67 protein-coding genes, 2 pseudogenes and 1 riboswitch (1 of these 70 running past the window's edge) are annotated in these 81653 nt (G+C 63.4%); of the genes and pseudogenes, 30 read left to right on the forward strand and 39 right to left on the reverse strand.

The features are described from left to right. On the forward strand, nt 1-396 hold the 3' portion of the coding sequence (locus tag NKJ32_RS16205; protein WP_023676059.1) for a DUF4440 domain-containing protein. Its footprint begins 33 nt before the window's first position; only the last 396 of its 429 coding nucleotides appear in the window; its start codon lies off the left edge, out of view; its stop codon occupies nt 394-396. A 48-nt stretch (nt 397-444) separates the two neighbouring features. Further along, nucleotides 445-1704 (forward strand): ABC transporter substrate-binding protein, encoded by a 1260-nt coding sequence (locus NKJ32_RS16210; RefSeq protein WP_352590317.1) that lies wholly within the window; start codon nt 445-447, stop codon nt 1702-1704. Nucleotides 1705-1779: 75 nt separating this feature from the next. Here NKJ32_RS16210 and NKJ32_RS16215 read toward each other — a convergent pair whose 3' ends face one another. The 3 genes from NKJ32_RS16215 to NKJ32_RS16225 form a co-directional block, all read right to left on the reverse strand. Continuing rightward, the gene (locus NKJ32_RS16215; RefSeq protein ID WP_036238331.1) at nt 1780-2697 is read right to left on the reverse strand and encodes a sigma-70 family RNA polymerase sigma factor; all 918 of its coding nucleotides are present in this window, start codon (nt 2695-2697) and stop codon (nt 1780-1782) included. A 10-nt stretch (nt 2698-2707) separates the two neighbouring features. Then, a complete protein-coding gene (locus NKJ32_RS16220) occupies nt 2708-3247 on the reverse strand; it encodes a dihydrofolate reductase family protein (protein ID WP_023676056.1) in 540 nt (179 codons plus the stop codon). Nucleotides 3248-3386: 139 nt separating this feature from the next. After that, complete coding sequence (locus NKJ32_RS16225) at nt 3387-3926, reverse strand: Lrp/AsnC family transcriptional regulator (protein ID WP_023676055.1); 540 nt, start codon at nt 3924-3926, stop codon at nt 3387-3389. A gap of 48 nt (nt 3927-3974) precedes the next feature. Between NKJ32_RS16225 and NKJ32_RS16230 the strand changes: the two are divergent. After that, nucleotides 3975-5154, forward strand: a pseudogene (locus NKJ32_RS16230) (MFS transporter). Nucleotides 5155-5203: 49 nt separating this feature from the next. After that, complete coding sequence (locus tag NKJ32_RS16235; RefSeq protein ID WP_023676053.1) at nt 5204-5632, forward strand: GNAT family N-acetyltransferase; 429 nt, start codon at nt 5204-5206, stop codon at nt 5630-5632. Here the strand turns inward: NKJ32_RS16235 and NKJ32_RS16240 are convergent, their stop codons facing one another. The 9 genes from NKJ32_RS16240 to murA form a co-directional block, all read right to left on the reverse strand. Then, nucleotides 5633-6763, reverse strand: a complete 1131-nt coding sequence (locus NKJ32_RS16240) for an anhydro-N-acetylmuramic acid kinase (RefSeq protein WP_352828035.1) — start codon at nt 6761-6763, stop codon at nt 5633-5635. Between the two features lie 5 nt (nt 6764-6768). Next, nucleotides 6769-7770 carry a serine hydrolase domain-containing protein gene (locus NKJ32_RS16245; protein ID WP_352590307.1) on the reverse strand — a complete coding sequence of 334 codons (1002 nt, stop codon included), beginning with the start codon at nt 7768-7770 and terminating at the stop codon, nt 6769-6771. A gap of 69 nt (nt 7771-7839) precedes the next feature. Next, on the reverse strand, nt 7840-9588 hold the full coding sequence (locus NKJ32_RS16250) for an ABC transporter ATP-binding protein (protein WP_352828038.1): 1749 nt from the start codon (nt 9586-9588) through the stop codon (nt 7840-7842). Beyond that, nucleotides 9585-10424 (reverse strand): ABC transporter permease, encoded by an 840-nt coding sequence (locus tag NKJ32_RS16255; RefSeq protein ID WP_023676049.1) that lies wholly within the window; start codon nt 10422-10424, stop codon nt 9585-9587. The genes NKJ32_RS16250 and NKJ32_RS16255 overlap by 4 nt, the downstream gene beginning before the upstream one ends. After that, nucleotides 10424-11383, reverse strand: a complete 960-nt coding sequence (locus NKJ32_RS16260; RefSeq protein ID WP_352828041.1) for an ABC transporter permease — start codon at nt 11381-11383, stop codon at nt 10424-10426. The genes NKJ32_RS16255 and NKJ32_RS16260 overlap by 1 nt, the downstream gene beginning before the upstream one ends. 34 nt (nt 11384-11417) lie before the next feature. Next, nucleotides 11418-12938, reverse strand: a complete 1521-nt coding sequence (locus tag NKJ32_RS16265) for an ABC transporter substrate-binding protein (RefSeq protein WP_352634441.1) — start codon at nt 12936-12938, stop codon at nt 11418-11420. A 98-nt stretch (nt 12939-13036) separates the two neighbouring features. After that, nucleotides 13037-13960: an N-acetylmuramic acid 6-phosphate etherase gene (murQ, locus tag NKJ32_RS16270; protein WP_023676046.1), complete on the reverse strand. Its 924-nt coding sequence runs from the start codon at nt 13958-13960 to the stop codon at nt 13037-13039. Between the two features lie 185 nt (nt 13961-14145). Then, a complete protein-coding gene (locus NKJ32_RS16275) occupies nt 14146-15036 on the reverse strand; it encodes a glucosamine kinase nucleotide-binding domain-containing protein (protein WP_352828044.1) in 891 nt (296 codons plus the stop codon). Beyond that, nucleotides 15033-16289 (reverse strand): UDP-N-acetylglucosamine 1-carboxyvinyltransferase, encoded by a 1257-nt coding sequence (murA, locus tag NKJ32_RS16280; protein ID WP_352828047.1) that lies wholly within the window; start codon nt 16287-16289, stop codon nt 15033-15035. The genes NKJ32_RS16275 and murA overlap by 4 nt, the downstream gene beginning before the upstream one ends. 186 nt (nt 16290-16475) lie before the next feature. Here murA and NKJ32_RS16285 point away from each other — a divergent pair, with 186 nt between their 5' ends. The 3 genes from NKJ32_RS16285 (at nt 16476) to NKJ32_RS16295 (ending at nt 19618) form a co-directional block, all read left to right on the forward strand. After that, a complete protein-coding gene (locus tag NKJ32_RS16285; protein ID WP_023676043.1) occupies nt 16476-17324 on the forward strand; it encodes a MurR/RpiR family transcriptional regulator in 849 nt (282 codons plus the stop codon). A 242-nt stretch (nt 17325-17566) separates the two neighbouring features. After that, nucleotides 17567-18676 (forward strand): carbohydrate kinase, encoded by a 1110-nt coding sequence (locus tag NKJ32_RS16290; RefSeq protein ID WP_023676042.1) that lies wholly within the window; start codon nt 17567-17569, stop codon nt 18674-18676. Nucleotides 18677-18688: 12 nt separating this feature from the next. After that, a complete protein-coding gene (locus NKJ32_RS16295; protein ID WP_352828050.1) occupies nt 18689-19618 on the forward strand; it encodes a pseudouridine-5'-phosphate glycosidase in 930 nt (309 codons plus the stop codon). Nucleotides 19619-19653: 35 nt separating this feature from the next. On the opposite strand, the gene NKJ32_RS16300 is transcribed toward NKJ32_RS16295, so the two are convergent. The 13 genes and pseudogenes from NKJ32_RS16300 to NKJ32_RS16360 all read right to left on the reverse strand — a co-directional run bounded on the left by NKJ32_RS16300 (nt 19654) and on the right by NKJ32_RS16360 (nt 35352). After that, a complete protein-coding gene (locus tag NKJ32_RS16300) occupies nt 19654-21054 on the reverse strand; it encodes an FAD-binding oxidoreductase (protein WP_502902689.1) in 1401 nt (466 codons plus the stop codon). A 183-nt stretch (nt 21055-21237) separates the two neighbouring features. Further along, a complete protein-coding gene (locus NKJ32_RS16305; RefSeq protein WP_352828053.1) occupies nt 21238-22491 on the reverse strand; it encodes a VWA domain-containing protein in 1254 nt (417 codons plus the stop codon). Further along, nucleotides 22484-23491 carry a DUF5682 family protein gene (locus NKJ32_RS16310; RefSeq protein ID WP_352828056.1) on the reverse strand — a complete coding sequence of 336 codons (1008 nt, stop codon included), beginning with the start codon at nt 23489-23491 and terminating at the stop codon, nt 22484-22486. The genes NKJ32_RS16305 and NKJ32_RS16310 overlap by 8 nt, the downstream gene beginning before the upstream one ends. Then, a complete protein-coding gene (locus NKJ32_RS16315) occupies nt 23469-24644 on the reverse strand; it encodes a DUF5682 family protein (protein ID WP_352828058.1) in 1176 nt (391 codons plus the stop codon). Before NKJ32_RS16315 ends, NKJ32_RS16310 begins: the two co-directional genes overlap by 23 nt. Nucleotides 24645-24747: 103 nt before the next feature. After that, nucleotides 24748-25827 carry an ATP-binding protein gene (locus NKJ32_RS16320; RefSeq protein WP_023676037.1) on the reverse strand — a complete coding sequence of 360 codons (1080 nt, stop codon included), beginning with the start codon at nt 25825-25827 and terminating at the stop codon, nt 24748-24750. Nucleotides 25828-25847: 20 nt separating this feature from the next. Next, entirely contained in the window at nt 25848-27281 is a 1434-nt protein-coding gene (locus NKJ32_RS16325) for a DUF5691 domain-containing protein (RefSeq protein ID WP_352828061.1), read from the reverse strand. After that, nucleotides 27278-28678, reverse strand: coding sequence for an SWIM zinc finger family protein (locus NKJ32_RS16330; RefSeq protein WP_352828064.1), 1401 nt, complete (start codon nt 28676-28678; stop codon nt 27278-27280). Before NKJ32_RS16330 ends, NKJ32_RS16325 begins: the two co-directional genes overlap by 4 nt. Nucleotides 28679-28870: 192 nt before the next feature. Beyond that, complete coding sequence (locus NKJ32_RS16335; RefSeq protein WP_352786815.1) at nt 28871-30151, reverse strand: amylo-alpha-1,6-glucosidase; 1281 nt, start codon at nt 30149-30151, stop codon at nt 28871-28873. 31 nt (nt 30152-30182) lie between these two features. Then, nucleotides 30183-31223, reverse strand: a complete 1041-nt coding sequence (locus NKJ32_RS16340) for an ABC transporter ATP-binding protein (protein WP_352786816.1) — start codon at nt 31221-31223, stop codon at nt 30183-30185. A gap of 21 nt (nt 31224-31244) precedes the next feature. Then, nucleotides 31245-32087 (reverse strand): carbohydrate ABC transporter permease, encoded by an 843-nt coding sequence (locus tag NKJ32_RS16345; RefSeq protein ID WP_352691225.1) that lies wholly within the window; start codon nt 32085-32087, stop codon nt 31245-31247. Then, nucleotides 32084-32928, reverse strand: a pseudogene (locus tag NKJ32_RS16350) (carbohydrate ABC transporter permease). Before NKJ32_RS16350 ends, NKJ32_RS16345 begins: the two are co-directional and overlap by 4 nt. A gap of 75 nt (nt 32929-33003) precedes the next feature. Continuing rightward, entirely contained in the window at nt 33004-34272 is a 1269-nt protein-coding gene (locus NKJ32_RS16355) for an ABC transporter substrate-binding protein (protein WP_352455244.1), read from the reverse strand. 36 nt (nt 34273-34308) lie between these two features. After that, nucleotides 34309-35352, reverse strand: coding sequence for a LacI family DNA-binding transcriptional regulator (locus tag NKJ32_RS16360; RefSeq protein ID WP_352569335.1), 1044 nt, complete (start codon nt 35350-35352; stop codon nt 34309-34311). 228 nt (nt 35353-35580) lie between these two features. Here NKJ32_RS16360 and NKJ32_RS16365 point away from each other — a divergent pair, with 228 nt between their 5' ends. The 10 genes from NKJ32_RS16365 to NKJ32_RS16410 all read left to right on the forward strand — a co-directional run bounded on the left by NKJ32_RS16365 (nt 35581) and on the right by NKJ32_RS16410 (nt 47315). Beyond that, nucleotides 35581-36555 (forward strand): sugar-binding transcriptional regulator, encoded by a 975-nt coding sequence (locus NKJ32_RS16365; RefSeq protein WP_023676028.1) that lies wholly within the window; start codon nt 35581-35583, stop codon nt 36553-36555. Between the two features lie 44 nt (nt 36556-36599). Continuing rightward, nucleotides 36600-38045 (forward strand): ABC transporter substrate-binding protein, encoded by a 1446-nt coding sequence (locus NKJ32_RS16370; protein WP_352472259.1) that lies wholly within the window; start codon nt 36600-36602, stop codon nt 38043-38045. A 150-nt stretch (nt 38046-38195) separates the two neighbouring features. Then, a complete protein-coding gene (locus tag NKJ32_RS16375; RefSeq protein WP_352452414.1) occupies nt 38196-39119 on the forward strand; it encodes a carbohydrate ABC transporter permease in 924 nt (307 codons plus the stop codon). 9 nt (nt 39120-39128) lie between these two features. Then, nucleotides 39129-39986 (forward strand): carbohydrate ABC transporter permease, encoded by an 858-nt coding sequence (locus NKJ32_RS16380; RefSeq protein WP_023676025.1) that lies wholly within the window; start codon nt 39129-39131, stop codon nt 39984-39986. 4 nt (nt 39987-39990) lie between these two features. Next, complete coding sequence (locus NKJ32_RS16385) at nt 39991-41109, forward strand: ABC transporter ATP-binding protein (RefSeq protein WP_023676024.1); 1119 nt, start codon at nt 39991-39993, stop codon at nt 41107-41109. Continuing rightward, entirely contained in the window at nt 41106-42230 is a 1125-nt protein-coding gene (locus tag NKJ32_RS16390) for an ABC transporter ATP-binding protein (protein WP_023676023.1), read from the forward strand. Before NKJ32_RS16385 ends, NKJ32_RS16390 begins: the two co-directional genes overlap by 4 nt. Next, the gene (locus tag NKJ32_RS16395; RefSeq protein ID WP_023676022.1) at nt 42230-43792 is read left to right on the forward strand and encodes an FGGY-family carbohydrate kinase; all 1563 of its coding nucleotides are present in this window, start codon (nt 42230-42232) and stop codon (nt 43790-43792) included. The genes NKJ32_RS16390 and NKJ32_RS16395 overlap by 1 nt, the downstream gene beginning before the upstream one ends. Nucleotides 43793-43799: 7 nt before the next feature. Then, complete coding sequence (locus NKJ32_RS16400) at nt 43800-44840, forward strand: 2-hydroxyacid dehydrogenase (RefSeq protein ID WP_023676021.1); 1041 nt, start codon at nt 43800-43802, stop codon at nt 44838-44840. 19 nt (nt 44841-44859) lie between these two features. Further along, complete coding sequence (locus tag NKJ32_RS16405; RefSeq protein WP_023676020.1) at nt 44860-46377, forward strand: glycerol-3-phosphate dehydrogenase; 1518 nt, start codon at nt 44860-44862, stop codon at nt 46375-46377. Next, nucleotides 46377-47315, forward strand: a complete 939-nt coding sequence (locus NKJ32_RS16410) for a sugar phosphate isomerase/epimerase family protein (protein WP_023676019.1) — start codon at nt 46377-46379, stop codon at nt 47313-47315. Before NKJ32_RS16405 ends, NKJ32_RS16410 begins: the two co-directional genes overlap by 1 nt. Nucleotides 47316-47362: 47 nt before the next feature. Here NKJ32_RS16410 and fba read toward each other — a convergent pair whose 3' ends face one another. After that, nucleotides 47363-48427 carry a class II fructose-bisphosphate aldolase gene (fba, locus tag NKJ32_RS16415; protein WP_023676018.1) on the reverse strand — a complete coding sequence of 355 codons (1065 nt, stop codon included), beginning with the start codon at nt 48425-48427 and terminating at the stop codon, nt 47363-47365. A gap of 256 nt (nt 48428-48683) precedes the next feature. On the opposite strand from fba, the gene NKJ32_RS16420 reads away from it, so the two are divergent. Genes NKJ32_RS16420 through derI form a run of 3 tightly spaced genes read left to right on the forward strand, consistent with a single transcriptional unit; the run spans nt 48684 to nt 50687 of the window. Beyond that, a complete protein-coding gene (locus tag NKJ32_RS16420) occupies nt 48684-49448 on the forward strand; it encodes a DeoR/GlpR family DNA-binding transcription regulator (RefSeq protein WP_023676017.1) in 765 nt (254 codons plus the stop codon). Between the two features lie 10 nt (nt 49449-49458). After that, complete coding sequence (locus NKJ32_RS16425; RefSeq protein WP_023676016.1) at nt 49459-50217, forward strand: triose-phosphate isomerase; 759 nt, start codon at nt 49459-49461, stop codon at nt 50215-50217. Nucleotides 50218-50243: 26 nt separating this feature from the next. Beyond that, on the forward strand, nt 50244-50687 hold the full coding sequence (gene derI, locus NKJ32_RS16430) for a D-erythrulose-4-phosphate isomerase (RefSeq protein ID WP_352704653.1): 444 nt from the start codon (nt 50244-50246) through the stop codon (nt 50685-50687). On the opposite strand, the gene dhaL is transcribed toward derI, so the two are convergent. The 10 genes from dhaL to mtnK all read right to left on the reverse strand — a co-directional run bounded on the left by dhaL (nt 50684) and on the right by mtnK (nt 61378). Next, nucleotides 50684-51322, reverse strand: coding sequence for a dihydroxyacetone kinase subunit DhaL (gene dhaL / locus NKJ32_RS16435; RefSeq protein ID WP_352704655.1), 639 nt, complete (start codon nt 51320-51322; stop codon nt 50684-50686). The genes derI and dhaL overlap by 4 nt on opposite strands. Before the next feature lie 9 nt (nt 51323-51331). Then, nucleotides 51332-52339 (reverse strand): dihydroxyacetone kinase subunit DhaK, encoded by a 1008-nt coding sequence (locus tag NKJ32_RS16440; protein WP_352704657.1) that lies wholly within the window; start codon nt 52337-52339, stop codon nt 51332-51334. Between the two features lie 66 nt (nt 52340-52405). After that, the gene (locus NKJ32_RS16445) at nt 52406-52879 is read right to left on the reverse strand and encodes a 6,7-dimethyl-8-ribityllumazine synthase (RefSeq protein WP_352828067.1); all 474 of its coding nucleotides are present in this window, start codon (nt 52877-52879) and stop codon (nt 52406-52408) included. A gap of 77 nt (nt 52880-52956) precedes the next feature. Next, nucleotides 52957-53103, reverse strand: a riboswitch (FMN riboswitch). A gap of 116 nt (nt 53104-53219) precedes the next feature. Then, complete coding sequence (locus tag NKJ32_RS16450; RefSeq protein WP_352828084.1) at nt 53220-55481, reverse strand: xanthine dehydrogenase family protein molybdopterin-binding subunit; 2262 nt, start codon at nt 55479-55481, stop codon at nt 53220-53222. Between the two features lie 146 nt (nt 55482-55627). After that, nucleotides 55628-56098, reverse strand: coding sequence for a nuclear transport factor 2 family protein (locus NKJ32_RS16455; protein WP_352786818.1), 471 nt, complete (start codon nt 56096-56098; stop codon nt 55628-55630). A gap of 71 nt (nt 56099-56169) precedes the next feature. Then, on the reverse strand, nt 56170-57156 hold the full coding sequence (locus NKJ32_RS16460) for an FAD binding domain-containing protein (protein ID WP_023676009.1): 987 nt from the start codon (nt 57154-57156) through the stop codon (nt 56170-56172). 3 nt (nt 57157-57159) lie between these two features. Beyond that, nucleotides 57160-57819 (reverse strand): 2Fe-2S iron-sulfur cluster-binding protein, encoded by a 660-nt coding sequence (locus NKJ32_RS16465; RefSeq protein WP_023676008.1) that lies wholly within the window; start codon nt 57817-57819, stop codon nt 57160-57162. 130 nt (nt 57820-57949) lie between these two features. Continuing rightward, nucleotides 57950-58834: a helix-turn-helix domain-containing protein gene (locus tag NKJ32_RS16470; protein ID WP_031211585.1), complete on the reverse strand. Its 885-nt coding sequence runs from the start codon at nt 58832-58834 to the stop codon at nt 57950-57952. Nucleotides 58835-59015: 181 nt separating this feature from the next. After that, nucleotides 59016-60110, reverse strand: coding sequence for an S-methyl-5-thioribose-1-phosphate isomerase (gene mtnA, locus NKJ32_RS16475; RefSeq protein WP_352455228.1), 1095 nt, complete (start codon nt 60108-60110; stop codon nt 59016-59018). After that, on the reverse strand, nt 60107-61378 hold the full coding sequence (gene mtnK, locus NKJ32_RS16480) for an S-methyl-5-thioribose kinase (protein WP_352590258.1): 1272 nt from the start codon (nt 61376-61378) through the stop codon (nt 60107-60109). The genes mtnA and mtnK overlap by 4 nt, the downstream gene beginning before the upstream one ends. A gap of 135 nt (nt 61379-61513) precedes the next feature. On the opposite strand from mtnK, the gene NKJ32_RS16485 reads away from it, so the two are divergent. From NKJ32_RS16485 to NKJ32_RS16495, 3 genes are all read left to right on the forward strand, one after another. After that, nucleotides 61514-63025 carry a sugar ABC transporter ATP-binding protein gene (locus tag NKJ32_RS16485; protein ID WP_352590255.1) on the forward strand — a complete coding sequence of 504 codons (1512 nt, stop codon included), beginning with the start codon at nt 61514-61516 and terminating at the stop codon, nt 63023-63025. Between the two features lie 83 nt (nt 63026-63108). Next, complete coding sequence (locus NKJ32_RS16490; RefSeq protein WP_023676003.1) at nt 63109-64104, forward strand: ABC transporter permease; 996 nt, start codon at nt 63109-63111, stop codon at nt 64102-64104. A 47-nt stretch (nt 64105-64151) separates the two neighbouring features. Next, entirely contained in the window at nt 64152-65207 is a 1056-nt protein-coding gene (locus tag NKJ32_RS16495) for a substrate-binding domain-containing protein (RefSeq protein ID WP_352828069.1), read from the forward strand. 68 nt (nt 65208-65275) lie between these two features. On the opposite strand, the gene NKJ32_RS16500 is transcribed toward NKJ32_RS16495, so the two are convergent. After that, nucleotides 65276-67330, reverse strand: coding sequence for a bifunctional aldolase/short-chain dehydrogenase (locus NKJ32_RS16500; RefSeq protein ID WP_352828072.1), 2055 nt, complete (start codon nt 67328-67330; stop codon nt 65276-65278). Nucleotides 67331-67415: 85 nt separating this feature from the next. Further along, a complete protein-coding gene (locus NKJ32_RS16505) occupies nt 67416-68381 on the reverse strand; it encodes a sugar-binding transcriptional regulator (protein WP_352575602.1) in 966 nt (321 codons plus the stop codon). Between the two features lie 188 nt (nt 68382-68569). On the opposite strand from NKJ32_RS16505, the gene NKJ32_RS16510 reads away from it, so the two are divergent. The 7 genes from NKJ32_RS16510 (at nt 68570) to msuE (ending at nt 79346) form a co-directional block, all read left to right on the forward strand. After that, entirely contained in the window at nt 68570-70210 is a 1641-nt protein-coding gene (locus NKJ32_RS16510; RefSeq protein ID WP_352824771.1) for an acyl-CoA synthetase, read from the forward strand. A gap of 238 nt (nt 70211-70448) precedes the next feature. Next, nucleotides 70449-71057 carry a TetR/AcrR family transcriptional regulator gene (locus tag NKJ32_RS16515; protein WP_023675998.1) on the forward strand — a complete coding sequence of 203 codons (609 nt, stop codon included), beginning with the start codon at nt 70449-70451 and terminating at the stop codon, nt 71055-71057. Between the two features lie 62 nt (nt 71058-71119). Continuing rightward, entirely contained in the window at nt 71120-72268 is a 1149-nt protein-coding gene (locus NKJ32_RS16520) for an efflux RND transporter periplasmic adaptor subunit (protein ID WP_352828075.1), read from the forward strand. A 208-nt stretch (nt 72269-72476) separates the two neighbouring features. After that, the gene (locus NKJ32_RS16525) at nt 72477-75617 is read left to right on the forward strand and encodes an efflux RND transporter permease subunit (RefSeq protein ID WP_023675996.1); all 3141 of its coding nucleotides are present in this window, start codon (nt 72477-72479) and stop codon (nt 75615-75617) included. Nucleotides 75618-75687: 70 nt separating this feature from the next. Further along, on the forward strand, nt 75688-77181 hold the full coding sequence (locus NKJ32_RS16530) for an aldehyde dehydrogenase family protein (RefSeq protein ID WP_352828078.1): 1494 nt from the start codon (nt 75688-75690) through the stop codon (nt 77179-77181). 133 nt (nt 77182-77314) lie between these two features. Then, nucleotides 77315-78670, forward strand: coding sequence for an LLM class flavin-dependent oxidoreductase (locus tag NKJ32_RS16535; protein WP_352455214.1), 1356 nt, complete (start codon nt 77315-77317; stop codon nt 78668-78670). A 115-nt stretch (nt 78671-78785) separates the two neighbouring features. Beyond that, complete coding sequence (msuE, locus tag NKJ32_RS16540) at nt 78786-79346, forward strand: FMN reductase (protein WP_352786823.1); 561 nt, start codon at nt 78786-78788, stop codon at nt 79344-79346. A 145-nt stretch (nt 79347-79491) separates the two neighbouring features. On the opposite strand, the gene NKJ32_RS16545 is transcribed toward msuE, so the two are convergent. Continuing rightward, the gene (locus NKJ32_RS16545; RefSeq protein ID WP_352786824.1) at nt 79492-81201 is read right to left on the reverse strand and encodes a trimethylamine N-oxide permease; all 1710 of its coding nucleotides are present in this window, start codon (nt 81199-81201) and stop codon (nt 79492-79494) included. Nucleotides 81202-81653 lie beyond the last annotated feature (452 nt).

The following is an 81653-nucleotide window of genomic DNA, read 5'->3' on the forward strand; positions in this document are numbered from 1 at the left end:
AGCGCCGAGGTGGTCGATCTCCACCGCTTCTTCGTCGACTGGTTCAATGCGGCGAGTGCGGACAATGCAGATTTCAGGCGCTTCGAACGCGTCATGGGCGAAGGCTTCTGCATGGTTGTGCCGGATGGCCAGGTCCTCGATCGTGACGCGGTGCTCGACCATGTCAGGGCAAGCCGCGCCACTTGTGACGGCGATTTCACCATCTCGATCGAGGAAATCCGGGCCGGCTGGCAACAAGGCGACACGATCGTCGTCAGCTACATCGAAGCGCAGCAGCGCGCCGGCAAACATAGCCGCCGCCGCTCGAGTGCCGTTTTCACCACCAGTTCATCGGCGCCCAACGGCGTCGAATGGCGACATCTGCATGAAACCTGGCTGCAGATGCCGGAAGGCTGAACAGGCTCAAGACATCAATGAGAGTCGTGTAACGAAAGGGGAACAACAATGAAAAAGACCATACTTCAGATCACCACCGCGCTCGCACTGCTGACAGCGGCCGGCGCAGCGCAAGCCGCCGATTGCAAGATCACCGTCGGCCTCGTCATGGAACTGACAGGCCCGGCCGGCGAGTACGGCCAGGCCGGCGCCAAATCGGTCGAGATGGCCTTCCGCGACATCAACGATGCGGGCGGCGTCCGCGGCTGCGATCTCGCGACCGACACGCGCGACAGCCAGAGCCAGGGCAACATTGCGGTCGACGCCGCGACGCAGCTCGTGCAGGTCAAGAAGGTGCCGGTGATCATCGGCGGCATCATCTCCTCGGTGTCGATCCCGATCCTGACCTCGGTCACCGCTCCGGCCAAGATAGTCCAGGTGTCGCCTGCTTCCTCGTCGCCGACGCTGACGGCGCTCGGGCGCGACGGCAAGACCAACGGCATCTTCTTCCGCACCATCACATCTGATGCGCTGCAGGGCGTCGCTGCCGCCAAATATGCCATCGACAAAGGCTTCAAGAAGCTGTCGGTCATCCACGTCAACAACGACTTCGGCGTCAACATGGTGGCGGAATTTTCGCGCGCCTATAAGGCACTCGGCGGCACCATTGTCTCCGACACGCCCTACAATGAAAAGCAGTCGAGCTATGCCTCGGAAGTGACGGCGGCGATGGCTGGCGAGCCCGACGGGCTTTATCTCGTCAGCACGCCTGTCGACGGCGCAACCATCGCCCGCACCTGGATTTCGCAGGGCGGTGTCCAGAAATTCCTGCTCAATGACGGCATGAACAGCCCGGACTTCATCGAATCCGTTGGCGCGGATTACCTGAAGGATGCGTACGGCACTTCCTCCGGCACCAGTCCGACCGCATCGACCGAGTATTTCACCAAGAACTACAAGGAATTTTCGGGCATCGAACCGTCGAACCCGGCGGCCGACCGGTCGTATGATGCCGGCGCCATCGTCGGCTTGGCCATCGCCATTGCCGGCTCCGAGGATCCGGCCAAGATCAAGGACGCGATGTACAAGGCGGTCGACCCGGCCGGCACGCCGATCTATGCCGGCAAGGACGAGTTCGCCAAGGCGCTCGGCCTGATCAAGGATGGCAAGCCGATCCGCTACGAAGGCGTCATCGGCCCGGTCGCCTTCGACAAATACGGCGACATCACCGGCCCGTTCCGCCTCTGGAAGATCGTCGATGGCAAGGTGACGACCGACGGCGAAATGACGACGGATGACGTCAACGCCCTGCAGGCGAAGCTTCAGTAAGCCGCCTATGTCTTGTCCGGCGTCGATCCCATTTCAATGAGGTTGATGCCGGCCACTTGCATGTCCTGCCGCTGGTTAGGCCGGCCTGGAAACGACCACCGCACCTGCCGCCGGCATGATCCAAGGGCAGGCATAGTAATCGGCGATGCGATTTATGGTCCCGCCGGCGGCTTCGATCCGAACCGGATGGGCCGGCTTCCAACCGTTTTCGCCATGGTGGAGCACTAGCAGCACCGCCTGGCCATCGATCTCGCCAACCGCCATTTTCCAGGTCGTCGAGGCTCTTTCATATTCAACGAAGTAAGGTGATTCCGACAGCCTGCCCTTGAAGCAATCCGCGACACGCAATTGTGCGTCGGCGCTGGTCAACGCCCGTACCCCATCCCAATCGCGGCGGTTGAACAGTTCGACATAGCGGCTGAGCAATTCCAGGAATTCCGGATCGCGTTGGGGCTCCGAACGGACGATTGGGTCGCCTGACAAGGCGGCCAATTTCGAACGGCCACGGCTCAACGCAGCCTTGACGCCGCCCACGGTCGAGCCGACGAGGTCGGCGATCTCTTCCAGCGAATAGTCGAAGACGTCCTTGAGCAGGACGCAGGCGCGTTCTTTGGGCGGCAGGTGGATCACCAGCCGTTCGATCGCGCGATCCGCGCCCTGGCCCGCCGGCTCGACCGGCAGGATGATCTCGTCTTCGGCGAAATTGGCCTCCGCATGCTGACGCACCTGCCGGCTTCGCAGAAAATCGATGCAGCGATTATGTGCAATGCGAAAAAGCCAGGGGCGAAGAGCACTCGCATCGTCCAGCTTCTCGATCTTCCGATAGGCCTCGAACAGCGCCTCTTGCATCACGTCTTCGGCGTCGAGCGTTGAACCGGTCATGCGTGCACAGTAGCGGTGCAGCCGTCCACGCAAATGCGCGACTGTCTCCAGAAAACCGGCGTAGCGGACGTCGAAAAGCCCGGTCGGGTCAAGTCTTGGCTGCATCTTCATGGCATACGGATCATAGCGGGACATAGGTCAACGTAATGACGCCGTTCTTGAAACGGTGGGTATCTATAAGCTCCAGTCTGACCAGGGACGGGTCGACATCCTGGAAAGCGCGTTTGCCATGTCCGACGCGGGTCGGCACGATCGAGAGCTGATACTCGTCGACAAGCCTGTTGGCGAGCAGCGTCTGGTCGAGATTGCTCACTCCGTACTTCAAAATGTTGCCGCCGGCCTGCTGCTTGATCCTGGCAATTTCGGCAGCGATGTCGCCTTCGATCAGCGACGCGTTCCAGCTCACTTCCTTGAGGCTGCGCGACGCGACGAGCTTCTTCAGCCCGTTCATGCGATCCATGTACTTGCTGCCTTTGACCTGCGGCCAACGCGCCGAAAACATTTCGTAGGTGACGCGGCCGAGCAGGAAAAAATCCGCCTCGCCGGCCTTTTCATAGGAGTGTTCCTTCATCTCTTCGTCGAAGAACGGTGACGCCCATTCCATTGGTGCTTCGATGACGCCGTCCAGCGAAATGAAGCTGCCTACGATTAATTTTCTCATCGCGTGTCTCCGGTTGCGCAACAGGCATCCCGTCGGATCCAAGAACCGGCGCAAACGAACCGGCCCGACGGATGACCACAGGATGCAGTGCCTAAGACGTTTCCGGTTCGACTTTGGATACGCGTGAGAATCGTTTGAGCTAATAAAGCGGCTTGGCCATATGCCGGGGGGTCGGCCATTCCGTCGTTATCCCGGGCTGCACTGGCCGCTCGAGATAGGTCGACAGGACCACATAGCTTCGGGTCGAGGTGACGCCAGGCGTTTCGTAGAGGCGCGACAGCAGGCCTTCGAGTGCCCGCGTGTCCTCGGTGCGGACCTTGATCAGCATGCATGTGTCGCCGGCCACCGAATGGATCTCCTCGACTTCGGGGTGCTCGGAGATCGCCATCAGCTCCGGCGTCTTTCCCCACCCCTTGGTATCGATATGGACGAAGGCGAGCAGCGGCTTGCGCACCGCCTTGGGGTCGATGATGGCCGCGGTGTTGCGGATGGTGCCGCTGCGCCGGAGGCGCTTGACGCGTTCATGGGCTGCCGGCGGTGAAAGGCCGACGCGGTCGCCGAGCTCGGCATAGCTGATCGTGGCGTCGTCGACCAGAACGCCTAATATTTTTCGGTCGGTTGCATCGATATCGCGGGCGGCAGGCCTGTTCTGCGGAATGCCATCTGTTTCTTCATCCATATTAAAATTCCCGATTGATGCAGAATTTAATACGGCCATTATTGCCATATGTCGAACACTGATCAAGTCGCTACATTCGCAGCGGCCCCCAAGCCGCCAATCCCGGCACTCGCTTACCTGCTGACGGGGTGCATTGCCGTGATCGGCTCGAACTCGCTGGTGCTCGGTCCGATCGCGCCGGCGGTGGCCGCGTCCTTCGGCACAAGCGTGCCGGCGGTTATGATCGCGTCGGCCGCGTTCGGGCTCGGGACGTCGGCAAGCGCCTTGTTCCTGGCGCGCTATATCGACCGGCTTGGTGCCCGCCGCATGCTGCAAGGAGCGTTGCTGCTGCTGGCGATAGCGCTCGTCGCCAGCGCTGCTGCGCCGACGGTGACGGCGCTGGTCGCGGCCCAGCTTCTCGCCGGCATCGCTGCAGGTGTCGCCATGCCGGCAATCTACGCCAGCTCAGCCGCGATTGCACCGCCCGGCCGCGAAAGCGGCACCATAGGCGTCGTGCTGACCGGCTGGACGCTGAGCATGGTCGCCGGGGTTTCGCTGTCGGCCGTACTTGCCGACCTGGTGCATTGGCGCGCCGTTTTCGCGGCGGTCGCGGTGCTCGCAGCACTCGCATTGGCAAGCCTGGCGCTGACGTCGCTGAGCGATGTCAGGAAGAGCGGCCCGGCGCCGACGCCGCTGGGCGCCTTGAGCGTCCCTGGCATAGTGCCGCTTCTGGTTGCCTGCGCCGCATTCATGACCGCGTTCTACGGTGTCTATGGCTATCTTGGCGATCACCTTCACAATGGCTTGGGACGCGGTCAGCGCCAACGGGCTGGCCGCGCTCGCTTATGGCGCCGGATTTGGTGCGGCGGCACTTCTTGACGGCGTTATCGACCGCCTGGGCGCGCGGCGTGTCATGCCATTTGCCTATCTGCTTGTCGCGGTCGTCTATGTCGTGATTGCCGCGGCAAGCAGTAGTTTTCATCTGACCATAGCGGTGATAGCCGTCTGGGGCCTTGCCAATCATTTCGGGCTGAACGTCCTGGTGATGCGCCTGTCGGCGCTCGACCCTGCGCGTCGCGGCACGATCATGGGTTTGAACAGCGCGGTGACCTATCTTGCGGTGTTCGTCGGCACCACGGCGTTCGGACCGCTCTATTCCACGTTCGGTTTTGCAGCATCGGCGGTGATTGCAGCTTTGCTCATGCTAATCGCTGCTGCGGCAGCGGCGTGGCGTTCGCCGAAGCTATAGCGCAGCAAGGCTTGCTTCTCGGTCCCGTCCTTCGATAGATGCTTGGTGGATGGACAATACAACGCTTGAGACAACCGCCGATCCCTTGCCGCACGAGCTGGCTTTTCTCGGAGAGCGGCTTGCGGCGTTCAACGACAGTGATGTCGGCGCCTCCTGCAGGAAGGCATTGGCCGTGTTCGTGCGCGATGAGCACGGCGCTATTGTCGCCGGCATCTCGGGATATACAGCCTGGGGCTGGCTCTATGTGCAATGGCTCTGGGTCGATGAAAAACTGCGCGGTCACCGCATGGCTGGCAGGATGCTCGAAGCGGCCGAGAGGGAGGCGATCGCGCGCGACTGTCACGGCGCCTGGATCGACACGTTCAATCCCAAGGCCGCCAAGGCCTATGAGCGCCAGGGCTATTTGCCCTTCGGCGTGCTTGCCGATTTCCCCATTGGCCGCAGCCGTATCTTCCTGCAGAAGAAATTGTTGGCTTAGTTAGCTGGCAAGGCGTCCGCCGCGCATCGGCTGGGGCACGCCGGTCGTACTGGGGAAGCTGATCGGCAAGCCTCTGAGCACGCGCACTGCCAGGAACGCAAAACACTCCGCCTCCACCGCATCGCCCTTCCAGCCAAGCGCCTCGGCCGGAACCGCTTCGACGCCAGCGCGGCTGGCAAGCATGGCCATGATCGTTGGGTTGTGTCGACCGCCACCGCTGACCACCAGCCGCTTCGGCCGGCGCGGCAGAAGATCGAGCGCCTTGCCGACGGCGGCCGCGGTGAAGGCCGTCAGCAGGGCTGCGCCATCCTCGGCGTTCATTCCGTCCGCCATCGAGGCGCCGAAATCGAAACGGTCCAGCGATTTCGGATAGGGTTTGGTCAAATACCGATGCTGCAGGAGCTTGGCCAGCCGTGCCTCGTCGACCGTGCCGGCGCGGGCAAGGGCGCCGTCGCGGTCCATTTCGCCGAGCCCCTTCGATTTGATGAAATCGTTCAGCGGTGCGTTGGCGGGCCCGGTGTCGAAGGCAACAACATTGTCCGTGCCGTCCCACCAGGTGATGTTGGCGACGCCGCCGAGATTGAGCACCGCCGTGTCGCCGGTGGCGTCGGCTTCGCGCAGCAGCGCGGCGTGATAGGCGGCCGACAGCGGCGCGCCCTGGCCGCCGGCGCGCATGTCGGCCGAGCGGAAGTCATAGGCGACCCTGGTGCCAAGGATGGCATGCATCAGCTCGCCGTCGCCAAGCTGGCGGGTCTGGCCCAGTCGGCCCACTTGCGGGGCACGGTGCAGCACGGTCTGGCCGTGGAAGCCGACGACCCCTATATCGGCCATCGTCAGCCCGTGGCTTTCGACCAGATCCTTGACCGCCGCGGACTGGGCGCGCGTCAGCGCTTCCTCTGCCTCGTGGAAGATTGCCGGTTCCGGCCCTGTGAAATTCCAGCTCCTTGCCTGCCGCAGCGTCTCTTCCAGCAAGGTCCGGATCGACTGCGGGTAGGGGGCCAGCGTGTAGATGCCGAAGTCGTCAATCCGTTCGCCGTCGGTCTTGATCAGCGCGACATCGATATTGCCGTCCAGCACGGTGCCGGTCATCAGGCCGACGGCCCACATGGGTTCGCCATTTTTCGGATTCATGGTTGTCAGGCTCCGTTGACGAGATCGCCGACCGCTTGGCGAAGCGCTGCGATCCCGCTGTTGAAATGACGTGTCGGATGGATCCGGTTGGTGAGCAAGGTCCAGGCTCTGCCTTTGTCGAAGTCGACCCACAGCCCGACACCGGTAAAGCCGGTATGCCCGATGGTTTCGGGGCTGCATAACCGGCCGCCGGACCAGCCTTCGTAGGGTCGCTCCCAGCCATGGGTGCGGGTTGCCGACAAGGGCGTGCGCATTAGCGCGATCGAACGCTGCGACGCGCCGGTCCCGTCCAGCAGCCCTTGCGCAAAGTCGAGGACCGAAGCCGCCGTTCCGAACAGGCCGGCGTGACCGGCACCTTGCAAGGCCGAGCAATTGTCGTCGTGGACTTCGCCGCAGAGCACGCGATGGCGCCATGTGCAGTCTTCGGTCGCCGCCGCTTGATCCGGTTCGGCGGAGAACGCGAAGCCCGGACCGGGATCTATGTCGCGAATGGTCTTGCCAGACAGGCGCTCCAGGACGAAGCCGAGCAGGATGAAGTTGATATCGGAATAGACCGGCTCGCCAGCCTGCCATTCGCGCTGCAGGATGAAGGCGCGCAGCAGCTCGGGGTCACGCCCATAGGTGTAGATTGGCGCGACGGCGGGAAATGGTGTCTGATGGCCGAGACACTGGCGAAACGTTACGTTCCGTTCCCAGGCTTTTTCGTCATATTGGCGAAGGTCGGGCAGGGCGGAAATCAGCGGCGCGTCGAGGTCGATGACGCCTTCTTCCGCCAGTGCCAGGATACGCGACGTGGTGAAGATGACTTTGGTCAGGGATGCCAGGTCGAACCATGTCCCGACATGCATCGGCCGTATCTTGGGCACGACTTGGGCTGAGCCGATTGCCCGGACGATGCGTTCGCCGTCCCCGTCAACTATGCCGAGCACGCCGCCCGGAATGCGCGATGCGGCCACGGCCGCTTCGAGCGGGGCGAATGCGCGGGAGAAGAGATCATGGTCGATCAACTACGCCTCCGTTTGGAAGGCAGCGATGGGGCTGTCCCTCCGGCCTTTCATATCCTTGGGCGACAATCATCACACTTCCACCTGTGCTCTATGATCCGGCCCGAATTGCTGCCAATTGGCCGGGCCCGGCTCAAACCCCAGCGGACGCACGAGCGAGGGGACCTGGCGCGTGTCCAGCTCGAAACGTTTATGCCGTCGGTCTATAGTAGGAACGGCCGCGATAAGCTGTTTGGTATAGGAGTGCTTCGGCTCCGAGAGCACCGATCTGGCATCGCCGATCTCGACAATCTGGCCGGCATAGATGACCGCGATGCGATGGGCGATCCGCTCGACGACAGCCATGTCATGCGAGATGAACAGATAGGCCAGCCCGAATTCACGCTGCAGCTCGATCAAAAGCTTCAACACCCTGGCCTGCACCGACACATCGAGCGCCGAAACCGCTTCGTCGAGGACGATAACCGAAGGATTGAGCATCAGCGCGCGAGCGATGCACAGGCGTTGCCGCTGGCCGCCGGAGAATTCGTGCGGATAGCGCTGCAGGCTGTTTTCCGGCAGGCCGACGCGTTTCAGCAGCGCGGCCATTTTCGCCCGCGTTTCAGCAGTTATCCGTCCGCCGGTAGCGATCACCGGCTCTGCGAGGAGGTTTTCGACGGTGAGTCTGGGATTGAGCGAGCCATAGGGATTCTGGAACACCATCTGCACGGGAAGGGCGCTCTGCCCGGCGGCGGCCTTGCGCGCGCTGGCCGAGATTGTGCCGCGCGTCGAGCGCACCAGCCCCAGAATCGCGCGGGCGGTGGTGGACTTTCCGGAACCGCTCTCGCCGACGACCGCCAATGTCTCGCCCGGCATTAGCTCGAAATCCACACCGTCCACGGCATGGACGGCACCGCTGGTACGGCTGAGAAAACCACCCTTGACCGGAAATCGCACTACGAGGCCATCGACCTTCAGCGCCGGCTCGGCAGCTTTTTGCTTTTCGCGTTGCGCGTCCCTGCGTGTCGCGCTGCCGCCGGCGAAATGCGGAACCGCATGTAGCAGATGCCGCGTATAGGGATGCTGCGGATCGTCCAATATCTGGTTCAATGCGCCCTGCTCGACAGCTTCTCCGCCTTGCATCACCATCACCTTGTCGGCGATGCCTGCAACCAGACCGATGTCGTGGGTGATGAAGATCATCGACATCCCGGTTTCCTGCTTCAACTCGGCGAGCAGCGCCATGATCTGCGCCTGCACCGTAACATCCAGCGCCGTCGTTGGCTCGTCGGCAATGAGGAGGCGCGGGTTGCACGCAATCGCCATGGCGATCATCACCCGCTGCAGCATGCCGCCCGACAGCTGGTTGGGCGTGTATTTCAACCGCCTCGCTGCGTCCGGAATACGCACGCGGTCGAGCGCGTCCTTGGCCGCCGCCGTTGCTTGTCGTCCGGTCAGGCCGCGATGCAGGCGAAATGATTCCTCGATCTGCCAGCCAATGGTCAGCACCGGATTGAGCGAGGTCATCGGCTCCTGGAAGATCATGCCGATTTCGCCCCCGCGGATCTTCGTCAATTGCGGCTCGGCTGCGGCTGTCAGGTCGAAGGTGCTGCCGTCGGCCCGCCTCAGCTTGATCGACCCGCCGGTGATGCGGCCGCCGCCATAATCGACAAGGCGATTGATCGACAGCGCCGTAACCGATTTGCCCGAACCGCTTTCGCCGACGATGGCCAGCGTTTCGCCGTCGGCGAGATCGAAGCTGACGCCGCGCACGACCTCATTGCCTTGCGGGTTGCGGCCGAAGCCGACGCGCAATCCGCTGACGGACAGCAGCGGGATCATGCGATCGATCTCCGCATCTTCGGGTCGAGGACATCGCGCAACGCATCGCCGAGCAGGTTGAAACCGAGGATGCCGATCATGATCGCCACGCCCGGGAAGATCATCAGCCAGGGAGCTGTCTCCATCAGATTGCGGCTGTCGCTCAGCATCAGGCCGAGCGACGCGGCGGGCGGCTGCGTGCCGAGCCCGAGGAAGCTTAAGCCGGCTTCGGTCAGCAGTGCCCAGGCCAGCGCCAGCGTCACCTGAACCGTCAGTGGCGCCACCAGATTGAGCAGCAGATGCCGTGTTACGATATAGCCCGCACTGCTGCCGAACGTGCGGGCCGCGTCGACGAACTCGCGCGCCTTGAGCGACAGAGCCGGACCTCGCACGACGCGCGTGAAGATCGGTGTGTAGACGATGGCGATGGCAATGACGCTGGTCGAGGTTCCCGGTCCCGCAACCGCGACGATCAGCAGCGCCAGCAGGATCGCCGGGAACGCCAGCACAACGTCCATGATGCGCATCACTAGGCCGTCCCAGCGGCGCCCGAACCAGGCTGCCGCCAGCCCGAGCACGGTGCCGGCCAGTGTCGCGACGGCGACCGAAAAGAAGGCCACGATGAAGGACTGGCCGATCCCGGTCATCAGGCGGCTTGCGACATCGCGGCCGAATAGGTCCGTGCCCATCCAGTAGGTGCTATCAGGCGCATGGAGCCGTTCGACCCGGTGCTGCGTCAGCGGATTGTGCGGCGTCAGCCCCAGCATGCCAAGCACGGCAAGCAGCAGATAAAGCGCAACGATCGCACCGCCGATGCGGCCGCTGGGATGCGCAAATATAGCCCGCAATGTCGCCATCAGTGCTCACTTAGCCGGATACGCGGGTCGAGCGCGACATAGGCGAGGTCGACGAGGAGATTGACGATCATGAAGTTGAAGGCGATGAACAGCACGCTTCCCTGCACCAGCGCGTAATCGCGCTGCAGGATGGCATCCAGCACCATGCGGCCGAGACCGGGCAGCGCATAGATCTGCTCGACGATGACAGCTCCGCCCAGGAGGTAGCCGAACTCTATGCCGCTCAGCGTCACGACCGGGATGAGCGCGTTGGGCAAAGCATGCCGCCAGATGACGCCGCGCGCCGAAACGCCCTTGCTGCGCGCCGTCCTGACATAGTCGTCGCTGAGCACATCGAGCATCGCCGAACGCGATATGCGGGTCACCGAAGCCGCGAAGGCAAATCCAAGCGTGACCGCAGGCAGCAACAGCTGGCCGAGATTGCGCAGCGGATCCTGCCACAGCGGCGAAAACTCGCCCATCGCCGGCAAAACGCCAAACCCCGCCGACAGCGTGTAGATGATCAGCAGGGCAAGGACGAAGTTCGGCGTCGACTGCCCGATCATTGCGACAACGCGCACGCCGAGGTCGGACAGCTTTTCGTTATGGGTGGCGGCAAAGATCCCCGCCGGCATGCCGACAAGCAGGGCGATGACCATCGACAGCAGGGCGAGTTCCAGCGTTAGCGGGAAACGCTCGAGGATGACGTCGAGCACCGGCCTGCCATAGGTGGACGAAATGCCGAGATTACCTTGGAAAAGACCAAGCAGCCAGCGCCAGTATTGGATGAACCAGGGCTGGTCGATGCCGAAATAAGCTGCAAGCGCATCGCGCTGCTGCGGCGTCAGCAGGCCGGCTTCGGTCCCCAGCATTGCCGTGATCGAATCGCCCGGAACCATCCGGATCGCCAGCAACACCACGATGGACACGCCAAGCAGGACGAGAGGGAAGGTCGCCAGTCGCCGCATCAGATAGTTCACGCGAAGAATATCCTCTCGTTCGGCATCGAAGCAGCTACTGGATCGTCACCTTGGCGAGGCTGAACAGCGAACCTGTCGGCACCGGTTCGAATCCTGCGATATTCTTCTGCTGTGCCGTGTAGCTGTAGGACGTGTAGAGCCAGATCCAGGGCGACATCTCAGTGATGTGCTTCTCGAAGTCGGCGAAGATCGCTTTGCGCGCTGCCGGGTCGGTCTCGGTGCGGCCCTTCTGCATAAGACTGTCCAGCGTGTCGTCGATATAGTTCGCCACCTTCTGCAGATTGCCCGTCTTGGTCCAGTAGCGGTTGTACATAGTGTAGGGATCGGCCCTGCCGCCGTTCAGCGCGACTGCCATGTCGAAATCGCCCTTCAGCCAGGCGTCGACATAGACGTTGAGCTCCATCATCTTGATGTCGAGCTTGACGCCGATTTCTGCGAGTTGCGACTGGATGACCTGGGCTTCCGCCGCTGCCGTCGGCGGCTCGCCGGTGGCGCCGATCACGGTCGCCGAAAAGCCGTCGGCATAGCCGGCTTCGGCCATCAACTGCTTGGCCCTCTCAATGTCGCGCTTATAGCAGAACAACTGCTTCGGATCGGTCGCCAGTGCCGGGATGGTCAGCGGGCCGGTGACCTTGCCTTCGCCGAGCGAGGCGGTGTCCAGCACTTCCTGCCGGTCGATGGCGCAGGAAATCGCCTGACGCACCTTGAGTTCGGTCATCGGCTTGCGGGAGGGATTGAGCTGCAGCACGTGATAGGCAAGCACCGGCACGCGGTTCAACTGCAGGCTGGCTTCCTTGGGCACCAGCGTGGCGACAAGCGGATCGTTGAGCAGGGCAAAATCGATCTGCTTGGTGCGCATCGCCGCCAGAATCGCCGTCTCGTCCGGCAGCACGCTGATATCGATGCCGTCGACGCCGGTCGCGCCGCCTGCCCAGTCCTTGTTGGCGACAAGCACTTCCTTGGAATTCGGATCCCATTTTTCGAGCTTGAACGGACCCGAGCCGATCGTTGTCGTGCCGATCGAGCCGGCCGCGATTTCGCTTGCCGGGACGATCGCCGCGTTGACGTCGCTCATCGCCGTCAGGATCGGCACGTCCGGCTGCGAGAGGTGGAACACGACGGTGGCGGGATCGGGCGTGTCGATGCTGGCGATCGAGAGAAAGTTGGCGCGCGCCGCAGCACCCGTCTTCTCGTCGAGTATGCGCTCGAACGATGCCTTGACGTCGGCCGAGGTCACGGCGGCGCCGTTCTGGAATTTTGCTTTCGGATTGAGCCTGAAGCTCAGCTCCTTGCCGTCCGGCGAGAACTGCCATGAATCGGCAATCGCGGGCGTGATTTGCAGGTTTGCGTCGAGCCGCACCAGCGGTTCGTAGATCAGCTCCAGCAGCCGCAGTGAGGAGAATGCGGTCTGCTTGTGCGGATCAAGCCCGGTGGCGTCCTGCGACCACGCCATATGCAGCGTCGCCGCACTCGCCTGCACCGGTAGCGCGGCGATGGCAACCATTGCCGCGAGCGTCATGCCGGTAAGCAGTTTCTTGCCAATGTGCCGTACCATTGTCGTCTCCCATTATGTTAAACCAGATGCCTTGCAGTTCCCCGGACCGCTTCAAAGGGACACACGCCCCGGAACATCGGCCCAGTATCCATGCGGTCTTACACCGTCTTTTCGCCTATCGCCTTGCGCAGGAAACCTCCCGCGTTGGCAAGCGCCTTACGTGCTTCTTCGACACCCATGCCGGTGATCGTCACCAGGATTGCCAGTTTTACATCATTGCCGGTCTGGTCGAGTGCCTGTCGTGCCTGCTGTGCCGCGCAGCCGGTCGTCTGCATCACGATCCTAACCGCCCTTGCGACAAGCTTCTTGTTGCTTGGATTGAGGTCAACCATCAGGTTCTGATAGCTCTTGCCGATGCGGATCATGCTGGCGGTAGACAGCATATTGAGCACCAGCTTTTGCGCGGTTCCCGATTTCAGCCGGGTCGAGCCGGTGAGGACCTCCGGGCCAACCACCGGAGAGATGCCAATATCGGCAATGCCGGCAATGGTCGATCGAGGATTGCAGGACAACGCCACGGTGGTGGCTCCCACTTCCTTGGCATAGGTCAGGCCACCGATCACATAAGGTGTGCGTCCGCTGACAGCGATGCCGACCACCACGTCGCCAGCGGTCAGCTTGATGTCCTGCAGCGCCTTTATTCCCTGTTTCGGATCGTCCTCGGCGCCTTCCGCAGAGTGCATCAGCGCGTCGACGCCGCCGGCGATCAGGCCCACCACCATGTCCTCGGGTACGCCGAAGGTCGGCGGACATTCCGAGGCGTCGAGGACGCCGAGCCGGCCGCTGGTGCCAGCCCCCATATAGACAAGGCGTGCACCGTTCTGGAACGCGCTCACGATCCGGTCCACGGCCGCAGCAATATCGGGGATGACCTTCTCGACGGCTGCCGCAACGCCTTTGTCCTCGTCATTGATCTTGCGCAGCACCTCGAGGGTCGGCAACAGATCGATGTCCATGGTTTTCGGGTTCCGGTCCTCGGAAATCAGCCGCTCCAGCTCCGACATCAACCCTTGTTCGACCACTTCGCTTACTTTCAAGTGCGACTGCGAGCAGGACTGTGATGCCCGCGGCAAGCGGCGTCCAGTGCCTGCACCTGGCCGTCGGCTCTGTACCGGCTGCGCCGGTTCTGTTTCGTTAACTTTTTAGAATTCGATATTCCCTCTGTCAACGGAAAGTAGGAATATTATATTCCTTGCCGAGCAAGGCATCACTGGCGGCAGAGGGATTGTCTGGCCAGGATTATGGCTCCCGAAACCGCATCGCCGTCGGCCGGCTTCAGCCGTCGGCGGACGTCGGGAGCGAGCCATGGCTCAAGCGGGCTGGACAACCCACCGAGCAACGCAATCCGCGGCGCGCCTTTTTCGAACAGCACCCGCACGAAGGTGTCGATCTGCTCGGCAGCGCCTTGCACGATCCGCCGACCGGCCGGATCGCCCTGGTCGGCATGGCGGATCACCATCGGCGCCATGGCGGCATAGTCCGTCGCGCTGGCGCGGTCCATCCAGGCCACCGCCTCGAACGGATCGTCCTTGAAGCGCTGCATCACCTCGGCCAGCAGCGCCGTCCGCTCATGCCGGCCGTCATGGGCTCGCAAGGCGAACTGCACTGCCTTCAGTCCGAGATCGGCGCCGCTGCCCTCGTCGGAAATCGGAAAACCGTAGCCGCCGACGCGCAGGTCGCGCCCTTCGACAAAGCCGAGCCCGATCGAACCGGTCCCGGCTATGACGATGGCGCCGTCCTGGCCGGAATGCGCGCCAAGGCAAGCCGCGACGCCGTCGCTGACGAAGTCGATGCTCGCAAAGGGTTGTTCGATGGCATGAAACGCCTCGAGCGCACCCTTACGGCCGATGCCGGCAACACCGATACCCGCGCGGATCCTGGCGATTTCCGCCGCCGCGAACCCTGCCTCTTCGATCGCCGCGCCAAAGGCTTTGGCAATCGAGGCCCAGGCCACCTCTATACCGAGTCGCGTTGTCGCCGGGCCCGACAGGCCTTGCCCGAGCACGGTTCCTGCTTCGTCTTCGATACGCGCCCGGCAGCCGGTTCCGCCGCCATCGACGCCCAGGAAATAATGCGGAGACGCCCCACCGGCACTCATTGCCTTATTCGTTCGATCTGGGCGCCGCACAGCCGGAGCTTGCGGTCCAACTGCTCGTACCCGCGGTCGAGATGATAGACGCGATTGATCGTCGTCTCGCCCTCCGACACCAGCGCTGCCAGCACCAGCGAGACGGAGGCGCGCAAGTCGGTCGCCATCACTTGCGCGCCCTTCAGCTTCTCGCCTCCGCGCACCAGCGCCATGGTGCCTTGCAGCTTGATATTGGCGCCGAGCCGCATCAGTTCAGGCACATGCATGAAGCGGTTCTCGAAGATCGTCTCGCGCAACAGCGAAGCGCCCTCGGCACAGCACATCAACGCCATGAACTGCGCCTGGAGATCGGTCGGAAAGCCCGGATAGGGCTCCGTCGTCACGTCGACCGCCTTGAGCGGCCCGTCTCTCGATACGATCAGCCCGCGGTCGCCCGGCCATATTTTCACACCGGCTGCTTCGAGCAGCTGGACGACGGATGCCATGTGCTCGAGCCGCGCGTGGGTCAGCTCGAGCTGACCGCCGGTGATGGCCGCTGCGACGGCATAGGTGCCGGCCTCTATCCGGTCCGGGATGATGTCGTGCGTGGCGGCGCGCCAGTCTGTGCTGCCCCCGATCAGGATGCGGTGCGTGCCGGCGCCCTCGATCCGCGCGCCCATGTCGTTCAGGCAGGCGGCAAGATCGGCCACCTCCGGCTCGCGGGCCGCGTTGAGGATCTCGGTCTCGCCGTTTGCCGTCGTCGCCGCCATCATCGCCGTTTCGGTCGCGCCGACCGACGGCGAGCTCCAAACGATGCGCGCGCCTTTCAGTCCGCCCGGCGCAGACGCGACGATCAGTCCGTTTTCGATCGCGATATCGGCGCCAAGTGCGGCAAGTGCGGCGACATGCATGTCGACCGGCCGTGCGCCGATCGCGCAGCCGCCAGGCAGCGAGACCCGGGCATGGCCGAAGCGGGCAAGCAGTGGACCGAGAACCAGCACCGTCGCGCGCATGCGCCTGACGGTATCGTAGCTTGTCTCCCTGGAAGCGGCAGCACTGGTATCGATTGTGGCGGCATGCGCCGATCTGGTGACTTCGGCCCCATGAAGGCCGACGACGCCAAGCATATTGTCGACATCCGTCACCTCAGGCAGGTTGGTCAGCTGCAGCGGATAGGGGCTGAGCAACGCCGCCGCTATTTGCGGCAAGGCCGCGTTCTTGGCGCCGGAGATCGTCACCGCGCCCTCAAGCCTGTGCCCGCCGACGATCCGCAATTTGTCCATGGCTCTGACCTAATCCCGAGCTGTCGGCGAGTCTCCGATCTTTCATGTCCGAATCGTCGACATGCCCGAAGGCTGGGCCGCAACCGCACCAGTTGAGATTTGATGGTTCATTCTTGGCTGTCAATCAGAGACGGAATAATTTATTCCTTGGCTTGGCATTGTCGATGACAGGCAATGGAGGAACGCATGTCCGTCCTGAAGAAGATCGAGGCCAAGCTCGAAGTCATGGCGCCCGGCGACCGCGAGATCGGTCGGTATATCGTCGATAATCCCGACCAGATGCTCCGCCTGTCGACGGCGGCGCTTGCCGCCGAGATCGGCCGGAGCCAGTCGAGCGTCGTCAAGTTCAGCCAGAAGCTCGGCTATTCCAGCTATCAGGAGCTTAAGCTCGCCGTCAGTGAGGCCAAGTCGCAGGAATGGCACGTGCCGGCCGGCATGATCCACGGTTCGATCGAGGTCGACGACAGCTATCTGGTCATCTTGCGCAAGCTGATCGGCAGCAAGCTCTTGTCGATGCAACAGACCGTCGCGGCCAACACCGAGCAGGAAATCGGCAAGGCCCTCGAAGCGTTGAACGGTGCGTGCCGCATTCATTTGGCCGGCGTCGGCGCATCCTCGCTGGTGGCGCGCGATTTTTCCTACAAGCTGATGAAGCTCGGCCGCAACGTGCTGCACGACAGCGACAGCCATGTGCAAATGGCCAATGTCTCGACGCTTGGACGAGGTGACGTGCTGTTCGCGCTCTCCTATTCCGGGGCGAGCATCGAAACCCTGCGGATAGCTGAACTTGCCCGCAAACGTGGCACCACTGTTATCGCCGTCACCGGACTTCGCGACAATCCGCTGAGCCGGGTTGCCGACATTCGCCTCCACACGATCGCCGATGAAGAGCGCGCGCGCTCGTCATCGATAACTGCGCGTGATGCACAACTGACGCTGACCGACCTGCTGTTCATCCTGCTCGTGCAGAAGCAGCCTGACGCCAACGAATACGTCCACAACAGCGAATTGGCCGTCTCGGTGCTGAAGGCTTAGCGCTCTTCGCCGTCTCGCGTTAAGGCCTCAGTTCCTCCCTGGCGCTGCACGCCGACAAGAGCAACTTTCGTCCTCCTTGGTGAAATAGCTTTCTTCAATGTGCTCACCCGCTTTCTTCGTCCGGCTGGCAGAGAGTCGCGGGAGCGCCGATTGGTCAAATGCCGCCGGTCGAAACAAATGTTGACAATGTCATCTGTTGTTGCGAAAGCGTTCAGCCTCGAATTTGACGGCCGGGTGAGACAATGGACGACCTTGGAGCACAGGAACAAGCGGTTCTCGACCTCATTGCGGCGAACCCATTCGCCGGCCAGCAGGACATAGCAACGGTGCTCGGCATCGCCCGCTCGACGGTCGCGGCTCACATCGTGCAACTCGTCAACAAGGGATACATTCTCGGCCGTGGTTACGTCTTGCCGACGTCCAAGCGCATGGTCTGCGTCGGCGGCGCGGTGCTCGACCGCAAGTACCACGCCAAGAAGGATCTGATTTTCGAGACGTCGAACCCGGTCGACGGCTATCGCAGCTTCGGCGGGGTTGCCCGCAACGTCGCCGAAAACCTTGCCCGCCTCGGCGTCGACATAAGCTTCGTCTCGATCGTCGGCGACGATGAAACCGGCCGCTCAATGGTGCGGCATCTGCGCGACCTCGGCGCCGATGTCAGCCAGGTCATCACCACCGCGGAACGGCCGACGGCGGAATACGCGGCCATCCTCGACCGCAACAACGACCTCGTGCTCGGCATTGCCGACATGGAGATCTTCGATCTGTTTTCGTCGTCCTATCTCGACCGCTTCTGGCCGCATCTGGCTTCGGCGACATGGGTGTTCATCGACTGCAATCTGCCGGCTGCGACCCTCGCAGCACTGATCTCGCGCAAGCAGGCCGCGCGCTTCAAGCTCGCCGTCGACGCGGTCTCGTCGCCGAAATCAGCGCGCCTGCCGAAGGACCTGACCGGCATCGATCTTCTATTCACCAATCATGACGAGGCCAATATGATGCTCGGCATGACGGATGCCGACAAGCGGCTGACGCCGGAGGAAGCAGCGGCAGCGCTGCGCGCGGCCGGCGCCGGAGAGGTGATCGTGACCGTAGGCGCGCATGGATTTGCCGTTGCGACCGAGAGCGGTGTGACGAACATGCACTCCGTCCCGGCCCAGCCCGTCGACATCACCGGCGCCGGTGACGCGATGATCGCCGGCACTCTGTACAAGGTGCTTTCGGGTGAGCCGGTCGCTCATGCCGTGCGCACCGGCGCACTGCTTGCCACACTGACCACCGAGAGCGAATCCAGCGTCCATCCCGATCTGTCGCCGCGCTTCCTTGCCGCCGGCATGTACCGCATTCCTGCCTGAAAGCGAGATGATATGAAACCTTTCCTTGTCCACCTGAACGATGAAGTCGCTGCTGCGCTTGATGAAGGCCGCGCGGTGGTGGCATTGGAATCGACGATTATCACCCACGGCATGCCATATCCGGCCAATCTGGAAACTGCCCGTGGTGTCGAGACCGTAGTGCGTGAAAACGGCGCCGTGCCCGCCACGATCGCAGTGGTCGCCGGCAAGATCAAGGTTGGCCTCGACGACCGTGAACTGGAAGAGCTGGCAGCGGCAAAGGGCGTGGTCAAGGCTTCCGGGCGCGATCTCGCCGCCATCATGGTGCGCGGCGGCTCGGCCGGAACCACCGTCTCGGCGACGATGCGGATCGCCGCTTTAGCCGGGATCGGCATTTTTGCGACCGGCGGTGTCGGCGGCGTGCATCGCGGCGCCGAAGCCACTTTCGATATCTCCGCCGACCTGACCGAACTCGGCCAAACCGGCACGACCGTCGTCTGCGCCGGAGTTAAGTCGATCCTCGATATTGCGAAGACGCTGGAATATCTGGAAACTCAGCGCGTGCCGGTGATCGCCTATGGGAGCGATGATTTTCCGGCTTTCTACACCCACTCCAGCGGGCTCAAGGCCGATCATCGCCTCGACACGCCCGACGAGATCGCGCGAGCCATGCTGCTGCATGACGAGATGGAATCCGGCACCGGCATTCTCGTCGCCAACCCTATCCCCGAAGCGGACGCGCTCGATCCGGCGTTCATCGACGGCACGATCGCAGCGGCCGTGGCTGAGGCCGAGAAGCGCGGCATCGGGCGCAAGGAACTAACGCCATTTCTGCTCGCACGCATCAATGAGCTTTCGCAAGGCCGCAGCCTGAAGGCCAACATCGCGCTGGTCCGCAACAACGCCGCGCTTGCTGCCCGCATTGCGGTTGCGCATGCGGAATTGAAGAGCGCGACCAGATAGAGACAGTATCCGGCCAGCGCTACCGGCCTTCGATTTCAGCCCGGCGCCAGGTCGAAGATGCGCCCGGCATTGAGGATGTTGTTCGGGTCGAAGGCTGCTTTCAGGCGGCGCATGGCCGCGATCTCGGCGTCGCTGCGCACAAGGTGCAGCCATTCCTTCTTGTCGAGGCCGATGCCATGTTCGGCCGAAACGCCACCGCCGGCGGTGGCACCACCGCGGTACACGATGCCGTATGCGGCCGCCGGATCCGCGGTGCGGACCTGATAATGCAGATTGCCATCGCCGAGATGGCCGAAGACGTAGATGTCGGCGCCAGGGTCGACGGCCCTGATGGCGGCTTCTGTTTCGCCCAGGAAAGTCGCCATTCTCGCCAGTGGGATGCTGATATCGACGCCGATCAGGCCTGCCATCGAAAACAGGAAACGGTTGGCCTCTTCTCGCACCGCCCAGAGCGCCCGGAATTCGCGCGGCGATTGCGAGACGACCACGTCGTCGATCACGCCATCTTCAACCGTCTGCATCAGCACCGCGGCAAAACGTTCGCCGTCGCGGTCGGGCTCGCTGCCCTGTATCTCGGCAAGCACATAGACGGGCGAGCCGGCGGGCAGCGGCGCCAGCGCCTCCATGCCGGCGATCATGGCGCCATAGAGCGGTGCGAAATTCACCTCATAGGCCGATAGCAAGGGCCCGAGCTTCCGCCTGAGCAGCGCAAGCAACGTGATCGCCGCGTCCAGCGAAGCAAGCGCGCAGAAGGCGTTGATCTCGGTGGCCGGCTTCGGATGCAGCCGCAGGCATGCGCGCGTGACCACGCCGAGCGTGCCTTCGCTGCCGATGAACAATTGGCTGAGGTCGTAGCCGGAGTTGTCCTTCGCCAAACCCTTGAGCGAGGTCAGGATACTGCCGTCGGCAAGCACCGCTTCCAGGCCAAGCACCTGAGCCCGGTACATACCGTAGCGCAGCACGCGGATGCCGCCGGCATTGGTGGCGACATTGCCACCGACGGTGGCCGTGCCGCGCGCTCCGATGTCGACGCCGAACAGCAAGCCGGCCGCATCGGCGGCTTCCTGCACCGCTTGCAGCGGCGCGCCGGCCTCGGCGATGATGGTCGCCGCCTCGCGGTCGAGAGCTTCAACGGAAGTCATGCGCTCCAGCGACAGCACAGCTTCGCCGGGTTGGATGCGAGCGCCGCCGGCAAGCCCGGTCCGGCCACCCTGGACCACAAGCCTCTGCCCCGCCTCATTGCACAGGCGCAGTATGTCCGACACCTCGCCGGCAGTGCGCGGTCGCAGCACGACCTCCGGCCGCGCACCGGTCTTGCCGTCGGGGTCTTCCCTGTAACGCGGCCCGGCCTCATCTGCCGAGACGATCGCCGACCGATCCAGCCGACCCTCAAGTCGCGACAGAAGTTCGGCGGTTCGCGAGGAGAGGGCGCTCACGGATGCTATTGGCGCGCAGATATCGATGCAACGCACGCGAAGACCGCTGAGAATTGCAGGAGCGGCTTGACGCGAATTTCGCTGGAAAGAAAACATGCGGAAAACCCGCCAAAAATGCAGTCGGTTGCTGTCGCCATGCACCGCTCCTGTAACAGGTCGACCATAGGCGCGGACCGCGTTTTGTCAAACTGTGGCAGTTGGTGATGGGTGGCTCGACGCCTGCGTTTCGGCGCGGACCACCTTGATGTCGGCGCCTGCCGCCCATGCTCCGATATCGTCGCGGCGTAAGGCCGCAGCCATCATGTCCGGAAACAGATCCGGCGTGCAGGCGAAGACGGGAATACCAAGGACTGCTACCGAGCCTGCCATTGTTGGATCGTAGCCGGGCCGGCCTTGATCGGTCAGCGCCAGAAGCACGACGACATTTACGCCGGATCGAACCAGCGCTGCCAGTCGCCGCAGCAGATCCTGGCCATTACCGCCTTCATAGAGATCGGTGATCAGCACCAGATGCGACTTGGTGGGCCGTTCGATACGGTCGGCGCAATAGGCGACCGCCTGATTGATGTCGGTGCCGCCGCCAAGCTGCACGCCGAACAGCACCTCGACGGGATCGCTGAGCTCTTCGGTCAGGTCGACGATCGCCGTATCGAAGCAGACAAGCTTCGTGCGCACAACCGGCAGCGAGGCCATCACCGCCGCGAAGATCGAGGCGTAGACCACCGAGCTTGCCATCGAGCCGGACTGGTCGACGCAGAGAACGACCTCATCCAGATCGACAAGCCGGCGCTGCTTGCGCATGAAGCCGACCAGTTTCTCCGGCACGATGGTCCTATGCTCGGGTTGATAGTGGCGAAGGTTCGCCGAAATAGTGCGCTGCCAGTCGATATCGCGTGCACGCGGGCGGTTGGTGCGTCTCGATCGATCGAGAGCGCCGCGTATCGCCTCGGCGGTCTTCTGCTCCAGCTTCTGCATCAGCTTGCCGACGATATCGGCAATGATCGTCCGGGCAATGTCCTTGGTCTTGGCCGGCATGACCGAGCGCAGCGAAATCAGGTCGGCGACGAGATTGACGTCCGCCTCGATCGCCTTGAGGAATTCCGGTTCCATCAGCATCTGCTTCAGGTCCAGCCGTTCGAAGGCGTCCTTCTGGACGATCTGGACGACCTGCGCCGGAAAGAAGGAGCGGATGTCGCCCATCCATTGTGCAACGCGCGGCGCCGACCGGCCAAGGCCGCCACGCCGCTTGCGCGGGTCGGCAGAAGCGGCGCTAATGCCGTCGCCGTAGAGAGCGTCGAGTGCCGCCGAAAGCCGTTTATCGTCGCTGGAAAGTGCCCCAGACGTTTCGTCATCGGCGCCGATCGCCAGTCGCCAGCGGCGCTCCCTTCCGCCGGCAGTGAGCGGGGCGGGTTCGTTCATTTCGGCCTCGTCATCCATTGCCGGTTTCTCCGTTGAGCAATGGTCCAAGCAGCCCCAGGTGCCGGCGCCATGCCTCGCCGCCATCCGGCGTCGGCGTCACGCCAGCCGGCAAGCGCGCGGCGCGGCCGAGGACCGCTTCGATCAGCCGGCGGCGTTCCATGCGATCCAGATTGGAAAAGACGCGGCGCAGCAACGGCAGGTGCGCGATGAAAGCATCTTCGTCCAGGGATCTGAGCCACCCATCGACCGCACCGCGCAGACTCTCGTCATAAATCAGCCGTTGACCGGCTGTGCTGAAGAAGCCTTCGAAGAACCCGGCCGCGTCAGTGACAGGCGTCCCCGGTGACAGGCGTCGCCCGAGCAGCCCGGCAGCGGCTTCGGCGGACAGGCGACCAGCTTCATACAGCAGGTGTGCGGCGCACCCGGCCAGCAGCGCCGTCGACCGTGACGCCTCCAGCACGGCCGCCAGCCCGTTGCGCCATCCGTCCAGCACGTCTTGGCTGGGTTCGACCAGCCTGATCGCCTCATCGGCCTTGCGCATCGCACCAACCAGTGTCGCGGCGGCCTGCTCATCCAGATCGCGCGCAGCGTAGGGAAGCGCGATCGCATCTTCGACGATCAGCCGCTCCATGAGGCCGGACAGCCGGTCCGTTTGCGTTTTGCGGGCCTCGCCGTAGCGGACAATGTCGGCGAGCGGCGGCACCGACGCCAGGATCTCCAGGCATTCACTGCTGCGCGCCGCGCGTGCCTCCAACGCCGTGAGGCCGGCAGTCGATGCTTCCGACAGGCCTGCAGTGATGGCGCTCTGGACCAGTGCCGCAAGCGTATCGAGCGTCGCCGCCGTTTCGATCATCTGGATCAGGCGGCCATTGGCAGCCTTTTCGATGGTCGGACCGTAAATCAGGTTCTCGACCAGACGGACGGAATATTCCGGATCCCAGACCAGCGTCCACCGCTCGCGGAAGGTGCCACGACTGCGGCCGCTGTCAGTCAACTTACCCCAATGCACACCGAGCACGTTCAGGCCTATGCAGCAATGTCGAGCGGAACAGCCCGCTTTCGCTTCGCAGGTCGACCGACAGTTCCCGTTCCAGCGCCTCAGGCTTCAGGCGCGCCGCCCTCTGGTTACGCTGGAGATCCTCGATCAGCGGCGCCAGCGGTGTGTCGGGCGGAATTTCGCCGACGTCCGAACCCAGAAGCAGCTCGGCCTCAACCAACCTCCACAGCAACGCTTCGCCGTTGAAGAGGGCGGCGATCGCGGCGTCGCGCAATTCCTCAAATCCGGGTTTCGGTCGTTCGCGAATCGCGGCAAGCGTCCGGGCGAGCCGCTCCGCTTCGATCAACGAAGCGGTCGAGATCAGGTGACCCTTCGCCCGCAGCACGGCGGCGATCGTCGCAAGCCACAGGGTCGCCGCATCGCGCCGGCCGCGCGTGCGCCAAAGATGCTTGCACCAGCCCGGTGCGACGACGCCCGCGCCATAGCCGTATCCCAGCGCCAGGCGCGGTCCCGTCCACGGTGCCCATGTCATTGTGCTCTTGCGCCGGGCAATTCCCTTGATCAGGACCTGATCGTTTTTCTGAGTGTGGGTGGCCTGCAGCGCCGGCACATGCCATGCCCCGCAGACGGCGGCGATCGGCCCGTCGAACTGCTTACGCGCCTTGGCGATTTCGAGCCGCATATGCGCCTCGCGCTTGGCTTCGAACTGCGCGATCGGACCCTCACCATTCCGCAGTGTCGTCATCGCATCGGCGATGGCCGCAAATATGGGGCCGGGTTCCGGGTTCTGTTCAATGATGTCCGACCACCAGCTTTCGCCGTCCTCATAACCGGCGGCGTGTGCCAGCATGGCTATCGGATCACGCGGAAGCGGAGCCGCGTCACCATCCTCGGGGGCTTGGGTAGCTTCGGTCGCATCGGTGTCCTCCGCGCCACCGATCGCAGCAGTGGTGAACCGTGCCGATGACGGCAGGTCGATAAACTGCAACGTCGCCTTATTGCCCACAGCCCAAAGCGCCGCCTGGTATTCGGGCGAGAACTCGGCAAAAGGCCAGAAGCTTGTCGAAGCCGGATCGTCCTCCGGATAGCAAAGGAGCGCCACAGGCGGCTGCATTTCGGGGCGGGCCAGCATGGGCAGAAGCTCAGAGGCGTCGATCGGCCCCTCGATCAGCACGGCGACCGGGTTCAAATCCTTCAGTGCCTGCACCAGGCTGTCGGCGGAACCCGGCCCGTGATGGCGTATCCCGAAATAGGCAATGTCGCCGTGGCCCATGGCGTCAGATCGCTGCGTTCAGCGCCGCGTAATAGCCGGCATAGTCGGCCCGCTTCTTGAGCACGGTTTCCAGATATTCCTCCAGCACCACCTTGTCCTGTACCGGATCCTTCACGATCGCGCCGACAAGGCTGGCGGCGAGACCTTCGGCGCCGAGCTTGCCACTGTCGAACCACGCCGCCTGGCTGAGCCCGCCAACCATCGTGGCGATCGCTTCTGCGGTCGACAGCGAGCCGGAAGGCGTCTTCAGCGTCACCTTGCCGTCGGCAGTCGCGCCGGAGCGCAATTCGCGGAAAATGGTCAGCACACGGGCGATCTCCTCGCCGACATTTTTCGGCACCGGCAGGTCGAGTCCGCCAGCCATCTCGTCGACCCGTTTGGAGACGATCGCCACCTCTTCGGCCATGTCTTCCGGCAATGGCAGCACCACGACATTGAAGCGACGCTTGAGCGCCGAGGAGAGCTCGTTGACACCTTTGTCGCGGTTGTTTGCCGTGGCGATAATGTTGAAGCCGCGCTGGGCGTAGATCGAGGTGTTCAATTCCGGGATAGGCATCATCTTTTCGGAAAGCACGGTGATCAGCGTGTCCTGCACGTCTGAGCCCATGCGGGTCAGTTCCTCCAGCCGGCAGAGCTTGCCGTTCTGCATGGCTCGGTAGAGCGGCGTCGGCACCAACGCTTCCTGGCTCGGGCCCTTTGCCAGTAGCTGCGCATAGTTCCAGCCATAGCGGATCTGGTTCTCGTCGGTGCCGGCCGTGCACTGCACGATCAGCGTCGAGTCGCCCATGATGGCGGCGGCAAGATGTTCAGACACCCAGGACTTGGCGGTTCCGGGAACGCCGAGCAGCAAGAGTGCACGGTCGGTGGCGAGCGTCGCTACCGCGGTTTCCATCAACCGGCGGCGACCGACATATTTTGGCGTTACCAAGGTGCCGTCACCGGCCTTCCCGCCTAGCAAATAGGTCAGCACAGCCTGTGGCGACAGGCTCCAGCCGGCAGGCCTCTGCCGGTCGTCATCGCGCGCCAGCGCCTGCAATTCCGAAGCGTAGGCCTGCTCGACCGGGAGGCGGATGGCTGCGTTCATTTTGCTGTTCTCCGGATTGGTCATGTGTTGCTTCCAGGCCCCGCCAGTGATGCATTGAGACGTAGAAGCCCGAGTGAAGGAGCCGCGGGCGGCACGCCCGCCGCGACCATGTCGTCGATCAATTTCGCTGCCGTGGTCGCGGTGGCAAGGAAGCCGATCGTCTCCAGTACATCGTCGAGACCCCGCCGCGCGGCGTCGTCTTTTCCGCCGGCGGCGGAACGCAGTGCGGCGAGCGCCTGTCCATTCGTCAGGTCGTCCCATTCCAGCCGGTCGACATCGATGCCTTCCGCCAGGTTGATCATGCCAAGATAAGTTGTCTCCTTGAGGATCAGCCTGATGAGGACACGCTTTCTGCGGCTGTCCAGGCGCGGCATGAGGTGAAGCACGAACAGCGCCGGTTTGCCGCCTTCGGCGATAAGCATATCCGCCATCTGCGTAAGGGCGGCTTCGCTCCCTGAGGCGGCGACCATTCGTGCGATCAGGATGTCGGCTTTATTGTCGGCACCAAATTGCCAGCCTCCTATGAATTCGGCTTCCGTAGTGTTGAACCGTTCGGCAACCTCGACGAGGTTGCATATCTCGAACAGTTCGGCGCGGCGTTGCTCCTGCACTTGGGATTTTAGTTTTGCTGGAGTGTAGATCGTCCGGCGGCGGATGAAGCCCGATCTGCCTTCAGTGATAAAGGCGGCGAGTTCGGCTACGGGATCGTCCGGTCCACCGTCGCTCGGGCGAACGTGCTCTCCTAATCTTGCCAGCAGCCGGCCAGCCAGTTCGCGCACCTTGCCGGACCTGTCGGCGGAAAGGCTTTTCAGGAAAGGCACGTCCTCGGCACTCAGGCCGAAGCGCATAAGCTCGACCAGCGCAAGCCTGACTTCCGCCGGTTCGCCCGACGCCTTGGCTTCGATCAACATTCGAGCCGATGTCGGGTCGGTACGGCGCATATCGGCAAGGACCAAGCGTCGCGCGGCGGGATAGAACTCATCCCAGTTTTCCGCAGTCAGTTTCTCTTGTGGGGCAAGCCTTTCCCCGTTCATGCTTGCTTGCCAGTCTACCCATGGTGCGTAGACGTCCGGGCTGTTCTGATCCGAGGGCATCCAGTCCATGGGATGGAGCACAAAGCCGCGGCTGGCGACGAGCGCCGCCACGCGTGCCTTTCGCCTCGCGTCGGCGGCGTGCTTCAGAGCGGCTCTCAACAACGGCCGAAATCGTGCCGGCAGAATGGGCAGGGCAAGTCTGGGCAGCGGCGGACGACGCTTGAGTGTCGTCGGCGCGGCCGGCCGCAGCGCGACGTCGAGCGCTTGTGCTGCGATTGCCAGGAGCCGGCGCTCCTGTTCGTCGGGACTTGCACCGCCGGCGATTGCCTTCCATCCGGCCGGAGCCAGATCGAACGTAGCACCGCCGGTGATCCAGCAATCGCGCATTGCCGCCAGGCCTGTTTGCTCGCTTTCGTTCACGCCAGATCAAGCCTCCCGAACTCGCTTTGCGCCGCCAGAAGCTCAAGCCGGGCGCCGTTCCAGAGCGCTGCCGTGGCTGCAAGGTCGAGGCCGAGCAAGGTTTGATCTACCGCGCCGGCGATCGGCAAGGCGATCCCCTGCGGTTCATCCTCCGCCTGCCACCATGCCGTGCCCCGATCGTCGAGCAGGATAGCACCGGGCGGCAGCATGAGGGGACAATCGGCGATCCAGGGCGCGGCGTCCTGATGGGAAGCATGCGTGGCGAGCGGATCCTTCGCGGTGCCAAAAGCAAAAACGGGCCACGCGCCGGGCACAACCTCCCCCATGCGCTCCACCACGAGGGCGCGGAGCGGCAGGCGTGATGGATAAAACACCAGTCGGGCATTGAAACGGTCGCCTGGTGCAAAAGCGTTGGACCGGCGCCCGGCCGAAGCCGGGAAAAAGTCGAGCAGCACGGCAAATTGCGGGGTGGCGCTTTTCAAATCGAGCAGCCAGGTCGAATGGCTGACCAGACCATCGCGGCGGCTCTCGATCTTCTCGCCGAGAACTTCCCAGAGGCTTTCAACCTGTCTTGCATCCGGACTGCTGAGAACCTGTTCGCGGGGTTCCGACGTTGATACGAGGCGCTTCAGCTCGGGGTCGTCGGGCTCGGACCGCCACGCCTTGGCCAGCAGCACGAGCTTGCCGAGCTCGCGGATTGCCGCATCAGACCGTTCCTCGCTGCGCAGCGCCATCAGCCGCGACGGAATCTCGTCGATACGGCCGGCGAGCGCGGCTGCCTTCATATCGACCAGCCGCGCAGCAATCCGCCGGCAACGGTCGCTGCTGGCGTCGACAAACCCGGACAGACCGAGCCGTAACTGGTCGGCAATCCACTGGTCAAGCTCATCGAGCCCAGCCGACACTGCTTCTCGTGTGCTTTCCGCCCGCTTGCGCTGCGCCGCCTCGCGACGCTCCAGCGCCGCGATGTCTTCAATGGCGGTGCTCTCGTCGGCTTGTGAGGCTTCGCCGATGCGCTTGGCTTCCGCACCGGGTACCGGTTGCGCCGGCTGTGGCGTTGTCTTCCTGCGTCGGCCAAGCCAGTCATTCACCCATTCCGGCGTGGTATTGGCAGCGGCAAAACTGGCTGGCGCGGTGGCGGCAATCCACATCAGGGCCAGAGTGTGCTTGCATGGGAATTTGCGCGAAGGGCAGGTGCATTTGTAGCCGTGATCACCCGTGTCGACCACCACTCGATAAGGATTGGAGCCGGAGCCCTGGCATTCGCCCCAGATGAGCGCCTGCTGCTCATGCTTTTCGAGCCGCGGCCAGTTCGTTCGTTTGGTGAGCTTGGAGGCGGCGCTCAGCGACGCCTGATCGGGAGCAAGCGCCTCAATGGTTTTCAGATCGAATTCCAAGCCGCGCTTCTCCCCGCCCCGACGCAGTATAGATAGCGGTTTGTGAAGAATTATTATAGCTCTGGCATGGTGAAGATTGGCATGCCTTGGCCCTGTTTTGATGGGCCGGGACATGCCTCAGACGCAAATGGGGTCGACTGTTATTCGGCAGACAGAACGGGCTTTGGTAGCCGGCGGCCTAGGCGGAAGCGTTCAGGCTCTGCCCTTCAGGAACTCGATCACCATTGCCGCGGTCCAGGTGAAGCGATTGCCGCCGAGCGGCTCGCCGCTGAGGGGATCGTAATATTCGGCAAAACCGCTCTCGGCGATCAGCTCGAGACTGGATTGCGTGATCCGTTGTGCGATTTGGCTGTGGCCGGCGGCGGCAAGGCCGTCGGCGATCATGTAGTTGACCACCAGCCAGACCGGGCCGCGCCAGTAGCGCTTTGGGTCGAAGCGCCCATCCTCAGGATCGTGCGACGGGACGATGTAACGCGCTTTGCCGGCGATGCGCTCGATCGTTGCAGCGATGGTCGCTGCCCGGCTTTCCGGGATGGCCGAAAATACCGACAGAATGCCGCCGACCGACGCGCTGTCAACATGCTTTCCGGCCACTCGGTCGAAACAAATGTACTGGCCATGCGCGTCGCTCCACAGCCGTTCCATTGCCGAAAGCCCCTTTTCGGCACGGGCGCGATTGGCTTCTGCGATTTCGGTTTCGCCAAGTGCCTCGGCGAGATCGGCAAGGTCGGCGGCGGAACGGATCAGGATGGCGTTGAAGCCGGGATCGACGACCTGGAATGGCGAGGCATCGTGCAGCCGGGCATTATCCCAGCCAAGCCCGCGGAAATGCTGCAACAGCCAGACATAGCGGTCATACTGTGCCTTGGTTGGACGATGCGCCGGATCGGCGTGCAGGATGTCGCGGCGGGTGTAGGGCTCGACGCCTTCGGTCGGCACGCGCTCGAACGCCTCGTCCCAGTCGATCGAGTTGTCGCGGCCGGACTCCCATGGGTGGATTATGGCGACCAGCCCTTCGCCGTCCGGGTCGCGATTTTCGTAGAACCAGCGGTGCCAAGCATCGATTTTCGGCAACAGCGCGCGGGCGCGCTCGGCCGCCAGGGTCTTGTCCTTGGCCTGGTCGAACAAGCGGCGCACGGCAAAGCCGGCGACCGCCGGCTGGGTGATGCCGGAGGTGGCAGTCGGGCGGTTGGTTCGCCAGACCTCCGGCCCGGGGAAATAGCCGTCGCTCCAGACATGGAAGACGATGTGCGGCACCATGCCGTCTGGCCATTGGTGGGCGAACAGCGTGTCGATCTCGGTCCAGGCGCGCGCCTCGTCATAGTGGGCAAGGCCGAGCGCGGTCAGGCAGGAATCCCAGTTCCACTGAAACGGGTAGAGCCCCTTGGTCGGTATGGTATAGGTGCCTTGGTCATTTTCCCTGAGCACCTCGACGGCGCGGGCGATGGTTTCGTCGACAGCAAGAGATATCATCGGGGCGTTCGTACTTTCAGAATCGAAGGGATCAAAGGGCGTTGGTGGTTTCGGGATCGAACCAGCGGATGCGATCGGGTTTGGGCGAAAGCCGCAAGTGATCGCCGACGGCGACCGTGGCATTCGATTCGAGGATGGCGCGGAACAGGCCGCCCTCGACGTCGCAGGTGACCAGCGTGTGCGGTCCGAGCGGCTCAACAACGCGCACGGTGGCGTTAATACCTTCGTTGCCGGCGTCCACATCCTCGGGGCGAATGGCGAATTCTATCGTCTGCTTGTCCGTTTTGGGGCCGGGCAGCGTCAGCCCGGCGACGGTCCAACTGCCGTCGGCCGTCTTCGTCGCCGGGATGAAATTCATCGGCGGGTTGCCGATGAAGGAGCCGACGAAGCGGGCCGCCGGATTGCGGTAGACCTCTACCGGCGAGGCGGCCTGGACGATACGGCCCTGATGCATGACGGCGATGCGGTCGGCGAGGCTCATCGCCTCGACCTGGTCGTGGGTAACGTAGATGGTGGTGGTCTTGGACGCCGCGAGCACACCTTTGAGCTCGGCGCGCATTTCGAGCCGCAGCAGCGCGTCTAGGTTGGACAGCGGCTCGTCCATCAAGATCACGTCAGGCTCCATCGCCAGGGCCCGGGCCACAGACACGCGTTGGCGCTGACCGCCGGAAAGCTGGCCCGAATAGCGCTTCAAAAGCTGTTCGATATGCATGAGCTCGGCGGTGCGGTTGACGCGCCCGTCGACCTCCTGCTGCGGCAGCTTCTTCATGCGCAGGCCGAAGGCGATATTCTCGAATACCGTCAGGTGCGGAAACACGGCGTAATTCTGGAACACCATGGCGATGCCGCGTTCGCGCGGCGGCAGATGGTCGACGCGACGGCCGCCGATCCAGACCTCGCCCTGGCTTGGCGTTTCCAGCCCGGCGACGATCCTCAGCAGCGTGGTCTTGCCGCAACCCGAGGCGCCAAGCAGCACCATGAATTCCTGGTCGGCGATGGTCAGGTCGATCGAATGCAGCGCGGTGAAGCCGCCGAAACGTTTTGCCACCTGCTTGATGACGATCTCAGCCATCGGCGTTCTCTTTTATGCGCGTCATCGGTTGGCGATCCCCCACATGGCGAACAGATATTTGCGAACGGCGAAGATGAAGATCAGCGCCGGAATGACCAGTGCCGCGCCACCGGCAAATTTGAGGTAGAGCGGCGATTCGCCGAGGCTCTGCAACAGGAAGGCGGTCAGCGTCCGGTTCTCTATGGTGAGCACTGCGGCAGCAAACACCTCGTTCCAGGAGATGGTGAAGGCAAACACCGCCGACGCCGCGATGCCCGGCAGCGCCAGCGGCAGAATGACTTTTCGGAATGCCTGCAATCTCGTGCAGCCGAGCGTCCAGGCCGCCTCCTCCAGCTCGACGGGAATGCCGGAGAACAGCGAGAAGGTGATCAGCACCGCAAACGGCAGCGCCAGCGTGGTGTGGACCAGCGCCAGCCCGATCGCGGTGTCGTCGAGGCCCGTGCGGATGAACATCACCGCCAGCGGCAGCGCCAGCAGCGGCAGCGGGAAGGCGCGGGTCATCAGCACAAGGAAACGGAACGTTTCCTTGCCCGGGAATTCGAAGCGCGACAGCGCGTAGCCCGCGGGTGCGCCGAAGCCGATCGAGAGGAGCATCGTCAGCGTGGCGACGAGAACGGAGTTCCACAGCGCCTTGGCGACGCCGGCGAAATTGATGAAGAAAGAAAGGCTGCCGAAATCGAATGACGGGAAGAAGCGCTTGGGAAAGGCGGTCACCTCTTCCGGCGACGACAGCGCGTTGACGATCAACAGATAGATCGGCAGCAGCACCCAGACGCAAAGCAGGATGACCGTTGCGACCAGCAACCAGTTGCCGGCTTTGCGGGCCTCAGGCGCGGCAATCGAGATCTCCGCGACAGTGCTCATATGCGAGTCTCCTTCGGCACACGCAGCACCCGCAGGAAGAACAGCGTGAAGCCGATCGAGATGGCGAGGATGAACAGCGCCAGGCGGCGGCGACATTGTGGTCCTGCAGCGTGAACTGCCAATTGTAGGTCTCGCCCATCAGCACCGGCAGATTGGTGCCGCCGAGTGCTGCAACCACGGCAAAGACCTCAAAGGCAAGGATGACGCGCAGGATGATCGCCGTCTGCAGGCTTGGGCGCAGCAGAGGCAGCGTGATCTTGATGAAGCGCTTCCACGGGCTAGCGCCAAAAACCTCCGCCGCCTCGTAGTATTCCCGGGGGATCAGCCCCATGCCGGCGACCAGAATGACCATCATGATGGCGGTCGCGCGCCAGATCTCGGCCAGCGCCACGGCGATGAAGATCGTCAGCTTGCTCTGGTAGCCGAGGAACATGACCGGCCTGTCGATGACGCCGAGATTGGAGAGCAAGGTGTTCAGGAAGCCGGACTGGTCGAAGATGGCGAGCCAGATCAGCCCGGCGGCGAGATCGGAGATGCCGAGCGGAATAGCGAAGATGTAAAGCGCAGCGCTGCGCCCGGTTTCAAGCCGCGACACCACCGTTGCCATCAGCAGCGCCATCACCAGTTGGATCGGCACGACGATGGCGCTCAGCAGCAGCGTATTGCGGACAGTGACCGGAAACTTCCAGCTGCCCGCCATGGTGCGGAAATTGTCGAGCGTAAAGCCGCCGTCGCGGGTGAACGCCTCGAAGGCGACCAACACGAACGGGTAGAGGAAAAAGACACAGAGGAACAGCGTCGCCGGCGTCAGCAGCAGATAGGGCAGGGCCTTGCTGTGCATGGAGCGCTCTCTATTCGAAGCTTCAAAAGGGGTGGGCGCCCGGCGCGCTGGAAATCCGGACGCCCGGGAGGATTCTTAATCGACCGGGCAGGCGCCTTGCGAGGGCTTGTCGGGCGCCCAGCATGGCGCCTTCGCCTGATCGATGATCGCCTTCAGCGCCGTCGCCTGTTCGTCGAGCACGCCGTGCACATCGTCGCCGCCGAGCACGATGCGCTCGAAGCTGTCGGTGTAGACCTGGTTGAACTTGCCGCCGAGGCCGCCAAGTCCCATCGGCAGCAGCGCCGGCAACGCATCGGGAGCTCCGGTCATGGTGGCGATCACTGGGCTGAAGGCCTTCACCGAGGCCGGCATGTCGTCGGGCAGCTTGACGTCGACGATGGGGAAGAAGTTTGTCGCCTTCACCGTCGCGATCTGGGTTTCCGGTTTCAGCATATAGGCGACCAGCGCCTTGGCCTTGTCCATGTCAGGCGAGGTCTTCGGGATAGCGACACCGGCCACCACCGGCATGTAGCCGCGGCCTGCCGGGCCAGCCGGCGCCGGGAAGGCGACAAACTCGTCGGGTTTCTGGTTGAAGGCGTCGGCGAGGCGCGCCACGTGATCGAATGCCACCCAGACTTCGCCGGTCAGCAGCGGCTCCTGCATGAAGGCATAGTTGGTCGAATTCGGGTTGGTGTATTGCCACAATTCCTTGAACTTATTCCACGCCGTCTCGGCCTCCGCCGAGCGGAATTTCGTCACCATCGAGCCGGTATACGATGGAAGGAGAAAACCCTCGAAGAAACGGTGCTTCAGCCCTTTCGGGCCGGCCGGAAAACCGAATTTGGGCGAACCGGTCTTTTCAGCGATGTTTTTCGCCCACTCGATCAGTTGGTCATAAGTGATGGTGTTGAGATCGGTGCCGGCCGGCAGATATTGCAGCGCCTGTTTGTTGGCCGCCATCAGAAAGGTGGCCTGCATCCATGGCAGGTACTTCTGCTCGCCGGTGCCGAGCATGCCGAGCTTCTTGTAGGTCTCGTTGACCTTGACGCCACCGAGATCGACGCCAGAGAGATCGACAAGGTTCGCGCCGACGGTGGAGAAGTCTCCGTGCAGGCCGCCGAGCACGCCTATGGTGCCGGAGCCGGCCTGCAGTTCGGCCTGAAGGCGGGTGAGCCAGGGCCCGTCCTCGGCGACCTGATAGTCGACCTGGCCGTCAAACCCCTTCAGCACTTCGCTGCGCATCTTCTGTGTCTCTTCCACTGGTCGCGCCTGTGTCGACCAGAACAACACCTGCTGGGCTTGTGCTGCGCCGGCAGCAAGCGACAACGCCAGCACCGCACCTGCCAATGTCCTCAACGCATTCATCGTCGTCTTCCTCCCTGGTTGTGCGCCGCTAAGGCGTCAGTTCCGTCCTGTGGGTGCCGGGCCATGGCTTGCCCGCGAGACAAGTGTCGGCCGGACCAGCCGCGTCAGTGGCGCGTCCGGCCTGTCGCCGATGACGGTCAGCAGCATCTCGCCGATCTCGCGCGCGCACCGGCGGATCGAGGCGTCGAAAGTGGTCAGCCCCGGCGGCGCATAGGCGGAGGCGGCTATGTTGTCGAAGCCGATCACCGAAAGGTCGCGAGGAATGGCAAGTCCGGCGCGCCCCGCCTCTTCCATCACAGTCAGCGCCAGCTCGTCGAACAGCGCGACAATCGCCGTCGGCCGCTCGGTGGCGTGCAAAAGCCGGTTGATTGCCTGGATGCGGGCACCGCGATCGAAACGCGGCGCCGTCGCCACATCGAGCCTGACGGACGGATCGCCCCGGCGGGCGATCGCGGCGGCGAGCCCGTCCTGTCTGAGATGGCGAAATGTCATCGGCTCGGAAATCGTCACCAGGCCGAAATGGCGGTGTCCGAGATCGTAGAGCATGTCGAAGGCCTCGCCGAATGCGTGCGCGCCATCGGTATCGAGCCAATGGTAGGCAAAGTCGCCGTCGAGCAGCCGGCCATGCGCGACGAACGGGAAATTGCGGTGACGCAGATAGGCAAGCCGCTCGTCGACCTCGGCGATGCGGGTGACGACGACCCCATCGGCGCGTCCGGATTCGACGACATGGCGAAGCACGGAAAGTTCCGACTGGCCCTGCGCCGCTGCGGCCAGGATCAGGTCGGAGCCGTGCGAAACCAACCCTTCGCCGAGCCCGGTGACGAATTCGCCGAGGAAGGAATCGACCAGATTGGGGCCGCGGATCGGAAGCACCATGCCGACAAAGCCGCTGCGGCCGGAGACCAGCGTGCGGGCTGCGGTGTTCGGCACATAGCCGGCCTGATGCGCAGCCTCGGCGACACGTTGGCGCGTTTTCAAGGCAATTTGCTCGTGACCGGCAAGGGCGCGCGAAACGGTGGTAATCGACAGGCCGAGCTGCGCAGCAAGTTCCTTGAGGGTGGTAACGCGGGCCGGCATCGTTCCTCCCGAACGAAGTTTTGAAACGTTTGTAATCACTTCAAGCGAAATTGCAAACGTTTTAAATGGCGCGCGGTCGGTGTTATTTCTTGCCCGTTGGTTAGCGCGGCCCTATTCGGCCCCGGCCGGCAAGCTCCTGGCCGGAGATTTAAACGCAGCGGTTGCTTGACTCGGGCGACGCCTTGTGAAAAATTTTGCAGCAACTGATAAAAATATCAAAGGGCGGAAATGGTTGGTTTTGGCAACGGCCTGCTGCGCGACGATGAGACCGGCATGGCAGCCCGTGCCGCCTGGCTTCACTATGCCGGCGGCCTGACCCAGTCGGAGGTCGCCAAACGGCTTGGCCTGACCAGTCTCAAGGCGCATCGCCTGATCACCAAGGCCAATCAGGAAGGCCTGGTCAAAGTCTACATCGACGGCGAAGTCTCAGAATGCGTGGAGCTTGAGGATGAGTTGTCCGGCCGGTACGGCCTCGACTACTGCGAGGTGGTTCCGGACTTCGATGCCGAAGACCTGCCGCTCAAGGCGCTCGGCATTGCTGGCGCGCAGTTTCTCAAGCGCGAGATCGAACGCGGCGAAGAGGCGCTGATCGGCGTCGGCCACGGCCGCACGCTTGCCGCCTGCGTGGAATATCTGCCGCGCATATCGGCCGGCAGGATCCGTTTCGTCTCGCTGCTTGGCGGCCTGACGCGCAAGTTCTCGGCCAACCCCCATGACGTCATCCACCGCGTCGCCGAGCGGACTGGTGCGGAGGCCTATGTGATGCCCGTACCGATGTTCGCCAACACGGTCGAGGATCGAACAGTATTGCTCGGGCAGAAAGGCGTCAGCGATGTCTTCGACCTTGCCAAGTCCGCCGACTTGCTCATCGCCGGCATCGGCACCGCCGAACGTGAGGCCTCGCTTGTCGCCACCGGCATGATCGAGAAGGGCGAGATGGAGGAGATCCGCCGCAACGGCGGTGTCGGCGAACTGCTCGGCCATTTCTTCGACGATGCCGGAAAGGCCGTTGCGACGACGCTTTCCGACCGGGCGCTGGCACTGGCGCGCGAAGACATCAGCAACCGCAGGATTGTCGCCGTCGCCGGCGGCAAGGTGAAGGTTCGCGCCATCAAGTCAGTGCTGGAGGGCCGTTATCTCAAAGGCTTGATAACCGACGAGCGGACGGCGCGATCGCTCGTGGAACAGACGCCGGTCGGGTAGCCGGCAACCATTTCGTTGAAACTACCCTGTGGAGGAGAAGAGAAATGCATGAGAAAGAGAAAGACCTCATCGACGCATTCCTGCGTGGACAAGTCGACCGCCGTGGGCTGATCAAGGGCCTCGGTGCAATGGGCCTTGCCGCCAGCACCGCCGGCACACTGCTCAATTTCGGGCAGACCCGCGCCCTGGCGGCTGATTTCGACTGGCAGGCGCATAAGGGCAAAACCATCAAGCTGTTGCTCAACAAGCATCCTTACGCCGATGCGATGATCGCCAACCTCGACAATTTCAAGAAGCTGACCGGCATGGAAGTCGTCTATGACGTGTTCCCCGAAGACGTCTATTTCGACAAGGTTACCGCCGCGCTGTCGGCCAGCTCGCCCGAATACGATGCCTTCATGACCGGCGCCTACATGACCTGGACCTACGGCCCGGCCGGCTGGATCACCGACCTCAACGAATGGATCAAGGATCCGGCCAAGACCAACCCGAAATATGCCTGGGACGACTTCCTGCCAGGCGTCAAGAATTCCTGCGCCTGGAACGGTCAGCCGGGCGGCGCGCTCGGTTCGGAAGACGCCAAGCAATGGTGCATTCCGTGGGGCTTCGAACAGAACAACATCACTTACAACAAGGGCATGTTCGACAAGGTCGGCGTCAGCGTTCCCGGCAATATGGATGAGATGGTCGCTACGGCGGCGAAGCTCACCAAGGACGTCGGCGGTGGCGTCTACGGCATCGGCGTGCGCGGCTCGCGCTCCTGGGCAACGATCCACCCGGGCTTCCTGTCGGCCTACGCCAATTTCGACCAGAAGGACCTGAACGTCTCGGCTGACGGCAAGCTGTCGGCCGCGATGAACACCGCCGAATCCAAGGCTTTCCACAAGCAGTGGGTCCAGATGATCCAGGAGAGCGGCCCGAAGGACTGGTCGACCTACACCTGGTACCAGGTCGGCACCGATCTCGGTGCAGGTGCTTCGGCGATGATTTACGACGCCGACATCCTTGGCTACTTCATGAATGGCGGCGACAACAAGATGGCCGGCAAGCTCGCCTTTTCGGCATTCAAGGCCAATCCTGCCGCCAAGGCGCCGACGCCCAATATCTGGATCTGGTCGCTGTCGATGTCCAACTTCTCCAAGGACAAGGACGCCACCTGGTACTTTATGCAATGGGCATCCGGACCCGAGCATGCATTGTTCGGTGCGACCAAGATGGACTTCGTCAATCCGGTTCGTCAGTCGGTCTGGAACGACGAGATGTTCCGCGAGAAGCTGAACAAGAGCTATCCGGGTTATGTCGAGATGTTCGACGTCTCGGCGCCGGGCGCCAGCATCAAGTTCACCCCGCAGCCGCTGTTCTTCGATCTCACCACCGAATGGGCGGCGACGCTGCAGAAGATGGTGGCCAAGGAAGTGCCGGTCGACGAGGGCCTCGACAAGCTGGCCGAGAGCATCAACAGCCAGCTCAAGGAAGCCGGGCTCGGCTAAGCCGCGGCCAAGGCTGACCCGTCCGCGGGCCAGCCTTTGAGATGTGACGTTTGCGACGCGGTCCCGAAAGGTGCCGCCTGCTCGCCCGACCGGCCGCCTTGCTCCCTTGGGCGGCCGGGACGGCGAAGCAACAGGATGACGGAGCAGCCGATGACTGCGGCGACAATACAAAGAAACAGGCCGTCGGGCTTCAGGATCAGCAAGCGGGTGCTGCCCTATCTCCTCAGCCTGCCGGCTCTGCTGGTCTGCATCGGCATCCTGATCCCGTTCCTGACGTCGGTGGTCTATTCGTTCCAGCGCTACCGGTTGAGCCAACCCTGGGCGCGGCAGTTCAACTGGGGCGACAACTATATCTCCTTCTTCACCGACCCGAAGTTCTGGAACACGCTGGAGATCTCGCTGCTCTACGCCGGCATCACCGTTGTGCTTGAACTGCTTCTCGGTCTCGGCATCGCCATGCTACTGCAAAAGCGCTCGACGCTGAACAACTTCATCTCGATCATGCTGCTGATGCCGCTGATGACGGCGCCGGCGCTCGCCGCGCTGATGTGGAAGCTGATGACCAATCCCGGTTTCGGCGTGCTCAGCTATCTCGCCAGCCTGATCGGGTTGCAGGATTTCCGCTGGGCCTCGTCTCCGTCGACGGCGCTGCTCACCGTCGTGCTCGTCGACATTTGGGTCTACACGCCCTTCATCATGATCCTGCTGCTTGCAGGTCTGCGCAGCCTGCCGACGCAGCCCTTCGAGGCGGCAGCACTCGACGGCGTGCCACGCAGCTTCGTCTTCTTCCGCATCACACTGCCGATGCTGACCCCCTACATCCTGACGGCGACCCTGTTCCGCCTGCTTGATTCCATCCAGCAGTTCGACATCATCTACGCCATGACGCAGGGCGGTCCGGGCGACACGCTGACCGTGTTCCAGGTCGAGGCCTATCTCAATTTCTTCCAGTCGACCAATGTCGGCCGCTCGGCGGCACTGATGATCATCCTGTGGGCGATCACCTATTTCCTCTCGAACATTTTCATCAAGAACTGGCTGCGACTGCGCGAACGCGCCCGCGGCCAGGCATAGGAGGCTGGCGTGGAACACACCTCGCTTCTCGAACGCATCCTGCGCGGCATTGCCCTGGCGCTGGTCGTGATCTTCTTCATGTTCCCGATCGTCTGGATCCTGATGATGTCGTTCCAGACCAATGAGACAATCCTGCGGATTCCGCCGCAGCTTGTCTTCGAGCCGACGCTCGCCAACTACACTGCCTTGATCACCGGCAAGCTGATGACGGCGGCCGGCACGCTCGACATCGCCTTCATGCGCAACCTCTGGAATTCCGTCTTCCTGTCGGTCACCTCGGTTGCCGTCGCGTTGCTGCTCGGCGTTCCGGCGGCCTACGCCTTTGCGCGGCACAAATTCCGCGGCTCGGAGGACATTGCCTTTACGCTGCTGTCGTTCCGGTTTGCGCCGGCGCTGCTGGTGCTCCTGCCGCTCACCCTCTATTTCCAGAAGCTCGGGCTGGCCAACACCTATATCGGGCTGATCTGGGTCTATCAGCTGATCTGCCTGCCGTTGATCCTGTGGATCGTGCGCGGCTATTTCGAGGACATTCCCGCCGACATCGAATACGCCTACCGCATCGCCGGACATTCCTGGTTTGCCACCTTCCGCAAGATCGCGCTGCCGCTCGCCGGCCCAGGCATTGCCGCTGCCGGTCTGCTCGCCTTCATCTTTGCCTGGAACAACTTCGTCTTTGCGCTGGTGCTCGCCTCGGCCGACAAGCAGCCGGTGACGGTCGGCGCGCTCGCCTTCATCACCTCCTCGGGCATCCAGTATGGCCAGATCTCGGCGGCGATCGTGCTGTCGATCACGCCAACGCTGGCGCTCGCGCTCTATGCGCAACGCTATCTCGTCGAAGGCCTGTCGCTTGGCGCGGTGAAAGGATAGTCCGATGGCAAGCCTCGAACTGCGAAACATTGTCAAGCGCTATAAAAGCCAGACTGTTCTCGACAATCTGTCGCTGACCGTCGCCGACGGCGAAACGCTGGTCCTGTTCGGGCCGTCCGGCGCCGGCAAGACCGTGCTGCTGCGGCTGGTGGCCGGCGTCATCGACCCCGACGAGGGAAAGATACTCATCGGCGGCGAGGACATGACCGATCTCGACGCCGAGTTCCGCGGCGTCGGCATGGCATTTCAGAACTTCGCGCTGTTCCCGCATATGACGGCGTTCGATAACATTGCGACGCCGCTGCAGGCGAAGCACTCATCGCAAGGCACGATAAAGACCGGCGTCGAGAGCGTCGCCAAGCTGTTGAAAATCGGCCATGTGCTCAGCCACAAGCCGCGGGCGCTGTCCAATGGCCAGAAGCAACGCACCGCGCTTGCCCGCGCCCTGGTCGGCTCGCCGCCGCTGCTGCTGCTCGATGATCCCTTGCGCAACGTCGATGCCAAATTGCGCTTCGAAATGCGGCTGGAATTGCCAAGACTGCTGGCGGATCGTGGCGCGACCGTCATCTATGTCACCCAGGACTACAAGGAAGCGATGGCGCTCGGCGACCGCATCGCGGTGATGTCGCAGGGCGTCGTCAAACAGCTCGGCACGCCCGAGCAGATCTATCGCGAGCCGGCCAACGTCGAGATTGCCCGGCTGTTCGGCGACCCGACCATCAACCTTCTGGACGTCAAGCCGGCGCGGGACGCCAAGGGCATCTATGTCGGCCTGTCCAACGTCCAGGTCCATCTTGCCGGCGCGCATGAGGCGGCGGTCGGCCGCGACTGCGTGATCGGGCTGCGGCCGGAGGCGCTGGCGTTTGTCGATGAACGCACGCCCGGCGCCATCCCGGTGACGGTCGAGGCCGAGACGCCGCTCAACGAGAAGATCGTCACGCTGGTGCGCACCGTGCGCGGCCGTGAAATCCTGGTTTCGCGTCCGTCCGGGACACCGGGCCAATCCGAGGGCAAGGTCTACATCGCCGTCGACAGCAAAAGCGCCCTGCTGTTCGATCGCACAAGCGGCGAGCGCATCGGCTCGAAAAACGTCGTCAATTTGCGCAGTGGAGAAGCGGCATGAGCCCGAGCGCAATCACCGTTTCGGGCGTCGACAAGTTCTACGGCCCGATTGATCGCGGCGTGCACGCCGTCAAGAACCTGACGATGGAAATCGCCAAGGGCGAGATCGTGGCGCTGCTCGGCTCGTCCGGCTGCGGCAAGACGTCGACGTTGCGCATGATCGCAGGCTTCGAAGAGGTCTCGCGCGGTAGCATCTCGGTTGCCGGCCGCAAAGTGCACATGCTGCCTCCGGTCAAGCGCAACGTCGCGATGGCCTTCGAGGGCTATTCGCTCTATCCGCCGCTGACCGTGCGCGAGAACATGGCCTTCGCCCTCAAGGCTGCCAGGCTGGCGAAGAGTGCGGTCGATGCAAAGGTTGCCAATATCGCCAAGTTGCTTGAGATCGAGGACATTCTCGAGCGCTATCCGAGCTCGATCTCCGGTGGCCAGCAGCAGCGCGCCAGCCTCGGCCGGGCGCTGATCCGCGAGGCCGACCTGCATCTGCTGGACGAGCCGATGGGCCAGCTCGAGCCGCAGCTTCGCGCCGTGCTGCGCGGCCGCATCAAGCATTTCATCAAGGAGCGCGGCCTGACCGCGATCCTGGTCACCCACGACCAGACCGAGGCCAATGCGCTGGCCGACCGCATCGCCGTCATGGAGGGCGGCGTGCTGCAGCAGTTCGATACGCCTGACAGGCTCAAGGAGCGGCCGGCAAACCTGTTCACCGGCACCTTCGTTGGCGAGCCGCCGATGAATGTCTTCGAGGCCTATGTCGGCACGGCTGCCGGCAAGATCAGTCTCAAGCTGCCCGACGGGCTTTCGCTCGACTACGACAAGGATGCGTTCAGCGGCCCGGTTCGCGACGAATTGCTCAACCGGCAGCGCGTCGTCATCGGCGTCAGGCCCTATGCGGTCCGCCGCTCGAAGGATGGTGTGCCGGCGACGGTTTCGGCCAATCAATGGCTCGGCGACCAGACCCATATCGCCGCCGATTTCGCCGGCGGTTCGCTGGTCCTGGTCGAACATGACCGAACCCGCTTGGAGCTTGGCGCGCCGATCAAGATCAGCATCGATCCGAAAAACCTTCACGTCTTCGATCAGGCGAGCGGCAATGCCATTTCGCACGGCACGGAGCTTGCTTGATGCAGGATGTGCTGATCGGCATCGACGCCGGCACGTCTGTCATAAAATCCGTCGCCTTCGACACGGCGGGCAGGCAGATCGCGTCCGCCGCGCTGCCCAATAAATACGAGACACTGCCGGGCGGCGGCGCCGAGCAGGACCTGACACGCACCTGGGCCGATACCGCGACGACCTTGCGCGAGCTTGCCGATAAGGTGCCGGATCTCGCCAGCCGGACCATTGCCATCGCCGTGACCGGGCAGGGCGACGGTACCTGGCTGATCGACAAGGATGGCGAGCCGGTTGCCAAGGGCTGGCTGTGGCTCGACGCGCGCGCTGCCGCGGTCGTCGAGGAGATCCGCGCGCGGCCGGAGGACCGGCTGCGCTTCGAAAAGACCGGCAGCGGGCTCGCTGCCTGCCAGCAGGGATCGCAGTTCGTGTTCATGAAGCGCCACATGCCCGCGATGCTTGCCAATGCAGCGACGGCGTTCCACTGCAAGGACTGGCTCTATTTCAAGTTGACCGGCCACCGCGCCACCGACCCGTCCGAGGGCACCTTCACCTTCGGCGACTTCCGCACGCGCGGCTATTGCGATGATGTGCTCGAGGTACTCGGCGTCACCGATCTCCGGCATCTGTTGCCGCCCATCGTCGATGGCACCAGGCAAAGCACCTCGCTGTCGGTGGCAGCAGCCGATGCGACTGGCCTGCTCGCCGGCACACCGGTCGTTCTGGCCTATGTCGATGTCGCCTGCACGGCGCTCGGCGCCGGCCTGTTCGATCGCGAACGCAAGCCGGGATGCTCGATCATCGGCTCCACCGGAATGCATATGCGGCTTGCCGAAACGCCGGACGAGGTTCTGCTCAACGAGGCTGCAACCGGCTACACGATGACGATGCCGGCACCCGGCGTCTTTGCGCAGATGCAGTCGAACATGGCGGCAACGCTCAATATCGACTGGGTCCTTGGCCTCGCCTCCGGCATTCTCGCCTCGCAAGGTATTACGCGGACCAATGGCGAGATGATCGCGCTGGTCGACCAGTGGATATCGTCGTCCGAGCCAGGCTCGCTGCTCTACCAGCCCTATGTCTCGGAGGCCGGCGAGCGCGGGCCGTTCGTCGATGCCAATGCCAGGGCCGGCTTCATCGGCATTTCGTCCAGGCACGGCTATGCCGACATGGTCCGCGCGGTGTTCGAGGGACTGGCTTTCGCGGCACGCGATTGCTACGCCGCCATGGGGCCACTGCCCAAGGAAATCCGCCTGACCGGCGGAGCGGCCAGGAGCCCGGCTCTGCGCAAAATCCTGGGTGCTGCGGTCGGAGCCGACATTCGCACCAGCGAACGCGAGGAGGCCGGTGCTGCGGGCGCCGCAATGATTGCTGCGGTCTGCGTCGGCCAATACGCATCGATGGACGATTGCGTCAGCGAATGGGTCACGCCTTTGCTCCGTACGGCCGAACCCAGCGATCGGAAACTTGCCGCTGCCTATGAGGCGATGGCTCCGTCCTACACATTGGCGCATGAGGCGCTGCGGCCGGTCTGGCGCTCGATGGCCGCGTCCAGGCAAACCGACGTGAATTGAGAAGAGCATGCCCAAGAAAATTGCGATCATCGGCGACCGCTTCATGCTTCCGGAAGTGTTTCGCGAGAAAATCGAGGCGGCCTGCGGCGACAATCTCGACATCCGCAGCATTGAGACCGCTTGGCCCGACGAGCCGATGCAATTCGGCAATGCCGCGCTTGGTCTGGACAAGGTCAAGGAGTATTTCGGCGATCCCGACGAGGTGGTGGATTTCATCGGCGACGCCGAAATCTTCGTCACCCAGCTTGCGCCGCTCTCCGAAAGCATGATGCAGCGCCTGCCCACGCTCAAGCTGGTTGCGGTCTCGCGCGGCGGACCGATCAACATCGACATGGCCGCCGCCAAGGCCCACGGCATTACCGTTGTCAATGTGCCCGGCCGCAATGCCAGCGCCGTAGCCGAGTTCACCATCGGCGCCATTCTCGCCGAAACGCGGCTGATCCGCGTCGGCCACGAAGCCTTGCGCAAGGGCGAGTGGCGCGGCGATCTCTACCGCGCCGACCGTACCGGCCGCGAGCTCAACGAAATGACCGTCGGCGTCATCGGCTACGGCAATATCGGCACCAGGCTGGTACGGCTGCTGCGCGCCTTCGGCTGCCGCATCCTGGTCTGCGATCCCTATGTGCAATTGAACGCCGAGGACCGCAATGCCGGGGTCGAACTGGTTGCGCTGGACGATCTCCTATCGCGCTCCGATGTGGTCACGCTGCATTCCCGGGTCACCGAGGAGACGCGCGGCCTGATCGGCAAGGACGCCATCGCCCGGATGAAGCCCGGCGTGATCTTCGTCAATACCGCGCGCGGACCGCTGGTCGACTACGATGCGCTCTACGAGGCGCTCGTCTCGGGACACATCGGCAGTGCTATGCTGGAGACGTTCGCCGTCGAGCCAGTGCCTGCCGACTGGCCGCTGTTGCAACTGCCGAACGTGACGCTGACGCCGCATATCGCCGGCGCGTCGGTACGCACCGTGACCTACGCGGCCGAGCAGGCGGCCGAGGAAGTGCGCCGCTTCATCGCCGGTCTGCCTCCGGTCAATCCATGCTGACGACAGGGCATAGAGCGAGATGAGCGGTGAAACCGAAATCGTCGACCTCTTCGTCATCGGCGGCGGCGTCAATGGCGCCGGTATCGCGCGCGATGCGGCAGGCCGGGGGCTGTCGGTCATTCTTTGCGAAAAAGACGATCTCGCCGAGGGCACCAGTTCGCGATCGGGAAAGCTCGTTCATGGCGGTTTGCGCTATCTCGAATATTACGAGTTCCGCTTGGTGCGGGAGGCGCTGATCGAACGCGAGGTGCTGCTCGAATCCGCGCCGCACATCATCTGGCCGATGCGCTTCGTGCTGCCGCACAGCCCCGATGACCGGCCGGCCTGGCTGGTCCGGCTCGGCCTGTTCCTCTACGACCATCTTGGCGGCCGCAAGCGGCTGCCGGCCACGCGTACGCTCGACCTGCGCACCGCGCCCGAAGGCGCGCCGATCAAGGACGCCTTCAAGCGCGGCTTCGAATATTCTGACTGCTGGGTCGATGACGCTCGCCTGGTCGTCATCGACGCGCTCGACGCCGCTGAGCGCGGAGCCAGGATATTCACCCGCACCGCCTGCATAGCCGCCCGTCGCGAAAACGGCCTGTGGTCGATCGAGATGCGCGACGGTCGAACCGGCGTCAGGACCACAGTCCGGGCACGGGCGCTGATCAACGCCGCCGGACCCTGGGTCGACGACGTCATCAACCGCGTCGCCGGCCAGAATTCCAGGCGCAACGTGCGCCTGGTCAAGGGCAGCCACATCGTCGTGCCAAAATTCTGGGAAGGGCGGCAGGCCTATCTCGTTCAGAACAGCGACAAGCGGGTGATCTTCATCAATCCCTATCAGAACGATCTGGCGCTGATCGGCACCACTGACATTCCCTATGACGGGCGGCCGGAGGACGTGACCGCCGATGCGAGCGAGATCGATTACCTGATCAAGGCAGTCAATCGCTACTTCAAGCGCCAGCTCGCACGAAGCGACGTCGTCTACTCGTTTTCCGGCGTCAGGCCGCTCTATGACGACAATGCCGACAATCCGAGCGCGGTGACCCGCGATTACATATTCGAACTCGACGCACCGGCTGGGCAGGCGCCGCTGCTTTCGGTCTTCGGCGGCAAGATCACCACCTTCCGCAAATTGGCCGAGCACGCGCTCGACCGTATCGCCCCGTTCTTTCCGAAAATGGGCAAGCCGTGGACCTCGAAAGGGCACCTGCCGGGCGGCGATATCGCCAATGCCGATTTCGAGCAGTTTCTGGGCGACCTCGGCCATGAATTTCCCTGGATGCCGGCATCGCTGGTCAAGCATTACGGCAGGCTCTACGGCACAAGGACGCGCGATCTGGTCGGCGCGGCCACCTCGCTCGCCGAACTGGGCCGGCGCTTCGGCAAGGATTTTTTCGAGCGCGAAGCCAATTACCTGTTCGAGCATGAATGGGCCGAGACCGCCGCCGATATTCTCGAAAGGCGCACCAAGCACGGCCTGCATCTGTCCGCCGCGGAAAGAACCGCCTTCGAGGACTGGTGCTCGAGCCGGCTGGCAAAGGCCGGCTGATGGCCTTTACGCTTTCGCTCAACACCAATCCGCTGGTCAACCGCTTTGCGGAGCCGGACGACCTGATCGACGCGATCGCCTATCAGATCGGTATCAGGGACGTCCAACTCACCCATGAATTCGTCAATCCCGGCTGGCCGGCGGCGACGATCGCCAAATTCGTCCGCCTGTTCCGCTCCGCGCTCAACCGCACCGGTGTGCGCGTGACCTCCGCGATGACCGGCCCTTACGGCCGGCTCAATCATTTCGGCCATCCCGATGCCGACGTGCGGCGCTACTACGTCGACTGGTTCAAGACCTTTTCAGAAGTTTCGGCCGAGCTCGGCGCCGCGGGCATGGGCACGCAATTCGCGATCTTCACCCACCGGGATTACGACAATCCTGAACGTCGCGCGCGGCTTTTCGACATCGCGCTGGAATGCTGGCGCGAGGTCGCCGAGCATGCCAAAGCAGCCGGCTTGACCTACCTGTTCTGGGAGCCGATGTCGGTCGGCCGCGAATTCGGCCATACGATCGAAAGCTGCCGGGCACTGCAGCGCGAGATCGAAGCGGCCGGCATGGCCGTCCCGCTCAAGATGATGGTCGACATCGACCATGGCGACGTGACCTCGAGCAATCCGGCGGACACCGACCCTTATGCCTGGGCCGAAGCCTTTCCCAGGCAATCGCCGATCATCCACGTCAAGCAGTCGTCGATGAACAAGGGCGGCCATTGGCCGTTCACTGCGACCTACAACAACGACGGCCGTATCACGCCGGAAAAGCTCCTTCAGACAGTGCGTCGCGGCGGCGGCGTCGACAACGAGATCTGCCTGGAATTGTCGTTCCGCGAGCGCGAGCCCGTCGACCACGAGGTCATCGCCATGATCCGCGAGTCGGTCGACTACTGGGCACCATTTATCGAGACCGGCAGGGCCGATCTCTTGCCGCGAGCATGATCGGATGAGCAGGAGCTGAGGCAGCTCCTGCTCAGAACCGGAATACGTCAGCCAAATTTCGGATCGAGGCTTCCGGACTTGTAGCGCTTGGCCATTTCCGACAGCGGCAGCGGCTTGATCTTCGGTGCGTTGCCGGCGGTGCCGAACTGCTCGAAGCGCTCCTTGCACAGCTTCCGCATCGCGGCCATTGCCGGCGTCAGATATTTGCGCGGATCGAATTCGCTCGGGTTCTCGGTCAGCACCTTGCGGATTGCGCCGGTCAGCGCCATGCGGTTGTCGGTATCGATATTGATCTTGCGCACCCCGTGCTTGATGCCGCGCTGGATCTCTTCGACCGGCACGCCCCATGTCGGCTTCATCTGGCCGCCATATTTGTTGATGATCTCCTGCAACTCCTCTGGCACCGAGGACGAGCCGTGCATGACGAGATGCATGCTCGGCAGACGGCGGTGGATTTCCTCGATGACGTTCATGGCCAGCACAGCGCCGTCCGGCTTGCGGCTGAACTTGTAGGCGCCGTGGCTGGTGCCCATGGCGACGGCCAGCGCATCGACACGGGTGTCGCGCACGAATTGTTCGGCCTGCACCGGGTCGGTCAGCAGCTGGTCGTGGCTGATGACGCCCTCGACGCCATGGCCGTCTTCCTGCTCGCCGCCGCCCATCTCAAGCGATCCAAGGACGCCGATCTCGCCTTCCACCGAGACGCCGCCCCAATGCGCCATGTCGACGACGCGGCGGGTGATGCCGGAATTATAGGCGTAGTCGGCCGGCGTCTTGCCGTCTTCCCTCAGCGATCCGTCCATCATCACGGAGGTGAAGCCGTGCTGGATCGCGGTGACGCAGGTCGCTTCGTTGTTGCCATGGTCGAGATGCATGCAGACCGGGATATCGGGATGGATTTCGACCAGCGCGTCGATCAGCTTGGCCAGCACCACATCGTTGGCGTAGGCTCGCGCGCCGCGGCTCGCCTGCAGGATAACCGGCGATTTGGTCTCCTCGGCTGCCTCCATGATGGCGAGGCCCTGTTCCATATTGTTCATGTTGAAGGCAGGCACGCCGTAGCCGTATTCGGCGGCATGATCGAGCAATTGTCTCAGTGTGATGCGAGCCACTCAGTAGTCTCCCGTATCCGGTTTCGAGCCAGTGTTTGCGGGCCGTTCGGTTGTCGTCGAGCCCCTGATGCTTCTGGCCGGATTTCCGCGGCACCGCAACCGCTGGGCGCTCGGCCGGCAGCAATTCTTGTTACAGGACGCGAGCAGAAGCGTCATGATATCCCATGGAGATATAACATTATCACAAAAAATTTGGTGGCTTGTGCGACGTTTGCTGTTATATCTCGGAACCGGATTGCACGAGGAAGCCGCGGAAATGAAGAGCGACGGCCGTCGGCAAGGCATCATGGATTTTCTGATGGACATCGGCACCGCCAGTGTCGACGATCTTGCCTCACGCTTCGGCGTGTCAAAGATGACTGTCCACCGCGACCTCGACGAGCTCGAGGAAAGCGGCTTCCTGCGCAAGGTGCGCGGCGGCGCCTCGATCCAGCCGAGCAGCCTTTTCGAGAGCGATTTCCGCTACCGCCAGCGGCTGGCCGGCGACGAAAAGAAGCGCATCGCCGCCGCTGCCGTGACGATGATCGAACCGGGTCAGACGGTGATCATCGACGACGGCTCAACCGCGGGCGGCGTTGCTCGGCATCTTGCCGATCTGCGTCCGCTGACGGTGATCTCGAACAATCTGGCTGTCATCCAGGATTTGGCGGGCGTTGCCGGCATCAACCTGATTGCGCTCGGCGGCCAATACAACAAGAAGTTTCACGGCTTCTTCGGCCTGCTCGCCGAGGACACGCTGAAATCATTGCGCGCCGATGTCGCGTTCCTGTCGTCATCGGCCATCCATGGTGCCTCTGCCTTTCACCAGGATCAGGAAGTGGTCCAGACCAAACGGCTGATGATGGCCGCAGCAGCGCGCAAATATCTGCTGGTCGATCATGGGAAATTCGGCCGCACTGCCTTGCACTTCCTGACAGATCTCAAGGCCTTTGACACGGTCTTCACCGGCCGCGAGCCGCAGCCGCAGATGCGCGCCGCGCTGGATGGTGCCGGCGTTTCGCTGACAGTGATCGCAGAATAGGAGGGCACGCATGGTTTATTGGGTCGGCACCAGCTGGAAAATGAACAAGACGCTCGCCGAGGCGATGGCTTTCGCCGAGGCGCTGGCGGAGTTCGTCCCCGGTTTCGACGAGCGCATCCAGCCTTTCGTCATCCCGCCCTTCACGGCGATCCGCGAGGTCAAGAAAGCGCTGTCGCCGACGCGCATCAAGGTCGGCGCGCAGAACATGCATTGGACCGACGCCGGCGCCTGGACCGGCGAGATCTCGCCGGTCATGCTGAAAGACTGCGGGCTCGACATGGTCGAGCTCGGCCACAGCGAACGGCGCGAGCATTTCGGCGAGACCGACAAGGCTGTCGGGCTGAAGACTGCGGCGGCGGTGAAGCACGGTCTCGTGCCACTCATCTGCGTCGGCGAGACCTTGGCTCAACGCGACAGCGGGCAGGCCGCTGCGGTGCTGGCCTTGCAGGTGCACGGCGCGCTGCAGTTTCTCGAAGGCGCGGCGAAGGCGGCGACGATCCTGTTTGCCTATGAGCCCGTCTGGGCGATCGGCGACAAGGGCGTGCCGGCCAGTTCGGACTATGCCGACAGGCAGCAGGCGCTAATCAAGAAAATCGCACGCGACCTGCTGCCGATGGTGCCGCCGGTGCTTTATGGCGGCAGCGTCAATCCGCAAAATGCCGCCGAACTGGTCGGCCAGCCCAACATCGACGGCTTGTTCATCGGCCGCTCGGCCTGGCAGGCGGACGGCTATGTCGACATCCTCAAGCGCGCCTCGGCGGCGATCTGAATCATCAAACAGGAAGGAAACGGAACATGAAAATTGCCATTGGAGCTGATAGCGCCGGCAAGCCGCTGCTCGACGTCATTGCCGCTCACCTCGCTACCAAGCCCGGCCTCACGGTTAGCGACCTCAGCCAGTCGGGCTACTATGCCGACCTGTCACAGAAGCTCGCGCAGACCATCCTGGACGGCGAAAACGATCGCGGCATCCTGTTTTGCGGCACCGGCATCGGCGTATCCATATCCGCCAACAAGGTGCCCGGCATTCGCGCCGCACTCACCCACGACACCTATTCGGCAGAGCGCGCCGCGAAATCCAACAACGCCCAGATCATCACCATGGGCGCGCGCGTCATCGGCCCGGAACTGGCCAAGTCGATCGTCGACGCCTGGCTCGCATCGGAATTCGATGAGAAGGGACCATCGGCCGGCAATGTCCAGGCCATCGAAAGGCTCGACGCGGCGAAGCGGGGCTAAGCCAGACTGTTCCGCATCGCCCTGATGATCGTCACGGCCGACGCGGCGCCGGGGTCCATATGCCCGAGCGAGCGCTCGCCGAGCCGCGATGAGCGGCCCTTGGCGGCGATCATGCCCTTGGTCGTCTCGGCGCCTTGTTCGGCTGCGGCGAGTGCGGCTTCCAGGCTCTCGCACAGGCTCTTGCCGGCTTGCTGCGCGGCACCCGCTGCTTGCGCCGCCGGCAGCCAGGCGTCGACCATGGTCTTTTCGCCGAGCTCGGCCTTGCCGCGATCCTGGATGCCTTGCGCCATCGCCCGGAGCATGGCGATGATGTCAGCGTCCTCCAGAATTGCCTTGCCTTTGACGGCGGCGGCACCGCGCATGAAGGCGGTCGCATAGAGCGGGCCTGACGAGGCGCCGACCGCGTTGAGGAAGGATTTCGCCGCAGTGTTGAGCAGCGCCGTCGGCTCGGTCGCCGCGAGGTCGAGTTGCGCTAGTGCATCGCGCGCAGCAGTGAAGCCTAGTGCCATGGCGATGCCATGGTCGGCGTCGCCGATGACGCCGTCGAGTTGGCAGAGCCGGTCCTTGTCGGCATCGATCGCCGCCGCGATCTCATCGAACATTCTTTTCAAGCCGACTGAATCGATCGAGGTCATGATGCTTTCTCAGCCGGCGCGGAACATGGCGCAGTCGCAAGGATGGTCGAGCATCGCCTGCAACTCGCCGTCGAGATGCATCAGCGTCACCGAGGCGCCGGCCATTTCGAGAGAGGTGCAGTAATTGCCGACCCAGGTCGCGTGGACGGAAACGCCGATGTCGTCGAGCCTCTGCTTGACCCGCCGATTCATGATGTAGAGTTCCATCAGCGGCGTCGAGCCGAGCGAATCGACCAGCACCGCGACCTTGTCGCCGCGCGCCGGCGCCATCTCGTCGAGGATATTGTCCAGCATCTCGTCGGTGATCTCGTCGGCGGTTTTCAATTTTCCGCGCGCGATGCCTGGCTCGCCATGGATGCCCATGCCGATCTCCATCTCGTCCGGCCCGATCTCGAAATTGGGCCGGCGGGTCTGCGGCAACGAGCAGGGCGACAGCGCCACGCCCATGGTGAAGGTGTGATCGTTGGCCTTCCTGGCGATGCGCTCGCACTCGTCGAAAGAGAGCATTCGGTCGCAGGCGGCACCGGCGGCCTTGAAGATGAAGAAATTGCCGGCGACGCCGCGTCGCTTCTGCCTCTGGTCGCGTGGCGCCGAGGCGACATCGTCGGTGGTCAGCACGGTACGCACCTCGATGTCGTCCATTGCCGCCATTTCGGCGGCCATGTCGAAATTCATCACGTCGCCGGCATAATTGCCGTACATGAACAGCACGCCGGCGCCGCCGCTGGCCGCCTTGGCGCATTCGAGGATCGGGTCCGGCGGCGGCGAGGCGAAGACATTGCCGATCGCGGCCGCGTCGACCAGCCCCTTGCCGACGAAGCCGAGGAATGTCGGCTCGTGGCCGGAGCCACCGCCGATGACGAGGCCGACCTTGCCCTGGCGAGGCCCGTCGCGGGCGATGATCGAGCGCGGACTTCCCTCCGCGCTTTTGAGATGGCGCGGATGCGCAGCCAGGATGCCCTCCAGCATCTCGTCGACGGAGCGATTGCCGTCATTGATGATCTTCTTGGTCTGCACCGGCATCCTCCTGCTTCGTGAGATACTACAGCGCCTTACCGGGATTTCCACCCGGCGGTGGAGGTTTCACGCCGCGATGTGTTCGCGTACTGCCAGCAGTTGCATGCAGGCACTGGCCGCCTCTTTGCCCTTGACCTTGAAATGCTCGAAGAAGAAGCGGTGATGGTCCGCGCTGTCATGGTAGTTGTGCGGCGTCAGCACCGCCGAAAGCACCGGCACGCCAGTCGACAATTGCACATTCATCATGCCGTCGATGACCGCGCTTGCAACAAACTCGTGCCGGTAGATGCCGCCATTGACGACGAACGCGGCGCCGAGGATAGCGGCATAGCGGCCGGTCACGGCAAGCGTCTTTGCATGCAGGGGAATCTCATAAGCGCCAGGCACATCGAAGACATCGACGGCAAAGCGTTTCTCTCCGAGAACCGCCAGTTCCGCCTCGAATGCTTCAACGCATTGGTCGACGATATCGGCATGCCAACGCGCGCGAATGACGGCAACGCGGATCGTTTCATAGTCGTTGTGGGAATGCTGATTCATGGGTCCATCCTTCCGTTTCGAACCAGAATCAGGACGCACGATACGGAGTCCGAACCGCGAAAGCGGACCGTCTTCCATTTCGTTCTCTTCCATCCGGACTGTGACCGTCGGCTCCGGAATCACACCGGATCTGCTGACCCCTCCGGCTAACCGGAAAGCGCTCGCGGGCTTGGGCCGAGACCCTTACCGCCGGTGGGGACTTTCACCCCGCCCTGAGAACATTGAGGGCGTTTGTATGGAAGGGCCGGAAAGCGCTGTCAACCACCGGCGTCGTCGTCGATGGCGCAGAAATAGCGATTCGTTTCGACCTGGTCACCGTTGAGGGCGAGGGAGGAGAGCGTCAAATGGCGATCACCGGTAAGGCAGGCAGCACCTTGTCCAAGGTGATGGGAAATTCACGCACTCGCACGCCGGCCGCGTTGTAAACGGCGTTGACGACAGCAGCCCCCGCACCGCACACGCCGAGCTCGCCGAGACCCTTTGCGCCAAGCGGGTTGGCCTTGTCGTCGTCTTCCTCGAGGAAGGCGACCTCCATATCGGGGACATCGCCATTGACCGGCACATGATACTCGGCAAGATCGTGATTGACGAAGTGGCCGTAGCGCGGGTCGAGCACCGTCTGCTCCATCAGCGCTGCACCGATCCCCCAGGTCATGCCGCCGATGATTTGCGAGCGCGCGGTCTTGGCGTTGAGGATACGGCCCGCGCCGATCACAGCCAGCATCCGGCGCATCCGGATTTCACCGGTATCGCAATCGACAGCGACCTCTGCGAAATGCGCGCCATAGGAATGCTGCGAATAGGTCTTGTATGACTGGGTGGTGGCGCCCGCGGCTACGGAGCCTTCGGCTTCGAGCCCGTCGGGAGAGATCCCTCGGATAAGATCGGCCAGGCTCGCCGATCGCTGGCCGACCCTGACCTCGCCGTCGGCAAAGCTTGCCTCGGTGGCGTTCGCGCCGCGCAACGGCGAGGCTTCGTTCGACTGCGCCGCCTCCAGGATCCGTTCCTTGAGGACGTTGCACGCATTATACAAGGCCGAACCCGCACTTGCTGCGCCCCAGGACCCGCCGGAGCCGGCGGTACGCGGGAAGCGGCTGTCGCCGAGCTCCACCTTGACGGACGAGATCGGCAGGCCGAGGCTCTCGGCGGCAATCTGGGTCAGGATCGTATAGGTGCCGGTCCCAATATCGGTCATGTCGAGCCGCGCCGTCACCCGACAGTCCCGGTCGATCGCAACCCGCGCCGTCGCCGCGCCGATATAGTTCGGACGGATCGCCGCCGCCATGCCGTGGCCGATAAGCTTGCGGCCCTCCCGAGTTCGGCCCGGTGTCGGGTTTCTCCGCTCCCAGCCGAAACGGCGGGCGCCTTCCTCCATGCAGGCGACGAGATTGCGGGTGGAGAACGGCACGCCGCGCTCGGGATCCTGTGCCGGTTCGTTGCGGATCCTGAGTTCGATCGGGTCCAGACCGGCGCGCTCGGCGAGCTCATCCATGGCGCATTCGAAAGCCAGCATGCCGGGCGCTTCGCCGGGCGAGCGCATCCATTCGCCGCGGTTGATGTCCAGCGGAACCAGGCGATGGCGGGTGAGACGGTTCGGCGCGGCGTAGAGCGAGCGCGCAAAAACTGCCGTTTGTTCGCAGTACTCCTCGAAGCTGGACGTTGCGGACCAGACATCGTGCGCGATCCCGGTGAGCCGCCCGTCAGTGTCCGCGCCGAGACGTACCTGTTGGACCATCTCTGCGCGATGACCGGCATTGGCGAACATCTGTTGTCGCGTCAGCGCGATCTTCACGGGGCGCTGCAGCACCTGCGCTGCAAGTGCGGCCAGGATCGTGTCGGCATGGGCAATCAGCTTGGAACCGAAGCCTCCGCCGATGAAGGGGCTGACGATGCGCACTCGCTCGAGCGGGATGCGAAGCGTGCTGGCGACCCCGGCCCGGAAGTTCGCGAGGGTCTGCGCCGATGTACGGATCGTCAGCTCGTTGCCTGACCAGGCAGCAAGCGTCGCATGCGGCTCCATCGGATTGTGATGTTCGAAGGGGGTCCCGTAGGTGGAATCGATCTTGATCGGCGCCGTCGCAAAGGCGCGCTCGAAGTCGCCGACCACGCTGTCGGTCTCGAAGCCGGCATTGGTCCGCTTTGGCGCGTAGGCGTCGGCGATATGTCCCGGTAGATCGTAGAGGCCCGGCTCCTCGTCATAGCGTACTCTGATGAGGCCCGCAGCAGCGCGTGCCGCCTCGAACGTCTCCGCAACGACCAGCGCGACCGGCTCGTCGTAATACCGTACTCGATCGCTGTTGAGCGCGGGCCGGGGGCGCGTGAAGACCTCCGGCACCGTTGGCGTGACCGTTGGGCCGAAATCCGGCTGGGCCGGCGCATTGCGGTGCGTGATGACGAGCAGCACTGCCGGCGCCCGTTCGGCTTCGGTCGTGTCGATCTCGGCGATGCGGCCCTTGGCGACGGAGGCGCCGAGAATGTAGCCATAGGCTGTACCATCCAGCTCATTCTCGTAAGCGTATGTGGCGCCGCCCGTCACTTTGAGCGGACCGTCGATGCGGTCGATCGGCCTCCCGATGATGCCAGCATCGGGACGAGGTTTCATCCTTGAATGGGTGGCGGAGCCGGGCAGTCCGGGTATGGTCTCGTTCATAAGTCACCTAAAGATTTTTCATCTGGAGTTCGGAAGCATCGAGGCCGCGACGACGCCGCTTCCTCGCACCTTTATGTTCGTCGCGCGGCGGCCGGAGCTCACGCGGCGATCTCGCCGAAATACTCGCGAAATTCGACCAGCCTCCCTGTCGGGCCGGCCCGGATGAGGATCGCATGCAGGCCAGTGTAGGGCGCGCCACCGATTGTCCCGCTCCCGCGGTCGCAGACGATGACCCAGTCGGCGGCGAAGAGCTTGAGATCGACGGTCAATTTCGTGATCCTGTTTCCCTGCGCCTGATGCGCGGCGGTCCAGGCTGCGAGTGCCCGCTTGCCTTCCGGTGGTCCGTGTCGGCCTCGTTGCTCGCCGACAGGGAATTGGAAGGTCATCGTCTCATCGCAACAATCAAGGAATGCCGTCCAGTCGCCAGAGGCCCAGCCGGCAAAGAAGGCGTCGACGGCGGCCTCGAGTCCGTGACGAGCTCCCGGGTCGGATGTGGCGCCCCAAGCTGCTGCGGCAGAAACAAAAAGGCCGCCACCCGCGGCGGCAACGGCGCGTCGCGTGAGTTTCATATCGATCTCCTGCTCGTCGCCTGCATCTGGGAACCGCTGTTCGGGGTCGTCGTCTCTGTCATCGTGTCACCTCACGCACTCTCGACGGCAGCAGCGAGCGTGTGCCGCATCGTCCGTTTCGCCAGCGGGATCTTGAAATCATTGGCGCCATGCCCGACAGCTCCGGCGAGCGCGGCTTCGGCCGCGTCGATAAAGGCACCGTCGGACGCCGACGCTCCTGCGAGCGTGCGCTCCGCCTCCGTCGCGCGCCAGGGCTTGGCTGCCACGCCGCCCATGGCGATCCGAGCACTTCGAATACGGTCGCCGCCTTTCTCGACGATTGCTGCCACGGACACCAGCGCGAAGGCGTAGGAAGCACGGTCGCGCACCTTGCGGTAAAGCTGCCGGCCGGGTGGCGGCGGCGGCAGGACAACCGCGACGACCATTTCGCCGTGGCCGAGCACGGTCTCCACCTGGGGCATCGTCTCGGGCAATCGATGGAAATCGCCGATCGGGGTCGTACGGGTCTCGCCGCCGGGCGAGACGGTCTCGATCCTGGCGTCGAGCCCGGACATGGCGACCGCCATGTCAGAAGGATGGACCGCGATGCAGGCTTCGCTCGCGCCGAGTACGGCGTGCATGCGGTTGAAGCCCTGAAGTGCCGCGCAGCCCGAACCCGGCTGGCGCTTGTTGCAGGGCATGTTGCGGTCGTAGAAATAGGGGCAGCGCGTGCGCTGCAGGAGATTGCCGCTGGTCGAGGCCTTGTTGCGTATCTGGCCGGACGCTCCCGCCAGCAGCGCTTGCGTGAGCATCGGGTAGCGCGACCTTACCCGCGGGTCGGCGGCGAGATTGCTATTGCGGACCTGGGCGCCGACCCGAAGCCCGCCTTCCGCCGTCTCCTCGATCCGATCAAGCGGCAGCCGGCTGATGTCGACGAGATGCGCTGGGCGCTCGATCTCGAGCTTCATCAGGTCGAGCAGGTTGGTACCGCCGCTGATGAACTTGGCGTCCGGCCGGGCCGCAACCGCGGCCGCCGCCTGCTCAGCACTCGTCGCACGTTCATAAGTGAAGGACTGCATTGCTCATGCCTCCTCTGCCGCGTCGCGGATTGCAGCGACAATGTTCGGATAGGCGGCGCAACGGCAGATGTTGCCGCTCATCCGCTCGCGGATCTCGGCATCGGTGAGAGCGACGGAAGCCGCTGCCACGTCGGCGCTCGCATGGCTTGGCCAGCCGGCCCGCGCCTCGCCCAGCATGCCAACCGCCGAGCAGATCTGGCCTGGCGTACAGTAGCCGCACTGGAAACCGTCGCGGGCGACGAAGGCGGCCTGGACCGGATGCAGCCGGTCACCCTCGGCAAGGCCCTCGACCGTGGTGATCTCGTCGCCTTGATGCATTGCGGCAAGCGTCAGGCAGGAATTGATCCGGCGCCCATCGACGAGCACCGTGCATGCGCCGCACTGGCCGTGGTCGCAGCCCTTCTTCGAGCCGGTGAGGCCGAGATGGTTGCGCAGGGCGTCGAGCAGCGTCGTCCGCGGGTCGAGCTCGATGGCAAGATCCTTCGCGTTGATCCGTAACGACATCGTCATCGTCGGTAGTGGTGAGGACGACGCAGCCGCCGTGACGGTCTCGGCCGGCTCGGCGTCAACCGGTAGTCCGGTAGCCAGGAGCACCCCGGTCGCAACACCGCCTTCCAATACCATTCGACGCGTCGGTCCGCTCCTGTTGTCCGTTTTGGCCATGCATGATCTCCCAGTCGCAATGAAGCGCAGACGGCAACTTGACCCGAGCGAACCCTCGGGTTCTGTCACCCAACGACACTGGAGGTGGGAGTGCGGGCGGCGGCTTTCTTTCAAGAAACCGGCGGCACTATCAGGATTCTGGAGAAGAATTCACCCGATAGGCACGAGGCGTCATGCCCCTCAGACGTCGGAAGGTCGTGGTGAAGTGGCTCTGGCTTGAGAAGCCGAGCCGAAAGGCAATGACACCGATCGACAAACCCGTTTCGCGCAGCAGCGCCTCCGCTCGCCGCACCCGTTCCTCGATCACATAGGCGTAGGGTGCAAGGCCGGTCGTCGCCTTGAAGCGACGCGCAAAACTGTCGACGGCCATGCCCGCGGCGGCTGCCAGCTCGCTTAGCGAAATGTCGGAATTCATATGCGCATCGATGTAATCCCGAACGCGACCAAGTGCCCGGCGGCTGAGACAGCCGTGACGTACAAACCGCGGTTGCTCCCGGCTCAGGTTGGCCACGCGGAGACTGACGAGGGCGACCAGATGCTCGACATAGGCAGTGTCTGGCTTGTGGCCGAGTGCCATCTCGTCACGAAGCGAACTCAAGAGCGTGGCGACGACCGCGTCTTTCTTGTTTACCAGTATAGGCAGGTTCCTCAGGCGTTCGCATCCGGGAAGCCCGATATCGGGATCGATCCACAGGGCTGAATAGGAGAGGTTTACATCGCGATAGAAGCCCTGTCGTTCCGCGCCTGCCGGGACGAAGGTGAGGGCTCCGGGACGGTCCATTCCGTCGTAAAGGGATCGTGCCTCGTGCCGGATGGATGTATGGGACGTGCCGCCTTCTTCGGTCAGCACGATCAGATGATGAGGGGCTGTCCAGCGGAGCTCCGCCTCCCGGCACGCCCACCGCCGGTTGTCGAAGACGATCGAGGAGCTGACCCATGACGCGGTTTGCAGGGGCTCCGACTTCTCGTCCTGGCTCCGAACCCGTCCGTCACCAAGCAACGGTCTGAATGACATCGCGGTATCCCGCTGGTTCACTCGCCGAGCCGTGGGCAATCCCGGCTTCGAGCGTTGGGCGCCGCCCCGCCGCTACGCATACGGCCGTCCATGTGGGACAGGCAACGGGCGTTTTTAACCGTGCCGCGTTCAAGAAATCGTGAGATCAGGCAAATCCGGAGCGCCCTCTCGGCAAAGCGGATCATCCGCGCTCGGGAAACATCGCCCTCAGGCCTTCGCGCGAGGCCGTAGCGACACCGCGTTCGGTGATCAAGCCGGTGACCAGCCGCGCCGGCGTCACGTCGAAGGCCGGATTGGCCGCCGGCGTGGCTTCCGGCGATACGCGGACCTGGGCGATCTCGCCGGAAGCGGTCTTGCCCCAGACCAGTGAGACCTCGTCGGGCGAGCGCTGTTCGATCGGGATGTCGGCCAGCCCGTCGCCCACAGTCCAGTCGATCGTCGGCGACGGCAGCGCGACATAGAACGGCACGTCGTTGTCGTCGGCGGCAAGCGCCTTGAGATAGGTACCGATCTTATTGCAGACATCGCCGTCGGCGGTGGTCCTGTCGGTGCCGACGACGACCATATCGATCTGGCCGCGCTGCATCAGATGGCCGCCGGCATTGTCGACGATCAGCGTATGCGGCACGCCGTGGCCGGCCATCTCCCAGGCGGTCAATTGGGCACCCTGGTTGCGGGGTCGTGTTTCGTCGACATAGACATGGACTGGAATGCCGGCTTCCGTCGCCAGATAGATCGGCGCGGTGGCGGTGCCGTAGTCGACCGTGGCCAGCCAGCCGGCGTTGCAGTGGGTCAGAATATTGACCGGTTCGCCCGGCTGCTTGCGCGCCGCGATCGCCTTGATGATTTCGAGCCCATGGGCGCCGATGGCGCGGTTGAGGCCGACATCCTCGTCGGCGATCTCGCCGGCACGCCGATAGGCAGCCGCGGCACGTTCTGCCAGGGGAAGCGTCAGCAGGAAGCGCTGCATTTCGTTCAGCGCCCAGCGCAAATTGATCGCCGTCGGGCGCGTTTCGTGCAAGGTTGCCCAGACGGCGTCGAGTGCTGCATCCGACGGATCGTCGGCCATCTGCATGGCGACGCCATAGGCCGCGGTGACGCCGATCAGCGGCGCCCCGCGCACCCACATGTCGCGGATTGCCGTGGCGATGCCGGCGACGGTATCGATCTTTTCGATGCGGAAATCATGCGGCAGCCAGCGCTGGTCGATGATCTCCACCGAACGCCCGTCGTCACTCGGCCAGATGGTGCGGTAGTGGCGGTCGCCGACGTTCAAATCCTGCTCTCCCGTTCGATCAGCGCGGCCAACCGGTTGACCTCGTCGATGCTGTGGATCTGGCGCCGGTTGACGGCGAGGTGACGGCCGAATTTCAGCGCCTTTGCCTCACATCTGGCGCGCAGATCCGGATCGGCAATAGTCTCGAAATCGGCATTGTGGGCAAGTCCGAGAATTCGCCGGTGAACCTCGACGCCGGCAAAGCCAAGCAGATCGGTCCAGATCGAATGCAGCATGTGGTCTAGCGCCTGCTCGGCGCCAAGCCTGTCGCCCTGATCTTCGAATAGGCTCTTCTGGTAGAGCATGCCGGTACGCTCGGTTCGCCACAGATGCGAGAACTCGGCGCGAAACACCGACCATGTCTCGACCGTAACGCCGAGCAGATAGTCACGCATGGCGTCGCGGCTTCCGTCCTGTTCATGGCCGCGCTGCGAGAAGAACGCCATCCAGAAATTGGCGAGCAGCATGCCGACGTCGAAGGCGATCGGCCCGTAGAAAGCGAATTCGGGGTCGATCATCCGCGTTTCGGTGTCGGTGACCATGATCGAGCCGGAATGCAGGTCGCCATGCAGCAGCGTCTCGGCATTGGCAGCGAAGATGTGCTTCATGCGCTGCGCCTCGACCTTGAGGTCGCGGTCGGCGCGCAGCTCGGCGACAATGCCATCGAGCTGCGGGCTGGTGTGCCGGTTCATCTTGGCATCGAAATACGGATCCGAGAAAACCAGGTTCTCGGTGATGTCGCAGAGTTCGACATTGTCGGCGAACAGTGCCAGATCGGCCTTGCGGTCCTTGGTCGCCATATGCAGGTCGGAGCCGCGAAACAACGTGTGGGCCATGAACAAGCCGATGTCTGTCGCGATATTGGGCAATTGCCGGCCTTCGATCAGCGCCCGCCGCAGGATAATGTGCGGCGACAGATACTCCATGATGATCAGCGCCTGGCCTTCGTCGAAGTGATAGATATCGGGCACCGAACCCGGCGCCCGCGCCTGTTGCCGCGTCAGCGCATGGTATTCGAAGAAGGAGCGTTTTAGCGGCAGCGGCCAGCTGTCGCCGACCAGCCGGACGTAGGGCAGGGCCTGCTTGACGACGGCCGCACCCTCAGCACCCTCGACGATGAACACCAGGTTCAGATTGCCGTCGCCGACTTCACGAACCTTCCACTGGCTCGTATCCTTGCCGATCTGCGAACATAGGGGCTCGTTGGCACCGAGACGGCCCGCCAGTGTCTCGACCGACAGTGCTTCGAACGGCGATTTCCCAGTCATCCTCACCTCCCGCTCATGTGCTCCGATGATAGCGGAGCCAACGCGGTCGGGCCAAGCTAGGAAGCCTGCTGGCAATTGTCAATCGTGTTGACAATTGCCGATATAGCCCATAGCGTCATGGTCAGGGAGGAACGAATGGGCAATGATGCCGTGTTCCGCGTCGACGGCCTGAGGAAATCCTTTGGCCATATCGAGGTGCTTGGCGGCGTCTCGCTCGAATTGCATGCCGGCGAAGTGACCGTGCTGATGGGCGCCAACGGCGCCGGCAAATCCACCCTCGTCAAGATCATCAGTGGCGTCTACGACCATGGCGGCGGCTCGATGTCGCTTGCCGGTCATGAGTTCGACCCGAAAACGCCGGCGGAGGCGATCCGCGCCGGCGTCGTTACCGTCCACCAGAACATCAATGACGGTGTCGTCGCAGACCTCGACGTCGCCACCAATCTTACCCTCGACAGGTTGAGCGGCAGCGGCGTGCCGACCCTGTTCAATCCAGGCCGGGTGCGTCGCGAGGCAAAGGCGGTGGCCGACCGCATGGGACTGGCCATGGACCTCAAGGCCCGGATCAGCGATCTCTCTCTGGCCGACCGCCAGATGGTGGCGATCGCCCGCGCCATGGCGCACCGGCCGAAAGTGCTGATCCTCGACGAGCCGACTTCCTCGCTGTCCAGCGCCGAGGCCGACCGGCTGTTCGCATTGCTCGACCGGCTTCGCCAGCAAGGCGTGGCCATCCTCTACATTTCGCACCGTATGTCTGACATCAGGCGGCTTGCCGATCGCATCATTTCGATGCGCGATGGGGTCATCTCAGGCATCTTCGACAAGAAGCCGCTGGATTACGAAGGTGCGGTCAACGCCATGCTCGGCCGCAAGATCCAGCTCGAGCGGATCGTCGCCAGGAATTCGGCCAAAGCAATTTTTGCCACGGACGGGTTGCGGGTTGCAGAAGGCGCCCGGCCGATTTCGCTGACCCTCGGCGACGGCGAGGTCGTTGCCATCACCGGCCTCGTCGGCGTCGGCAAGACCGCGCTCGCCGAGACGCTGTTCGGCCTGCGCCAGCCGCTGGGCGGGACCATGATGCTGAACGGGAAACCCTATGCGCCGGCATCGACCGGCGAAGCGATTGCCGCCGGTGTGTTTCTCGTCGCCAAGGACCGGGGCGAAAACGGCATCGTCGGCGACTTCAACGTCCAGGAGAATATCAGCCTGCCGTTCCACAGGCGCATGTCGCGTCTCGGCGTCCTCAAGCGCCGTATCGAACGCGCCATTGCTCGCCAGCAGATCCAGGAGTTGGGCATCGTCTGTCGCTCCGAGAGGGACGAGATGGCGTCGCTTTCCGGTGGCAATCAGCAGAAGGTGATGGTCGCCCGCTGGATGTCGCAGGCGGCAAGGCTTTTCATCCTCGACGAGCCGTTTCAAGGTGTGGACATCTCGGCCAGACGCGATATCGCCGCCAAGCTGCGGACCAGCGCCCACGGCCGCGCGACGCTGCTGTTCGTCACCGAACTCGACGAAGCCCTGGAGACGGCCGATCGCATCCTGGTGATGTCGGAGCAGACGATCGTAGGCGAGCACCGCAATACCGATGTCGATCTCGAGCGTCTGCTGGCCGAAGTGGCGGGCGGGCCTTTGCACAGCGCAGCCTGAGAGCGGGAAGACGATGAGAATTGGAATGGAGAGGGCATGAATTCGGGTCGGATAAAGACGGTGCCAGCGTGCGGGAGCGCTGAATGATCCTGCGCGACAATGCTATTCGCTACGGCTTCATCGTTCTGTTGTTCGGGCTGATCGCCTATTTCGCTGTTGCCGCCGATGGTTTCGTCTCGCCGCAAAGCGCCGTCTTCATCTTCCAGTCGGTCGCCATCACCGGTGTTCTGGCGCTCGGCGTCACCGCCACGCTGGTCGTCGGCGGCTTCGACCTGTCGATCGGCTCTGTCGCCACCAGCGCCATGATGGCGGCTGCCTATGTCATGGTGGTGCTGGGGCAGAACGCCGTCGTGGCGGTCGTCGTCTGTCTTGTGATCGGCGCCGTCGTCGGCCTGATCAATGGCTGGCTGATCGTCTATATGCGGGTTCCGGACCTTTTGGCGACGCTCGGCATGATGTTCCTGCTTGTCGGCCTGCAGCGCATACCGACCGAGGGCCGTTCGATCGCCACTGGCATGACCATGCCCGACGGCTCGGTCGCCAACGGCAGTTTCGGCGCCGCGTTCCTGGCGCTTGGCCGCCATCGCTTCGATTTCTTCATCCCGAACCTCATTCCGGTGTCGGTCGTCGTCCTGCTCGTGCTGGCGGTGCTGATCTGGTTCTTTCTCGAATACACGCGTTTCGGGCGCATGATGTATGCGGTCGGCAGCAACGAACGCGCCGCAGAACTCGCCGGCGCGCCTGTCAAGGCATACAAAATCTGGGCCTATGTGATTTCGGGAGTTTTTGCCTCGATCGGCGGCATTTTGCTCGCTGCCCGGCTTGGACGCGGCGACATCGCCTCGGGTAATAATCTGTTGCTCGACGCGGTGGCTGCGGCACTCATCGGTTACGCGGTTCTCGGCGCCGCCAAGCCGAACGCCTTCGGCACGGCTGTCGGCGCGGTGTTTGTCGGCGTGCTGTTGCAGGGCCTGACGATGATGAACGCGCCTTACTACACGCAGGATTTCGTCAAGGGCGTGGTTCTCGTGGTCGCCCTTGTCTTTACCTTCGCCCTTTCCGGCAGGGGCAGGAGATAGGGGTTCGACCGGGTCACATTTTGGGTTCAACAAGTGGAGGAAACGACGTGAACATCACAAGAAGGCTTTTAGGGAAGGCAGCGCTCGGGCTTGCCGGCGCAACATTGCTTATGCAGTTGCCGGCGATGGCGCAGGACAGGCCGGCGCCGTTCGACAAGCCGGGCGCCGTCAAGATAGCGCTGGTCCGCTATCTCTCGACCGGCGACTTCTTCCAGGCGTATTTGTCCGGCGTCGAGGCGCAGGCCAAGGCACTCGGCGTCGACCTGCGCGTGCTCGACAGCCGCCAGGACGCGGCGCTTCAGGCGGACATGGTCGACCAGGCCATCGCGCTCGGCGTCCAAGGCATCATCATCCAGCACGGACTGACGGAATCGATGAAGGACGCCGCCCAGCGTGCGGTCGACGCCGGCATCAAGGTCGTCGCCTTCGACGTCAATGTCGAAAACCCCAAGATCCCGCAGATCGAGCAATCCGACCGCGACCTCGCCCGCCTGGCGCTCGAACAGGCGGTCAAGGACAATGGCGAGAGCTGGAAGGCCGGCTATGTCTATGTCGCCGGCATCGCGCCGCTCGACCGCCGCAACGAGACCTGGGTCGAATTCAAGAAGAAATATTCGGGCATCGACGAAGCCGCCATGTTCGGCACGCTCGACAATCCGATCGCCAATTCGGTCGCCAACCAGGCCCGTTCGGTGCTATCGGCCCATCCCGACATCAAGGTGATGTTCGCGCCCTATGACGAATTCGCCAAGGGCGTGAAGATCGCAGTCGACGAGGCCGGGCTGAACAAGGACATCAAGATCTATTCGGCCGACATTTCGACCTCGGACATCGCCGCGATGCGCGAGCCGGACAGCGCCTGGGCGGCAACCGCCGCCACCAACCCGGCCGTCGTCGGCCAGGTCTCGGTGCGTGCGCTAGCGCAGCTCTTGGCCGGCGAAGACCCGGGCCACAACGTCATCGTGCCGCCGACGCTGATCACCCAGAAGGATCTGATCGACAAGGACATCAAGAACATGGAGGACCTCTCGGCCAAGCTGCCGCAATTCGCCCATGCCGATGTCGCGATGCCGACCTGGATGCCGAACCCGAACGCGAAGTAGTCTTTCGCTATAGGCAAAGGAAAAGAGCGGCTCGCGGGCCGCTCTTTTTGTTGGTCCGGTGTTTAGATCTACCTCAGCGCCGCCGCGATGTTGCCGCCGTCCACCGTCGTCACATCGGCGGTGGTCCGCTCGGCCAGCGCTTGATGCAGAAAGGCCTGGGCGACGTCTTCTGCCGTCACTTCCTGCCCGAGCAGGTTGCCCGACATGTACTCCTTCTCCGACACGCCGCGCGCGCCCGAGCGGCTGGCGATCATGGCATCGGTCAACAGCCCCGAACGGATGCGGTCGGCGTTGACGGCATTGGAGCGGATGCCATGCGCGCCGTAGTCGAGCGCATATTGCCTGGACAGGAACAGCGTTGCCGCCTTGGGAATGCCATAGGCGCCGAACTTCGGCCCCGGATTGACCGCCTGCTTGGAGGTGTTGAACAACAGCACGCCGCCGGTGCCCTGTTCCAGCATGATGCGCACGGCATTCTGCGCCGCCGACTGATGGGCGAAGAAATTGAGTTCGAAGCTTTTGCGCAAGGTGGCGTCGTCGAGCTCGCCGATCCGGCCCTCCCAGGCAGCACCGGCATTGGAGACGAGAATGTCGAGGCCGCCGTAGACGTCGACCGCTTTGTCGAAGGCGGCGCGCATCTGCACCGGATCGGTGATGTCGGCGCCAATGCCGATCGAACCGTTGCCAGCCTTTTTTGCCGCCTCGGCAGCCCTTGACCCATCGAGATCGACGACGACGGCATGGGCACCGTTGTCGGCGAACAGCTTTGCCGTGGCAGCACCGATCGCGCCGGCGCCGCCGGTGACCAGCACCACCTGGCCGGTCAGCGGCTTCGGCTTGTTGGCGGCGAGCTTGGCCTGTTCCAGCGACCAGTATTCGAGCGGGAACAGATCGCTTTTGGAGAGCGGGCGGAAATCGCCGACGGCTTCGGCGCCGCGTACCGCCTCGATCCACATTTCGCCGACGTCCGAGGCAATCTTCGCATCCTTCAGCGTGCGGCCGTGGCCGAACATGCCGAGGCGGGGCACCAGAGTCAGCCGCGGCATCGGATCGAGCATGGTGCGCTTCACGTCGTCGAGCGCATCATTGGTTTCAAAATAGGCGCGATAGTCCTTGGCGAATTTCTCGACATGCTGGCGGATGACGGATTTGTAGTCGCCGACCTTGTCCGCGTCGGGCGCCGGCAGTGCCATCGGTCCGGTTTTGATGCGGATCGACAGGTCAGGTGTCGACACGCCGCGCCCGGCATAGTCGGCAATTTTTGCCGAATTGATGAAATCGACGATCGCATCCGAGGTGCGGAAATCGCTGATCATCCGATCGAAGCGGCCTTCGCCGCGTGCCACCGCCACCGCGCCGCGCAGCATCGGCGCAATGTCCGCAGGCTTGGCCAGCTTGGCCGGCGGTGCCACTTTTTCGGGACGCGGCTTGCCGTTCCCGGCGATGAAATCCTCGGCGACGTTCACATAATGGATCATCCGGTCATAGGCCTGCCTGGCATCGTCGCCGAAGGTGAAGATGCCGTGCTTGTCTAGGATCAGGCCTTCGACCGTCGGATCGGCGTCGAATACATCGGCGGCCGCCTTGGCCAGATCGAAGCCCGGCATGATGTAAGGCACGAAGCCCATCTTTTCGCCGAACACCTTCCGGCTCAGCGCCTCGCTGTCCTCCTGGTCGACGATGGCCAGGATCGCCGTCGAATGCGTGTGGTCGACGAATTTGTGCGGCAGGAAGGCGTGCAGCAGCGTCTCGACCGACGGATTGGGCGAGGACGGATCGATGAGGTTCGCCCGCTGCAGCGCGACCATGTCCTCGTCGGAGAGCTTCTTCAGCGACCGCGCCTTTAACAGCGCGCCGAGCTTGACCGCCGGCAGGCCCTGCGGCTCGATGACGCCCATGTCCCAGCCGCTGCCCTTGACGCAGAGCACGTCCCATTCGTCGCCGACGAGATCGGTGGCCCTGGTCTTGCACGAGGTGTTGCCGCCGCCATGCAGGACGAGCCGCGGCTCGCCGCCCAGCAGCCTGGTCGTGTAGACGCGCAGCGCCAGGTCGCGGGCCACACCCTTCTTTGCATAGTCGGCGATCAGCTTCTCCGCCTCGCCGTCATTCCACAGGTTCTTCATGTCAGCTTCGTCCGATTTCTCTCTTGTTGTGAACAGGAATACCGCGACGCCTTGATGACAATGCGTCGGCGGCTGAAACTAGGTATCAGGCGACCTTTTCTGCTGCCGCTCGGGCATGGTCGAGCAGCCGTCGCGCCATGTGCGCGCCGACGACCAGATGGGTGCAGAGCCCGCCGGCGATCGCCGCGACGAGCGGTTCGAACTTGCTGTCCTCCTGCACCACCACAAGACGCTTTCCGATCTGGCGCAGCGATGACAGCTCTGCCGAAATCAGCCGGCGGTTGTAGCTGCAGTCGAGCGCCTGGCCTCGGGCGTCGATGATCTGCCCGGCAATGACGCCGGCCGCACCCGCCTTGCGCAATACAGCCATTTCGCTTGGCGTCAGCGCGCCGCATTTGACCAGATGGCTGTCGGTGTCCACCGAGCCTACCGAATACAGCGCCAGGCCGCATTCGCCGATGCCCGACAATTGCTCGCGGATCACCGGCTCGGCGCGCAGGCCGCGTGCCAGTTCTTCCGTCGTCAGCACCAGCGGCGCGTAGAAATTCAGCCCCTTGGCGTTGAGCCGGCGCGCGATTTCCATCGTGCATTGGTCCGGCCGGTACGAATAGGGGGCGCCCAGATTGCCGCAGAGCTGCACCACCGTCACGTCCTGCAGATCGGCATAGGACATGATGTCGGCGATCGTGTAGATGGTCCGTCCCCAGGCGACGCCGATGCGGTCGCCCTTCCTGATCAGCTCGAGAAAGACGCTTGCCGCCAGCACCGCGATGTCGGTCGAGGGGTCGGCGACATAGCCGTTTTCCGGCGCGATCCAGACCGCGTCGAGCTTCAGCGCGTCTTCCAGCTTGCGTGCCAGCACGTCGTCGGTGAAAAGCTGGGTCGAGGTCGAGATGTTGACGATGCCGGTCTCGCGCGCCTTGCGCAGATACATCGCCACCGAGGCACGGGAAATCTTGAGCTGGCTGGCCACCTGGTCCTGGCGCAGGCCGTGTGCATAGTAAAGCCAGGCGGCCTTGTGGATAAGCTGTTCTGCCGGTCGGATCGCCATGCCATCTCCTCGCTGACATTATTCACGGCTCTCGACAAAAGTCAAATTGGAGGAAGGAATAGATGCGCTTTCGCCGCCGAATCTAGACCATTCTTGTGCCACACGCGGTCTATGATGGCATCGTTGGTGGTGACGGGCCGGAAGCCGGTAGCTAAAGTTCTCGACGAACACATTGCGCGGAGGACGGGATGGGCAATCCCTACGAACAGGACCTCGATCGAAACCCGGCCAACCATCAGCCGCTGACGCCGCTGACCTATTTCGAGCGGGCGGCAAAAACCTTTCCCGACCAGATCGCCATCATCCATGGCCGCCAGCGCACGACCTATCGCGATTTCTGGAAGCGCTCGCTGAGGCTTGCCTCGGCACTGGCGAAGCGCGGTATCGGCAAGGGCGACACCGTCACCGTCATGCTGTCCAACACACCGCCGATGCTGGAGGCGCATTTCGGCGTGCCGATGACCAAGGCGGTGCTGCACTCGCTCAACACCCGCCTCGACGCCGCCGTCATTGCCTTCCAGCTCGATCACGCCGAAACCAAGGTGCTGATCGTCGACCGCGAATTCGCCGGCGTGGTTCGGCAAGCGCTGACGCTGGCCAAGGTCAGGCCGCTGCTGATCGATTACGACGATCCCGACTATGCCGCCGATGCGCCCTATCCCAAGGGCGAGCGGATCGGCACGCTGGACTATGAGGCGTTTGTCGCCGGCGGCGACGAGGATTTCGCCTGGTCGATGCCGGACGACGAATGGGATGCCATTTCGCTCAACTACACCTCCGGCACGACAGGCAATCCGAAGGGCGTCGTCTGCCACCATCGGGGCGCGGCATTGATGGCCTATGCCAACACCATCCATGCCGGCATGGGCAAGCACCCGGTCTATCTGTGGACATTGCCGATGTTCCACTGCAACGGCTGGTGCTTTCCCTGGACGCTTGCCGTGCAGGGCGGCACGCATGTCTGCCTGCGCTGGGTGCGGCCGAAGCCGATCTACGACGCCATCGCCGATCACGGCGTCACCCATCTGTGCGGTGCACCCATCGTCATGTCGGTGCTGATCAACGCCAGGGACGAGGACAAGCGGCAGTTCCCGCAGACCGTCACCTTCAACACCGCCGCGGCGCCGCCGCCCGAGGCGGTGCTGTCGGGCATGGCCGATGCGGGCTTTGCCGTCACCCATCTCTACGGCCTGACCGAAACCTATGGCCCGGCCGTCGTCAACGAATGGCATGGCGAGTGGGACCGGCTGGAGAAAGGGGCGAGGGCGGCGAAGAAGGCCAGGCAAGGCGTACGCTATGCCGCGCTCGAAGGCCTGACGGTGATGGACCCGCAGACGATGCAAGAGACGCCGGCCGACGGCGAGACCATCGGCGAGGTGATGTTCCGCGGCAACATCGTCATGAAAGGCTATCTCAAGAACCGCAAGGCGAGCGACGAGGCCTTTGCCGGCGGCTGGTTCCATTCGGGCGACCTCGGCGTCATCCATCCGGACGGCTACATCCAGCTCAAGGACCGTTCCAAGGACATCATCATCTCCGGCGGCGAAAACATCTCCTCGATCGAGGTCGAGGAGGCGCTGTACAAGCATCCCGCCGTCGCTTCTTGCGGCGTTGTCGCCCGATCCGACGACAAATGGGGCGAGGTGCCGGTCGCCTATGTCGAGCTGAAGCCGGGCAAGGCGGCGACCGAGGCGGAGGTAATCGAGCACTGCCGCGCGCTGCTCGCCCGCTTCAAGGTGCCGAAAGCGGTGATCTTCGCGGAAATCCCGAAGACTTCGACGGGCAAGATCCAGAAGTTCCGGCTGCGGGAGATGGCAAAGCAGCCTTAGGGCCTGATCCGAAAACGGAACCGATTTCGGAAAGCATCTCTTCAAGATCCTTCGCAAAAAAAACACGGGGCGGCGTTGCAGGCTCGCCCGGCGGAAACCACATGCGTTTCATGGGCCAACTCCGTCCAGGGATGTCACCATCTGTCATCAGCAGCCAAAATCGTGCCTTGACAGGTGATGGTTTTCAATTTACGAGTGACGAAATTCTAAATTCGTCAGTCGTAAATTGGCCAACGAGATGCTTGAAACCCTAGACACCACCGCCGATTCCGCCCGCCAGGAAAATGTCACGCGCATCCTGGATTGCGCGGAGCGATTGTTTCGCCACTACGGCTACGGCAAGACCAACGTCGCCGACATAGCGCGCGAACTCGGCATGTCGACCGCCAACATTTACCGCTTCTTCGCCTCCAAGGTGGAAATCCACCAGGCGGTTTGCGGCCGTATGCTCGAGACCTGCTACCGGTTGACCTACGAAGCCTGCCATGGCCCCGGCACCGCCAGCGAAAAGCTCCGCCGCTACGTGCATACGCACTACCAGTGGACGCTCGAGACCATGATCGACCAGGAGAAGGTGCACGAGATGGTCATCGTCGCCATCGAGCGCGACTGGCACGTCATCGAAAAGCACATCGACAGCATCCATGAACTGGTCGCGGAAGTGATCCGCGAGGGAATCGCTACCGGCGAGTTCGTCGATCAGGATCCGGTGATCGCTTCCCGGTGCTTCGGCGCTGCCATTATCAGCCTCTGTCATCCGCAGATGATGGCCCAGTGCCTCGCCAAGAAGAACCGGGCGACGCCGGACGAGCTTACCGAGTTTGCTATCAGAGCCTTGAAGAAATGACCGTTGCCGCCCGTCGGGCGGCGATACCGGCAATTCATCCCCACAGTTCGGGAGTACGAAAAGTGTCTTTGTCCAAGTCCATCACCTACAGGCGACCGGCCGCCGGCCTAGCATTGATTATGGTTGTCGCTCTCGGCCTCGCCGGCTGCTCGCAGGAGAAAGCCGAGGTCACCGAGATCATCCGCCCGGTCAAGGTGGTCGAGATCGCTAAGGCGAGCGATACCCGTCAGCTTTCCTATTCCGGATCGGTGCGTGCCCGCACCGAGATGAATCTCGGTTTTCGCATCAACGGCAAGATCACCGAGCGCCTTGTCGACATCGGTGACCGCGTCAAGCCGGGCGACGTTCTCGCCCGCATCGATCCCACCGACTACGAGCTTTCGGTGAGAAGCGCTCAGGCCAGCCTCGATGCTGCCGACCGTCAGGTCGAGACAGTCGAGCTTACGCGCAAGCGGGCCGAACAGCTCTACGCCAAGAATTTCGCGCCGAAGTCGCAGCTCGAGCAGGCGACGCTCGCCTATAATCAGGCGGTCGCCACGCGAGACTCCGCCCGCTCGCAGCTTGCCCAGGCACAGAACCAGGTCCGCTATACCGATCTCAAGGCGGACAAGAACGGCATCGTCACTGCCGTTGCCGCCGATGTCGGCCAGGTCGTCGGCTCCGGCACGCCGGTGGTGACCGTTGCCATCGACGGCGAGAAGGAAGTCCTGATCGCTGTTCCGGAAACCGATATCGCCGAATTCAAGCCGGGCAAGACCGTCAAGGCTGGCTTCTGGTCCGATGAGGCGCTGACGCTCGACGGCAAGGTCCGCGAAGTCGCCGGCAGCGCCGATCCGCAGTCGCGCACCTTTGCCGTTCGCGTCAGCCTGCCCAACGATCCTCGCGTGCTGCTAGGCATGACCGCCTCCATCGAAGCTGCGGCGGACAACCGGCAGCAACTGGTGTCGATCCCGCTGGCCGCGTTGGCGCAAAAGGACAGCCAATCGATCGTCTGGACAGTCGACCGCAACGGCGGGACCGTCCATGCGCATCCGGTCAAGGTCGCCGCCTTCACCCCCGACGGCGTCAGTGTCGCCGATGGGCTGAAGCCGGGTGACGTCGTCGTCGCCGCCGGCACGCAGTTCATGACCGAGAATCTGAAAGTCAAGCTGACCGGTGATGCGGCGCAACAGTCGGCGTCGGCCGATGACGCTGCAAGGCGCTTGCGCTGACGGCCAGGCAATTCACGGTTTCCGGGCGGCAGGCGCCCCCGATTTTCGAGATCTCAGGTCGATGTAACCCCCACGTCGATCCTCGCGTCCCACCGCGATGTAGATCTCTCAACTCGGAAAGCCACGCCGCCCGGAAGCCCACATCGGAAGTTCCTTGGGCATGCGAAAGCGCGTGCTCTGTTGATCAAATTGAAACGGACTGACGCCGATGACCATCGACACCAATGAAAAGCGGTCTTTCAATCTTTCGCGCTGGGCAATCGGCCATCCGAGCATTGCCCGCTTCCTGTTCGGGCTGATCATCGTCGCCGGTGCGCTCGGCCTGATGCGCATGGGCCAAAAGGAAGACCCAGATTTCACCTTCCGCGTCATGGTCGTCCAGGCGATCTGGCCAGGCTCCTCGATCAAGGAGATGGAGGACCAGGTCGTCAACAAGATCGAGCGCAAGCTGCAGGAAACGCCGCACCTCGATTTCGTCCGCTCCTACACCCGCGCCGGCAGCGCCATCATCACCTTGCAGGTCAAGGGCGACACCAATCCGGCGCAGGTCGCCGATGCTTTCTATCAGGTGCGCAAGAAGGTCGGCGATATCGCCAATGAGCTGCCGCAGGGGCTGCTCGGGCCTTACTTCAATGACGAATTCGGCGACACGTTCATCACCCTGCATTCGATCAGCGGCGACGGCTACAGCTATCCCGAGCTGAAGAAATTCGCCATCCAGGCGCGTGACATGCTGCTGACGACGCCCGGTGTCGAGAAGGCCGTGATCATCGGCGACCAGCCGGAAAAACTCTACATCGACGTTTCATCCAAGGCGCTTGCCGAACGTGGCCTGACGTTGACCGACCTGCAGAATGCGATCCGAGGCCAGAACAATGTCGACCCGGCAGGTTCGGTCGACACCGGCCAGCGTTCGGTGCGCATTTCGGTCGAGGGCGATGTCACCAGGGCGGCCGACATCCGCGAGCTTCGCCTGCGCGCCGGCAACCAGGTGACGCGCCTCGGCGACATCGCCACCGTGACCTCGGGCCTCGAGGATCCGTACCAGCGCAAGTACCGTTTCAACGGACACGACAGCGTCCAGCTCGGCGTCGTCATGGCCAAGGGCTTCAACGTCACCGACGTCGGCAAGGACGTCGAAGCGACCTACAAGCGCTTCGAAGAGGCGCTGCCCTATGGCGTTTCGGTCGATCAGATTTCCGACCAGCCGCATGTCGTGAAGGAGGCGGTGAGCGAGTTCATGGAAGCGCTCGGCGAAGCGCTGCTGATCGTGCTTTTTGTATCGTTCCTGTCGATCGGCTGGCGCTCGGGCCTGGTGATCGCGATCGTCATTCCGCTGGTCCTGGCCGCCACCTTCGCCATCATGTACGAGCTCGGCATCGACCTGCAGCGCATTTCGCTCGGCGCGCTGATCATCGCTCTTGGGCTCTTGGTCGACGACGCGATGATCGTCGTCGAAATGATGGAGCGAAAACTAGAGGAAGGCTTGGTCAAGGTCGAGGCGGCGAGCTTCGCCTACTCCTCGACCGCTTTCCCGATGCTGACCGGCACGCTGATCACGACGGCCGGCTTCATTCCCGTCGGGTTCGCTGCCTCGACCGCCGGCGAATATGTGCGCACCCTTTTTTACGTCGTCGGCATCGCGCTGATCGTGTCCTGGTTCGCGGCGGTCTATTTCACGCCATGGCTCGGCCACATGATCCTGAAGCAGCGCAAGCACGCCGGCAACCATCACGATGTCTTCGACACGCGCTTCTACCGCCGTCTTCGCTCGACCGTTGCATGGGCGGTGCGCCACCGCATCATCGTCCTGGTGATGACGCTGATGACGTTTGCCACCAGCCTGTGGGCGTTCCAGTTCATCCCGCAGAATTTCTTCCCGCAATCGTCGCGCCCGGAAATCCTTGTCGACCTCTGGTTGCCGGAAGGCACCAGCATCAAGGAAGTCGAGACCCAGGCCAAGGCGCTCGAAGCCAGGATGATGGACGACAAGGACAAGCGCTTCATCGCCACCTATATCGGCGAAGGCGCGCCGCGCTTCTTCCTGCCGCTCGACCAGCAGCTTCGCAACCCGAACTTCGCCCAGCTTCTGGTGATGGCCAATGACGAACCAGCCCGCGAGCGGCTGATCGTCAAGCTGCGCACCATCCTGGCCGAGGATTTCCCATCGATCCGCGCCAAGGTCGATCGCCTGTTCCTTGGTCCGCCGACCGGCTGGCCGGTGCAGATGCGCGTCATGGGTCCGGATCGCCAGGAGGTGCGCCGCATCGCCGACGAGGTGAAGGCGAAGTTCCAGGCAAATCCGCTGCTCGGCGCCATCCACGACGACTGGCTGGAGCCGGTGCCGGCGATGAAGCTGGTGATCGACCAGGATCGCGCCCGTGCGCTCGGCGTCACCTCGCAGCGCATCCGCCAGATACTGCAGGCGACCATGTCGGGAGCGCCGCTCGATGACTTCCGCGACGGCGAGGAGACGGTTTCGATCGTCGCCCGTGAGCCGGAGGCAAGCCGTCACCTGCTGTCGGCGGTCGACTCCGTCTACATCCCGACCGATTTCGGTGGCTCCGTGCCGCTGTCGCAGGTCGCCAAGATCGTCCCGGTGCTGGAGCAAGGCGTCGAATGGCGGCGCGACCGCTTGCCGACCATCAGCGTGCGCGCCACGCTGCCGGACGGCGTGCAGCCGAACGATGTCGCCATGAAAATGTACAGCGAGATGCAGGGCCTGCGCGCCAGCCTCGCACCCGGCTACAAGATCGAGATCCAGGGCGGCGCCGAGGATGCGGCCGAAAGCCAGGCCTCGATTGCGGCGAAAGCGCCGATCATGCTGGCCGTCATCGTCGTGCTGCTGATGATCCAGCTGCAGCATTTCGGCAAGGCCATGCTGGTGCTGGCCACCGGTCCGCTCGGCATCATCGGCGCGGCCGCGGCACTTTTGATCAGCGGCGCGCCGTTCGGCTTCGTCGCCATCCTCGGCGTCATCGCCCTGCTCGGCATCATCATGCGCAACTCGATCATCCTGGTCGACCAGATCGACCAGGACATCGCCGCCGGCGTGGAGCGCTCCGAGGCCATCATCGGCTCGGCGGTGCGCCGGTTCCGGCCGATCGTGCTGACGGCGCTGACGGCGGTGCTGGCGCTGATCCCGATCTCGCGCGGCGTCTTCTGGGGGCCGCTCGCCTACGCCATGATGGGCGGCATTCTCGTCGCCACGGTGCTGACCATCCTTGTCCTGCCGGCAGCCTATGCGCTGTTCTTCGGCAGGGAGCCCAAGAAGGTGGTGGCAACGGAAGAGGCGGCCAAGGTGGCAGAAGAAAGCGAAAGGCCGCAACTGGCCCTGGCGGCCGAATAGAGCTGTTGGCAAATGTGACCTCCGGCGGTTTAATCCGCCCACCAGGCGTAGGCGCCGGAGGAGGACCGTCATGACCATGGCTCAGACAAAGGCACCGCTGCGGCTGCCGATCGACGGGCGCCATCGCCAGATGTTCATCGGCGGCGGCTGGGTCGATGCCCGCTCCGGCCGGACCACGGAGAGCCGCAATCCCGCCACCGGCGCGGTCATCGCCACGGTGCCGCGCGCCGACCGGCAGGACATCGACTCGGCGGTGACTGCTGCGCGCAAGGCGTTCGAGGGCCCGTGGAGCCGGTTCAAGCCTTATGAGCGGCAGGTGCTGCTGCTGAGGATCGCCGACCTCTTCGAAAAGCACTGGGAAGAGATCAGCCGCTCCGACACCACCGACATGGGCATGCCGATCATACGCACCCGCGCCAATCGCAACCGCCTCATCGGCATGCTGCGCTACTATGCCGGCATGGCGACGGCGCTGCACGGCGAGACGATCGACAACTCGCTGCCCGGCGAAATCGTCTCTTTCACCCGCAAGGAGCCGGTCGGCGTCGTCGGCGCCATCATTCCCTGGAACGCGCCAACGGCGGCGTCGATCTGGAAGATCGGGCCGGCGCTGGCGACCGGCTGCACCATCGTGCTGAAGCCGTCGGAAGAGGCGCCGCTGACGCCACTTTTGATCGCCGACATCATGAACGAGGCCGGCGTGCCGGCCGGCGTCGTCAACATCGTCACCGGCACCGGCACCGAGGCAGGTGCCGCACTCGCCGAGCATATGGGCATCGACAAGATCGTCTTCACCGGCTCGACGGCAACCGGCCAGTCGATCGTGCGGGCCTCGGCCGGCAACCTCAAGCGCGTCTCCCTGGAGCTCGGCGGCAAGTCGCCGGTCATCGTCTGCGCCGATGCCGATCTCGACAAGGCGGTGCCGGTGGCGGCGATGTCGGTGTTCGCCAATTCCGGCCAGATCTGCATCGCCGGTTCGCGCCTTTTCGTCGAACGCGCCGTCCATGACGAGTTCGTCGAGCGGCTCGCGGCATACGCCAAGGGTCTCAGGGTCGGCGACGGCATCGACCCGGCGACCGAGATCGGTCCGCTCGTCTCCGAAAAGCAGCTGCAACGGGTCACCGGTTACCTCGAGGCCGGCACCGCGGAAGGGGCGAAACTCGTCACCGGAGGCACCCGGCTTGTGGAAGGCGCGCTTGCCGCCGGCAATTTCGTCGCGCCGACCGTCTTTGCCGGCGTCTCGGACAACATGAAGATCGCCCGTGAGGAGATATTCGGGCCGGTGATTTCAGCCTTGCCGTTCGATACGCTGGACGAGGCGGTCGAGCGGGCCAACAACACGCCTTACGGCCTGGCTGCAGGGGTCTTCACCCAAAATCTCGCCACCGCCCACCAGCTGTCGCGCAAGATCCGCGCCGGCTCGGTCTGGGTCAATACCTATCACGCCATCGATCCGGCCGTGCCCTTCGGCGGCTACAAGATGAGCGGCTACGGCCGCGAGGGCGGCGCCGAGCACCTCGCTGAGTATCTCAACACCAAGGGCGTGTTCATCAAGATCGATTGATCGGTCCGCCGCCCGCACAAAAAATGCTCCCCGACGCCGGTTTTGCAAAACAGAATTCCTTCCCATGGCCGCAAAGCCATCCCATGCTCGAGCAATTGGAGCGTTACGCTCGTCGTCATCGGTGCGTTTTTCCATGGCAGAAAATCGACAATTGCGGCTTGGCGCTTTCATGCGGCCCGTCAGCCTGCATACCGGCGCCTGGCGCTACCCGGGCGCCTATCCCGACGCCAACTTCAATTTCGCGCATCTCAAGCACTTCGCGCAAAGGCTGGAAGCGGCGAAGTTCGACGCCTTCTTCATGGCCGACCACCTGGCCGTGCTCAACATGCCGATCGAGGCGCTGCGGCGCAGCCACACGGTCACGTCCTTCGAGCCGTTCACACTGTTGTCGGCGCTTGCCGCCGTCACCGATCGTATCGGGCTGATCGCAACCGCCTCGACGACGTTCGACGCGCCGTACCACATCGCCCGTCGTTTCGCCTCTCTCGATCATATCAGCGGCGGGCGCGCCGGCTGGAATATCGTCACCACATCCAATCCCGACGCCGCGCTGAATTTCGGCCTCGACGAGCATGTCGAGCACGACGAGCGCTATCGCCGGGCGCGGGAGTTTTATGATGTCGTCACCGGCCTGTGGGACAGTTTTGCCGACGATGCCTTCATCCGCGACGCCGAAAGCGGGCTCTATTTCGATCCGGCGAAGCTGCATGTGCTCGACCACAAGGGCGAATATCTTTCGGTGCGGGGACCGCTCAATATCGCGCGGCCGGTGCAGGGCTGGCCGGTCATCGTGCAGGCCGGCGCGTCGGAGGCCGGACGGCAGCTCGCCGCGGAAACGGCCGAGGTGATCTTCGCCGCCCATGCCGATCTCGCCTCGGGGCAGCGCTTCTTTGCCGACGTCAAGAAACGTGCGCAAAAACTTGGCCGGTCGCGCGACGACATCAAGATCCTGCCCGGCGCCTTCGTCATTGTCGGCGAGACCGTCGAGGAGGCGCAGACGAAGCGGGCGAAGCTCGACAGCCTCGTCTACTACGAGAGCGGCGTCGCCTCGCTGTCGATCGCCCTCGGCCACGACGCGTCGCGGTTCGATCCGGATTCAGTCTTGCCCGAAATCCCGGAAAGCAACGCCAGCAAGAGCGGCCGCGAGCGCGTCATCGAACTGGCGCGCAAGGAAAACCTGACCGTCAGGCAGCTTGCGCAGCGGCTGGGCGGCTATTCCGGTCTTGCCTTCGTCGGCACTTCGAAAACCATCGCCGACGAGATGGAGGAATGGCTGGTCACCGAAGGCTCGGACGGGTTCAACGTCATGTTCCCCTATCTTCCCGCCGGGTTGGATGATTTCGTCGAGAAAATCGTGCCCGAATTGCAGCGGCGCGGCATTTTCAGGAGCGAATACGAAGGATCGACCCTGCGCGAAAATCTTGGCCTGAAGCGACCGCCAAACCGGTTCTTCCAACCTGAGACGGCAGCGATCCGCAAAGCTGGTTAGAACCGGTAATGATTTTAGACCGTGGCAAGCATCCGTTCTTTTCGTTCGGCCCGAATGTCCATAGGGTCACGAGCAGCGGGCTGGCAGCCCGAAATCATCGCGAGGGCTTCGCATCATGACCAATCCGGCCGTTGTCGGTTTCTCAGGCAATTTCACCCGGCCGTCCAAGACGCGCGGCTTCGTCGATCGTATCGTGAACGAGGTAGCCGGCAGATATGGCCTTGCCGCCAGCACGCATGACGTCGTCGACCTCGGCCCCAGCCTCGGTGGCGCCAAATGGGCGCGTGAACTGGATGCGCAAGCGGGCGACATCCTCAAGCGCGTCGTCGCGGCGGACGTGCTCGTCGTTGGCTCGCCCACCTACAAGGGCAGCTATACCGGCCTGTTCAAGCACTTCTTCGATCTTGTCGACCCAACGGCGCTCAGGGGCAAGCCGGTGGTGCTGCTGGCGACCGGCGGCGGCGACCGGCATGCGCTGATCATCGAGCACCAGCTGAGACCGCTGTTCGGCTTCTTCGAGGCCTTTACGCTGCCGACCGCGATCTACGCTTCGGACAGGGATTTCATCGACGGCGTGCTTGCGTCAGAGGCGATCCAGGCGCGCGTCGGACAGGTGCTCGAGGATATCGGTGCAGCGCTTGGCGGTCGCTCCCGCGCTGGCACCGCTGCCGAATAGCCCTAAAAAGAAAACCCGCCTCGGCGGCGGGTCTCGGGGCGAATCAGCACCATACCGAAATTAGTAGCATAGCTGCCGGCACAAAGCAAGAACAAAATGCTGGGATCGAGCGCGCCTTGCGCGTCCGATCCCTCAAGGCAAGCCGTCAGATGACGAACAGCCAGTTGGCGAGCAGCATCACCACGACGCCGGCGACCAGCGTCAGATAGGGCAGCATCCCCGCCTTTTTCACCGCAAGGTCGGACGAGCTCATGCCGAGATCGGCCAGCATGTGGTCGGGGAATTTGCCTTTGTCCTGGATGTAGTGCCGGAAGCAGAACACCGGGATGATCAAGGCTGCCGTGATCAGCCCGGCCCACAATGCCATCGGGTTCCACACCTTGGCGCCGGCGCCCATGAAGACCGCGTTGACATAGGCAAAGATGGCGCCGAGGCCGAGTACCCAGCTCGGCGCCTTCCATGGCCGCGCGATGTGGCCATTGTCGATGCGGTGGATCCAGCCGGCATTGAGATTAAGGAAGTTGAAGATGATGTAGCCGCAATTCGACACCGCCAGGATGAAGAAGAAGCTCGTTGCGTCGGCCGAGGCGATGGCCAGCACGATCAGGTTGAAGATCAGGTCGGTCCACATCGCCCGCGTCGGGGCGCCGTGCTCGTTGACATGGCTGAGATAGCGCGGCAGCCAGCCGTCGACCGAACCTTGATAGAGCGTGCGCGAGGAGCCGGCCATCGCCGTCATGATGCAGAGCACCAGCGCCAGGATCATCAGCATCACCAGCAGGCTGTGGATCAGCTGTCCGCCGCCGACCATGCCGGCCAGCGCATCGGCAACGCCGGAGCCGTCGACGATCGGCGTCGCCAGCATGCCGTTCAAGCCGAGCACGCCCTGGAAGGTGAACGGCACCAGGATGAACAGCAGCATGCACAACAGGCCGGAGTAGAAGATCGCCTTGAAGGTATCGCTGCCCGGGTTTTTGAACTCGGAGGTGTAGCAGACCGCGGTCTCGAAGCCGTAGGTCGACCATGCCGCGATGAACATGCCGCCGAGCACCAGCGTCCAGCCGGCGATGTTCCACGCGCCGGCCTCCGGCGCATAGGCGGCGGCGAGCGGCACCAGCGGCGAAAAATTTGCCCAGTTGATCTGGCCGGTGACGATCGGCACCACGCCGACGATGAGCATCGGGATGATCACCAGCAGGCCGATATATTTCTGCACGTTGGCCGTGCCCAGGATGCCGCGATGCTGGATCGAGAAGATGATCAGCATCAGCACCGCGCCGATGAAGAAGGTGGCGTTGAAGGTGAAGGAAACCGGGCCAAGCGTGTGACCGTAGAGCGTCCAGTTACGGATCGCCGGCGTCGCCGCCGCGGTGACCGCGGTGATGGCGTCAGCGGCGCTGGTTCCGGCATGGGCCGCAATATAGGCGGCGACTTCCGGCGAAGTGTCGGTGAACAGCGGCACCGGCGCCAGTGCGTTGAGGATATAGGCGGCGGCGATCGAGCAGCCGAGCGACAGAACCGGCGACCAGGCGAACCAGTTGCACCACACCGAAAGCGGCGCGATGAATTTCGAATAGCGCAGCCATGCGGTGGCGCCGTAGACCGAGGCGCCGCCGGATTTGTTCGGGAACAGCCCGGCGATCTCCGCATAGGTGAAGGACTGCAGGAAGCCCATGACCATGGATACGGCCCAGATCAGGAAGGCCAGTGTTCCGGTGGTGCCGGCGATGCCGCCGATCGAAAACAGGACAAGGGCCGGAACGCCGCTTGCCACCCAGAAGGCGCCGCGCCAATCGATGTTCCGGTGCAGCTGCCCTTCGGCAGGCGGCACCAAGGTGGTGACTATCGTGCTCATTTACGTGGATTCCCCATTTTTGATGTTCCCCATCGGCAACAGCCGCAATCTCGCGAGGCGTCATCGACGCTCACGTTGAACGGCCCCAGGCGTTTTCCGCTCAGTAGTATTTTTTTCTTAGCAGTGAAGATTGACCCAACGCGCTTTCACGTCAAGCGCTTTGTGACGCTGTGCACATTGCGCTTGTGAAACAGTCGAGCTTCGCTGGCGCTGCCCAAGGGTGCGGTCTGTCCTTCTCCCCTTGTGGGAGAAGGTGGCCGAGCGAAGCTCGGTCGGATGAGGGGTGTTCCAGCTTGGCAAAACCGCACTTCGTCCAGCACCCCTCAACCGTCTTGGCGCTGCGCGCCAATCCACCTTCTCCCACAAGGAGGGCTTTGCACGGGAAGCGAAATCCTGGTTGGTGAGTTAATGGGGCTTTTTTGAAGGCCGGGAAAGCAGTTTTCGACGGCTTG

Source organism: Mesorhizobium sp. M0159, from assembly GCF_040322295.1.
Taxonomy (GTDB): Bacteria; Pseudomonadota; Alphaproteobacteria; order Rhizobiales; family Rhizobiaceae; genus Mesorhizobium.

What these genes read in the sequence shown, in the direction of transcription:
- NKJ32_RS16215 (WP_036238331.1), bottom strand. Translation starts at nt 2,697, where the DNA reads ATGAAGATGCAGCCAAGACTTGACCCGACCGGGCTTTTCGACGTCCGC.
- NKJ32_RS16305 (WP_352828053.1), bottom strand. Translation starts at nt 22,491, where the DNA reads ATGGATGACGAGGCCGAAATGAACGAACCCGCCCCGCTCACTGCCGGC.
- NKJ32_RS16535 (WP_352455214.1), top strand. Translation starts at nt 77,315, where the DNA reads ATGGCAGAAAATCGACAATTGCGGCTTGGCGCTTTCATGCGGCCCGTC.
- NKJ32_RS16515 (WP_023675998.1), top strand. Translation starts at nt 70,449, where the DNA reads ATGCTTGAAACCCTAGACACCACCGCCGATTCCGCCCGCCAGGAAAAT.
- NKJ32_RS16255 (WP_023676049.1), bottom strand. Translation starts at nt 10,424, where the DNA reads ATGGCGACATTGCGGGCTATATTTGCGCATCCCAGCGGCCGCATCGGC.
- derI (WP_352704653.1), top strand. Translation starts at nt 50,244, where the DNA reads ATGAAAATTGCCATTGGAGCTGATAGCGCCGGCAAGCCGCTGCTCGAC.
- NKJ32_RS16365 (WP_023676028.1), top strand. Translation starts at nt 35,581, where the DNA reads ATGGTTGGTTTTGGCAACGGCCTGCTGCGCGACGATGAGACCGGCATG.
- NKJ32_RS16510 (WP_352824771.1), top strand. Translation starts at nt 68,570, where the DNA reads ATGGGCAATCCCTACGAACAGGACCTCGATCGAAACCCGGCCAACCAT.
- NKJ32_RS16395 (WP_023676022.1), top strand. Translation starts at nt 42,230, where the DNA reads ATGCAGGATGTGCTGATCGGCATCGACGCCGGCACGTCTGTCATAAAA.
- NKJ32_RS16455 (WP_352786818.1), bottom strand. Translation starts at nt 56,098, where the DNA reads ATGAAACTCACGCGACGCGCCGTTGCCGCCGCGGGTGGCGGCCTTTTT.
- NKJ32_RS16345 (WP_352691225.1), bottom strand. Translation starts at nt 32,087, where the DNA reads ATGAGCACTGTCGCGGAGATCTCGATTGCCGCGCCTGAGGCCCGCAAA.
- NKJ32_RS16335 (WP_352786815.1), bottom strand. Translation starts at nt 30,151, where the DNA reads ATGATATCTCTTGCTGTCGACGAAACCATCGCCCGCGCCGTCGAGGTG.
- NKJ32_RS16400 (WP_023676021.1), top strand. Translation starts at nt 43,800, where the DNA reads ATGCCCAAGAAAATTGCGATCATCGGCGACCGCTTCATGCTTCCGGAA.
- NKJ32_RS16210 (WP_352590317.1), top strand. Translation starts at nt 445, where the DNA reads ATGAAAAAGACCATACTTCAGATCACCACCGCGCTCGCACTGCTGACA.
- NKJ32_RS16420 (WP_023676017.1), top strand. Translation starts at nt 48,684, where the DNA reads ATGAAGAGCGACGGCCGTCGGCAAGGCATCATGGATTTTCTGATGGAC.
- NKJ32_RS16275 (WP_352828044.1), bottom strand. Translation starts at nt 15,036, where the DNA reads ATGAGTGCCGGTGGGGCGTCTCCGCATTATTTCCTGGGCGTCGATGGC.
- NKJ32_RS16290 (WP_023676042.1), top strand. Translation starts at nt 17,567, where the DNA reads ATGGACGACCTTGGAGCACAGGAACAAGCGGTTCTCGACCTCATTGCG.
- NKJ32_RS16545 (WP_352786824.1), bottom strand. Translation starts at nt 81,201, where the DNA reads ATGAGCACGATAGTCACCACCTTGGTGCCGCCTGCCGAAGGGCAGCTG.
- NKJ32_RS16450 (WP_352828084.1), bottom strand. Translation starts at nt 55,481, where the DNA reads ATGAAACCTCGTCCCGATGCTGGCATCATCGGGAGGCCGATCGACCGC.
- NKJ32_RS16375 (WP_352452414.1), top strand. Translation starts at nt 38,196, where the DNA reads ATGACTGCGGCGACAATACAAAGAAACAGGCCGTCGGGCTTCAGGATC.
- NKJ32_RS16225 (WP_023676055.1), bottom strand. Translation starts at nt 3,926, where the DNA reads ATGGATGAAGAAACAGATGGCATTCCGCAGAACAGGCCTGCCGCCCGC.
- msuE (WP_352786823.1), top strand. Translation starts at nt 78,786, where the DNA reads ATGACCAATCCGGCCGTTGTCGGTTTCTCAGGCAATTTCACCCGGCCG.
- NKJ32_RS16250 (WP_352828038.1), bottom strand. Translation starts at nt 9,588, where the DNA reads ATGATCCCGCTGCTGTCCGTCAGCGGATTGCGCGTCGGCTTCGGCCGC.
- NKJ32_RS16360 (WP_352569335.1), bottom strand. Translation starts at nt 35,352, where the DNA reads ATGCCGGCCCGCGTTACCACCCTCAAGGAACTTGCTGCGCAGCTCGGC.
- NKJ32_RS16410 (WP_023676019.1), top strand. Translation starts at nt 46,377, where the DNA reads ATGGCCTTTACGCTTTCGCTCAACACCAATCCGCTGGTCAACCGCTTT.
- NKJ32_RS16340 (WP_352786816.1), bottom strand. Translation starts at nt 31,223, where the DNA reads ATGGCTGAGATCGTCATCAAGCAGGTGGCAAAACGTTTCGGCGGCTTC.
- NKJ32_RS16530 (WP_352828078.1), top strand. Translation starts at nt 75,688, where the DNA reads ATGACCATGGCTCAGACAAAGGCACCGCTGCGGCTGCCGATCGACGGG.
- NKJ32_RS16220 (WP_023676056.1), bottom strand. Translation starts at nt 3,247, where the DNA reads ATGAGAAAATTAATCGTAGGCAGCTTCATTTCGCTGGACGGCGTCATC.
- NKJ32_RS16265 (WP_352634441.1), bottom strand. Translation starts at nt 12,938, where the DNA reads ATGGTACGGCACATTGGCAAGAAACTGCTTACCGGCATGACGCTCGCG.
- NKJ32_RS16465 (WP_023676008.1), bottom strand. Translation starts at nt 57,819, where the DNA reads ATGGCCAAAACGGACAACAGGAGCGGACCGACGCGTCGAATGGTATTG.
- NKJ32_RS16240 (WP_352828035.1), bottom strand. Translation starts at nt 6,763, where the DNA reads ATGAATCCGAAAAATGGCGAACCCATGTGGGCCGTCGGCCTGATGACC.
- NKJ32_RS16355 (WP_352455244.1), bottom strand. Translation starts at nt 34,272, where the DNA reads ATGAATGCGTTGAGGACATTGGCAGGTGCGGTGCTGGCGTTGTCGCTT.
- NKJ32_RS16470 (WP_031211585.1), bottom strand. Translation starts at nt 58,834, where the DNA reads ATGTCATTCAGACCGTTGCTTGGTGACGGACGGGTTCGGAGCCAGGAC.
- NKJ32_RS16320 (WP_023676037.1), bottom strand. Translation starts at nt 25,827, where the DNA reads ATGAACGCAGCCATCCGCCTCCCGGTCGAGCAGGCCTACGCTTCGGAA.
- NKJ32_RS16390 (WP_023676023.1), top strand. Translation starts at nt 41,106, where the DNA reads ATGAGCCCGAGCGCAATCACCGTTTCGGGCGTCGACAAGTTCTACGGC.
- NKJ32_RS16445 (WP_352828067.1), bottom strand. Translation starts at nt 52,879, where the DNA reads ATGAATCAGCATTCCCACAACGACTATGAAACGATCCGCGTTGCCGTC.
- murA (WP_352828047.1), bottom strand. Translation starts at nt 16,289, where the DNA reads ATGGACAAATTGCGGATCGTCGGCGGGCACAGGCTTGAGGGCGCGGTG.
- NKJ32_RS16405 (WP_023676020.1), top strand. Translation starts at nt 44,860, where the DNA reads ATGAGCGGTGAAACCGAAATCGTCGACCTCTTCGTCATCGGCGGCGGC.
- NKJ32_RS16490 (WP_023676003.1), top strand. Translation starts at nt 63,109, where the DNA reads ATGATCCTGCGCGACAATGCTATTCGCTACGGCTTCATCGTTCTGTTG.
- NKJ32_RS16525 (WP_023675996.1), top strand. Translation starts at nt 72,477, where the DNA reads ATGACCATCGACACCAATGAAAAGCGGTCTTTCAATCTTTCGCGCTGG.
- NKJ32_RS16370 (WP_352472259.1), top strand. Translation starts at nt 36,600, where the DNA reads ATGCATGAGAAAGAGAAAGACCTCATCGACGCATTCCTGCGTGGACAA.
- NKJ32_RS16425 (WP_023676016.1), top strand. Translation starts at nt 49,459, where the DNA reads ATGGTTTATTGGGTCGGCACCAGCTGGAAAATGAACAAGACGCTCGCC.
- NKJ32_RS16295 (WP_352828050.1), top strand. Translation starts at nt 18,689, where the DNA reads ATGAAACCTTTCCTTGTCCACCTGAACGATGAAGTCGCTGCTGCGCTT.
- mtnK (WP_352590258.1), bottom strand. Translation starts at nt 61,378, where the DNA reads ATGACTGGGAAATCGCCGTTCGAAGCACTGTCGGTCGAGACACTGGCG.
- NKJ32_RS16460 (WP_023676009.1), bottom strand. Translation starts at nt 57,156, where the DNA reads ATGCAGTCCTTCACTTATGAACGTGCGACGAGTGCTGAGCAGGCGGCG.
- NKJ32_RS16500 (WP_352828072.1), bottom strand. Translation starts at nt 67,330, where the DNA reads ATGAAGAACCTGTGGAATGACGGCGAGGCGGAGAAGCTGATCGCCGAC.
- NKJ32_RS16385 (WP_023676024.1), top strand. Translation starts at nt 39,991, where the DNA reads ATGGCAAGCCTCGAACTGCGAAACATTGTCAAGCGCTATAAAAGCCAG.
- NKJ32_RS16235 (WP_023676053.1), top strand. Translation starts at nt 5,204, where the DNA reads ATGGACAATACAACGCTTGAGACAACCGCCGATCCCTTGCCGCACGAG.
- dhaL (WP_352704655.1), bottom strand. Translation starts at nt 51,322, where the DNA reads ATGACCTCGATCGATTCAGTCGGCTTGAAAAGAATGTTCGATGAGATC.
- NKJ32_RS16505 (WP_352575602.1), bottom strand. Translation starts at nt 68,381, where the DNA reads ATGGCGATCCGACCGGCAGAACAGCTTATCCACAAGGCCGCCTGGCTT.
- NKJ32_RS16285 (WP_023676043.1), top strand. Translation starts at nt 16,476, where the DNA reads ATGTCCGTCCTGAAGAAGATCGAGGCCAAGCTCGAAGTCATGGCGCCC.
- NKJ32_RS16485 (WP_352590255.1), top strand. Translation starts at nt 61,514, where the DNA reads ATGGGCAATGATGCCGTGTTCCGCGTCGACGGCCTGAGGAAATCCTTT.